The sequence below is a fragment of the Pseudoalteromonas sp. CO348 genome, assembly GCF_004208845.1.
Lineage (GTDB): Bacteria > Pseudomonadota > Gammaproteobacteria > Enterobacterales > Alteromonadaceae > Pseudoalteromonas > Pseudoalteromonas maricaloris.
Genome location: NZ_SGPI01000024.1, coordinates 1 through 115343 on the forward strand (window position 1 = coordinate 1; position 115343 = coordinate 115343).

Here is a 115343-nt window from a genome sequence, read left to right on the forward strand (position 1 = left end):
AACATTTCGTTGTTTCGAGGGATGTGCATTCTAAGCATTCCCGATTTTTTGTCAACACTTAATTTTGAATTTCTTGAGAAGTTTTCTCTTAAGTTTTCAAAGCTAAGTTTTACTCGACTACCGACTCGTTGACTTATTGCTTTTCAGCGTTGCTCCCCGTGTCGGTGGATGCGCATTATAGGGAGATCCGATTTTAGTGCAACCCCTTTTTTCATTAAAACTTATAAAAAAGGTTCGTTCGAACAGAAAACACACAAAACCGCTTAAAAACCACATTAATGCAATATTTTCTTCATAAAACTGTCACCAGTTTTCGCGAAGGGATCATAAGTATTGATCAAATTTGGGAGGATGCAAGATACAGTTGAAGAAATTTTCACCTGCATCTTGGTATTCAACTATCAATTCTTTTAGTAAAGAAGACTATATAGCTTTCGTCGATATGCTGAAGCAACACTATCGCCATCAGGAAGCGAAGCAATAATATCTAAAAATCCCTTTTTGGCTTCACCGTAGTTCATATCTTTCTTAAGCACCATAAGTAGGCTTGCCAATGCTTCTTCTTTTTTACCCACATCTAACTGAGCTTGAGCTAACTGACAACGTAAGTCTAATGAATCAGACTCAGCTTCCACCGCTTGCTCTAGACGCTTTACCTCTGGTGAATCTTGTGCAGCCGCAGCTTGCGCCAATTTAGCGACTAAATTGTGGTAATACGGGTCTCGCTGTTCTTCATTTATAGAATCTAATAACGCTTGAGCTTCATCAAATTTTTGAATTTGCATACAGATATCCGCAAACACCAACTTAACCCGAGTGTTACTACTGTCAATGTCGTATGCCTTCTTCGCATAACCAAAGGCATTATTTAGGTCACCGCTTGCGAGGAACTGCTTCGCTTGATCAAGTAAAATAACTTCAGGTGATGGTAAATGCTCAGACAAAGCTTCTTTAATTTCTTCTTCTGTTTTTGCCCCTGCCAGCATATCTACTGGCGCACCACCTTTTAAAATCACAATCGTTGGCAAAGCTTGTAAACCAATTTGCTGAGCGAGTTGAGATGCCAGAGCTTGTTGGACATCACAATCAATAACGCCTACGGTTATATGCTCACTATAAGCTGCCGCTATCCTCTCCAATATTTGGTCTTGCTGAACACATTCAGGATTTTGATTGCTATAAAAGGTCAGCAATAACACTTTCTCTGGATTTGGATCGGTTATTACTTGCTGAATGTTTTCAGGGGTTAGTTGGATTTTATTGCTCATATTCTATTTTCTGTCTGAGTAATTAATATGGTTGATATAGTGACACTATCTGAATTTACAACCAAGCCAAGAAAACAATTATGCAGAGCTTGGCTTTCTCTTTCGGGTAAATTTCCCCTTTCTTGCCCCACGTTTTTTAAATGCAGGTACAGGAACACCTTTCAGTGCATTCGTATTGATAGACTGAGCGCTGTCAATAAATCCACCTAACTCATCACAAAGCGGTTGCATAAATTGATTATACGACGTTTCCTTATTGGCGATCTTTCCGAGCAATGACTCCCAGAGCGCAGTTCTGTCTGGTAATGAAAGTGACTCAGGTAGGGTTTGAATAAATGCTTTTCCCAGCGCCGTAGAATAAATCGTCTTACCTTCTCGTCTAAGAAACTGCCGTCTAAACAAAAGCTCAATAATTCCGGCCCGCGTCGCTTCAGTGCCAAGCCCGTCAGTGTCTTTCAATACCTTTTTGATAGATTGTTCGGAAACAAACCGTGCAATACCTGTCATTGCACCTAATAAGGTGGCTTCAGTGTAATGCTTTGGCGGCTGGGTTTGCTTTTCTTTAACTTCACCTTTCTCGCATAAAAGTTGCTCTCCCACCTGTAACTTCGGCAATAGGCATTCTTTTTCTACCTCATGACCTTTAAACAGTATCTTGAATCCTTGATCTGTTATTTGCTTCGCTTGTGCTTTGAATTGACCACCACTAACCTCCAACTCCACTTTAGTTTCGTTGTAGCGGTAGGGATGAAAGAATTGCGCAAGGTACTGTACAGAGATAAGTTGATAGACCTGCAACTCTCTATGCCCAAGCTGAGCACTGCGGAGCTTTTTAGTGGTTGGAATGATGGCGTGATGCGCTTCTACCTTTTTATCATTCCAACACGCTCCTTTTAGATTCATATCAGCTAACTTAATAAACTTACTGTCTATTCCCTGATTGTGATTAGCAGCCGCAATGACTCGCTCTCTTTCAACAAAGTGTTCTTGTGGTAGATAACGGTTATCTGATCTAGGGTAAGTGATCAGTTTATGTTTCTCATAGAGTGCCTGACAAATATCCAACACTTGCTGAGCTGATAAACCGTAGCGCTTATTTGCGTCAATCTGTAAAGAAGAAAGGTTATAGGGTAACGGCGGGTTTATCTTTTTTGGTTTCGTTTCAACCTTATTTATTGTTGCTTGCTTTTGACTGATCCGATCCGCAACGTTTTCGGCTAAGGCTTTAACCAGAACACGCCCATCTTCGTCCATATAGGGCTTACATGCTTCGCTTGGTACCCACTTAGCTTCAAAAACTCCCCAATTTGGTTTATTGATATGTGCAATCACCTCATAAAATGGTTTAGATACAAAGTTCTCTATTTCTAAATCTCTCCTAACAACCAAACCAAGTACCGGAGTTTGCACTCTGCCAACCGACAAAACGGTATTCACTCCCGCTTTTTGCCCGGCCAACGTAAATGCTCTGGTTAAATTCATCCCAAATAGCCAATCCGCTCTAGCTCTTGCAAGTGCAGATACACTTAAAGGAACAAATTCTTGATTAGAACGTGTCGAAGCCAAAGCCTTTTTCACCGCTTGAGGGTTTAAATCACTGATCAACAAACGTCGGATCGTTGCTCTTTTCCGCTCTGGCAAATTTACGAATTGAAATACTTCGTCCACGAGCAATTGCCCTTCTCTATCAGGATCTCCAGCATGGTAGATTTCATCGGCTTTTGTGAGTAACTTTTTTAAAGTGCTAAGCTGCTTTTTTGTTTTTGGCTTTGCCTTGAACTGCCATTGAGTCGGCACAATTGGTAGATCATGAAACTGCCATTTTTTGTATTTGGCGTCGTAGTCTTCAGGTTCTGCTTGTTCCAACAGGTGACCTATACACCAAGAAACCACATCACCATTCGCAACTTCTATATAACCATCTTGTTTTTTATGTGGTTTTGGTAAGACATCGGCGATTGCTCGACCTAAAGAGGGTTTTTCTGCGATATAGAGTTTCATGATTAGCTTAACTGTATATAGATACAGTTATCATAGTGAATTTTGACGAAAAACACCATAGCTGCAAAGAGACTGTCTCCAGTCTCTTTGCAAACCAACAAACTTACGTTCTTAATAAATTAAGTTGCTTGTGTTTTTGTTCGACTATCAGCGTCATTGAACTGGCCGCTTGCTCTACTTCATCTGCGAACTTCGAAAGCTCAGCAGCGGCATCTGAAATGCCCGTTGTATTTGTATTAATTTCTTCGGTAACCATACTTTGCTCTTCTGCAGCCGTCGCAATTTGTGTTACTTCATTAGAAATGCTCGTCAACTCAGCAACTAGGGTACTCATTAACCTAGCCGATTCTTGGCAATAACTCACTGCATCTTCACCTAACTGCACAGAGCTCTCAATGATCCGGCCTGAGTTCGCGACCTCACTCTGTAGATTATCTATTAGTTTACTAATGTCGTCCGTTGAGGCCTGTGTTTTTGACGCCAAAGCTCGAACTTCGTCGGCAACAACCGCAAAGCCGCGCCCTTGCTCCCCCGCCCTTGCCGCTTCAATTGCTGCGTTTAAGGCCAGTAAATTAGTTTGTTCTGCAATGGCTCTGATCACTTCTAGTATTTTGGAAATATCATCACTGCGCTCAGATACCTTCACGACCGCTTGTTTTGCATCAATAACTTGATCCGCCATTGATTGCACCGTTTCAGTTGTTTTAATGATACTTTGTTCGCTTTGCTGAACTTGATCAGCGGCCTGATTCGTACTTGCAGCCGCTTTTTCCGACGCCCGAGCCACCTCTGAAGCGGTTGCACTAAGTTCGTTAATTGCAGTAACTACGCTATCTATTTCCAAATGCTGATTAGCGACTTTGTTTTTGATGTTTATCGCGGCTTCCGTTGTTCGATGCGACTGCTCATAGGAAGATTCAGCAAGACCTTTGAGGTCATCAATCATCTTTCGTAGTTTATCAGTAAAGCGGTTAAAGCCATGCGCCAAGGCAATCAACTCAGCATGATGACTCACTTCTAGCTCATGAGTTAAATCGCCTTCGCTAGAAGCTAAGTTCTCTACCCGCTCCTGAATATGCGTAAGCGGCCCGATAATTGTGTTCACTAATACCACCGCAATGGCAATGCCAATAACAGCAATAACAATACCGATAATAAGCATCCAGCGACCAACGGAGTTTGTCGACTCCTCCAGCTGACTTTGCAGCGTTGTAGCAGAACTCAGTGCAATTGCCTTAGGCAGTTCGATTACCAGAGACCAAGTGGTGTTTGGTAACGCAATGTTGATAGGTACTGCTACGACTAAATCTTCACCAAGCTCTTTAATCCCAGAACCTGTGTGCAGCGATTTTAACACCTCAGCCCTATCTGACTTTGTCGACTCAGCAAGTGGGCGGGCTAAATTCTTGTAGTGACTAGAACCCACAACAAGACCCAGCTCACTTAACAAGGTTACCTTAGCGGCTCCTGAGTAAAGCGAGTTTGAGAGCTCGTCGACCATAGTTTGAAAAATCGGCAAATTTACATCTACGCCCACTAAGCCTCTAAATTGACGATTGACCACGACTGGTGTAGTCAATGAGGTCATCAGCATTTTGTTGCCCGGAGAAATTTCATATAAATAGGGCTCCATGATACAAGGCGCTATTTTATCTTTTGCGCACAGATACCACTCGGCTTCTCGTAGGCCAAATTCATTGATTGCATCGGCATATTTTTCTTCTGCCGACTCAACTTTTTGTTGCATCGGACCATTGGCTTCTTGAGTGAAGTAGAGCTCTAAGGTACCAGCGCCCGGCACAGAGTGACTCGAACCACCTTGATTACTGGCATCATTGCCATCGTAACCATTCGGTTCAAACTGTGCATACATAGAAGACACAAAGCGATTTTGCTTTAGCGCACCATTGACAATTTCTTGTACTTGTTCACGGCTCAGAGGATCCTGTGTGGCGGTATGAGATAGTACACCCGCCAAAGTATAAGGAACACGATAGGCTTCATTGATAAAGCCAGCCACACGTTGCCCATATTGATTGCCTTTAGCGATAAGGCCTTGGGATATTTCATCATAAATCGCTTGTTGGACCCCTTCACTTTGCTTGGTATTTTCCGCTGCAAGGTGAAACCACATTGTTGTCACTAATATAACAACCAAACTCGTTACTAATGCTGTTACAAAGAATAAGAGTTTGTTTTTAATCGAAGCTTGTTTCATAACATTCCCAGTTTTTAGACTTAGTATGCAAACAAATTGCACTGCACGTTCATCATCAACTTGATAAAACGAGTGACCTCTATTTTTATCGGCGACTATGAAGTCTTTTTTAACTGTAGCAAAAAATTTAATAACGTACTGAAATTTATGATGCTTAGGCGGTGTATTTTGAGGAATAAATTATAAAGTGATGGATAAAAAAATAGCGCCGAAGCACTATTTTTTTATCTTGTCTTTGCCAGTCGTCTTTTCATTGCTTGGCAAGCGGTGATGTATTGCTGACTTAATCAGCATATATCCAGAGATGGGAGCGGTGAGCAGCAAAAATATTGAAATCAAGATTTCCTTTACACTCACGCCATCAGTCGTGGTACTGAAATACACCATTGCCGAGGTCAATAAGCACGCCATTCCAAGCGTTGTGGCTTTTGTAGGGCCATGGAGACGCATAAAAAAGTCAGGCATTTTCACTAGACCAATAGAGCCTATCAATACAAACGCACCACCTAACAGTAATAAAATGGAAATTATCCATTCTGACATATCGCTCTCCTATTCTATGATGTCGCCGCGCAGCAAATACTTACATACCGCGACCGTACTTACAAAACCAAGCATTGCTATTAATAATGCGGCTTCAAAGTACAATGCCGTCCCCATACTCATTCCGTACAGAATAATAAGCGCAATGGTATTTATATACATGGTATCGAGCGCTAAAATTCTATCTGGAATTGAAGGCCCAACAACCAAACGCCACAGGTTTAGCAAAAGCGATACACCAATCATCGCAAAGACAATCAGAATTACAGTTTCTAGCATTCAAAAATCTCCTTCAATGGCGCTTCATAACGAGATTTAACCGTATCAATCAATGCTTGCTCATCCGTAAGATCTAACACATGGATCAGTAAGTATTTACGTTCTGGTTTTTCGCCACTTTTTACAGACTCAGGCCAAGGGTATACCTCAGCACTTACGGTGCCAGGAGTTAAAGATACCGTGCTGGCTAAAATAGTAATTGGCATAGCTTGATCTATATCGAGCGGCACCAACACGAAACCGGGGCGTAATTTCTTCGTTGGTCCTAAGATCTTTATCGCAACCTCAACGTTGGCGGTGATGATATCGTAAAGCACCAACAGCAAATGAGTAAACGCACGCCATGGCTTAATGATCAGTGGTTGCTTAGTTCTAAACCGATAGGTAATCAGCGGGATCACAATCGCTAGAATAGTCGCGAGAATAATATGCCCAGCTGACACACTATTATTCAGCAATAACCACACAGTAAATAGCAGTAAGCTGCGAAATGGAGTTGGTAGCCATTTAAACCTTGCTTCTAAACGCATCTATTTCGCTCCTTTTAACACAGCATTCGTCATGCTAGAAAAGTCGTGTAAAGAGTCGGCTGCCGACAATGCGTAATCAGTCAATGGACCGGCAAAAATCACCATTAACGGCGCACAAGTTATCAAAGTAAGAATTGCGATAATTTGGGCAGGATGCGCTTTTTCTGCCGATTGTGTATCGACTTTACCCGTATGATGCCAAAACACAGTGCTACCTGCTTTTGAGACACTGACTAATACCGCTAAGCTTACTAGTAAATACACTGCCCAAAACCAGTATGTGTGGCTCGACTCGATGGTCGACTTTAAGATCCATACTTTGCCAATAAAGCCTGATAGCGGCGGCATACCAATCACAGTGATTGCCGCAATCGCAAACATGATGCCTAGTAACATAGGTTGAACTACTGGGCGACCCGCGGTGATCCTGTCAGCAACTTTACCCCTTTGTTTCCCCACTAAATCAGCAAGTAAGAACAAAGCAGCAGACACTAATGTCGAGTGCACTAAATAGTAAATGGCTGCAGCGCTGCTATTTACCGTTTGTACGGCGACTAATGCCACTAGGGTACCAACTGACACCACCACTAAATTTGCAGACAGCTTACGCAAATCTTGACTAGCAAGTACGCCGATCCCACCCATGACGATAGTCGCCAGAGCGAGCCACCATAGCCACTCTTGTGCCATATGACTTAATTCACCAGCTTGATCGCCAAAAATCAGTGTATACACGCGCATCATGGAATACACACCCACTTTAGTCATGATTGCGAATAAAGCCGCAACAACAGGTAACGCGGTTGCATAGGTGTTTGGCAGCCATAGATGAAGCGGTAGCAAGGCGCCTTTTAGCGCAAATACAACCAATAATAACAAGCCGCCAATCTTAGCAAGATAAACATCATCTCCTTGTAAGAAGGTGATCTTATATGCCATATCCGCCATGTTCAGAGTACCAAGCACACCGTACAAGATACCTAATGCAATCAAAAATACCGACGAACCCACTAGATTTAGGATCACGTATTGCAGTGAAGCACGGGTATTGTGCTTATCACCACCATGCATTAACAGCGCATAAGACGCTATCAACAAAATCTCAAAAAATACAAATAAGTTGAACGCGTCACCAGTTAAGAAAGCGCCGTTTACCCCCATCACCAAAAAGTGCAGTAACGGATGGAAGAAACTTCCTCGTTCGTCGTCTCCGGCACAGCTATACAGCGAACACACAAAACACAACAACGCGGTTAAGCTGACTAACAGAGTAGAAAGTTGATCAGCAACTAACACAATACCAAACGGTGCTTGCCAGTTACCAATCGCATAAACCTGAATGCCAGACTGCTGAACATGTAGTAAAAGTGAGGCACAAACTGCAAACGTGATCAGCGACATAAGTACTGAAACTTTACGCCTAATCGCTAGGTTTTTACCACACGGTGGCATCAGCAGGATCACCCCTGCCAACATAGGTAATAAAATAGGTAAAGAAGTCAAATGTTGGATCATGCTTTACCCTTTTTGTCAGGAACAATGCCATTTACATGGTCATTACCCAAATCAGAACGACCGCGAATAGCTAAGATCACGACAAATGCCGTCATTGCGAACCCGATAACAATTGCCGTCAATACCAAGGCTTGCGGCAGTGGATCTGCATACTCACTGCTATAACCAAGCACTGCTGCTTTGTTTAAGGTCAATCTACCCGATGCGAACAAAAACAAGTTGACCGCATAAGACAACATAGTTAAACCAAGAACAACGGGGAATGTTCTTGCTCGTAGAATCAAAAATACGCCACAGGCTACTAGCAAGCCCACGCACGATGCATAAAGCAATTCCATTAAATATTCACCTCTTCTTTGGGCGCATTTGCCGTTACTTTACCTAGGCTCGCCAAAATCATCAGCGTTGCACCTACCACGGTGATATAAACACCAAGGTCGAATGCGATGGCACTTGCCAGCTCAGTTTTACCTACCAATGGGATATCAAAATAATCAAACCATGAGGTTAAGAATGGTTTGCCAAAGAACCAACTTCCCACACCGGTTGCTAGAGAAATAGCGATACCCGTTGCGATAATCTTGCGGTAATTGACATCAAAGCGCTCTGCAATCCAATTCGAACCATGAGCAATGTATTGTAAAATAAAGGCTATCGCCGTGATTAGGCCCGCGATAAATCCACCACCCGGTAGATTGTGGCCGCGCAAGAAAATATAAACCGAGACCAGCAATGCCAAAGGCAATAAGCTTTGTGAAATACTTGCCAGCAGTAGCGGATATCTTTCTTTCGCCCAAGGTCTGCCTTCACTGTCACTGCCAGGCATAAATAATGGCAAATTAATCAGTAACTTATAAATCCCCAGTGCCGCAATACCCAGTACAGTAATTTCACCTAGCGTATCAAAACCACGGAAATCCACTAAGATAACGTTAACGACATTCGTCCCGCCACCGCCAACTTTGGCGTTTGCAATAAAGAACTCAGAAATACTATCCAATGGCCTTGTGATCAAGGCGTAACTGATACTTCCGATGATCACACCAATTGCTGAAGCAATACCCATATCACGGAGTACGCGAATAGAACTAGACTCCTTCGGCGTTCTTTGCGGTAAGAAGAATAACGCAAGCATCAACAGAATAATGGTCACTACTTCTACCGTTAACTGAGTAAGCGCTAGATCAGGTGCTGAGAAGCGCGTAAAGGCAACCGACACCATGAGACCAACAACCGAAATCATCAGCAGTGCAACCATACGAGTACGATGCCAGATAACCGTGCCAATCGCTCCAATCATTAATAAACCAGCACCAATACCGTTATGTACGTCAATTGGCGTCGGCTCTAAATTACCCACTAACTGTGACATTTCAAACAATGGCCAGCCTGCACTCACCAGCACAACGATAAACATCAGCATCAGATAACGCTGTAACGAGCCATTTTCTATTGCGTTTACGCGCGCGCGACTCCAAGACACTATGTTGTACATAGTGCGTTCAAACGTTTTCTTAGCGTTCATTGGCGGTAATGAAGCTTGGAATTGGAATAGGTATTTGCGCTGAGTATAAATTAATAAACCACCACATACCGCAAGGCCACTCATAAGCAGTGGTAAGTTAAAACCATGCCAAATAGCAACCTCAAAGGTTGGCGCAGCCTCCCCTAATACCGCACTTGATGCTGTTTTTAACATGCCATCAACGATAAAGTTAGGGAACATGCCGACTATCAAACATAAAGCGACCAAGATTTCGATTGGAAAACGCATATAGCGTGGCGCTTCATGTGGCTCCTTGGGTAAATCAATTGGATCTCCGTTGAAGAATACGTCATGAATAAATCGCGCCGAATACGCAACAGAGAATGCACCGGCGATTGTCGCCAAAATTGGAATCAACCACGACATAGAGCCCAGAAGTTGCTGGTGTAGCGTCTCGGCAAAGAACATTTCTTTAGACAAGAAACCATTAAGTAGCGGCACCCCAGCCATCGCAGAAGCGGCAACCATCGCAAGCGTTGCGGTATAGGGCATAAAACGCCACATACCGTTAAGTTTACGCATATCACGAGTGCCCGTTTCATGGTCGATGATCCCCGTCGCCATGAATAAAGAGGCCTTAAACGTTGCGTGGTTAATAATATGGAAAACCGCCGCAACAGTCGCAAGCTCAGTATCCAGACCAAGTAATAAAGTAATAAGGCCTAAATGACTGATCGTTGAAAACGCCAGCAGACCTTTTAGATCATGTTTAAATAACGCGATATAGGCGCCAACGAGCAGCGTCGCTAAGCCAGTTAGGCCAACGAGAATAAACCACAGCTCTGTACCCGCCAGCGCAGGATAAAAGCGCGCCAGTAAGAATATTCCAGCTTTCACCATAGTCGCAGAGTGTAAGTACGCACTTACAGGCGTTGGTGCAGCCATCGCGTGCGGTAACCAGAAATGGAATGGAAATTGCGCGGACTTGGTAAATGCGCCAAGTAGCACAAGGATTAACGCCACTTCATATAATGCGTGGGATTGAATAAGCTCACGACTCGATAAAATCACATCCAGGTTATAACTGCCTACAATATCTCCTATCAACATCAAGCCAGCGAGCAGTGCTAAGCCACCGCCGCCGGTGATAGCAAGTGCCATTTTCGCCCCTTTGCGGGCCTCTGACTTATGCCACCAATAGCTAATAAGTAAAAATGAACTAATGCTGGTAAGCTCCCAGAATAACCACAGCTGTAATACGTTATTAGACATAACAATACCAAGCATAGCGGTCATAAAGAGCATTAAGTAAGCATAAAGTTTAGGCATGGAATCATTGGGGCTCAGGTAGTATCTGGCATAGAAGATAACCAGCATACCAATGCCCAAAATCATGAAAACGAACAGTAACGCAAGACCATCCAGTCTAAACGCGATGTTAATATCTAGAAGCGGGACCCATTCAAATGTGTACCGAATAGTCTCTCCTGCGAAAACGGCAGGGGCGAGATCAACAGCAAGTAAAATTGCCACTGCTGGCGCTACTAAGGTTATAGCAGTCGACTGATTACGAGAAAGCTTTCCCGTAAATGCAGAGATAAAACTGCCAATTAAGGATAGCAAGGGTATCCAAAATAAAGTCATAGATGAAACCTTTTATTTGCGTCGTTATGGCTCGTTTAGATTAATGTGACAATCCCCCTTCCAAGTTGGAGCGATCGGTACACATTAACCACACGTACATGAACCCTGTTATACTTGATTAGTGTTTGAGTTGTCTAGGGTTTCACTTTCTAGCTGATGCTATTTTAGCCAACCTTAACAAACTATTCAGAATAAGTTCAAAACTATTCAGCCGAATTAACTGCTATTTTATCTTCTAAGGGTCCTGAATTCAGTACTGTTAACCACCTTTTACGGTAATTTTCATCTAACTTAATTGATTGATATTCCAGCAAAGAGTGACTATTCGAGGGTTTATATGAGGAAAGTTTACCTAACTCGCAAGTGCGACTCGGTACCCAATTGCTCGGTGCTTGGTCACCAACGTAAAGATTTGGTGCCTTTTGTCCTGAAGTCGCACAAAGCCATTTTGCTTTTTGGGCTGGTATTGGGTATTCATCTTCAAAGCCGCTAAAGTGCATAAGCTCGTGTACCAGCGTGTTGTAAGTGCTGGTGGCGCTCAAAGTCATGTGCTTACCGCTGACATTAGCAAGCCCCTCCGTTGCCATAAACACCAAGTGATCGTATTTTGACAAGCCCTGCTCGTATCGTAAGTCGCACATTGCAAATCCCCTTTGCCTCTTACAACTAAGTTTGTTCGCCACATATATCGGTTTAGATAAACAATATACACCTGTGGCTGGCTCTGGTTGTTGCTCATAAGCATGTTTAAGCACTTGTAAACGCTGCAAACCATCTAAATCACTGGCGATTAATGCAAGATTAAACTGACAAGACGCACTTGAATGCTGACGCTCTGAGAGAGTGTGAAACTGTCTTAAGTAGGGGTTATTCAAAAATGTCGTGACAGACTTTCCTTGCCACACCGCGAGCAACGAAGTGAGTTCTGGGTTTAACGCGTAGCGCTTTGAAAGCGCATAAAGAAAGTGATATCGGCCAAGTGATACTAACTGTTCGGACACTTGCTGACGCTGCTGACGATTCAAACGAGACCAAGTATCGAGTAAAAGCAGCTTAGTGCTATTTTTCTCTTGAGCACTCAAATCGCGCTGTAACCGTTCAAACTCCCAACTTGGTTGCTTTAGGCCCGCAATGGCTTTTACTAATTGTGCACTTGCTTGTGAGGGTAACACCTCAAGCGCTGGTGCAATGGCAAAATAGCTATTTGGATTGGCGACGACAAGTGCTGATTTTTGCGCGATAGAGAGGTGTGCATAATTAGGGCTGCTTGAAAACAGCAGCCCTATAAGCATAAAAATAAAAAGGTGTTTAGCTCGCGTCTTGTTCGTCATTCAACTGGGCAAGTAAATCAAGCTCAAGACGCGCGTATTTATGTTCTACAAACTCATATACATTGGTTGCCAGTGCGAGCTTAAAATAGCTAATCGCAGAGGCTAAATCCCCTTGGGTCTGATATTGCTTAGCCAGATAAAAATAGGCTTCACAGAGACGCTGCGCATACTCTTCTTGAGTACTCACGCCCTCAGAGATCTGGGCAAGAAATGCCTCTTCAGATAAAGTACCCAAATACAGTGCAACTAACTGAGACGACCACTCGTTAGGGTCTAATGCTTGGCTATTTGCCGCCAATGTCTGCTTAGCAAGTGCATCGTCTACTTGCTGCTGAGCAATATACAGCCACATAGCACGGTACGCATCTTTTGGAGCACGCGCCAAAAAGGCTTCAAAATCTTTTACAGCTAAATCAGCTCGCTCGCCGTAATACAATGCGATACCACGATTTAAATAGGCATATTCATGTTGCTCATCAAGCTCTAGCACAGCATCAAACATTTCATATGCGCGGCCATAATTTTGTTCTAACGTTTGATGAATACCAAGGAAATTATATACTTCGGCGAGATCCGGCTTAATTTGTACGGCACGATTAAAGTCAATACGAGCAAGAGTTTGTAAGCCAATGCTATCGTACAACATACCGCGATTGTATAGCAGCTGCGCGCGTTGCTCATTTGCCATATCCGGCTGCAAGAGTAACTCGTTAAATCGAGCAATGGCAATCTCATTACGGAAATTGGCTTGAAGTGGTACTGCAAGCGGAACATTTACAATGTTTTTAGTGGCCTCTGGCTGCGTGCTTTTACATCCTACCAGCCCCATTAGCACTAATGGCACAACTATTTTCGCTAACTTCATTTCCTTCCTCATTCAATGGCATTTGCCCGTTTAGAGTCTTTGCACAGGTATACCAACAATCTGATTATTTAACCTGAGCTTCGGATAATTAATGCCTTTCTAGCAGCCAGTTTTAGCGCTAACTGCGTTGAATTCACTTCCAATAGCCAGCTATTGGTGCGTAAATTCGCCTTGTTATCCCTAAAACTGTCTGGCTAGATAAGGGTATAATTTAATGTGGTATTAAAAACAATGAGTTAGCTCATTCCTTATCCAAACCTCAGGTTATTTACTATAACTTTGCCTAGTTCTCTATTGACCAGATAAACTCAGTTTTGTTTCATCATTTTGAGTCAAACAGCATTAAAGCATAAAAAAAGGGGCTATTCAGCCCCTTTACACTTCTATTCTATGCAAAGCATTGCAAAGATTACTCAGCGCCTTCTTCTTTAGGCTGCTCAGCTTTTTTCTCTTGTGCTTCTTTGATACTTAAGCGAACACGGCCTTGGCGGTCAACTTCAAGTACTTTAACTTTCACTTCTTGACCAACAGTTAAGTGATCTGAAACGTTATTTACGCGCTCTTCACTGATTTGTGAGATGTGCACTAGACCATCTTTACCAGGAAGTACATTTACAAACGCACCGAAGTCTACGATACGGATAACTTTACCAGTGTAAAGCGTACCAACTTCAAGCTCTGCTGTAAGCGCTTCGATACGTGAAATAGCAGCTTGTGCGCTATTACCATTCGTTGCAGCGATCTTGATAGTACCGTCGTCTTCAATTTCAATCGTTGTATCTGTTTCTTCAGTAAGCTGGCGAATTGTTGCACCACCTTTACCGATAACTTCAGCAATCTTCTTCGCAGGGATCTTCATCGTGTAGATACGTGGAGCGAACTCAGATAGCTCTTCAGAAGGTGCAGAAATCGCTTGGTCCATCACACCTAGAATGTGTAGACGCGCTGCTTTCGCTTGGCGAAGCGCGATCTGCATGATTTCTTTGGTGATACCTTCAATCTTGATATCCATTTGTAGTGCAGTTACACCGTTTGCTGTACCCGCTACTTTGAAGTCCATATCACCTAAGTGATCTTCATCACCCAGAATGTCAGAAAGTACAACGAAATCTTCGCCTTCTTTCACTAGACCCATCGCGATACCAGCAACTGACGCTTTAACTGGAACACCAGCGTTCATTAGCGCAAGAGAAGTACCACATACTGATGCCATTGAAGATGAACCGTTTGATTCAGTGATTTCAGATACTACACGTACTGAATATGGGAATTCAGCCAGTGTTGGCATTACTGCCGCAATACCACGCTTAGCTAGGTTACCGTGGCCGATTTCACGACGCTTAGGAGACCCTACAAAACCCGTTTCACCTACACAGAATGGAGGGAAGTTATAGTGAAGCATAAAGTGATGCTTGTGAGTACCAGTTAGGTCGTCTAGCATCTGCGCGTCACGCTCAGTACCAAGGGTTGCTGTCACAAGTGCCTGAGTTTCACCACGAGTAAAGATTGCAGAACCGTGAGTACGTGGCAGTACACCCGTCATCACGTCAAGTGCACGAACCATATCTGGTTCACGACCGTCGATACGTTTTTCGCCTGCAATGATACGGCTACGTACAATTTTCTTCTCAAGTGAACTGAATGTTTTACCTACCACTTGCTCGTCTAGTGACTCGCCTTCAGCAACTTCAGCGCCTAGCTTTTCAATGACTTCTGCTTTTGCTTCAGAAAGTGCTTCTTTACGTGCAACTTTGTCAGTAATACGGTAAGCATCACCTACTTTTTGCTCTGCAATTGCAGCGACTTTTTCAGCTAGTGTTAAATCTTTTTCAGGTGCAGTCCAATCCCATGCCGCTTTACCAGCTTCAGCACGGAATTCTTCGATTGCTTTGATGATAGCTTGTGATTGCTCATGACCATATACAACAGCGCCAAGCATTTCTTCTTCAGTTAACACTTCAGCTTCTGATTCAACCATTAGTACTGCGTTTTCAGTACCCGCAACAACTAGGTCAAGCTTACTTGTCTCTAGCTCTTTTAGCGTAGGGTTAAGTACGTATTGACCGTCGATGAAACCAACGCGTGCTGCACCTAGCGGACCATTGAATGGAATGCCTGAGATAGCTAGTGCTGCTGAAGTACCAATCAAAGCAACGATATCAGGTTGGATCTCTGGGTTTACAGAAACCACTGTCGCGATAACCTGAACTTCGTTTACAAAGCCGTCTGGGAATAGAGGACGAATTGGACGGTCGATTAGACGAGCGGTTAGTGTTTCACCGTCTGAAGGACGACCTTCACGCTTCAAGAAACCACCTGGGATACGACCCGCAGCGTACATTTTTTCTTGGTAGTTAACCGTTAGTGGGAAAAAGTCTTGGCCAGGAGCCGCTTCTCTTCTTCCTACAACAGTAACAAGTACCGAAGTATCACCAATACTTGCAAGTACTGCGCCGTCAGCTTGACGTGCGATAGCACCTGTCTCTAGAGTCACCGTGTGTTGACCTAGTTGAAATTCTTTAATAATTGCTTGCACAATATTTTCCTTACTAAATGGTTTTCAACGTCAACGGGGACCAATCACAGTCTTAAATAAACTCACCATAATTTACTTAAGCACTACAATTGGAAATCCGATTGACGCTTGTTTAAAAGTATTTTTAAACGGCTGTAAGTATACTGATAGAACAGCCACAAAAAAAGGGGCTAATTAGCCCCTTTTTTACTGTTGGATAAATTTCCAACAAGAAATCAAAAATATTAGCGACGTAGGCCAAGCTCTTTGATTAGTGCAGCATAACGGTCAACGCTCTTGCCTTTTAGGTAGTCAAGAAGGTTACGACGTTGGCTAACTTTACGTAGAAGACCACGACGTGAGTGGAAATCTTGCTTGTGGTTAGCGAAGTGACCTTGTAGCTTGTTAATGTCAGCAGTTAGAAGTGCAACTTGTACTTCTGGTGAACCTGTATCACCTTCTGCGCGTGCAAACTTTGCTACGATTTCTGCTTTTTCTTGATTGCTTAGTGACATAATAACTCCAAAATAAGTTTAGTAATGCTTCAGCCGATCACTAATTCAGCCAAAGCGGAAGCTGGCGGATTATACCAGCATAAACTCCCCTTGCATAGGAAGATTTTATTGTGATTCCGGCTGAGCGGAAGATAGCGCGCGTTTTGCTTTCAATAACCCTTGTGGATTACGCTCGCCAATCCCAACAAACTTGCCATCAGCAACCACTTTAACAATACCGTCTGGTAAATTTTCGACAGCAACGGTTTGCCCATGACCAAAAGCAACACCTTGCTCAGCGCTAATATCAACAACGCTCAAGTCGACCAAAGCGGTATCCATCGGCAACAATAATTCATCGAGATAAGTAGAAGGCGCAACTTCTTCCGCTTTTGCTTTCTCAAGTAACGCTTCGAGCTCGACTAAGGTAATCATTTTGTCGCTAGGGTAATGACCAACTTCACTACGGTGTAACATAATGACATGCGCACCACAGCCAAGCTTTTCCCCCAAATCATCGACTATCGTACGAATATAAGTGCCCTTAGACACATGCACCGTCATTTGAATTTGTTGAGTTTGCTCGTCATATTCGTCTAACGTGATACGATAAACATTAATCTTGCGACATTTTCGCGGTACTTCGATGCCTTCGCGAGCATATTTGTATAGCGGTTGGCCCTGATATTTGAGCGCCGAATACATCGAAGGGTACTGATCAGATTCCCCCAAGAAGCTGGCAATTTCTTGCTCTAGCTGCTCAAGTGTTACATTTACTGGTCGCGTTTCAACAATTTCACCATCAGAATCTGATGTCGTCGTGCGCTCACCCAGCTGCGCTCTCACCACGTAGGTTTTATCGGTATCAAGCAAAAACTGGGTAAACTTAGTCGCTTCACCAAAGCAAATTGGCAACATACCTGTTGCCAGCGGATCCAAAGCACCGGTGTGGCCTGCTTTTTGAGCGAAATAGATGCCCTTTGCTTGCTGCAGTGCTTTGTTAGAAGAAATACCTTGCGGTTTATTTAATAACAGAATGCCGTCGATCGCACGGCCTTTGGTGCGACGCGCCATTACTCTTCCTCTTGGTCTTTATCTCCAGGCTCAGGACCACGCTTTGCGTTGTCTTCTCTGATCACAGAGTCAACCAAGTTAGAAATACGCATACCTTCCATTAGGGAGTTATCAATAACAAATTTAAGCTCAGGCATGATACGCGCACGGATACGCTTGCCAAGAAGCGAGCGGATATAACCGGTTGCTTCATTCAGAATAGCCGCACTTTGCTTAGTTTTGTCTTCATCACTAGTATTCAATACAGTAATGAATACTTTTGCATAAGAAAGATCGCGTGATACCTCAACAGCTGACACTGTTACCATACCCAATCTTGGATCTTTAATTTCGCGCTGTAGGATCACCGCAATTTCTTTTTGAATTTGCTGTGCTACGCGATCTGTACGAGAAAATTCTCTCATTTTCACCACTTAAAATTTCAAAATCTATGAGATCACAAATGGGGGCTAGTGCCCCCATCTCAAGTATTTTAATAACTTACAATTAAAGCGTACGCTCTACCTGTACAGTTTCAAATACTTCGATTTGGTCACCGACTTTAACGTCGTTGTAGTTCTTAACGCCGATACCACATTCCATACCGTTACGAACTTCAGCAACGTCATCTTTAAAGCGACGAAGTGACTCAAGTTCACCTTCGTAGATAACCACGTTATCACGAAGTACACGGATTGGCGCGCTACGTTTAACCACACCTTCAGTTACCATACAACCTGCAACAGCGCCGATCTTAGGCGACTTGAACACGTCACGAACTTCAGCAAGACCAATGATCTCTTGCTTAAATTCTGGTGCAAGCATACCTGTCATTGCTTGTTTCACTTCTTCGATTAGGTCGTAGATAACGCTGTAGTAGCGTAAGTCTAGGTTCTCAGCTTCAATAACTTTACGAGCAGAAGCATCCGCACGTACGTTAAAGCCAACGATGATAGCGTTAGAAGCCGCTGCAAGCGTTGCATCCGTTTCAGTGATACCACCAACACCTGAACCTACGATCTTCACCTTCACTTCATCTGTAGACAGTTTAGTCAATGAATCAGCGATTGCTTCGATAGAACCTTGAACGTCTGCTTTTAGAACGATGTTCACTTCAGATACGTCGCCTTCAGTCATGTTAGAGAACATGTTCTCAAGCTTCGCTTTCTGCTGACGAGCAAGCTTCACTTCGCGGAACTTACCTTGACGGTATAGTGCCACTTCACGTGCTTTACGCTCATCACGAACTACTGTCGCTTCGTCACCAGCTGCTGGTACGCCAGAAAGACCTAAGATCTCTACTGGAATTGAAGGACCTGCGGTTTTGATGTCTTTACCGTTTTCGTCTTTCATCGCACGAACACGGCCATATTCAAGACCACAAAGTACGATATCACCCTGGTTTAAGGTACCTGATTGAACAAGTACAGAAGCAATCGGGCCACGACCTTTATCAAGACGAGATTCGATTACCACACCAGATGCCATACCTTCTTCAGAAGCTCGTAGCTCTAATAGCTCAGATTGCATTAGGATTGCTTCTAGTAGCTCATCAATACCAAGACCAGTCTTCGCTGAGATATGAACAAACTGCGTTTCACCGCCCCAGTCCTCTGGGATTACGTCTAGTTGAGCAAGCTCATTCTTAACGCGGTCAGGGTCAATGCCCTCTTTATCCATTTTGTTCACAGCAACGATAAGTGGTACTTCTGCCGCTTTCGCGTGTTGTACCGCTTCTTTCGTCTGAGGCATTACACCATCGTCCGCTGCAACAACAAGTACAACGATATCGGTTGCTTTCGCACCGCGAGCACGCATTGATGTAAACGCCGCGTGTCCAGGAGTATCTAGGAAAGTGATCATGCCACCTTCAGTCTCAACATGGTATGCACCGATATGCTGAGTAATACCGCCGGCCTCGCCGTCTGCAACTTTCGCTTTACGAATGTAGTCAAGTGTTGACGTTTTACCGTGGTCAACGTGACCCATTACTGTTACCACTGGCGCACGAGGCTCAAGAGAACCATCTTCGCTGCGGTCATTTAGTACTTTTTCTTCTAGCTCGTTTTCTTTCACTAGAATGACTTTGTGACCCATTTCTTCAGCAACTAGCTGCGCAGTTTCTTGATCGATAACTTGGTTAATCGTAACCATGTCACCCATCTTCATCATTGTCTTAACAACTTCAGCGCCTTTAACAGCCATACGAGAAGCAAGTTCTGCAACAGTGATTGTTTCACTGATACGTACTTCTTGTTTCACTTCTGCCGCTGGCTTTTGGAAACCATGCTGTAACGAAGTTGGCGCTTTTAAGCGACCTTTTTTGCCTTTCAGCTTCTTCGCATTCGCTTCTGCAGCTTCTTCTTTCGCACTTGGCTTTCTCTTCTTCTTACGACGTGCACTTTTCTCTTCACGTGCATCAGATTCATCTTCCGCTTCACGAGCGTAAGTAGAAGTTGTTAGGTGGTGATCAGCATTTTCTTCACGACGAAGACGCTCTTCTTCTTCCGCCTTCCAACGTGCTTCATTTTCTTCAGCTAGACGACGAGCTTCTTCCGCTTGACGTTTTGCTTCTTCTTCTGCCTTTTTCAGGGCTGCCGCTTCTGCTTCTTGACGCAGACGCTCAGCTTCTTGACGTTCTTTAATTTGTTGCGCGCTATCCACTTCTTTACTCTGCTTATCTTTGGCTTGACGTTCAGCATCAGCTTGTCGCTTCGCCTCTTCTTTAGCTTTGCGCTCGGCTTCCTCATCGGCCTTGCGTTCCGCTTCTTCGCGCGCGTTGCGCTCAGCTTCAACTTTGGCCTGTTGCTCTGCTTGTTGCTGAGCCATTAACTCTGCTTCTTTGCGCGCAGCTTCCTCTGCAGCTAAGCGTTCTTGCTCTTTTTGCTGCTCGATTGCGCTCTTTTTAACGTAAGTGCGCTTCTTACGGACTTCTACAGATACAGACTTCGCTTTACCAGATGAGTTAACACTTAACGTGCTTTTACTCTTACGCTGTAGAGTCATACGCTCAGGGCCGGTTGAACCAGTGCCACCGTGTTGCTTGCTTAGGTGATCAAGCAACGTCGCCTTTTCGGATTCAGTAACTTGGTCGCCCTCGGCTTTGGTGATCCCTGCATCTTTTAACTGTTGTAGTAATTTATCAACAGTTGTACCAATACTCTCGGCTAGTTTGTTAATGCTCACTTCTGCCATACGTGATGTTACCTCCGTTAATAAATTACTCTTCGCTGAACCAGCAAATGTTACGTGCAGCCATGATTAACTCACCAGCTTGCTCTTCTGATAACTCAGAAATTTCAACTAAGTCATCAATACCTTGCTCTGCAAGGTCTTCAAGTGTAACGATACCTTTGCTAGCAAAAACAAAAGCGGTATGACGCTCAAGTCCTTCAAGTGCTAGTAGGTCTTCTGCAGGTTCTGCATTTTCTAGACTTTCTTCATCGCGAAGTGCTTTCGTAGTCAGTGCATCTTTTGCACGGTTACGTAACTCTTCAACGGTTTCTTCGTCTAGACCGTCGATTTCTAAAAATTCAGCTACTGGCACATAAGCCACTTCTTCAAGTGAAGAGAAGCCTTCGTTAATCAGTAGTGTTGCAAAATCATCGTCGATGTCTAGATTTTCAGTGAACAGATTAACCAATTTATCTGATTCTTCCGAGCTCTTACGCTCCATCTCTTCCACTGTCATTACGTTTAGTTCCCAACCAGTAAGTTGGCTAGCTAAACGTACGTTTTGACCATTACGACCAATCGCTTGCGCTAGGTTGTCAGCTTCAACTGCAATTTCCATTGTGCGCGTATCTTCATCCATTACGATTGAAGCTACTTCAGCCGGTGCCATCGCGTTGATTACGAACTGTGCTGGGTTATCATCGTAAAGTACGATATCAACACGCTCGCCGCCAAGCTCTGAAGACACAGCTTGTACACGTGCGCCACGCATACCAACACATGCACCTACAGGGTCAATACGCTTGTCGTTTGATTTTACAGCGATTTTAGCACGAGAACCAGGGTCACGTGCAGCGCCTCTAAGCTCAATCATTTCTTCGCCAATTTCCGGAACCTCAATGCGGAATAGTTCCATCAACATTTCAGGCTTAGAACGCGTAACAAATAGCTGTGCACCACGCGCTTCAGGCTTCACTTCATAAAGTAGGCCACGTACACGGTCACCCGGACGGAAGCTTTCGCGTGGTAGCATGTCTTCACGGTAAATTACCGCTTCAGCATTGTTACCAAGGTCGATAACGATAGCGTCACGCGTTGCTTTTTTAACAACACCTGTCACTAGCTCGCCTTTTTGATCTTTATATGCATCAACAACTAATGCGCGCTCAGCTTCACGTACTTTTTGTACGATTACCTGTTTCGCCATCTGTGTGGTGATACGGTCAAATTTAATTGATTCGATCTGCTCTTCAACGTAATCACCTAATTGAATGTCAGGCTCATCAACTTGCGCCGCTTCAAACGTGATTTCCGCATATGGATTCTCTAGTGAACCGTCTTCTTGTGGTTCAACCGCTTTCCAACGACGAAAAGTATCGTACTCGCCCGTTTTACGGTCGATAGTAACGCGTACTTCGATTTCACCGCCGTGCTTCTTTTTTGTTGCTGTCGCTAGTGCGAACTCTAATGCTTCAAAAATCTTTTCTCTTGGGACCGCTTTTTCATTGGAAACAGCTTCTGCCACCAACAATATTTCTTTTGCCATAGGTAATGCCTCGCTTGCCCTTGTCCTTCGCACTCAAAGTTAGAATTTTGCGATGATATTGGCACGCTCAATGTTGCTCAACATCAAGATGAAATCCTGAGCGTCAACTTTTAACGTGATCATATCGCCATTAACTGCTACTAAGTCGCCTTTAAAATTACGGCGACCTTCTTGCGGAAGTTTAGTACGCAAACGTACTTCCTCTCCCACTGCTGCTTCATAGTGAGCTTGTTTGAATAATGGTCTGTCAACACCAGGAGAAGATACTTCCAAACTATATTCGTTCGTAATCGGGTCTTCGACATCTAAAATTGCACTAACTTGACGACTCACTTCCGCACAGTCATCTACATTAATGCCGTTTTCATGATCGATATATACACGAAGTGTAGAATGACGACCAGCTTGCACAAACTCAAGACCGAGTAATTCAAAGCCACACGCAGCAACTGCAGGCTCCAACATTTCAGTCAAATCTTGCTCGAGTTTTGACACAGAACTCCTCCATACAAACAAAAAAAGGGCCTAAAGCCCCAAATCATAGCTGCTTGATCTTGGGCTCAGAATACACCTTGCGCCAGATACAACAACGCCCCGAACCAAGCGGGGCGTCACACGAATAACAAACTGTGTGGCCAAAGGCCGTGCTTGGTTTGCGAGCTATCTCAGCCAAATTAATCATCAACTTAAACAAAAAAGCCGATGCTTAAACGCAAAACGCGCATTACAAGGAATGCGCGAAATCAAAGAACTCAATCTTTAACTTGGTTGCGGGAGCCGGATTTGAACCGACGACCTTCGGGTTATGAGCCCGACGAGCTACCAGGCTGCTCCATCCCGCGCCAACACATAAAATTGTTTTACTTCTACTTTTCAAAGAAGTGGTAATCGGATTTGAACCGACGACCTTCGGCACTTTACCAAATCAAGCACCCGACCATCTATCGAGCAACTCCATTCTACACCGAAACATAAAATTGTTTTACTTCTACTTTTCAAAGAAGTGGTAACCGGATTTGAACCGACGACCTTCGGCACTTTACCAAATCAAGCGCCCGACCATCTATCGAGCAACTCCATTCTACACCGAAACATAAAATTGTTTTACTTCTACTTTTCAAAGAAGTGGCAATCGGATTTGAACCGACGACCTTCGGCACTTTACCAAATCAAGCACCCAACCATCTATCGAGCCACTCCATTCTACACCGAAACATAAAATTGTTTTACTTCTACTTTTCAAAGAAGTGGCATCTCAAAAATGCCATTTGAATGGGCGATGTATTGCCCATGCTTAAAGCCAATTATACTGAAAAACGAAAGTTTCAGTCCGATTGACTAAATATGCTGCGTATTATAAAGACAGTATGCCTAGATAGCAACCTTGATTTAGAACTATCTTCTGACGTTTCAGCTCGTTGCTGAGATGTAATCAGGTATTTTACTTTTCACATACAACACCGTGACACCAAACTCATCGGTCCAGTTTCATCCCCTTCCATTTTCTGTAACAAAAAAGAAATATTTGATCCATAATTGGGGACAGAGAAATCACGAAAGAAAGGAAAACCAAATGAGAACGGTTATAAAATCAAGCAAATTGACAGCGCTGTCTATATTTAGCTTTGAAGCGTTTGCAGCGCAATGTGAATCGGCAGGACCACAAACACCGAGAGATATTGATAGTTTGCAGGGTCACAACAAACGGGTTTTTGCTATGGCTCCACCAAAAGAAAAACTCAACCTATGTAACATCCACTTTCATAAAAATGCGGAACATAAAGCCAAAGACTTCTCTGTCGTTTCCAATGACCCAAAGTACGGCGGATTCCAATGTAATGCAACTGCAAGCCTCACCCCTGCGGAGCTTGCTCCTGTAGAAGATAAAGTATGTAACAACGTAAAGCCCGGCGATACAATTGAAGTACACTGGGTTCATAGCTCTTGTGATGTAAAACCAGGCCCGACACTCGGTGCTTGCTTAAATGACAGCTGCGCCAACCCTGATCTACGCGTCGAAACTCAGGTGTTTTTAGTGGTTAATGATGAAAATGCGCAAGACTTCACTGAGCTTGATTATCAAGGCCAAGTTGGCGGTTACCATCAAGCAGGTGCTCTACCAAGCAATACCGGCACACCAGTTGAGTTTTTAGGTTCAACCACAGGACCTAGCTATAACAACCAACAGTGCTCACCTTTACAGGTAAGCTGGAGTGTACGCCCAAGCTGTGCCAAAGTTGATATAAATAGTCTCGCGCGTTGGTGTAAAGACAATGATTTTGAAGAGGACCATGCGCATGGCATTCGTAAACTCGTGACAGATCCACAGTTACTTTCACCAATTAAGCACTAATATTTTTAAATGAACGTGGGCCGTTGCTCAATATCGGCCTACTTTAGCTAGGTCCAGCATATTGAAATTCAATTAATTATTGCAATGTAAGAAAAATCTCACAAAAAAATATTAAAAAGTCTCGCATTTAAAAAAAACAGCTATACTCAGACTTAGGCTATTTGTTTTTGAGCAAAGGATCCGCTCTTCATCAGTTTGAAGAGGCGTCTATGAGCATTACTCCCTATCAATATCAACTTTTAACTCAAACGCTTGCGAGTATTCGTCCGAATTTCCATGGCTTTTGCACTTCTTGGTACAACCAAATTCAACATTACGATTTGCGCATGCAAATTCCAACAAATGTGGGACAACTCATAATCTGGGAGCATCAAATATTTGATTTTGTGCAAAATTGTGTGATGCGTATCCCACAGCAGTCAAACTTATTACATTATCTGCAAAAACAACGCGGTACGCTGTTATTTATGGGAACGTCAGAAAAAGATATCAGTGTCTTGTTGTTTACCTTTACAGCAACGCTCAAAAGCCATCTTGGCAGGCATTTTACCACAGCAGCAAAAAACGCTTGGAACAAAGCACTGTTACTCATCGAAAATATGCTGCGCTTTGAATTATTCAAGAAAACGAATATTGTTGGTCTACAGGAGTTCAAAAGAGCGCAGCAACAAGCAAACTAACTTGAGCTGCTAAACGAAGAGACAACGGCAGCCACTAAACATCACTCTAAGATCAAAGTCATGCAGAGCTTACAAAACTAAACTCTGCGTGACTTCTGGCCCTTAGCTATTTAGACTTTCACAAAATCTTTATATAGGAAGTGATAAAATGCTAAGAGCGATTGCCTTTGCGTCTACTATGGTCGTTTCACTTACCGCATGCGATATGCTGGAAGACTCTAAAGCCCAAATCGAGGCACAATATTTATCTGAACATCAAGAGCTACAACAAGTGGTTGAGCAGATCCGTGATAAAGGAATTGAGTCAGTACAAGCATCAGCAGAAGTTGGCAGTGTTGCAGCTTGCGTTGCAAATAATCTAGATGCCGATCCGATGGGCGCGCTTATTGCGGTTGAAGGCGCATTGCAAGACAGTGCAAATTTAAGCGACCTACTCAACTCTATTTCTCGCCTAAGCCAACAGGAAATTTCCATCGAACAATTTCCTGATTTGCTTCAGCAAGGTGCTGATACAGTTAGATATTTAAGAACTTTGCTCGAGCAGTATGATTTGGCGGAGCTAAAACAGCAAGCGAGCAACTTACTTGAGCGAGGCCAAACCAAAACACAAGACGTTGGTGCTCACTTGCGTACACTTATAGAATCTTGCCAAATTAACTGAGCAGTTTAGCTGATTGTTACGTATAGAGTCTTATTCGTTCATGACTGTTAAGAATAAACGTGAAAGTAGGACTCTATTTATTTGAAAACGACTGCCGCCTTAGTGATAATCCCGCACTTACAACGCTGGCGTCTCAAGTCGACACACTCATCTGCATTTATCTACCCACCGTAAACCTATGGACGGCTCGCAAAGCGCAGTGCTCACCTTCTTTTGCTGTCGAATGTTATCGCAATCAGACGCTCAATGCCTTACATCAATCACTAGTTTCACAACAACAGAAGCTGTATCTGTTGCGTGACACAGCTCAGCTCAAAGCACTGACTGAGATTATTCATACACAGCAGGTAACTCATATCGGTCGCACTGTTCATCCAGGATTCGATGAACAAAGGCTTTGGTTAAAATTACAAGATAATTTCCCACATATTCAATATATTAGTGCTTATTCAAACACCCTTTTTGAGCCAAACTCACTACCAATCAGCGTCAGTGAACTACCACAGAGCTTTACGCCATTTCGCAAAGCTGTAGAGGAAATTGAACCTAATTCACCTATTGCAACCGCGAAGCTTCCACCAAGACCGAATCGGATATCAGAGTTAGCTGAATTTAAAGCAAACTCTTCATACAGTATCAAAGTAGCCGCCGGTGAAGCGCAAGCTCAACAGCAGCTACAACAATACTTCCAAACGGATGCGGCTCTCACATACAAAGAAACCCGAAACGCCTTGTTCGGTGAGTATTTTTCCACTCGATTTAGTCCTATACTTGCCTATGGCGCTATCAGTCCTAGACAGATCAAGCAAGCACTTACTCAATTTGAGCAGCAAAGAGGCGCAAATGAATCAACCTATTGGATTTGGTTTGAACTGTTGTGGCGTGAGTATTTTTATTGGTATGCGCTCAAACATCAACACACGCTATTTTGCTTTTCAGGCGTCAAAGCCAAAACACCAAAAACCAGTTTCTATCCAGAGCGCTTTTTAAAGTGGTGCCAAGGCCGAACGCCCAGCGCACTGGTTAATGCCATTATGCACGAATTGACTAAAACCGGCTGGATTTCCAACAGAGCGAGACAAATAGCAGCGAGCTACTGTGTTAATGAGCTACAGCTAGATTGGCGCTATGGTGCCGCTTTTTTTGAGCAACATCTTATCGATTACGACGTCGCGGCAAATTGGGGAAATTGGCAGTATATCGCTGGTGTCGGGGCAGATCCTCGTGGCGGTCGCCATTTCAATATCACAAAGCAACAAGCACTATTTGACCCAGATGGTGAATATATAAAATTATGGCGAGGAGAAGCCACTCCACAACTCGACAGCCAAGATCATGTTGGTTGGCCTTTGGAGGATAACTAATGGCACAACAAAAATCTCAATATAAAGGCCTCAGATTAATTCTTGGCGACCAACTCAATGCCAAACATAGTTGGTTTGCTGACGATAAAGCCGAGTATCTTTATCTGATAGCAGAACTCAAACAAGAGACCGACTACACCAAACATCACATACAAAAAGTGTGTGCCTTCTTCAAAGCCATGGAGAATTTTGCCGTTGCGCTGGATAAAGCTGGATTCCATGTGCTACATCTCACCCTCGATGAGACGCAGGACTATTCGGATCTCCCCGCTTTAATTGCGCATTTATGTGATAAATATCAGGTGTCTAGTTTTGACTATCAAAGACCGGATGAATATCGCTTACTGAAGCAAATGACGGAATTAACACTCGACCAGTTACAGGTTCGTTGCTTTGACACTGAGCATTTTTTAGTCCCTTATGAAGAGCTGGATGACTACTTAACGCCAGGAAAACACACTACAATGGAGTTTTTCTATCGCAAACTCAGGCGCCGCTTTAATGTATTGATGGAAGATGGAGAACCCGTTGGCAAGCAATGGAATTTCGATAGTCAAAACCGTAACAAGCTTAAGTCAAAAGACATCGACGCTATCCCACATCCGCTTTGTTTTGCCAACGATGTTAGTGACATTTTAAAACGGATTAAGCGGCATAAAGTAAAGACCATTGGCAACAGCGAAGAATCATTGCTATGGCCGACTACCCGTGCGCAAGCTCAAGATCTTTTGGCCTTTTTCTGTGAACACCTATTGCCTTCGTTCGGTCAATTTCAAGATGCAATGACCTGTAAAAGTGACGATAAATGGACACTGTATCACTCACGACTCTCTTTTGCCCTCAACGCAAAAATGCTTCACCCCAAACACGTTATCGACAGTGCTATCGCAGCATACCAAGACAACTCACAAATTGATATTGCACAGATTGAGGGGTTTGTAAGGCAAATATTAGGCTGGCGAGAGTATATCCGAGCTGTTTACTGGCTCAATATGCCAGACTACCGCCATAAAAATTACTTGCTTGCCCAGCGTAATCTACCAAGCTATTTTTGGCATGGAAAAACGAAGATGCGCTGCCTCAGTGAAGTCATCACCCAAAGCCTGGATTACGCCTACGCTCACCACATTCAACGATTAATGGTCACGGGAAATTTTTGCCTGTTGACCGGAATTCACCCAGATCAAGTGGATGAATGGTATTTAGGTATATACATCGACGCCATTGAATGGGTAGAAATGCCGAACACCAGAGGCATGACACAATTTGCTGATCACGGCATAGTAGCAACCAAACCCTACGCTGCAAGCGGTAACTACATGCAAAAAATGAGTGATTATTGTCAGCATTGTCACTACGACGTCAAGCAAAAATCTAGTGATGATGCCTGCCCACTAAACAGCCTCTATTGGCATTTTATGCACCGCCATGAGGATAAGTTTGCCAATAACCACCGGATTGGCATGATCTATCGAAATTGGCAAAAACAAGATGAGAAAACACGGCAGGAAGTGCTCACAAGGGCACAATGGTGCTTAGATAACATTGAGCAACTTTAGGCTACGCTCGGACGTAGCCTAAACATTAAAAGAGGCGCCAACGCCTTTTTTTGGTTTTTACTTTGTGAACCCAGTTCACCTCAATAGTGGTCACTGCTAGCACATCTCGAGACTGCTTTGAGATAAGCTCATAGCTCAAACTCTCATCAGAGCTAAAGTCTAACTCATATTTAAAAGTATCTGCTTTGGCCCAACACTGGAGGATCTTTTTCGACAAACTCTCTCGAATGCAATAGTCACCTTCAGTTGGTGCATTTACCGTTACTTTGACGTCCGCATAGCAAGTCCTCCCCTGGTTCAGGGCAACACACTTGCTCGGTACAGCATGAAGTATTCCCACTGAGTTAGTTTCTTCGGCGCGGAGCTGGTGGCTCCACAAGACACCTAGAAACAACACTGTCCATGTGATTAATTTAGAATACATATTTCACCCCAGTAAAGAATACTCTGGCGTGGCGAGAGCGAACTAAGGGGCTATCTAACGTATCTTGAGAACCAACTAACCATGATGCGCCTGCGCTAAACACCCAATCTTCTGCAATTGGATAATTTAGCTGCATTTGTACGAACGCCGAGGCCGAAGCACCGGGTTTATAGGGAGTCAAATAGTCATTGACTTCATCCTCTGAAACACCATAGAAGTAATTATGAAAATTACTAGAATAATAGTTAGCGCCAAAGTTAAGCCATAAATCCCAGTTCCTCAATTCAAAGTTACGTGTCGCTTCGAGGTGAAAAACCCAACCGTTTGTGTCACCAAAAACATCGTAGACTATTTCAGCAACGGCAAGAAATTCACCGACATGGCGATAATAGGAAAAGCCTAAAGAATTATCTTGATCGCGTTTACGAATGCCTCTTAGCTCAGGTACCACATCGTCGGTATCGTAGTAACCACGTTCAGAAAAAGGCAACATATAACTGCCATAAATGGCATCAATTCCCCATTCACCATTGTTGATAATTTGGTAACCAACATCCGAGCCACCAAAGAAATCTCCTGAGTGGGTATTCAAGTAAAAACTTTTATATTCTATTTTTGCATCGACTAGAAAAGTACCATGTTTGAATGTCGAGTCGGTGCCAATCAAAGCAGGCATTGTCATATCAACGTAAAAGGCACCAACACTCAGCTGCCAAGCAAACTCGTCATCAAGCTCGTCACTTTGTTCTTCGCAAATTCCATAAAACGGTAACAATAAACTGATTATTATAAGTAGTTTTTTCATAGTTCCATTCGTTTAGCGCAGGTGTGCCTAAATTCTCCCCGAGATCATACCTGACCCATTTGTGACCAACAAGCATCTTCTCTAATTTTTAACTCAAACATAATTTAACTTTATTTTAATAAATATTTCACATAAATTATTTTAAATAGCGCACTTTACTTTAAGCAGAAAAATTCGCGTTCACATAAATTAAAATCAATAGAGGCAATTCATGAAAAAATATTTACTCCCTTTGGCGCTAGTAGTCGCTGCTGGTCAAAGCCACGCATTTAGTCAAGAAACACATAAGCGTATCGTAATCGACGCTGTGAACTACATGGCGCAAAACCCGACAACAACACAATATGCAAAGCTACAAGCCTACGCACAAGCTAACGGTATGTCTGTATCTGCGCTTGCCAACTTACTAGGCCAAGCGGCTTATGACGTCGATGATTTTGAAGATACGTTTTTTTGTGGCGCCATTACGGGTGACTGTGTACAGGCACCTCTTTGGGGTGCTGCTGAAAGCATCGTGAAATACACCAGTTACTGGCACTTCCAAAACCATACTCAAGGAGCTGATACTCACGGCAATGACTTCGGTGGTTATAACTATCAAAAGTTAACCGTGTGGGGCTCTGTTGATACGATGGCGGCGACTTGGCTAAAAGGCGATTATTTAGACGATGGTCATGGCGGCGAAACTGGATGGTTTAGTGCTGATGACACTGAATACGATAGTTATGGGATAACAGAAAAGCACTATCGTATTGATAGTCACTCAACGTACAGCATGTATGATGACTTTGAAGAAATGCCTTTTCAACCGATTGACAACTTAGGTCAGTATTGGTACCAAAGTTATGTGCAAAGCGGGAACCCACAAGTACTCGGTTTTGTATTTCACACCACGGATTTACTTCAACCACACCATACTTGGACAACATCAGATCTAAATCATGCTGGCTGGGAGTCTTGGGTGAAAGACTATTATGATCAAGAATCATTAAATGACTTTACTTTGGTCAAGCAAGCAATGAATAGTTTTAGTGCAGTTGATACTAACTCAACAGACATCCGCCCACTACTAACGCAAGGTGGCGCTTTCTCCTACTCACAAGGTGGTATCGTATTGAACTCTGAGGATCATTACGACCGCGTAAATACAGGAAAACAAGTGATCCCACATGCGATAGCGATGGTGGTTCATTTACTTAATCACGCGATGGACGTGAGATAATGCGATTTGTTTTACTTTTCTTGGTAAGCAGTTTTTGCTTACCAAGCTTTGCCTCACCAAGTATACCTAAAGCCCTGACGCCTTTGGTTCACCAACTCTACCTTGAGCAAGGCCGAACACTATCTAAAAAGCAAACTACAGCGCAGTTACTTGAAAACCAATTTTTACTATTCCAAGCGAAGCAACTTAACCCAAGTATTTTGGAGCGCCAATCTAACGTTGGTTTCAGCACCCAATATCACGTCGATAAATTTCTCGCAAGCTCACTCTTACATTGGTTTCCAGCACTTTCTCAACTTGAAAAAAAACATTACCCTTTGGTATTTGATAAGGATCAAATGCAGTCTTTACTAGGTCAGTACCCCGCTGACGGGCAATACCCCGCTGAGCAATTACTCAAATGGCAACAGCTGCAACTAACAAAATCAGCGCCACTGACACTTGCTCAAGTATTACATAGCCAATCAATGCAAAACCGCTTTAAACTTCACCAGGGGGAACTCGCGTTACTGCAAGCTATTGTCAATCAACATCTCAATCAACAGGCGCTATTTACCGCCGCAAAACCTTATGTTGCTAAGCAAGGTCTGACAATAGAACAGTTACGACAAGTGGTAACCGCAGAACTATTGAGGCCGAGCATGTTGGCCTTTCTTGGTGTTAAGGAAGAAATGCATGGTGCAACAAGCCAGTATGTTGATACCCTAAGAAATGAAATTCCAGAAAGTGCTATCGCGAAGTATTATGAGCGTCATAAGAAGCGGTTTAAATACATCAAGCAAGTCAGTGCGAGCGCAGCGAAATTTCCCGAACAAAAAGCCGCACAGCAATTTAATGATTATGCAAATGCACACTCATGGCAACAAGCCGTCGCTAAATATACCCCGATATTAATATGGCAGGCCCAACTCACTCCGCTGACGCGCCAAAGCACGCCGAAATGGGAAACACAGCTGGCGTTTAGTAATCAACAAGGCAAGATAACACCTAGTATTCGCACACCAAGTGGCGAATGGCTGGTATTGTATAGTCAGTCACCGGTATATGATTACTACGATGTGAAAAGTGAAACAGTACGCTACCAAGCACTGCGGGCACTGACCCAAGAGTTTGCTCAGCACAAGTTCGAGCAAGATTATATGGCTTGGAAAGCGGCAAACAGCGGAGCAGTAATATGAAGTATTGGCAAGCATTGATTGTCATATTCCTTGGGGCAGTGATCGCTGTATTCACACTGCGTTTTGCCAGCATAGGTTGGCAAAACCCCACATATAATCCCCCCTCGCAGACAAAGCCCGAGCAGGAGAAAGGAACTGAAACGTTAATCAATACTTATGCTCCTATCAAACCAAATGCAGAGACCTCACCCAAAGCCGTTAAGCCAATCACAGATCCTGAATATCTGCCGCCAATAAACCAAGCAGAAAAGCAAATGGATGATTTTCAAGGGGATTTGTCGGATACCGAAGCTTACCAAGCGTACTTGGATCAAAAAGACGCCAAGCTAAAACAACAGTATATTGCGGCCGTCGATGATAAAGTAGCACAAATAGAAGTACTGCTAGCACGTGGGATTAAAGAGGGATTACCACAACAACAGTTACAAGAGGCAAGAGATAAAATCACGGCACTTAAAGACATGCAAAGTAAATTGCGCACTGAACTAAGCGAACGTGATAACAAATAAAGTTAGGCTGTGGCTTTACTTCTGTCTCCCACACGTTCAGTCAAAGAACAACACCATTAACGTACCTGCAGCTGAACCTTGCCGCTAGCCACATTAGGGTTTTTCATCACCGCATTGAGGACTACATCTTGTTGTCCTCCGTGATAATAGCTAATAATTTCTTCTAGCACCTTTTTGGGAGTACTTGGATTCATGGCAAGTGCTAAGTGCGTAGCAAAGTCTCGTTTTAGACTCAAATAAGTTAGCGTGTTTGGTGCCGTCGCGGGGTTTTGTGCAACCGCAAGATCTATCACATCTCCACTTTCAGGCAGATAAGAAACCAACGCTTCAAGTTGCTGAGCTGAAGTGTGGCTGTCTTTGGCTTGATGTAACACCAAAACATGTTGATTCATGTGTAATAAGATATAAATCGCAATACTGGCAACACCTCCCCAAAGCACTAAGTGTGTATATTTAATGCTCAGAACTAAGCCATCGACATGCATATCATGACGGGCAGCATGCATTTTCAAAAAGAAATAGCTAAAAATGGCACTAAATAGAAAAACCAAGAAGCTATAAATTAGCATCGCGTTTACGCCAGTATCTTGCGAAAAGGGCGAAAATTGCACTTGGTGATGAAATTGTGCGGACATGTGAAACAACAAAGTATAAAATCCACCCGCGATGAGTAACGATAACCCACCTGATTTCAACAACAATATCAGCTTATCTTTTAGCTCCATTCTTCATCTCAACGCAATATTTTTCTTCTACCATACAAGTAACTCGCTAAAAACACTACTTAGATAAAAACTAAATACAATGATCGAGCCGTTAAACAAAGACGCAATGAGAAAGTGCTGACTCGGATAACGATACCCCGTCACTTTAAATCCAAGCGCAACAACCCCGAGTACAGCAAAGAATGGGGTAAATGTAAAAATAGTTTCTCCCACTACTAATCCAACAATAACGTCATGCAATGCGCCGCTCACGATAAAAGTAAACCAATAGCCAAGTTTTCCCCCCACTTTCGCTGTACATGGACGAAATACGAAGCGCGCCAAGTAATAACTCCAGATAGGATTCCAATAAACCCAGAAGCCATCGAAAGACTGAGCGCCGAAAGCACGCCGTAACATGTTTCCTAGTGACTGACTATGACCCAGTGGTACACCATTTCGTCTTTTTACGTATTGTCTTAGTCCTAGTTTCATTTTCTGAGGGATACCAAGTGAGGCATAACTTTACTAATAACAAATGCTTTGTATTTAGGCAAAAAAAAGCCGCCTGACGGCGGCGGGTTGGAAATCAATAAATTAGATTGATATTACTTGCTTTCAAGCAAGTTGCCCGAGCCAATTTCTATTTTTCTTGGCTTCAGTGCTTCTGGGATCTCACGCTCGAGGTCAATAACCAGTAAGCCGTGCGCTAAGTCTGCGCCTAATACTTTGACGTGATCACCAAGTTGGAATTTGCGCTCGAATCCGCGTTCGGCGATCCCTTGATGAATAAATTTACGCTCGTTGGCTTCTTCAGTTGCTTGCTTTTGTCCCTTTACGGTCAACGTATTGTTCTCTGATTCCAGCGTTAGCTCTTGCTCGGTAAACCCTGCAACAGCCATAGTAATTTGGTACTTGTCTTTACCTAGCGCTTCGATGTTGTATGGTGGATAGCTAGGTTGTTTATCTGTTCTTGCAGCAGCATCCATCATAGAAGCTAAATGATCAAAACCGATAAATGAACGATATAATGGTGATAAATCTACTGTACGCATAATTTTGTATCCTCTTAAAGCTATACATAGGTGCTCACTCTTCAAAAAGAACCAATAAGCACTTTCAAAACAAATAGTTATTTAATTTATGAGGCCCTGTCGGCGTCCTCATAAAGCTATTTATGGTCAGCAAATTTATTTTCAAGAAAATTCTTTTAAAAATTTTCAACTTTTTTAAAAAACCTATTTAAAACAGATAAGTATATTCTTTCTATGGCATGTAGATCGCTGAGGGATACATGTTCATTCACTTGATGAATTGAATCATTCTTTACCCCGCATTCGATCACTTGCGTTTTTCCGGTCGCAAAGAAGCGACCATCGGAGGTGCCGCCTGCAGTACTTAAACTCGGATATTGCCCCGTTGTTTCCTGGATTGCTTGTTCTACCAGCGTTAAGAAACAGTTTTCTTGCTTCGCGCCGGTATAAAACGACTCACAAGGCCGCTCCCAACTGATCGCTAACATAGCACCGGATTTAGCCAGCGACTCTTGAATATAGTGTACAACTTCTTGGCTCTTATAGGCATGGCTGTAACGAATATTAAAGGTGATTTCACACTCTGCTGGTACTAAATTATCCACAATATTTGGTACCGTGATCCCAGTGACTTGCAGCGTGGTTTGCGATCCCGCTTCGTCTTTCCACCAAGGTAAAAGCGCGAGCTGGCTAACCAACTGACCAGCGATATGAGCTGCATTTACCGTTTGTTCTGGATAAGCCACATGCCCCGCTCTTCCTTTAACCTGAATACGCCCAGAAATCGCCCCACGACGACCATTTTTAACCGTATCTCCCACCACTTGGTGTGAAGTCGGTTCACCAACCAAACAAGCGTCTAGCTCGATGCCATTTTCAGCTAATCGCTCTGCAATCAATTTGGAACCGAACTCCGCTTCACCTTCCTCGTCAGAAGTAAGTAACCAGTAAAAGCTTCCTCGTAATTTTTCAGGATGCTGTAGTAATATTTTGGTTGCAGCAAGCATTGCCGCAACGCCACCTTTCATATCTGCAGCACCGCGTCCATACATCACGCCATCAATAATCTGCGCACTAAATGGTGGCACAATCCAGCCTTTATTATTTGCAGGTACGACATCCACATGACCAGAAAAAGCAAAAGTCGGTCCTTGAGAGAAACGATAACTTGCAATCAAGTTTTTTACTCCCTGCACCTCAAACCGCTCAATAGTAAAGCCCAGCGCGGCGAGTTCCTCTGACATAAACGCGATAGTGCCTGCATCACAAGGCGTAACCGAAGGCGCTTGGATCAAACGCGTTAAGATCTCTGTGACGTAGGAAGTACTGAGGTTTTGATACTGTGTTGCTAGAGACATAACTAAGAATGATTTGTAGGTGAAATCTAGCAATTATTTAAAGATGAAACTTTGACCACAGCATTGCAGTTTTAATGCAAATTAATGACATCGAGAAAACTTAATCTAAATCAAACTTTCAAAAATTTCTGAAACCTTACAATTTAAAAATTGATCTAGAACAGTTTTTCATTTTTTGAACCCTTTTAAGATGGCTTCATTGAAAACACACACTGTTTCACAGTTTAAAAAATGTCCTCACATAGGGTTAGGAGAAGAAAATGAAAACTTTAAGCGCTGCACTTTTATCTACTCTGCTAGTTGCTGCTCCCTTCGCACACGCAAATTTCAGTGTTAATGTTGGTGCTATTAACGTAAACCCTGACAATTCGGCTTCTGCAATTGATCAAGATAACTCTCTTGGTCTAGTTGCTGACTCAAATACTCAGCTAGGTATCACGCTTGACTACCACTACAGCGATAACATCGTATTTGAACTGGTTGCGGCAACACCATTTTCTCACACAGTTGACGGTGCTGGTGGCTTAGCAGGAGCTGAAATCGCAGACATTAAACACTTGCCACCAACACTACTTGCGCAGTATCACTTCTTTGATGCAAGCGCTAAGTTTCGCCCATTTATCGGCGCGGGTCTAAACTACACAGTATTCTTCGATGAAGAGCCAAGTGCTGCACTGAAAGCAACATTAAACACTAACGACGTAGAAGTTGATTTGGATAGCTCTTTTGGTATTGCATTACAAATCGGCTTTAACTACGACTTAAATGAAAAATGGGGCCTGCACGGCATGATCTCTAAAATTGACATCAATACCGATGCAACAGTTTACGCTAACGGTGTAAAGGCACTGACATCTGACGTTGAGCTAGACCCTGTTGTGGCCATGTTCGGTGTGAAATATAAGTTCTAATACCTAAATGGTTTAAATCACAGATTTACTGTTACTTTCTCAATCCCCAAGGCCACAGATGTGGCCTTTATAGTTTATAGATTACTGTTTTTCTTTGCCTCTAACATGGCTTTCCAATGCATAATCTCAGGAGATAAAATAGGTACTTCATCGTTAAACCCAGCTACTTCGAGCATTTCTTCGACCGCAACTACCCCACCCTTACGCTTGAATACCCCACGTACATAAGCAATTGCATGCAGTCCACGTTTAGAATGAAAGCGCTGTTCAATGTAAAAGTATTTGTGATCCCATCCCACCACCTTAGTGGTAATGGTAAATTTTTGCAGCGGCTTGATATCGCGAATATAAGTAATCGCCGTTGCGTTCACAATTGGAAACCAGCGGCGTTTCATCACAGCTGCAAATAACCCAACTCGCTCTGTCATCCAAGTGCGTGCTAAGTCCATAAATGCGAGATATCGTGAATTAGTCAAGTGCATATTGATATCGCAATCGCTTGGCAGGGCGCGGTACTCAATATCTATCGGAGACAAAATGGAATCTGCTGTTTGTTTATTCTGTCTTATTCTCCAAAACAGCAGCAGTAAACGAAAATACAAATTCATAACAATGGTCTTACCAGTTAATAATTTTTCGATTCTAGCATAGCAATTCATATTCTAAAGTGATTATTTTGCTACGCTTGCGTCTATAACCGATACATTACTTTGACCCTTGGTTGCGGTAATGCTGTCGGTAAACTAGATTAATAACCTGAGCTTCAAAAAATGAACGCCTTGCTAGCATGACCAGAAAGGCCCATAAAATGAGCTTAAAAACAATGAGTTCGGTTGTTACATACGCGAGCCTCAAATTAAGTAAAATAGCTGAAGTGAAGTCAATGAAAAAATTATCCCTTGTTACCTGTTCCACCTTATTTGCCTTTTCCAGTATGTGTTACGCAGACTTTGACTATAAAGGAGAAGGCGCGCTAACCTACCCAACCGGTGTAGAGAAAGCGTTTGAGTTTGGTTTTGCTTGGAACAAACAGACTGAACAGTTTCGCATCGGTGCAAATCATTATGACATGTCTGAACTACCAGAGTCTTACTCAGTTGCCATTACACTGAGTAAAGACGATACCCGCGTGTGGATCCAAGAATTCAATCAAGGTTTTATTTCTGAATTTAAGTGGCAAATTGCAGATCATCACATCTCTCTTGTGAAAAAAGAGTTTAGCGACTCTGTAAAGGGTAATTACGTTTTAACGGTAAATGGGATAGATTACTTCTTTGCGCGAGATAACGTGAGTATCACACTCTCTTTTGAAGAAGATGGCATTAAGAATATTAAGGTAGATGGCGTGACAAAAGACATGGGAACTAAATCATAAAGGCCACATTGCGTGGCCTTTAGATCATACTTTGACTGTTTTTCTATTTATCCCATACTCACGCAGCTTGTTGGCAACGGCTGTGTGGCTTAATCCCAAACGTTTAGCCAATTGCCTTGAGCTCGGATAAGCGGGGTAAAGCTTGCGCAACAAGGTTGCTTCAAATCGCTTCACCGCTTGGTCTAACGTCCCTTCAAAATCAGACTCCAAATAACCTAAGTCATGGGTAAAGGTCGGTAAGTTTAGATGCTCAGTACGAAGTTCTTTATCATCAAGCAACGAGACCGCACGATAAATGGCGTTTTCTAGCTGCCTCACATTACCAGGCCAAGGGTAATTCTCTAAAAACTCAATACATTCTCTAGCAAGTGTTGGCGCTGGATGACCATTTTGCTGGGCATATTTTTGTACAAAATGCTCAGCCAAAGGCCCGATATCTGCTTTTCTATCTCTCAGCGGAGAAATTTCAAGCGTTAGCACGTTAATGCGATAGTAGAGATCTTCTCTAAATACGCCCTCTTGCACCATTGCTGGTAAATCTTTTTGCGTTGCAGCTATGATGCGAACATTAACCTTAACTTCATTCTCGTCACCGACTTTACGGAATGTACCGTCTTGTAAAAAACGCAGTAACTTAGTCTGTAACTGGGTTGACATTTCACCCACTTCGTCAAGGAATACCGTGCCACCATCAGCCTGTTCTAATACACCACGTTTTGGCGCTGCATTTTCTTCATAGCCTGCATAACCAAACAGCTCAGATTCGGCAACATCATCTGGCAGCGAAGCGCAAGAAAGCGCGATAAACGGCTTTAACGAACGGTTAGACGCATAATGACATGCTCTAGCCAATAGCTCTTTACCCGTACCAGTTTCACCTGTGATCAGAATTGGCGCTTCTAGCTGTGCCATTTTTCTGGCTTCACGCACGACTCTACGCATGGCTGTGCTGTGGTTATGAATCGTCGCAAAACTTTCTTGACCGTAACGACGAAACGCACTGACTTGCTGCCCTAATCGCGACTGCGATTTAATGTTAATCACCGCACCGGCTAATACATCGCCTTCGCTCCCTTGGGGCACCGAAATTGGCAAAATATCAGCAATAAAATCTTCCCCGCCCACTTCGACACGGGTTGTCTGACCTAACACCTCTTTACCTTCTAACCAACGGGTAAAGTTAAACCCTTTCAAAAGGTTGTTAATGTTGGCACCGATCACTTCCTTTTCAACCATGTTAAGGTCGCGACAAGCTGCGTCATTGCAATGACGTACCCAGCCTTTAGCGTCGATAGAAATTACACCATCAGGCAACGCACTGAGCAAAGTATTCAGCTCATTATGTTCACGTTCTGACGGTAAAAACGCTGTAGTACGAACATCTTCAACGCCATCGATTAAGCGGATCTCAGGCATGATCTTCTGAAACTGTTCAAATTCGATGGGTGGAAAGCTCACGTACATTCGACAATTTACTGAATCGACTTCTATACCTTTCAAATCGACACGGTAACTCACCAAGATATTGAGAATTTCTTGGGCAATACCAATACGGTCAGCGCAATGTATCTCTAGACGCATTTGTTCCTCAAAGCGGGTTTTCACAATTGACGAGATCATACTCTAAGAATAGCTGGCCGACTAGAAAAACGTAAAGAATATTGAACAGAATTTTAGCTATCCTCGCAAATTCTTGTCCTATACTAATGAAGAACTGAAAAAAGTTGTTTTTTAAGACATTTTTCAGCGCTTGTTAAGTTTTTGATTTGGAAACTTACATTCCATTTCAAAGGATTGCAACGCATAAAGAGTTACAGATATAATACTAAAGAATTGGATAATGTATCTTTTTTGAAAGCAGGCTGGCCACAATGAAAAAAATCTTAAATTTAGTATTACTATTTGCGCTCACGGCCTGCTCAGTAGAGGACCCAAATGAAACAGGTCCTTCACAAATAGATAAGGATGAAGATAAAAGCCAACAAGATAGGGATAACGAGACGCCCAACTTAAGCGTGTTGCTGCAAAACACAAAAGCGATGCCCATCGCCAATGCCAACCTCACGATAAATGGTCTGTCATTTACCTCAAATAGCGATGGTGTATTTGACCTGTCGACTCTAGCATACGGCGCTTATGTTGCAGAAATATCTCACCCCGATTATTTACCCTTGGTTTTTACCTTAGCGAATCAAAGTAACAATGAACAGCAGCTCACGCTTGAACTAAAAGCAAAGTCGAGCACGCTAAAAACCGTACTTTTTGCGGGTGATACCATGTTTGGGCGTCGTTATTTCAACCCTGACCTCATTACCATGGGGAATTCATTGCCCAGCACCCCTGACGGACTTATCCAGCCCCAAAGCGCAGGACCTGATGCCCAAGCGCTGGTGCAGTTTATGCATCCTTTATTTAAACATATCGATTTTGCTTCGGTTAACTTGGAGTCTCCAATCCTAAAAAACCCAACCACGGTCCATCCAAGTAAAGAGTTTGCATTTTTTAGTCTGCCAGAGTCATTAATTGCCCTCAATGATTTGGGTATTGACTATGTCGCACTTGGCAATAACCACGTTTATGACTATCAAGCATCTGGACTGAACGACACCTTGAAGTACGTCGAGCAAGCGGGACTTAAACACAGTGGCGCGGGCACAAGCGCGGCAGAGGCATTTAAGCCCTATAGCCTAAGCCTTGGTGAAACAACCATAGATTTTGTGTCTGCGACTTCTATTACAGGCGATCAACATACCGTCACTTATGTGGCATCAGATGCTAAAGGGGGAGCTGCCGACCTAACAGATACCAATGGCATGAAAGAAACGGTGGTGCAAGCCAGTAACAACGGCCACTTTGTTGTGGCTCAGCTTCACGGCGGTGACGAGTATTCATACGCACCAACGGCGTATATTTCAAACCGCTTTGATTTACTTTCCAAAAATGGTGCTAACTTGATGATTGCGCATCACCCTCACGTTGCGCAAGGATTTGGCTTATACAATGGCGTACCAAGCATACTTGGACTAGGCAACTTTGTTTTTGAGCAAAATCGTCTTGAAACCTTTTTAGGACTGATAGCTGTGGTTGAGTTAGAAACTGCAGGCACACCTAAAATCAGTGCACTAAAAGCCTATCCCGTTTATCTAGAAGACTATGTTCCTAAGTTTGTAAGTGGCGATCTTGCCAATGCCCTACTAAAGCGTATCGCTGAATTTTCTTCACCCGAAGTTGGTATCTCATTGCGCCCGGGATTTGCAGAAGTCACCTTTGATAAACCGGTTCAAGCAAAAGCAACCGAGCAACAAGTTATTACCTTAGAAGCCGGTGAGCATATTGTCGATTTACGCCAATATTCAAGCAGTGCTGAGTTCCTTAGCAAACTCACGGCTAGTGATGCTCAAGCAGAGATTGTGCTTGGTAGAGACTTATTGTTCTTTGGGGATTTTGAAGACTGGGACAGCGATAACGAAAAAGGGGAAGTCTCTCGTTGGTTAATTGAGGCCGAGGATATCGCGCCATGTTTAGTCGGCAAATATCGTGGCGTACAAGGACTTTGTCTACAACGAACGCAATTTAACGAAACACCAACGCGTGTGCCGTTCAAACACACAATTCGTACCATGCCTATTACGCCAGCACCGAGCACGGCACAGGCTTACCATGAGCTCTCGCTCTTTGGTTATGCCAAAGGAGAGAACGCTGGTGAGTTTAAGGCTGATATTCGTATCTTGACATCAGAAGATAGCCTTATCTTTTCTGAGTCAACGCCCCGATTAAAGCCTGCAGGTAGTTATGAGTGGCAAACGTTTAGACAAGATATTACCTTACCTGACGATTCCGTTGTGCTTGGCGATGAAGGATTGCCTGCTCGTGGCGTCCAGTTTGGCCTCTCCATGGCGCCACCAAGTAGTGGTGAAAGTGCCTTATTTTTAGATGATATTGCGATGATCTCGTGGCAACGCCCTGTGCTGCTTCAAAACGGTCAGTGGCAAAGCGCACAAATCCATGGCCTAGAATTTATCAAAGTAAAAGTAGCGAAGACGACTGAGCTGAGTCTCACTTTTAGCCAGCAATAAGAGAGTGAAAAGGCATGTCGGTTTTTAGTCAATTAAACTTTATAAAACGCCAACGTGAGTTTTGGCTATTTATGAGCTTATTCGCTATTTTGTTGATCGCCTCGGCGTCCGGCTTATATAAGCAGGTAAACCTAATTGGATTACAATGGTTTTCTAAGCTCAACACCACACAAGCAACGCAAGTAGTCGTGATTGAAGCAGAAAACTTACAGCAACAACATCAGCAGTTGGCAAAAATACTCTCTGACTATCAACCAAAAGCCGTTGTGTTTTTTGCAAATACCGAACTTTCACCACAGCAAAACGACCGCTCGATTTACTATCCATTCAATACACAATCGGTTTGTCTGTTGGAAACAGAAAATTGGTATGGCAGTGCAATCAGCCTCGCACCACCAGCAAACAAGTGTGACATACTGTGGGATAAAATATTCCCGCAGCATGGTGAATACCTCAACAAAATCATAGACTACTCGCTGCCTTATTATTCACTACCAAAATTCAGTGCGCAGAGAGTACTTGACGGTGACCTATTCACAGCACAACTCAGCGAAAAGGTCATCTTAGTTGCTCAGCATTCAAAGTTTTCACGCTTAAATAGTAATGCTTATTTTGGCGCGCAAGAACTTCCGCCAGTTTACCTACAGGCATTTATCGCCAATAGCTTTGCATCCGACAGCTTTATTCAGCCTTTAAATAAAGTGACGATAGTCGCACTCATGGTACTAGCATCAATATTTTTCTTAGTGTGGTACCAAAGAAATGCGACCAAGACCAATGTCATCATTGCGATATCCACCAGCATATTACTGATCATAAGTGGCCTTGCTGCGCATCATTGGTACTCCGTGTTATTGCCGCTTGGTGAGCTGCTATCTTTGATATGGCTGACGCTACTTTGGGTGTTTATCTCTTTGAAATGGTCAGAAGAAGAAAACTTAAAATCTCTGATAGCCCTGATCCAACAACGTATGATGGGTCGATATCTACCACGGCACTTTCTCGAGCATAATGAACCTTGGGATGCAATCATCCAACTAGTTAATCAGCAGCTTAATCTGAGAAGAAGTATCTTTCTCACTCGCTTAGAGGGTGACCACAGAGTAACTGAAATACGCGCAATACACTGTCAGCTCAGTGATATCTTAGAGATGCGACGAGATTACGAGCGAGTACCTTATTCCGATGCAATCAAAGCGTTTGGTGCTATCAAAATTACCCGCCCTTTCTTCCAACATCTAGCGGAAGATGAGCAGCAGTATATTGCACCCTTGATGTACGCAGGAGATGTTCGGGGTTTTTGGGCGCTAACCGTCACTCCTCAAGACAGTTTTGATGAGCAAGCGTTTATTAAAAATGTAAATCTCTTTGCACATCAAATTGGTGAATTATTATTCCACTATAAAGTGTTTTCTGCTGAGCAAAAAAACCTCAAAAGCACACTGACTCGGGCGCTGACCTTTTCTCTGAAAGAGCCACTAAGTCATAAAATCAAAAATGCAATTAATGAGATGGATCAAAAGCTCACCTCACTGGAGCATGTCTTCAACCAGCTTCACAGTGCCAGTATTTTATATAACTTATTTGGCCAAATTGTGCAGGTAAATGAATCTCTTGAACGCTTTGCAAGAGAGCATAAGCTGTCTATTTTCGACATGTCCGCCTTAGACTTACTTTGTCGCTGTACCGAGATGGATAGTGAACAAGCTAAAGGAAAGCTGCGCTATTTAACCTTAAAACGTGGCAAAATCGTATTACCCGTATATTTAGACAATCGAACTTATTTATTAAGCATTCGCGCCTTACTCAAACAATCAACCAGCCTTAACGCTAGTACCCCATTTGAAACCAGCGGGGTGTTATTTGAATTTATTGACCTTGGCGAGCAGTTATCTCAGCTAGATGATAAAGAAGCCTTTTTAACACACTTGTCAGAGCAGCTTGCGGTTAACGAGCAACTTTTGCCTGAAGAGTGGGATGAGGAATAGATGGACTGGACGCTGATGCTATTCCCAAGTGCGGGCGGACTTGGGCAGTCCGTTATCACGTGTGTTTGGATAGGCATCGCGGTTGTCGCATTTTTCAATCTTAGGTTTGGCTTCCCGTTAACTGGTTTAGTGGTGCCAGGTTACCTAGTCCCTTTATTTATCGTGAGCCCAACATCGGCTTGGGTGATCATTGTTGAGGCCATTGTTGTTTATGGCTTAATGCGGTTTTTTGCCAAAACACTTGTTGAGAGACTGGGCTATGCAGAAATGTTTGGCCGTGACCGATTTTTTGCCATCGTTTTGTTAAGCATTATTGTTCGAGTTACCATGGATGTGCTGTTTTGGCCGCTGGTCGCCGCGTACTTAACACAATGGGACATCACCTTTGATTACGCCGCACAGCTGTATAGCCTCGGGCTGATTATCATCGCCTTGACCGCCAATGTAATGTGGAATGGCGGCTTTAAATATGGCATAAAAGTCACCGCTATTCAGTTGGTTGTTACCTATATCATCATTCGTTTTGGATTGATGACGTTCACCAACTTTAGCATTGCCAATCTTGCCGTCATGTACGAAGCTGTTGCGGCCTCCATTATTGCAGCCCCTAAAGCTTATATTATCTTGGTGATCACCGCTTTTATCGCATCAAGGGCTAATTTAAAGTACGGCTGGGAATTCAATGGCATTATGCTGCCAGCGCTGCTAGCTCTGCAACTGATGCAACCCACTAAGCTGCTCACCTCATTCGTAGAAACAGCGATTATTTTAGTCTTTGGATATGTAGTCTTAAACTTTACTCGTTTAAAACACGCCAATATCGAAGGCGCGCGACTCATGCTACTGTTTTTTAATATCGGCTTTGTCTACAAACTGATTTTAAACTACGTTGTCGTCGGTTACTTCCCAACCTTAAAAGTGACCGATACCTTTGCTTTTGGCTACATGCTATCGACCTTACTCGCCCTTAAAATTTACCAAAAAAATGCGCTAGGCCTTGTGATCCGTGCAACTTTTCAAACTTCAATTGTTGGTGGCTTTATCGCCATCTGTATCGGTTTTGCAATTATGGTTATTCCAAGCCTATTCGTACAAAGTAATACATTAGCGATAAATGAAACAGCCAGCGATTTAACGCTCGGCCAAGTGATCAGTAATTACAAGAGCCAGCTGTATACTCAAAATGCGGCTAACGTTAATGTCAGCCAATATGTGACCGAGCAGCAACGTAGCCACTTTAAACAAGCAATTAGGTTGCTTAAGCAGGATAGTGAGTCACACTATGTCGAGGCCGCCACCTTACTGCGTCAAGCCGACTTTTCTTTGCAACGTACAACACAATTTTTAGTAATAAAAGACAATCAACAAGATCACAAGCGCGGTCTGTTTATCATTAATTTAGCTGCTCAAAAAGCCCATATCATCAGCGTCCCCTACCCCACTGCAGAGCGGCTTGCCAGTGAGGCTGGTGGGATATTGTTTTCCTACTGGCAAAGCCAGGCAATGGCGTTTGGCAATGCGCGACCTAACCAAAGTGGCGATAAGAACGGTAAACAAAGCGAGTTCTATAGTGACTTTTTTATGGCGATGGATATTCCAGAGGTCGTCCAACTCAGAGAAATTAATCGGCAAGTAAGCCAATTGATGCACCAACACAGTTTAAAAGAAGACGCACAGATGTGGATATTTAACAGTGTGCCAAGCTCAGTGCAACAATCTGAACTTGCTACCTTGTTTAACATCAACGATGCACACTTTGGTCTCGCGGCAAATGCGCCTTTACCTTACAGCCAATTCCATGGACAGATGATTGAGGCGTATTTAAGCTCGGATAGCTATTCGTCGTTGCTAAGCGCATATGGCCTGCAACGCATCGACAAAGACATAGATAAAATAAGCACAAGCGATGAGAGCATACAGGCACTTATTGAAGCATTTTCAAGTCACATTAGCGCCAAAGGCAGCGGTGCATTTAGTGCACTGAGCGATACCAGTGCTGCATTGTGGGAATATGAAGTGTTAAGGCCGTTATTTGCTATCACCCAAAACCTTGAGATAGTAACAACGCCAGAAACGCTTGAGGTAAGGCTGAGTCAGATAAATCGCGTAGCAAACCTATTACAGTACCAATTAACTTTAGTTGAAAATAATCAAGGGCAATTCGTTGCGCTTTCTCCTTTAGATACCAAATCTGCCTATGATTTGGGTCAAGGGGTGTACTTTATTGCCTTGCTGGCTAAACCATCCCTCACCATTGCGGTGCCTAGACCACTCTTTGAAAGTAACACGCTGGAGTTCTCTGGGCAGTTGTTTACGGCCACCCATGCAAAGTTACTGGCAATCGCTGGTGCTCATCCGTATACCAGCATAGATGCAAATGTAATGGCAGCCGACAACGTGCGGTCATTATTTAATGTGGTGTATCAAAGTGCACAGCGCTACTTTTATGACAACCCCTTACTTAATTTACAGATCCGCAGTCATAGCGCGCCTGCAAGCATCAGACCTTCAGCGCTTGCGTACCAATTTACAACGCCTAACCCTATTCATAATGACACCATTGCTACACTACAAAGGGTGCTAGCTGATCTTGGTGTTAATACTCAAACCGTTTCAGGACAACAAGCAACAAGAGGCTTAGAACTCGGTACCACACCACAGTCGGGATATCAGCTGTTCGCACCAAAGAGTGAGTTAGCGGCACTGTGGCTGGCATCGGATTTTAAATCGCACTTCGCCATTACCAAGGACGCTTTATTGCAACGCCTTTTAGCCGTTGCACACACACCTAAGCTCAAAGTAATCGATTTGCTTGCCCTCTCGCCAAATGATTGGCATGAGGCCAGTGCGCAATTTATTGACGCACTTAAAGTGGCCACAGGGCGCTATGCCACCACCCAACATTTACCTGTGCTCCAAGCACTTTGTCAATTTGAAAGCCAGTGTAAAATAAGCGCCTTTAGCACGCATAGAAATGGTGAGCTGGGATTAATGTTTACCCGAGATAACGCACTGCTCGCGCTATACTTACCAAGAAGAAATCGTGTTATTGATTTAGCCACTTATGCAAAAGCGGTTCATGAGGGGCGTTATGTACTGGATTAAGCAGATATTACGATTTGCTATTTTTACGGCTCTGCTGCTACTTTTTGTTTGGTTCGCCGTCACTTTATTTGTGTGGGTAAAATCGGCGGAGCCTTCAAATACCTCTACCCTGTTTAATATCCGCTCCAATGTTCATTGGCTAAAAACCGACAGTGCACTGAAGTTTTCCTTTTCTGCGTCTCGGACCATGTCTGTTCGGGTGTTGTCTAATGGAATATTCGAATCGCAGCCGTTGGATGATCAGCCTGTCAACTATGCTATTGAATATCAGTTACTTGATGCAAAAGGAGCGATTATTTATCGCGGTACTTATCATCATGCAGCTAAAGCCGCCTCGAACGACTTTCAGCAACAGGTAAAACAGATCATTGAAAACCGTGAAGCGTTGGCCGTGGCGTCTGGACAATCCTTTTATTTAAATCGCGAAGAGTTACAACAGGCTGCAACCATCACGTTAAAGCTAATACCAGAAAATGCTCAGCTTAAAGGCGTGGTGGTACGTGTCCATGCCCAAACCAGTAACAGTATTACCGACCCCGCCAAAGCATGGCTGAAAAGGCCAACCGAATGGCGTGAACGCATGACGAATTACCACACCATAGGTGAAAACGCCTTAACCAACGAAGAAAAATACAATTCGGTCATGTTAGATTGGCAAAAGCTAGCGCCACAGGGCGTGCCTAACATCGACTTTCGTGCTGACTTGTTATACGAGTCACTGCCCTACAATGTGCTTAATCATGATTTTTCGACCCAGCTAGACTTAGACAGTTTGTTTATTTCTGAGCAGCTAAGCGCAAGTTTTCGCGTCTATGAACACACGGAATATTTATTAAGCCATTCCGAGAATGCAAATCTTACTTTTGTTTGGCACGATTTACGCCAACTCGACGCGCCAAAGCCACTAACGCCTGAGATGCTATCCACTACCCAAGCTAGACTAAGCAACCTACCAGCAGGCCTTGTTACCATAAGCGCAAGCGCCCCCACCAGCATTCGGGTATTTAGCAATGGCGTCGACCCTATAGTCCCGTTGCATAGTTATTATTATATGCTCAACGCGCAAACGCCGGTTTACTATCAAGTCTCTCCTAAAAGCGATATCGCTTTAGAATGGCGCGCGCCCATTGGCAGCACTCTCTCTGTGAGCCTCTATAGCAACAATGAGCGGATCAAGGACTATGTTTTTACCGCAACGGCGGAGCAAGCTTTGTTTGATAGACTGATAACTGAAACCACGGAGCGACAAACCTTACCAACCGCAGAGAAGCGTTATTTGGCAATACCAGATAACGTTAATCAAATCAAAATTGAAGCCGAAGACGCGATGGTGAAGCTGCAAGCCCGCAGCCCAACATTTAATTATCTGAATCATCGCTGTGACCCAGTGTGCGACCCTGAAAGCCCAATTTATCAGGGGATTGACGCATGGTTTAGCCAAAGGGCCGACAACCATTATCTCTTTCACACTCAAAAGCAGATAGCATCGGTGCGCTTATTTGAAGCGCCACCTGAAGTACCTGAGTTGCTGCCTCAATACCGCTCCAAAGACTTAGATCAGCTTTTAGCTGTATCGGATATCGCGTTGGTGCCCATTGAGCAAGCTTACTTTGATAACTCAGTACCGCAAATGGAGTTCGAATATCGTCAGGTAGCCAAATCTGCACTCTTTAAGCTCGGTAAAGCAACAAGCTACCCAAGCAGTGTGATTGTGAAGCAACAGCATAAACCTACACTATTTGAAGTTCCGTTAAACAGCTTACAAATAGAGGAGTTAGCGAACACCCAAGCACTTTTCATCAATCAAGGGCTTCCAAGAACCGTGCGGAAGATCCGCCTGTACAAAGTGGCAAAAACAACGCCACTTACCGTTGCTGTTAGTGAGAATAATTTGCAACCTAACGCTTTGGTCGTCAAAGTGTTTAGTGCCGAACCTCAAGCTGAAATCACGGTAGCAACCGCTCTGGATAGCACTAAGGTCATCACCCCAAGCGATGAATACACGATTTTAGCTAAACACTTTGTACTACACTTAAACCCAGCACAAACGAGGATGTTTTTTAACCCTAATCATGCAGATCTGTACGAGTATCCAAGTATTACTTTGCCGCTGTTTCAAGACTTAACATCGCCTAAAACCATGACGCTTAGCTTTTCACATGATGTTTGGATAAGTGTATTAGAGGAACATGAACAACCTGATGCAACATTAAACTGGTGGCAAGATGAAACGCCTTAGTCGCTACGCACTTTACATTGCATTGTGCTTGTCATTGAATGTTAACGCTGCAATTCCAGACAGCAGCAAAATGACGCACTGGTTTAAACAACCCGTAGCGCTCGATGGCTGGCAATTTACGCACCAAGCAGAGCAGTTTACATTGACGCCAAAGCCTCAAAGTGAAGTGCACGGCGAAGTCACGTATGCGCCAAAGCATCGGCCTTGCGTGGTGTCTGTTCCACATCGCTTTCATGATAAACATACGCTGACCATTGGTGCGCACATTTTCCAGCACAGTTGCCAAGTGTTACTGAGCAATACAAAACACAGATACGATAACAACGACACCGGTAAAACCTATGATTACGCCAAGCAACCTCACAATATTCACGCGTCAGCTATCGTAGCTTTTACATCTTTACACCCAACAGCAAAAGTGTTCCAAATACATGGGTTTAGTCAAAAGAAGCGAAAAACCGACGGCGGTAAACTAAGCGAAATAATTTTGAGCCAAGGCAAAACAAATGACGACACACTATGGAAGTTGAAGTCTTGTCTTGTTAAGCAAGGTTATCGGGCGCTGATTTACCCTCAAGAAGTGCAAGAACTTGGCGGGACGCAAAATATCATGCATCAGCTTGCGCTTCCTGAATATAGCTTTATCCATATTGAGCTAAGCTATCAAACAAGAAAGCAATTAATTAATAACAATCAACAACTAGAGCAGTTTACTAAATGCGTGCAATCACTTTTATAATGACACTACTGCTGTTTGCAACGATATCCCGAGCCAATGAGGTAGGGATACAAACGGCTGCCCAATGGGTTGATCTGTCACGTATGCAATTTATCCAAGCCAATGCTAACAAGCACTTTGCACCTCGGCAAAAAGCGTGGCTGTTTTTGCCAAGTCACGCATGGTTAGTCACAACACCAAGTGCCCTCGATACATTCGAATTTTTTGCAGGGGAAACTCCAAAGCTACGACGTGCCATTCCAACGTCCGATTGGTTATGTATTCAATCCAGATGCCAACTGAGTGCAACTGCACAAAACCGCTTAATTCAGGTTGCTTACACCGGTGATAACGCTCAATCTCTCACGCTTTGGCAAGGCAGCATGCACAGCCACAGAGATCCGTATCGAAGAGCGCTCAGACTGCCAGGGCTTGACGACCAAACACTGCAATTAGCGCAAGATACAGAGCGCTGGTTTTATCTACAACCTACACAAGTGACAAGCGTATTCTTTGAACACGCCAAAAAGCTCAAACTAGAGGTTCGAAAAGATCTACACGCGATTGCGCAAAACGGTACTGTCACAATTAAAGTCAACGGTGAAGTTATCAGCACCATTGCAATATCAGATATCCAAGCGGATGAGTACCTTGAGCCTAAAATCGGCTTGTCTAACCAAGATTATATTGCCGTCCCGCAAGGTAGTTATCTCACTATCACAACATCGGTGCCTACCTACCTTAACTTACTACAAATGCACCGTGGTATTTACGATGACAATGCAGGAATAAAGCAGCAAGAGTCGTTATTTAATCCGTATTGGAATAAACAGCTGAACGAGCAGCTCAGCGCCCTTTACATGAATGGTGATACTTCCCCACTTACTTTTAGCGCTTCTGACACGGCGTTGGCAGTCAAACGTAAGCAAATGCTTAACGATATTGCCTCTACGGTGTATTTTTTAACGCCAAGCTCCCCTCAACCTCTCACTCATCATGTTGCGCTAAGCGGAGTAACACTGGGCAGCCGCAGCGCAGCTGGGCAAGTGCTGCTCACTTCAAGCCCTCAGCGAGTCAATTACATTACCTCGTCTCAACCACTGAAGTATCATCTTGAGAATATACTGAGAGTTGATAATGCAATTACCTTGTATGTTCGAGCAAGAACGCAAGAGCACTTAACCATCTCCAGCGGGCATGGCCAACATACGCTGCTTGTTGCGCCTAGCAGTCATTTTCAAAGACTTACCCTACACATAAATCCAGCATCCAAAGTTGTGATGATTGAAGGAGCTAAGCAAGCGCTTGATATCGCTGTAGCAGTAAACCGCTTACAACCATTTCCCGACTTCTTGACCATGACGCAAGAAGCGATAGGCCAAGGGTCACTCGTTCAAGGTCTGCTGGCAAGAAGCAAACAAAATCGAGCGGACACTTACTATTTATCTCTTAGCGGGCTGAGTGCGCCGGAACTAAGTGTTAAGACAGACAACCACGACCAGTTTACTGCCACTAAAGTACTTGCGGAACTGCAAATGGTAGCAAAGACCAAACCACTCATGGCGCTTGCGAAACTGAAGCCGTATTTGAGTGGGCATAGTGAGCAAGTTACGTTAATGGCTTGGCAACTTAATATTGCTATTTTGACTCAGCTAGAACGCAGTGGAAACGCCGAGGTGTTACTAAAATCGCTGCTTAAAAGCACCGCTCAATCTTTAAGAGAGTACGCCGCCAATGAACTACTCACGAGATATTTAGCGCTGAATGAATATATCCAAGCTAGCCTATTATGCGCTGCCCACGAAAGCGATATCACACAATATCAATGCGATGATATCCTGTTGACGCACCTACTTGACTCCGGCCTTCAACAAGAAGCGCTGTGGACAAGCCAGCAAATGGCATTAACACCAAAACAAGCCGAACAAGTCGCGGCAATTCAAACAAACGAACTGACCCAGCCTCAATACAGCCTTAATCACTACGGTTTACAAGTCGTAGAGTCAATGGATGATCAAACTGAGCTGTACCCGCTAGGTTCAGGTAAACCCATCAAACTAGTTGCTAAAACGCCTTTGACGGTCAAGCTAAGTGCACGTGCTGCGTACCAAGGACAAGAATACAAAAATACTCAATGGCTGCTGTATGAACACAACGCCAAAACCCGGATTTTACCCATCTTTAGTGATATTGCAGCAAACTTACAATTGCAGCCACAAACCACTCGATTATCTATTGCATCGCAGCAATATATTCAATTAGCGGCAAATGAAAGTCTCACCCTTTTCAGTAATAATGAGTTGTTTGTAGAGATCCGGGTGCAACCAGACACCGCTGATACTAAGGCTTTTGTAGATAAGTCTGCACACTTGGTTAGCAGCGCTGATGGGCGCATAGCAAATGAGCTAAGCGCTAAAGAAATTGCGATAAATGCCTTGTATCAATTGAGCCAGCAAACATTGTCTAACGAAAGCTACAACAGGGTCCTTCAACGTCTGCACCCAAGCTTATCGGATGATGCCGTTTTAACCGATTTATATGCCCGCTTGATGCGCTATGGTCAATGGCTTGCTGCGGAACAATACACTAGCTATGTTGGCACACAAAAGGTAAAAGTTGATACGCTTGCGGCGCAAAGCGTTGGTGACCAGATCACCGCACACCTCACTGAAAATCAGCCGTCGGGCCTGCCGCTCAGAACAAATGAGATACTGACTATTGATTTTTCTGAGTATCAACAAGTGCAAGTAAGGGTAAAGTTTGCCTACTCTTCTGCCAGGCAAATCGTGGCACCGCCTGCTAATGTAGAGCTAGTGGGGCCAAATCAAGGTGATGTGATTTCGCTGCAGCCAATGCAACCACTCTATTACGGCATTAAACAAGTTGAGACGCAACAGGGACTATTGCAATTGCGTTGGCTCAACCCTCTATCAGGACAAAGTGTGAGCATACGTCCGCAATACTTCGACCAAGGTCAATGGCATGATATCCCATTGGATACGAGGCAAATTTTTTATCGCTCTGATGAAACAACCCCAATCACGGCGAAATTAACTCGAGATAGTCTGATTAAAATTGAAACCTTTGCCGATGGTATTAGACATGAAGCCACCTATTTTCACCCGGCAGGACAAGTATCACTAACCGGCCAACAGCAGCAAACGTTAGCACGCATGTCTATCTGGACGTTAAGTCCAACATTGCACCGCGTTAACCTAGTACCTGAAGTGCCAATGTTCTTAAAAACCAAGCAACAGTTAACACCAACAAGTGCTGAACCCGTATTTCAGCAGGCTCGCATTGAAACTGATGAGAGTCGCACTGGCATCGAAGGCTTTTTGAATATTGATAGCGACGACATTGTACAGACAACGGAGCCTAGCCCTAGCCGTACTACACTCGATTTAGGTTTATCACTGAGAATGAAGGATGAAAATAACTGGTACCGCATCGATACTTTCTACACGATGGATAATCATCACCAAGACACTTTCTCCATCAATGGTCAATATGATTGGCTCTCGAAACAGTCGAACTGGTTTGCAGAAGCAAGAATGCGTAATCGCTGGCAGGATGCAACGGCAATCAGTGAAACCCATTTAAGCTCTAGTATTTCGGCAAAGTTTGGCCAAATTCACCGTTATAACAGCGGTTTTAGAAGCATTTGGTGGTGGCAGCCTTTTTACACGTACACCAGTATCAGCAAGGACGAATTTATTGCAGACGAGCAAATTGGTCCTGATATGTACACCTTTTACCGTAATAATCACAAGCACGGCTGGCAAGCGCATGCTGGGCTGCGCTATCAGCCCTGGGTTGATAGTTACTTCAGCTCCGGCGTTACATTGACGTCAAATCAAGATTGGCAAACGCTCGACAATGCACTGTTTTCATTTGATTGGTATCAATTTTATCAAGGCCATATTTTTCATGCCGGATTAACATCAAGCTATGTATTTGCCGATCAGAACCGTCCTAATCCAACATGGCAATACTTAACTCAATTGGGTTGGCAAACGGGCTTTGACTTTAGTCATAACACCGCGGGTTGGTTAGGTGTAACTTGGACTCAAGACTGGTTTAACAATACCCATCAGGTTGGGCTACAAGTACGTTTAGGCAACTTACAGCAAACCGCTTTTGCCCCCTATGCTCACGATGAAATTATTTTTGAATCGTTACAGCTAAGTCATTTATTAGAGCAAGATTTACATGAGCGTTGAAGCCTTAAAGAGTCAATTAGAAGCCCTATTTTTTGCCGAAACTGAAAAGTTTTGGCTGAACTTGTATCAACATAAATACAGTGCGTTGATCGACGAATTGTGCGCATGGGAACTCATTTACAATCGCCCTGAAAACGAGGATGAAACCGACTGGCTGGTACTTCAATCTATCGCCTTTTTGCGCCATAAAATTGAGACTCTACATGAGCAAATTTTGCTGCTTGAGGTATCCCACACCGGATTTGTGCAGCGTATCGCTAAGTCTGAATTTGCCAGTGAAAAAGAGCTTCATATTATTGCTTATGCTCAAGAACTTGGCACCACTAAAGCCGCGTTAGAGCAAGATAAAAAAGCTTTTTCACGATGGTTTGACGAAGGTGCTGTAGTTGCTCGATATCAACATCAAGTTGCCGCTATTGAGCAACAGGTTAAATTTTTAATCGCCAAACTTGGGGCGCTAACGAATCGATATTTACGTGCTCACCACGATACCCTAGAAAATGCCTGGCAACGCTTGGATTTACAGCCATTTTGCTTAAATTTACTCGCCCATAGTCAAAATCAACATATTCGTCATGGCTTGATCCGCGCACTGGTCAATATGGTCGCAACCTTGAACAACTATGAGGTTGACTCGGAATTAGACGCAGATCTTATCGCCAAACTTATTGAGTTGCTTGAGTCTGACAATATGCCCTATCAGGCAACCGTCGATATTTTAGAGATCTTAATACATCAACGCCCCACTTTTATTCGTGCCTACATGTGGGCTTTGCTTGAAGAAGCGAACGACATTGAAACTAGTCAGCTAGTTGATGCCGAAGTACTCTATATTTTGAGTATCTTTCCTAAAATTATTGTCAGCCAGCCAAAGCTTACAGACAAAGATCTCAATATGCTTTGTGCACTCAGCGAGCACACCTTACCTAGGGTGCGCCAGGTTACGCTAGAGTTTGTCGAGTTTTATCCCACATCGTTTGCACAAGAGTTAATCGCCAAGCGGTTTGAACAAGAGAATGAGAATGCCGTACTTTTTACCTTAATAAAACAGTTATCCGCCGACCGCTTTTGCCAACACGATTTTGCATTTTTACTGTGGCAACGTGTGCTAACAGGCGACTTTAGTATGCAGCTCAAGCGCTTAGCGCTTGAGCAAAGCGCGCGTATTATGCTGAATATGCAACTTGAATCAAATCAAGCCGATCTCTGCTTCAAACGGTTTATTGATACCTTAAATAACTGCTTATCGAACGAAACAAACATCGCCGTTTGCCGTTATATCACCAGAGCCAGAGAGCAGCTAGGTAGCTTCTATCATCAAGCCATCATTGCACAGCTCAACGCTTCTCTTGAAGCCAACGAACAAAGTGACGCACTGGCAACTTGGTCTCGTGATGAACTGGGCCGCTCACTTTCTTATATTGCACAGCGCGGTCAAAGTCTTAATGCCTCAAAAACAAAAGCTGGCTGGCGTATCCAACAAGGCTATCGTCAAGCAAGAAGATTATGGCGAGTAATACACGAAATAAGACAACCAAGTACCGATAAACGTCAAAGCTATTCCCATACCAAAGCGAAAAAGCCCAGCGTATCGATCCACGTCCCTAGCTGCACTACCGCGGAAATTAGCGAAACAAAAGTGCCAGGGGAGTTGCTCTTTAATATCGCCGAACAAACGAGTCGACCACATCTACCATTACTCGACTTTTTGCTAAGCGTACTGACCAATGACCACAGTAAAGAAGACGCCAAAACCTATACGCCGGATGGTATTTTAGCCGTTACTCCGCCATCAACTTTGTGGCGACGCCTTAAGGCGTACTGGACCATAACATGGCAGTTTGCAGAGCTAGACCGCTTACGAAAAGGCAACGAACTTGAGCAAGGTAAGTATTTGGATGCACTTAACACGCTGGGGTTTTCTCTACGCTTTAGTGCCTATGGCGACATCGCAAAAACGCCCTTTCCTGTCGCGAAAGACATTCAGCAACTTTATACTCGCTCTGGTGTCACCTCTGCGCTACTCACCATTTGGAGCAGTTTTAAAGAATACGTCGATGCCATTTATCAAAATAGTATTTCGCAGCTGGTTTTCTTTGTACTGGCATTTATTAGCTACTTTTGGACTCGGCATATTTATGTCAGTAAAAGAATAAAACAAAATCGAAAACACATTCCGGTGTCCATTGGCGGCTGGGGAACGCGAGGAAAATCAGGAACCGAGAGGCTGAAGTCGGCTTTATTTAGCAGCTTGGCGCTGAGAGTCGTGAGCAAGACCACGGGCTGTGAAGCGATGCTTATCTATTCAAAAATTTCTGGTGAACAATATGAGATCCCACTATTTCGGCCTTTCGACAAAGCGAGTATTTGGGAGCAAGCTGATGTGCTACATTTTGCGAAGCAGGTAAAAGCGGACGTTTTCCTGTGGGAATGTATGGGCCTGACTCCGAGATATGTAAAAATTCTAGTGCGCTGGATGAAAGACAATTTTGCTACCATTACTAATGCCTACCCGGATCATGAAGATATTTTGGGCCCAACAGGCTTGGATGTAGCAAAAGAAATGTCCGCCTTTTTGGGCTACAACACCCAAGTGTTCACCGCCGAGCAGAATATGGCCTCCGTACTCAACTTGGCGGCAGAGCAAAAAAACACGTCGCTCATTCAAATTCATTGGGGTGATGGGTATCAAATTACGCCTGATATTCTTGCAAAATACCCCTATGTTGAGCATCCGGATAACATCGCTCTGGTCTGCAAAATGGCGCAATATATTGGCATCAATAAAGACTATGTGTTCAAAGAAACGGCTTCTAGGGTTATTCCCGATGTTGGCGTGCTTCAACAGTTTACGACCGCAAAGATTGGTGCAATCAGTCAAAGCTTTATCAACAGCATGTCTGCCAACGAACGCCTAGCAACGATAGAAAATTGGAAACGCTTAAACATCGTCGAACAGGGAAAGCAGGGGCAAATTGTTGCACTAATTAATAATCGTAACGACCGTGTAGCGCGCTCGCAAGTATTTGCGAACATTCTGGCCAATGATCTGCATTTTGATGCCATAGTGGTGATCGGCACCAATATCGATGGCTTCTTTAAGTACTTTATGGTTGCACAGGAAAACCTCTTACATAGTCTTTTCAGCAATAACGACCACAATGCACTGCGCGATTTACTCACGCGTTTTAGGCTCACATTATCGCGAGATGCGCTTATTGCATCATTAAATACTACGGCAGACAAGCTGCCTGAATCTGCATTTTCAAGTATCGACTCACTACAATCACACCTTAACAGTGAAGATGAAACACATCAGCTAATTCTAAAACGTTTTGAAGCGTGGACAATTGCCCAGTCGCTTTTGGAAGTTGAAGACCTGAACACTAGGCTTTCGCAGACAGCAGCGCTTGCAGAGCAACTTGCCACTCTCAAATGTACGTTAGTGCATGATAGCGACATCAAGCCTGACGCCTTAAACCAAATCATTGCCAAACAAGCACTGCCAAATGAGCACCAAATTATCGTCGGCATGCAAAATATCAAAGGTGCGGGACTGGGCTATGTTTACATGTGGCAAAAGTGGCAGTTGTTTAATCAGCATTGCGAGCGTCTAAGCCGCCGCAGCGTGACACAAACTGAGTTTAGAAATGGCTTAAGTAGAATTTTACAGCAAGAGGAGCTCAGCGCGATTGAATGCCAATACTTAGCTGACAAGCTCGACTTGTTCAAAATGTTGCCCAATGCCCAAAGCGAATTCAGCCAAGCCGAATTAACGCAAATAAAACGCAAACTCGAGCAACAAACGCAACGCTTAGAAAGTAAAGATAATACTCGGGCTCGCTCGCCGCTAACACGCTTTTTGAATAAATTGGTCGAGTCATTTTTAGATGCCGGCGCGGCGGTAAAAAGGAAAAAAATCGCAGTTCAGGTATACAAAGATATCGCCGACTTTAGGATCACAATAGAAAAGGCAACCCTTATTTTAAGTGAATTAAATCGTTCGCAAAAACCGGGATGGTTGAAGTTACAAAATGGTAAGCGCCGCAAAAAATAGCTCGGCGCTTGTTACCCGGCCACTAAAACGTAGATAAGTTTAATGATCAGCGTCACCATTAATAAAGGCAGTACATATTTGGCATACTTTTGCATTTTATCTAGTCCTAAACGCTGCTGATACTTTTCCAACAGCGGTATCAAGACGACCAACGCGATGACTAAACTCACTAATAATATAACTACGTTCATCTTAGTTCCTCTTTCTAAACAGGTATCTTACAACCAGTATTCACTTCAAGCAAAATTCCAGCTATGCTCATAAACACATCTGACCAGTAGAATAACAATGATGAAAACTGCTATCACCGAATTATTTGGCATCGAAAAACCTATTATATTACCCGGCATGAGCTGGATTTCTGTCCCTGAGCTTGTTGCGGCAGTGAGCAATGCTGGTGGCTTAGGTATTTTAGCCACGGGCCCGCTCAGTCAAAACGAGACACGTCAAGCAATACGAAAAATTCGTGAACTCACCGATAAGCCTTTTGGTATTGGTGTGACGTTAATGATGCCAGGCGCCAAAGAAAATGCCAAAGTCGCATTAGAAGAGCAAGTGCCTGTTATCAATTTTTCTTTAGGAAAAGGCGATTGGCTAGTACAAGCAGCTAAAGCTTACGGCGGAAAAGTCATTGCTACTGTGGTGACGCAAAAGCATGCATTAGCAGCACAAAAATCTGGCGTTGATGCGCTATTAGTTACAGGCCATGAGGCCGCAGCCCATGGTGGTGAAGTAACTTCACTGTGTTTAGTGCCGAGTATAGTCGATATTGTCGATATACCTGTGATTGCCGCGGGGGGATTTGCCGATGGTCGAGGACTTATCGCCGCGCTAGCGCTTGGCGCAGAGGGCGTTGCTATGGGCTCTCGTTTTGCAACATCTAAAGAAAGCCCTTTGCATCAACATGTCAAAGATACTGTAGTAGAAAAAGACGTTGAACAGACGATTTACTCCAAAAACTTCGATGGTCTTTATGCTCGAGTAATGAAAACCCCCATGGCTGAAAAGGCAACGCGCCGCCCAATGAACTTTTTCATGGCCACCATAAAATCATTCAAGGCCGCCAAAATGGTCGACATGCCCTTATGGAAGCTACTACTAGGACTGTTATCTCAATTCGATAAAATTAAGATGCTGTCGCTCTTTGGTGCCGCCACCGAAAAACTTGAAGCCGCCACAATCCACGGAGATTTAGACCATGGCGTGCAGTTTATTGGCCAATCTCAAGGCTTAATTCGAGAAATCGAATCCGTACAAACCTTAATGGATAACATGATGGCTCAAGCCACTGAGGTGCATTCACGTATCGGCAACAGTACAGCCGAGTAACGGATGTTTGGTATTGATGCGGTAAAAGCGGTATTATTTGCTTAATATCGCTCTGGCCCTAGTTGTGCCACTCAAGTGCTGGCCATAAACTCTGATTTTATAAGTGACTTTCAATGCCTAAACATTATCTTTTCTACATTGAGCAGCCATATAGCTTTGCCATTCTAAGACCCCTCCAAAACGCTATCCGTGCTAACGGTGATGTGGTGAAGTGGTTTTTAAAAGGTAAAGATGTAAATTCAAGTTCACTTGCACCAGACGAAGCAGAGTTACTGAGCGTAGAGGACGTAAAAGCGTTTAATCCCAGAGCAGTGTTTGTACCAGGAAACGTTGTTCCTGACTTTTTTCCAGGCGCCAAAGTGCAAGTATTTCACGGATTAGAATATAAAAAGAAAGGTCACTTTGGGATCCGTGGTTTCTTCGATTTGTATTGTACTCACGGCCCAATTACCACCGCGCCATTTAACCAACTCGCACAAAAACATGGTTATTTCTCGGTGATTGAAACCGGCTGGCCAAAACTCGACCCCTACTTTGATTACACCAAGCAAGAGAATGAAAAACCAGTCATATTATACGCGCCCACTTTTTCACCTAATCTCACGTCGCTTGAAGCATTACATGCACAAATCAAACAGCTAGCAGAGTCAGGAAAATATAAAGTCCAACTTAAGTTTCATCCTAAGACGAAACAGCAATGGCAACAGATGTACATGGAACTTGAAACCATCAGCGATTTTGAAATCGCCGGAAATGACAATCTCATTCCACTCATTCAGCAAGCCGATGTGGTGATTTCTGATACCTCTAGCGCCGTTGATGAGTCACTATTAATTGGTAAACCGGTTATCACTTTTAATAATCATCAACCTCAAGATGCCTTAATCAATATTACCGAAGCAGGCAAATTATCTGCAGCGGTTGAACAAGCACTTAATCTGTCTGAGGCACAAAGTGAACGTATTGAGCAATATATTCAGCAAGTGCACCCTTACCGCGATGGTAAAAGCGCCGAGCGCATACTCGCAGCAACAGAGACCGTAATTGCTGCTGGATTAAAGCGTAAACCACTTAATTTATTGAGGCGCTATAAAATACGCAAAGCACTGAATTACATGAAGATAAGGTGAAAATCGGTAACTTTTCGAAAATAGAAAAGCTCACTTAACTGTGAGCTTGTTCATGTTAATTTATCACTAATTTTAACACTCACACTGCCAGTATTGGTTACCCGTTTCCGTCAAAGGCGGACGACACGGAATACGGCTATTTGCACCACCAGCGATGTTTGGTGTTTGCTCTTGAGGCAGGCTTTGTTGTTTATCTAATTGTTTTAATGCTGTTTTTTTAAATTTTAATTTCATCTTCTTATCCTTGAGTTAATCTTAATTTATAAATCATGTTGTTTAAGGTTGATAGTCCAACAAGTCGATCTCTATCCCATCAGGCCAACCTAAAACACTGTTCGACTATACTAACAACGGCACTGACCGTAATCCGTACCAGTCAACGTTTCCGTTAAACGGCATGGGATTCTAGTATTTGGCTCAGCACCGCCAGCTACTTGAGGGGTTTGCTGTAAAGGTAGGTTTTGGTTTTTATCTAGTTGCTTCAACGCTGATTTTTTTAATTTTAATTTCATTATCATTTCCTTGAAATAGTCGTTTAGTGATAAAAATTTATCACTAATTCTTAAGCTGCCATGAAAAAATAAAAAATTCAACATTATTAACAATAAAATTAACTTTAAAATTCACCTCACCACTAAGACAACCCTTAATCATATGTTAAATAATGCCTTTTAACCAAAAACTCCAAAAAGCACACCATTAAAAACAAACAAAAAATTAATAAATCTGCAATCTAATAAGATAAACTTACCTCAACTAGGCATCTTGTTGTTTATCCATAAAATCAGCCATACGCGCGAGCAACTCGGTTTCTGTGAGATCTTCTTTATGCGTGCCAATCGTCCAGATATGACCGAATGGGTCTCGTAGCGTTCCAGCCCTATCACCATAAAACTGATCACAAACGGGCGTGACTTGCTGTGCCCCCAATTCAATTGCCCCCGTAAACACAGTGTCCACATCGTCAACATACAACATCAAGCTAACGGGCGTGCCACCAAGCTCATTGGGATCTTTAAAGTGCATATCAGGGCACATATCTGAAAGCATCACATAAGAATTTCCAATCAGCAGCTCCGCATGTGCTATTCCGCCATCTGGCATAGGTAACTGAAGCTTTACGCTAGCGCCAAAAGCAGCTCGGTAAAACTCAATAGCTTTTGCTGCACCAGCCACAATAAGGTAAGGCGTGAGTGAATGATAACCGGAAGGAATTGAAGAAGTCGCCATGATATGGATCCTATAAAGTCCGTTAAATTCCCTCTAAACCTAGCCGATTATTTGAAATATGCGAATTAAAATTGCGATGAGATTTACTCATAACTCGAGTGTTGATTAACGAATTATTTACCTATATGCTAATTTGGTTTTGTTCATAAAACACACAACAACATGTAAGGGATCAGTATGAAACCAACTTCTATATTACGATTGGCTTGGACGAGCGGTGCTCTCATCCTCGCGGGCCAAGCAAACGCCTACGACTGTAGTAATTTAACCCAGTGGTCTGAACAACAAGTCTACAGACAAGGGGATATTACACAGTCCCAAAACCAAGCATATGAAGCTAAGTGGTACAGTCAAAACGACAATCCAGCTGGCCACTCCGGTCCTTATGATGTCTGGCGGTCACTTGGAGCTTGCGCAACGGGGTCTGGTCAAGCGCCGAGTGTCGTACTCACCAGCCCAAATAATGGCGCTGTGCTGGGCGAAAATGACAGCGCTGTTTTTTCCGCTAATGCCAATGATGTCGATGGTGACCTGGCTTATGTCGAATTCTTAGTAAATGGGCAAGTCATCGCAACGGACACTACCGCACCATTTCAAACCACTTGGAACGCAGTACTTGGCGAATACAACATCAGTGCAATTGCCACCGATGCCCAAGGGCTAACCGGAAGTTCGCAATCAGCACAGATCACAGTAAAACCGGGCGGAGAAAATTTACCACCGAACGTATCCATTGTAGCGCCAGCCAGCGGTCAGCAGTTCTATCAAGGCGATATGGTAGGGATCAGCATCACAGCTGAAGATAGCGACGGTACTATTGCGAGAGTGGAAATTAGCGTGAACAATCAGCTTGTCGCGAACCTAACAACCTCTCCTTTTGAGTTCCAATTCCAAGCGGAGCAAGTTGGCGTAAACCAACTAAATGTAAAAGCGATGGACAATCAAGGCTTGGTAAGTGAGGCAAACCTTGCCATCGATGTGCTAACAAAAGTGGGAGGTGGCTGCCTAGGCCTTAGAGCATACAGCGCTGGACAAAATTACCAGACTGGTGAACTCGTCGCTCATAATAATCATAAATATCGCTGTGATATTGCAGGTTGGTGTAGCTCAAACGCGCAATGGGCATATGAGCCAGGTGCTGGCCAGTATTGGACCGATGCATGGAGCGATTTAGGGATCTGTGCAATCGCACCAACCGTAACGTTCGAAAGCCCGTCCAATAATGGTACTGTTTTGGTCAATGCGCCCACCACTATCTCTGTCAGTGCTCAAGATACAGACGGCAGTATTGCTACACTGTCACTCTATGCCGGCAACACACTCCTTGCCACAGCCAATCAAGGAACGCTTAGTCACAGCTGGACACCGACAGACCTCAATCCGGTGAGTTTAAAAGCCATTGCCGTGGATAACGAAAGTAATCAAAGCGAGCAAACAATTACAGTGAATGTGACAGATAAACCGATTGCCGTTGATTTACTCGCCCCCACTAGCGGCAGCCAAATTACCTTGGGTAATTCCACTCAATTGATTGCACAAGCATCCTCTTTTGTTGGACAAATCACTCAAGTACAGTTTTATGCTGATGGCGTGTTACTCAATACAGACACAACGTCACCCTACGAATATAGTTATGCACCGGCCTCAATCGGCACAAAAACACTTTATGCTACGGCCACCAACGACAATAATGATCAGGTGTCCAGTAGCGGCGTGACTGTTCAAGTCATCGACAAACCCATCGGTAAAAAGCACAAATTGATTGGCTATTGGCATAACTTTGTCAATCCAGCTGGTTGCCCAATTCCACTTGATCAGATGTCTAATGCTTGGGATATCATCGATATTGCCTTTGCTGAAAATGATAGAAACTCGAATGGTACAGTGCACTTCACGCCATTTGAAAAAGACATTCGGTCTAACTGCCCGCCTATCGACCCAGTAAAATTCAAATCCGACATGCAGGCACTACAAGCGCAAGGTAAAGTTTTTGTGCTAAGTCTTGGTGGTGCAGAAGGCACAATTACCCTTAATACGGATGCCGATGAAGCGGCATTTGTCACTAGCCTCACCGATATTATTCAACAATGGGGGTTTGACGGGCTCGATATCGATTTAGAGAGCGGCTCGAACCTTGTGCATGGCTCTCAGATCCAAGCTCGACTGCCAAGAGCATTAAAGCAAATTGAACAAAATATTGGTGGCAATATGGTACTTACCATGGCCCCTGAGCATCCCTATGTGCATGGTGGCATGATTGCCTATTCAGGTATTTGGGGCGCTTATATTCCACTTATAAATGAGCTACGCGATACATTAGATTTACTTCACGTACAGCTATACAACAATGGTGGCCTACCTAACCCATATGAACCGGGAAGTGCTCCTGAGGGCTCAGTAAACATGATGGTTGCCCATGCAAAAATGTTGATTGAGGGATTTGATCTTGCTGATGGCACCCGCTTTGCGCCACTTAGGGATGACCAAGTAGCCATCGGTCTACCTTCTGGTCCACAGTCGGCAAATTCAGGCCAAGCGCCTATCGGCAATATCATCAATGCCTTGGATTGTTTAACCAAAGGTACAGGATGTGGCACTATCCAACCTAGCAAGACTTATCCGAACTTTGGTGGCGTGATGACATGGTCGATTAACTGGGACAAGTACGATGGCTATAACTTCTCTCAACCCATTGGCGATAAATTAACGCAGATGAATCAAGGAAATTAAAACTACATTGGCCTGAGCTTGGTATGTACGTCAAACGTTATGCTGAGCTCAGGTTGATTAATCAATAAAATACAAAAAATAAAGGCAGGTACAGCCCAGATCCTGCTTACTTGATTGCTAACAATTTTCAGTCGTGTAGTTGTCACATCTAGCGCTTGTACAAAGTGCCGTGGTGATTAGATCACACTCTTTAGTCGTGGTTTCACAACCAATCGTGCCAGGCCTCGTTGTATAACCACCTGCCACATTAGGCGTCGCAGCATAATCAAGTGTTTGGCTGTTTTTAGATAAAGACTTTAATTTTTTAACCGTTAATTTCATTGGTAATCCTTTTTTGTTTTATTGATAAATTCAGGAACTAGCTCGTAATAATTTAGTCCTGAACTTAAGTTGTATCACCTGAACAAAAAACACTCAACCCAATTAAAACAACAATTCAATTATACGCGTGTTATCACTGTATTTTTGCCAGAACCACACTGAATAACCCTATAACTTAGGCTATGTAGCAATCAGCCAACGACACAAGCAAACAAGGCAGATAAACAGCCAACAGCTTTTTGCTTGGAAATAAACTATTTCTCCCCTACTATTAGAGCGTTACACGCAAATTCATAATGAATCCCAAGGTCGATATGAAATCTTTTCCATCGCTTTATTTAACAAATCTATTCTTAGTCGGTGGGACAGGCCTGCTGACCACTTACTTAGCGCTTTATTTAGGCCAGCACGGCGTTAGCACGTTTTGGATCGGCTTGCTTACCTCGTTTTATTACTTGGGTTTGTTGCTCGGTGCTAAATTAGGCTACCACCTGATCAAATCAGTTGGGCATATTCGCGCGTTTGCGGCAAGCACAGCGGCAGTGACGGCCTGCGTAGCGATACATGGGGTGAGTGACAATATCTATCTTTGGCTTGGACTACGACTAGTGGTGGGTCTTGGCATGATGTGTAACTTTATGGTGCTCGAAAGCTGGCTGAATGAACAAGCGGCACCTGAGCAGCGAGGGCGGGTGTTTTCTTTTTACATGCTCACTTCCTACCTCGGTATGGTAACTGGGCAGTTTGCGCTTTCTAATTTTCCTGAGCTTGGCTATGCGCCGCTGTTTTTAATTGTTGTTGCCTTATCCTTTGGAATTATCCCCATTTCAACGACGAGGCGGATCCACCCCAAGCCACTTAAGCCTATTCAAGTCAGTCTGTTTACCTACTTCAAAAAAGTGCCTCAGTCTCTCACCGCGGTCTGTTTTGCCGGAGTAATTAATGGTAGTTTTTATGGCCTTGCCCCAACTTTTGCCAGCCAATCAGGATTCAATGCCGAAGAAATTGCCATGTATATGTCGGTAACGATTTTTGCAGGTTTGCTTGCACAGTGGCCAATGGGCATTATCTCTGACCGAGTTCGCAGAAGTATCTTACTACGCAGTAACGCTGTTTTTATCGGTTTGATTTCTCTTTGTATATTTTTGCTTCCACTGAGCCCAAGCTACAGTCTTTGGCTGACTTTTGGCTTTGGGTTATTTGCATTTACCATGTATCCACTTTCTTCGGCACTAGCAAACTCCCGTGTTGATGATGAAGACCGTGTTGGCGTTTCTTCTGCACTGCTGGTGGCGTTTGGGGGAGGTGCCTGTGTTGGCTCGGCCGCTATTGCACAGATCATGTCCCATTTTGGTCATCAAGCCCTATACGCTTCGTTAAGCGCACTAACCGTTGTTATGTTTTTACTCCTCCACTTTATCAACGCGAGACAAAAAGCCGAGCAGCCAGAGCCTAGCGACTATGTGGCTGCGACTTCTGATATTACCAGCTCACCGCTCGCTGCCACCATGGACCCGCGTATCGAGGAAAAAACAGCACATGAGCAGCTACTTGTCGTTGACGAAGACGCGCCTCGCGATAACGACGATGAACTCGACGACAATGAGCAAAATAGTGAGCCAACCGAGGAGCTGGACGAAACGACTAACAAACCTCAGCCATAGTCCGGCTAATAAATGCTCGTAACCAACGGAGTGCAGGATATTGATGCTGCACTTCGTGCCACACCATAGCGACGTCAAAAGCACAGTCAGGTATCGGATTTTCAACGAGGGTAAAATCTGCTCCAAGTTTTGACGCCTGACGAGCCGGAATAAGTGCAACCAACTCGGTATTTCTCACCAGTTCCGGCACCAATAAAAATGAGGGAACTGACGTCATCACCTGCCTCGATACACCATATTGCTGCAAGATTGAATCAACGAATGTTGAGGTGCTATTTCCTTCAAAAGACACCACAATATGCTCAAGCTTCACATAATCTGCGACTGTCATTTCTGACGTTAGCTGTGAATGGTGTTTTCTGCCAATCAAGACATACTTCTCTTGATATAAGGTTTTAAATCTTAACGAATCAGGCCCACATTCCGGCGACATTAATGCCAAATCGAGTTCTGAGTGTTGTAGCTGGGCTGCAAGCGTTGCTATTTTTAAGTGACAAAGCACCACCTTGATATTCGGCGCAGCGGTTTTTAAACGCCGTATCACCTCTGTCATCACCACTAACTGTAAATAGTCGGTACATGCCACTTTAAAGGTTAAATTGGCCGTTTCTGGGATAAAGTCTTGATGCTCTACTAACACGTTACTTACTAGCTTCATCGCAGCGCGAAGCTCCGGCAGCAAAGCAAGCGCTTTGGCAGTTGGTAGCATGCCTTTATGAATAGGGACTAATAACTGATCATCAAATAGTCCACGCAGCCGACTTAGCTGAGTGCTTACTGCTGGCTGGCTGAGGTTCAGCCTATCTGCCGCTTTGGTCACATTGCACTCTTCTAGTAACACCACCAAAGTCTGAAGCAGGTTTAAGTCCACCTTTTTACTATCCATTTAATTTATACCTAGGGTAAAAATATTCAATTTCATTTATAGCAAGATTACAGAGATAGTAACAACTCCTTTTCGTTACAGAGCACTTATCATGACCAAATCCGCACTAGTGATATCGGCACATCCAGAGCCGACTTCCTTAACCCAGACACTCGCCAAAACAAGTGTCGAAGCCTTAACGCGTATGGGCTTGCAAGTTCAAACTTCAGATCTATACCAAATGGACTGGAAGGCTGTGGTTGACGCAACCGACTTCCCGCAAGATGACTCACAAGCACCACTTGCGATTATTGCAGCGTCTGGCAAGGCATATCACTCAAACACCCTAACCGAAGACGTTATTCAAGAGCAGCAAAAATTGCTGGCTGCCGATTTGGTTATTTTTCATTTTCCGCTTTGGTGGTACAGCGTGCCTGCCATACTTAAAGGCTGGTTCGATAGAGTCTATGCCTATGGCTTTGCTTACGGCTATCAAAACAAAGGGAATCAATTGCGCTACGGCGAGGGAGTTTTACAGGGAAAACGAGCGTTAATTTGTGTAACCACAGGAGGTGGATACGAGGATTACTCTCCTTTAGGGATAAACGGCACAATGGACGAATTACTATTTCCGATCACGCACGGAACTTTGTTTTTCCCAGGTATGGACGTTCTACAAAACCATGTTATTTTCGACGCAAAAGGCGAGCCTAATCAACGTATAACTGATGAAATTGCCAATTGGTCAGAGCGCTTAACACACGTATTTAGTGAACAGCCAATCCCCTACCGAAAGCAAAATAGTGGCGATTACATCAACGGCCAAGTACTAAAAGCCGAAGTCGCTATGGGAAAATCGGGTATTGCTGCACATATTGCTTAATCAAGGTGTTATCAGCTATGTTTATAGGATGTAGCTGATGATTAATGAGTATTGTGATTTGCAAAACACTTGGATTGCCTTTGGTGGCGTTATGCTGCTCGCGGCTTGTACCATAGCCAATAGCTGTGAGCTTGCTGTACTTGATGGTAGTGTCGTGCTCAGTTCCTCAAAGATACAGCCTAAATGTCGTTTTAAACAAGATCAAACCGGCCTGTTGTCTGCTGCGGCTAAGTTCACCTCAGCGCTAACCCATCAAACGCCAAATTCTAAAATAAAGCGGTTATCACAGGAGCAAGTTCAGCAATCATGCAACATCGACGCTACACAAGGCAGTTTGACTTGTACATTTAATGGTAAAAGCAACCACTTCACGCTGACTAACACCGTTAAACAGGGGAAAATCGCATCAATAAACTGGCAAGATGATGAATATGTTTACCTTGGCTGGATGACCAACACTGAGGTATTAATGGGCTATATTGTGTTTGGCGCGCTTAACAAGCACAGCGATCCCTTTTTCATTCCCGCCTCCCAGTTTTGCCAATATGGTCTAAGCTCGCATCTTATCGACCTTGGTAAGGGCGACTTATTGTGCCAAAACCACGAAGGACTTTGGTCTCATAGCCGTTTACTGCCCCTACCACAGCCCTGCCAACAACCACAACAAATGATCCAAGATAAAGGTGGGATTTGGGCGCTGGAGTTTATCGAAAGTAGTTATCAATGGCGGATCTGCAGATACAACGATAACGCTGGTAGCCTATTAGCCGCATACGAATACAGCATAGATTTAAAGGCAACGCTGGCTCGGTATGACTTACAGCCCAGTGATTACACCCAACTTACTTTTTTATCCAATGGCGATACTAACGCTATCGCGAATGCGGTGGAAATAGATAACGTCTTTCCGGTCAGTGATATTACGCCAGAGCTTGACCCGCAGACGATAGAGCTGCCTATTCAGCAGCTACAATACAAACTGACTAAGCTAGATTAATCGCCACTTACTCTTGTGCTTCACGTAGCACTTGCGTTTGGCTATTTTGCTTTCTAAATTGGTTTGGCGTGGTTCCCGTAGCGATTTTAAATGCTCTAGTAAATGGTCCAACCGACGCAAAACCACTTTCCAGGCCAACGACAAGTACTGGCCAATGCTGTTTAGCAGGGTCTTGTAACAGCACTTTGGCATGCTCAACCCTCAACTCATTGACCAATTGGCTAAAGTTTCGCGCTTGCAGGTTTTGCCGTATCACTCGGCTTATCTTGTATTCAGGTTCATTAAATTGCTGAGCTAAGTCAGCGACTTTTAACCCTTCTTTGAGAAAGCCTTTTTGCTTGATAAGAAAGTGTTCCACCTGTTGCTGGAGCGCAATATCATCCTCGGTTTGTGTTGGCTCATTTGATTCAACGCACCTAACGGATGTAATTGTATGTTGAGATGAAAATCGCCAATACAGTAACACTTGCGCCGTCAATATAATAAGGATAGCTGCGCTTGTCACTGCCCATTCTTGAACCTCACGATTATCGGCAAAGCGATTTTCGATTAGTTTAGTGCCTGCGACGCAAATAAAATAAGCGGATAAAAATAGCACCCTTTGTGCTTTTTCTTGCCCTTGAGACTGTGAGAACCCTCGGCACCCTTCCCAAAATGCCAGCATGAGTACACTAGATGACAACAACAAGGTAAGCTCATACGCCGCAATGTTAAGCCACTCAACAAATCCGCGAGCGTTCATGTGTAATTGACTATCGATAAACAAATAACCTTGTCGCCATATGACCAAGGCAGCAATGGCGATTGCAAACACAACATGCCTTTTTAAAATGGCATGTTTTTCTCTAAATAGTGCCCTAGCAAGCAACCAAAACCCATTACAGGTCACACAAGCGCCCATGCCAATTAAATACTGATATCCATTTAAGGAGTCCTGAGTCAGCTTTTTGGTCGTGGCCAATGCTATCGAGCCGCACACTAAAGCAAAGAGTAAATGTGCTGCTTTTTTCTCTTTTACAAAAAGCTGAGCAACAACCAAAGTGCAACATAGGCTAAGCAAAAGTAGGTAATAATTTTCAATAGTCATGGTGATTGAAGGAATATTGGTAGACACAGAAACTCTAACAGCCACACCAAAAGCATTCAAATTAACTTTGTAAGTAAACTTAACACCAGCATTTTTAAAATTCGGCCTACTTTCTTTGCTTTGATTTTCAAAATCAAAGCGACGAGATAGCAAAACCTTGTCATTTTATATATCAAGTTCATTGATTTATAAGGATAAGTATTTTGTCTTCCCTCAATCTAACCAAAACAACTGGGCTTTTCTTTAGTCCCTTTAGCGTATTGAATGGTGCCGTAAAGAGCTGGATATGTGTCGCACTGCTCGGGCAATGGATGTTTGCTGTTTATATCTTAGGCCTATATGCCATCCCGCTTATCGTGGGACTCACAGAGCAAAGTGCAGCGGTTTCACCGGCGAGCGGACACACAAAAGATGCCAAGATGTTTTTTAGCCATGTTTTACCCGCTGTGATTTTGGCCACCAGCGGCTTATTACAGCTTATTCCTGCGGTGCGGAAACACTTTCCACGCTTTCACCGCTACAACGGACGCGTATTTTTTATTCTCGGTATTTCGGGCGCACTCACTGGGTTATATCTCACTTGGGTAACCGGTCTTAGGCTAAGCGATATTGGTGCCATTGGGATAACACTCAACGGTATATTAATTCCCATTGCGATATTTTTTGCTTGGCGCGCTGCCATACAAAAAAATATCGCCGCACATCAACGTTATGCCGTACATAGTTTTTTCTTGGTTAATGGGGTGTGGACGTTTCGTCTTTATTTGTTTGGTTGGTACATGGTCAACCAAGGCTTCAATGGCAATACCGCAACCTTAGATGGCCCTGTCGATATATTTATTTCGTTTGCCTGCTATCTGCTACCAATGGCACTCGCAGAACTCTACTTTTGGGCAAAACGCCAAACCAAAGCCAGCGCACCGGTTTGGATAATCGCGGTGATGATGAGCCTAGGTTTTGTGATCACCGCGATTGGCGTCTGCGCGGCCGCTGTCATGATGTGGTGGCCACGCATTTCAGCCGTCTTTATTAGTTAAATTAGAGTTTAATCAGTTAGGAGTAGAAACATGCTTTCAGTCAAAGCGAACAAAATCAACAAAGGCCTAATTACATCGGCTATCTTACTCGTGATATTAACGCTGATGTGGCAACATTTAAACGGCGGCATAGTCAGTCACCACTTACTTCACAGAGATGATTTTCCGGCAGTATCTAACGCATGGGGAATTATCATAATTCCCGTATTAGCTTGGCTTACTGCACTGCGGCTCCATAAAGCAATTGGCACAGAGCCCATTAAAAAAACAGCACCCGTGGTTATTCCTACTGAGTTTTTGGTCGCATTCTTTGTGATGTTACTCTTTAGCTTGTTGCAATCAGCCCTTTGGGAGTTTGGTTATCAAAGCTTCACCATGTATACAGCCTTTGGACTATTGATAGCTGGGCTATTTTATCCAATCTACCGTTCAGAATGCATATTGGGACACGTGGTCGGTGCTAGTTTTACCTTTGGTTATGTTATTCCTCTAATTGGCATTTTAGTGATGGCAATCGTTTCAGTGTTTTCTCTTTTTTGCTTAAAACCTATCTTTTCTAAACTACTCAAGAAGACACAAACACCAATAAGAATGGAGTGATAGTGACCTTAAAAGGCTCAAGACAAAACAAATAATTCCTAGGCGCTGCTATATAACCCGTTCCTTGTTGTTTTGACTCGTGTTAAATTAGCGATGATTTTTAATCAAGGAACGAGCGGTTATGCAAACTAGGTTAGTTACTCACATTGTTATCGCGGCTATTTTTACATTGCTGTCAATTGGTAACGCTGTTGCTAATAACTCAGCAGTTCCGAACTCGACACTGCAGCTTTCGTCCGCTTATTTTTCGCAAAAAAGAACGGTTCATATCGTCCTGCCACCAAGCTATGAACAAGGCAATACAAGCTATCCAGTGTTATATCTAACTGATGGCCAGAGCAATCTTGAACATACCGCTTCAGCGGCCCGCTTCTTGGCACAACAACATAAAATACCGGAACTTATCATTGTTGCCATCGAAACCAACGAACACCGCACTCGAGATCTGACCCCACCTTATCGCAAAGGCAGCCTTGCGGTACTGGGACATTTTGCAGGTCCAACACGGCAGCAAAATCCAGGCGGTGCAGAAATGCTACTGCAATTTATCGACAAAGAACTCATCCCTTACGTAGACAAGCATTATCGAACATCAGGCTATCGCGCGTTAGCAGGACACTCATTCGGTGGGCTGTTTGCAACCTATGCGCTACTTGAAAAGCCCGATTTATTTAATGGTGTGATGTTGGCAAGTCCAAGCCTTTGGTGGGATAAAGAGCGATTATTAAATGACTTACTGGCAAAAGCGTTAATCAACAAGTGTATCTACATCAGCATGGCAGACGAAAGCGCAATCATAACGCAGCCATTTCAACGTCTTAATGATGCTTGGCGAAAGCCAAATGGAATTGACTTCAAAGCGCAGCACTTTAGCGGCGAAACCCATACGAGCGTCGTCTACCCGAGCTATTATCATGGTCTGCAGCACCTCTTTAACCATTATCAGCCATCCTTGAAGGTAGCGACCGCCGGTGTCACGCAGCTGGAAAATCATGTCGCCATCGCTAAGTCACTATATGGACTTAAGGCTTACCCCTACAGCGCGCTGACTTCGCTCGGGAATGCCGCCCTATTCGAACGTAACTTCACTGCGGCCATCAACCTGTTCAGCTTTGTGAGCCAGCACAACTCAGCGTCCCTCAATGCACTGCAGCAATTGGCCATGGCTTATCAGCAAAAAGGAGATAAGCCATCACTATTAAAGACCTACCAAGCCATGCTTAAGCTTGAAGCGCTAAGTGAAAGCGAACAAAAACATTTGCTCTCTGAAATCAAAGCATTGCAACACTTACATTAACTGATTTTTTCTAAAGTGATGATACTCACTCAAGGCAAGTGGCACGGAAACCGCTGGATTTTGTGAATGCCCCGCGCCCTCGCTAATGCTGTGTCCCCAACGCACATTGGCAGGCGCATGCTGTTCAAGTGCATCTAATAAACCATGAAATGACCCGGTAATGATGTCATTCTCAGCACCACCAATGGAAAGGTAAATATACTTAGGTTTGCCTTGAATATTGGCTAGGCTTTTTGCGAATTCTTTTACGACAACCGAGTCGTCGTACCACGCAGCAGGACTAAAAGCAAAGTAGCCATCAAAAAGTACAGGTTTAGTCACCATGGTATAAAGTACAAAACTTCCACCAGCAGAGAACCCGCTTAACACGCGGTTGTCGTTAATTGAGTAGTTAGCTTCTAAATAGGGTAACAGCTCGCTTTCAACAAATTGCAAAAAACGATCCGCACGACCAAAAATGGCAGGATCATTGTCACTCTCTGGACGGGCCTCAATCGCAACATCTTGTCGAGCATAAGGCGGCACTAAGTCGCGGTTGCGGGTCTCTGTCCAAAATTGATTGGGAATAGACACTAAAATGGCATCTTCTACCCTACCTTGTTCGGCAAGGCTGCTTAGGACCTCATCCCACCGCGCGAGATTAAAGTTGCCGTCGGTGCGAATAATGAGTGGATAACTATGTGCCTTGTCATATCCTTTTGGGAGGCGAATAAAGACCTTTCGATCTTCATTAAGCACTTGTGAAGACAACACTACATCAACATAATCTGAAGTGTAATGAGACTGATACTGGGTAAACTTCCAACCAGCGGCGGCGATGGCAATTAAACCTAAGAGAGAAAAGAGATATCGCTTCATAAAACTTCCTGTCATTGTTTTTATTATTTCGTACTTTTGAGTATTGTTTACTTCATCCTACTGTATATTTTTTAGAAACTAAATCGCAACCGCTATTATATCAGGCAGATAAACATAACATCATGAAAATACTAAAATTTACGTCAAACCTAAATATAAGATTATGTTTTAAAAAATAAATTATCGCTGTAATGTGGTGTAATGGATAAAATTAGAATCTACCCTACCCTTACGCTGCGCAACAAATTTGCAACCAATTAAGTTCATTTTTTTTACTTGCGCAAATCATGTATCTGCATCAGCAGTACAGCCAGATACTTCTTACACCATTTGAACAATATCTTGTCGCAGCCGTGAGGTTTTCCGATTAGATAATGCAAATAGTATCTTTTGACATGGAGTTCACGATGATGAAAATCTTAGTATCTGCCATTGTTTTGGCAACCACAATGTCGAGTTTCAATTCGCTCGCTGCGCCTGAATCTTATGGCGTGCTTTTTTTAGATCGCAGTAGTTCAATGAACACGTTGCGCCCAGATGGACAAAGCCGATGTTCATTCTCAAAACAACAAGCTGTGCAAAAAGTATCAAAATTCTTTTTAGATGCTACAATTAATGGCCAACAGCTAAATGTGAAAACGTTTGCTAGTGGCGGTCAAATTCAATCCCTAACTAACGGGTTTGTCGGTTTCAATGCGGCAATGATGGCACTCTATCAACTAGATCCAGAAGGGTGCTCAGGGCTAACTGCACTTGCACAAGCTATGTGTGATGGCGCTGATGAGTTGAGAGCAAACTACTCAACGGAAGCCGCTAATGGCGCACTGTTAAGAGTGTATGGTTCTACTGATGGCGGCGAAAATGACAGCCCAGCCTCTAGCTGTGGCGGCTCAAATTGGCAAACGAGCGTAACCTCTAAATACCTGTTTGAGCTACCACCAGTGCAATTCAATGCCACAATCTATACAGGCACAGTGCAAAATATTCTGGCTAATAAAGATAAGATGTATGTATTAGATGTTTCATCTGCATCTCAGTCGGTATCTAGTACCCCTACATTTCAGTTTCTTAAACAGCTGAGTATTGACACTGGCGGTACTTACGAGGAGATCAGCGACTCAGATGGCGGCGACCCAGGCGACTGGTAATTCACCAAATACAAAACTATATAAAGGTCGATAAGGCCTTTTTTCTATTCGTCGTTGAGAAAATACAGAACGTTGTTTTTACACATTATTTAAAATAAAAAAACAATTAAATTACACAAAGCGCAAATACCTAAGGATCTTCAACTACACTCTTCGTGGGCATTTGCCCTGTGCAAGTTAAAAGGAGATTGTAATGAAGATTAATGGCAAACAACCGAACTTTCTAATCATTACCACCGATGAAGAGCGCTTCCCTCCGCCTTACGAAAATTCACAAGCAAAAGAGTATCGACTAAAGCACAGTGTGTGCATGGCAGAAATGCGCCGCTGTGGCATGGAATTTATGAATCATAATGCAGCAGCGACGGCATGCGCACCAAGTAGAACATCCATTTACACGGGACAATATCCATCACTACACGGTGTGAGCCAAACACCTGGAATTGGCAAGTCGTCATTTGATAAAAACATGTTCTGGCTGGCTCCCAATACCGTGCCAACCATGGGCTCTTGGTTTCGCGAAGCAGGTTATCAAACCTATTATCGTGGTAAGTGGCACCTCTCCGATGAGGATATTATCGTGCCGGGAAGTCAGCAAGCGCTGTATAGTAACTCTGAAACTGGAGAGCCTTACCCAGCAAAACAAGCTCTCTATGAGCGCGCAGAGCGTCTAGATAAGTTTGGCTTTAGTCAATGGATAGGTCCTGAACCTCATGGCGCTGCAGAGAACAATTCAGGTACATCTCGAGATCCGGGATTTGCCAATCAAGTTTGTGAAACCCTTAAACAACTTGAAGAAAAGGCACAAAACGGCGACCAAACACCATTTTTACTGGTTTCTTCATTCGTAAACCCTCATGACATTGTATTAATGGGACAAAAAGATTGGTTTTCCAACTTTTATGCTGAAAAAGAAGCCGGTAACCTTCCAAGTGTTGCGCCAGCCCCAAGCCAAACTGAAAGCTTAATGGACAAGCCTAGATGCCAAAAAGACTATCAGCTTATGTACCCGCATATGTATCTACCACAACCACCAGATGAAACCTATCGACAGTTTTATTACTACCTAATCGCAGAAGTGAATAAGCATATAGAACAGGTAGTTAACGCATTAAAGCAGTCGTCTTTTTATGAAAATACTATTGTCGTTTTTACCTCAGATCATGGTGAGCTACTGGGTGCTCACGGCGGTCTACATCAAAAATGGTACACCGCGTATCAAGAAGTATTAAACGTGCCGTTTATTATTTCTAATCCTGTGCTTTTCAATCAACCTAAGCAGCTTGATATCACCACATCGCACATCGACTTACTGCCTACCCTGCTTGGTCTAGCGGATATAGATATTGAGCAAACTCGTACTCAGCTTGCTAAAGATCACAGTGAGGCACAGCCACTCGTTGGTAGAAACCTAGCCAACGTTATTTTAGGTGAAGCGCCGCCCAAAGAAGAAGCCATTTACTTTATGACCGATGACAACATCGAAGTTGGCAGTGATATGACGAATATGCTTACCGGTAAAGCTTACAATAGTATTATCCAACCGAACCATATTGAAGCCGTAATAACGCAACTACCGGATATCAGCGGTGACACGAAATGGAAGTTTGTGCGTTATTTTGATAACGCTAGATTCTATGAGCAAGACCCGAACCAAGTTGATCTTGGTGGTAACGATGAGCCTACCACGCAAGCGTCTGTGAGTAATGTCGTTGGCGTCGGCAACCCAGACGGAATAACAACCACTCAGTTCATTCCCAGCGAATACGAGTGTTATAACTTGAGTGAAGATCCGACGGAAGAGAACAACCTGTTAAGCCCGTTTTGCGAAACGCCATTGGATGCGCGAATTTTAAAAGCGCTACAATTTACGCTACGAGAGCAGCGTAAAGCCAAACGTTTATTACCACAAAACCTCAATGAAGCACCGCAAAAGCCAGTCAACCAGCAAGTGCCGATTAGAAGGTAATCGAAAAGATCTGCAAGTAGACCTGAAATCTACGGGCTACTTGCGATTATTTATGCTTTTTTAAACACTGCCAGCAACTGACTCAGCACCGCCGCAATAATGACACCAATCACCGCCCCCAATCCAAGCTTGGCGATAATACTCAAAAACCAGCTCATTGCAGGGATCAGCTTTTCAATAGCGTGAACAATTTCTTCAAGTAAGTGGAACTGGTGAGCCAAAATATCAACGCCAACTAAAAGCATTGCCAACACACCAGCGACTGACAAAAACTTCATCAGACCGTTAGCAAAATAAAGCAGCCCCTTACCCACCCCACGTTTTATCGCCGCAAGTGTAGTCTTACCTACGTCCTTAATCATGGCTAAACCAATATCATCAAGCTTAACAATCAGGGCCACAATTCCGTAAACCCCGATTGTCAGCGCAAGCCCAATTAACGAAAGGACTATTGCTTGCTTTTCAAAAGGCTGATCAGCAATCGCCCCCAGCGCAATGATGATAATTTCCGCCGACAGAACAAAGTCGGTAACGATAGCGCCCTTGATTTTGTCTTTTTCAAACTCGACTAAGTCAACACGCTCATCCTCAAGCGCTTTGACAAACTCATCGGTTTCTTGCTGCTGCTCCTGACGGTGAAAAATAGCGTGGAGAATTTTTTCACCGCCCTCAAACAGCAAGTACAGCGCCCCTAAAATTAGCATAATGGGGATCATAAACGGCGCAAAGTAACTGCAAGCCAAGGCTACGGGCACTAAAATAAACTTGTTCAGCAAGGAGCCTTTAAACACCTTCCATACCACTGCAAGCTCCCGATCTGGTTTGATCCCACCCGATAGTTGCTCTGCGTTGACGGCAAGATCGTCTCCTAACACTGGAGCGGTTTTAGTTGCAGCTAATTTTGTTAGCGCAGCGACATCATCGAGCAAGGCAAGTAAGTTTGCAGATGGCATAGCACTCTCCTTTGGTTTAAGTTATTCATCAAGTGCGGTTGTCAAATAACTGTTTATGTAACGCGCATATAGTGCTTGCAAAAATGCCAACGCTCAACAAAAACAAAGTTGAAAAATCAATCGCCCTAAGTGTATGGCTGTCTATCATACAGCGAACATGATATTGCAGGCATGACCGCTTCAAGACAACTTAAATGTTGTTTTAATTCTCTCGGCTCGGTAATTTTTTTATACCGGATCCAAGGGATCAAAGGCGTAGTGTCGTCCTGCTTTGCAGTTAGATAAGCCTCATACCCTTTTATCCATTCATTCAACAAACCAAATGCATATGCATAAGGTAACAATGCTTCGTACTCCGCTTTTTCGACTCCTTCAGCGAAGCAGTGCTGACTCTTAATTTTAATGTATTGATAAAATTGCTGAGACTGCAATACCCAAGCTTTAAATTGCTTGGAAGGCCCGATAAATGAAAAGAAAGCCGCAATAAAACCTAGGTAAAAGAAGTGAAAAACCACACTGGTACCATTCACCAGCTCATCATCACCATCAACACACATCCATAATAAGAATAAATAGGTAGGAATATAAATTAACGCTCGTACAAGCCACATTTCTCGGCTCTTTTTATCTTCGCTGCGATGTTCTATGAACATCTCTACAATAAGCACCGCAATTAATAATATAGAAGTGCACAATAAAACGACAATTAAACTACCCGCAAACACTTGCCACCCATTGCCTGCACCAACTCCAATCACAACAAATGAAGCACTTAACCAAAGTAAAATAGGCGCTATAAAAGCAAGAAAGTTTACATTATGCTGAGCTTTCCCCACTTCGGCATTATTCACATAATGACATATTATTTCTGTGAAAGACGTTCTCCCCTCGTTTCCTTTGTTAATAACAAAGCGGTTTTTTATCACTCGTTTTCGCTTGCGTTTTCCACTCGAGTTTTGCACGTCTTGCTGTTGATAAAAGTAACGTTGCAGTTTACCGCTTAACCCTACCACCTCTGGCTGACTCGGCGATTCAGGATTTAACTGAATTTGATGCAGCTTTTTTAGGTCAACATTACTAAATTCATCATTGTTTTTACCCCGTTCGCTAATCGTTAACTGTTTCGCCACTGCAAGCTTTAACACCTCAGCTAACGCGTCTTTTGCTGTTAGCATGCGTTCGATATTTGCAGCAACCAGTTCTCTTACCAAGCAAATCGGTAAGTCTGGTGGTTGAGTTGAATAGGGAAGCGCATCGGCAAGTTTTGGCAATGCATGAAGGCGCTTACGCGTTTGCCACACAGCCAATGCAAATAGCATTAAAAACGGCAAAGCAATAAATAACACCCTAAACGGATACCATACTTTGCGGTAAAGATAGTTATCCTTAAATACACCTTTTTCAAACGCGAGGGCGATTTCTCCCTGTGCTTTATCTGCTATCTCAGATTGACTCTCGAATAGGAGCTGATTACGTCCATCAACCATCCCATCATGTATCACAAACGCATCATTGTTTAGATGATCGACAAACAATTGGTGCTCCTTGAGCGTTGCAGTTTGAGGATAGAGAATCGAGACGGTAAGCTTGTTTATTTTCAGATTTACATTCGGAAAGAGTGAATAAGTCAATTCGTCCAATGTCGGATAAAACCGCATACGGTTTTTTGATTGATATCGCACTTCAAATTGCTGAGCCTGCCCTTGCTTTGGAAGCAGCTCTTTGCTTATTACGAGCGTTACTGCACTTCTATCGTAGTTATACTTCAGTGCATAACGCACTTCTTGCTCGTCAATTTTTACTGAGTCAACGCTGATATCGCTCAGATAGTATGTACCATCTGGATACCTCACATCCAGCTCAATTGTTTGCGCGAGCCCCTGCCAATCGAAGTTTCCCCCTTGCAGTATGCCTTGCTGAGTAACTTGCAGTGCACCCGTTTTATTAATATCGAGATTAACTTGTAGCTGAGAGAAGTGAGGATCCGCTACCGACGCATCTTTAAATCTCAAATAAGCCAGAGAAGGCGCGCTTACAACCAATAAAATGATTGCCAGTAATACACCATAAAGCGTGGTAAACCAAAAGCGTTTAGTCATTGTTCAAATCCTTTGAATGCGCAGCGCTAAGTCTATGTAACTCAGCTCAATTTGCGCAGCAGACTAAAGCAAATAAGGTCTAATTTCAACACTAAAGTTACCGTTAAAAACGCCGCTTTTGGCGAGTAGACCTTGATAACATTTGCACATCACCGGTTGACTTTTTGGCTATATACGCTCCCTTTTGGTGCAACGAACAACCGCCTTAACGCATGCTAATTGACACCGAAATAGCGCAGTGATCGCTGAGCATTTTCTCTTCAGACATATCCGCAAAAAAGTGTACGCTGGGGTCGAATTTTACCGTGTTTGCAAGTTTGTTGCTTAGCAATATATGGTCAATCGGCACAGGGTAGCGTGGGTGACAACCTGTCAGTGTTTTAGTTGCGTTTACCAAAGGTGCAGAGGCGCTATTTTGGTGCTTGGTTAACTGCTGCCAAAATTGATTGTCGCCATGGCTTAAACGATGATTGAAGTCACCCAACACAATGATGTTGCTATTTGCGTGTTTCTCCAACCAAGACTTAAGTACTGGTAGCTGCTCTGCCAGCAGTCGACAAGCCTTTTTATCCGAAGTCGAATAGTTATCAACAAAACAGCCGCTTTTAAGATGGACATTAAGCACTGAAAGCTCACCAAACTGAGTATCTAAGGTCACAACTAGGCCATGCCTTAGTCCTTCAACATTCACGCTAAGTTCGCTCACGTTATCCACTTTGCTTGGGACAAGGTTATTTCTAATCGCAAACGCGGTTTTCTGCTGTGTAGATAGATTGCCACTCCCTCTACAGTCGTACGTCGCGCTATTAGCTCGACTTGAAATCAGTAATTGCCATTCACTACTTGGAAAGACCTGCTCTAATGCCTTAACCGATGCGACTTCCTGCAGCGCAATAACGTCTGCATTAAGCCCTTTTGCATAATCGCGCAGCGCGCTTATCTCCTGCTCGTCACGAGGCCTACATCCTGCACTCGATGGATATGCTAAATGCTCCATGTTCCAAGTCGCGATTTTAAGCGGAGCGACGGTTGCTTGGCCGCTTACCGCGGAGGAACCGATATTTGAAGGCTCCGACTGGCATCCTAATAGCGAGAGGCTAAAAATAGTGCTAAATACAAATGCAGTTAATTTTGTTGTCATAATGAATCCAATCTAGGCGATAAAATCTAAAGTCAGTAGCAATCGTTTTTCCCCTGTTACTACCGCTGGTGAGCGATGCACTATGCCACGGCCTTCATTTCCGTCCCAACGCTCACCTTTTAATAATGCCACATCCCCACAGGCAAGCTGTATTGCGTCAGCTTCAGGAGAAATAGTCAGTTTGTTGCCATCCCTTGATACGTGCTGGTTTCTAAGCCACTCGCTGCCAGCGCCTGCGAGTGTAGTCACCAGTCGTACTGGCACTTTATCAACATGAAATTTCGGGCACATTGCAGTCTCGAGCGTTTTTAACCGTAAACCAACGACGCGAAGTTCAAATAGGCAGCTAAACATATCTACTATTTCAATAATATGCGCCACCATCGCATCACTAAAATTCAACCGCTTTAACGACTCACTGACTTCGCAAGTGATCTTGCTAGTCGCAATTTGAAGCGCTAACTCTAGCTCTTTTGCTGTTTCTAAGTAGCGGCCAAACTCTGCTTTCAAAGCAGATGATAATGCATGTTGCCAAATCACAATATTGGTTTTGGGCTCATAAATCTTGGTTAACACGGTAGCATGTTCTGACTGCTGATGATGCACTGAATCCACGTCAAGCAAGGGCTCTATAGGCATAAGGCTATTCATAGTAACTCCAAATAGGGTTTTATTTAGTGAAAGTTGCGACGCAGCGCATAGTTTCGAAGATGAGCGTAGGTGATGAGCATAGAGCCAAGCACTGTGAACAAGGTTTCTCCGCGTTGTTCACCTAAAATAGTTGCTAGCACCAAGAATGTGCAGCCCATTAACCCCAAGCCCACTACAAGACCTGACTTATGCCGCACATAGCCAAATCCAAGGGCCAATACGCTAATGGGTAGCACGGCTATGAGTAACCATTCGTGAAAAGCTTCATCAGAGAGCGCGAGTAACCCCGCAAAGGGAGGAAGTACAATTAATAAAAAAGGTAATATTAAACAATGGACTAAGCACAACATAGATAACCCAATTGCTGCTTTGTCTCCAAACGACTGTACTTTTGCGTTCACGCTTTCTCCTTTGTCATGTTCGCCCACAATTGATACAATATAACATATTAACCAAAAAAGAGTAAAACGTTAAAAGCCATACTACAAAAGAGTGTTCGATACAAAGCCCAACATATAAAAGTGACGTATATTTAAAGCACTCAGAGAGTCAATCTCTACTTGTCGTGATTTTTCTGTGTTGTAGCAAGTAAACGCAAAGGCACTTTGGAAGGTGTTTGATAAAATAGGAATGCACTGAATTACAATTCATAAGTTTGAGATTCTGAACAAACCTATGAATTGATGAGTAATCGCCAACTATGGAGCAAGGTTACGCGTTACACCCCATAGTTTCACACTCTGGATACGCAGATGGACAATGCGTTGTCCCACAAAAATAAAAGTCTGTATAACCTCGATTATAACCACCAGCAATTTGCAAAGTGACATTTTTAACAACGTGGCTATTGTCTTTATTGAGTACTTTCATGTTCCTTTTCTTAAGGCTTAGTTTCATTTTATTTCCTCGATAATCATTGTTTAAAGTTTCCAAATCGGAAACTTACTAATGACTATACTGGCAGCGGAGAAACAAAAAATCAACATGAAAAACATTTATTAAACACTTTGTTGAATAACCTCTATACCTAAACTAGCATCGCCTTATTCGGTATTACATCCGTCAACCATGGTAACTTCGACTTCAAAGCGTGAGCAAAATACATGTTGGTCTTGATCTGAGTGGGGGCTACGCTGTATGTAGCGATGATGTCAAACCCTGTTTTTAAAAAATCAATCTCAGCAGTTAGTGGCTGCCGAAAAACCGAAAAAAGTAGCTATCATTGCCAGTATTAGAAAGATGGTTGTGATATTAAACTCGATGCTACAAGATGGTGTAATATGGTAAGCGCCAACAGCTTAAAAATAGCTAGTGACGCTGTAATCTCTTGCTAGCCCGAAATCAACGCTGCAGTAGAACTCAGAGCAATATTGGGATGCTTAGACAGAGTAAAATTATGGTGTGAAATAATCGAAGGTGCATCCAAATGAGGCTTACCGTGTGTTGTATGAGCATCCTCTATCAAAGTAACTTTATAGCCTTTATTGGCTGCACTAAATGCGGTTCTATCTATACAAAACTCTGTTGAATAGCCACATATAAGCACATGCTCAACTCCATTTTCATTTAGATACCCTCTTAAGTCTGTATCTTGGAACGAGTCTGGAGTTCTTTTGCGAACCTTATAGCTAGAATCATTAATTGTTAAATCTGAAAACAGTTGCCAAGCATCACTTTCTGGCTCTAGCACCCCCGGGATTTCATGTTGTATAAATACAATTTCAATTTCAGATGAGCTAGCGTAACCCAATAATTGTTTAATATTGCTTATTACATTTTCAGATAAATATGGAGGATTGGTGGAACCAAAAACTCCATTTTGAACATCTACGACTAAAAGTGCCGATTTCATATTACTTCCTCCTAGGGCTCGCCTTTGTTACAAAGACAAAATTTGCTTGGCTATAATCATTGAAAAATGTACGCACGCCAAGTGTTTTGTGCCTGCTCTTTTAGCACTTTGTTAAGTTAAATAGCTGACACCCACCACTTATATGCACTAAATTAAATAGCTGACATATATTCGTTTCTTAAGTGGGTGTCATCTATTCGCCCAATCTATTCGTAATCAGCCTTGACTTATTATGTGCGATGCAAATAATTGTTAAGCTCCTCGACTAACTCAAGTGCTTCATTTTTTGTCAGATAAGGGACCTTTATAGTTCTAGCCCAAAAGAAACTTTTACCTGTTTTTGAGCTAACTGCTGAAAAAGGCATAGCCAACAATTTGTTATCTTTCCGGTTTGGAATAGGAGTCAAAAACTCTACGTCTCGATACAAAGTTTCACTGTCAGGAGCTTTAACTTCACCTTTTACTTTTGCGGCAGCGATTAAGCCGCACCATTTGTGCGAAAAGAAGACAATATCTCCTACATGAACATAGTGAACAAACCTCTTTGCATCACCATATGCCTCAAGACGACTATTATCCATCATCGACCAAATTGAATTCTCATCCCAACTACGATTTGTATCAAATAATACACCTTTTACATCACTTGGATTCTTGTGCTTATCATATGGAAGCGCAAAGAATTCAAAGTACTTTTCTCCAGCGATTTCGTAAACTCGATATGGTAGGAAATCAATAGATATACCATTTTTCTTCCAGTAATCGACGGAAGATACTAATGATTCATCAGCTGCACTACCGATAACTAACAGGTGTTGTTTATTATTTATTTCTTTTGGATCTAATTCATGCTCAAGACTAAAAGCCTCTCTGTGAGCTTCAACTAGTGACATTTCGCTTTTGCTATATTCTTTGAACTTTTGTTCTAACTTTTGGTAGCTCCATTGACCAGCATCTTGCGCATATCTTAGTGCTTGATGGACGGCATCTTTCCCAACTGATGCACGCTTTAATTCAAATATAACTAATTCACCATTTTCATTAAGTGCATATATATCAGCTTCCGCTTGCCATTGTCTTTCCTGAAACACAGGCATCAATCTAGCATCTTCAAACAACACATCTAAGATGCTATTTGCAATTAAGTTTTCTAGATCTTTCTCAAGTTTTCCAAAACTAGAAAAGTCTTTGAACTCTACTGGCTCTAACTTTTCAAAAGCTTCGGCTTGTTCTTCTATTTTGTAGAGCATCTCTGCATTCCTTTGAGTACCTAACAGCTCATTAGCGTGAATTCTTGAATATCTCACTTATCCACAAGTCAAAAACAACAACATTCAAGCTAACTTTATTTAGTATTTTTAGTAACTTACCAGTCAAACATTGTCATTTCAACATGCAAATCGCTTGCAACTAGCGAGCAGTGAATTATCCAAGCCATCAATTGGCTCGCTAAGAACAAATCACACCTAGCTAACGTATTAAAAACGCTCAATTTTAAATGGCACATACGAGATATTCGAGAGTTTTTACATCTCGTTATTTATTTTGTGCTTCTAGACTTTGGCGTAACTCGTTTGGTTAGCAGTATCATAAGAAGCGATTATAAAAACTTGCTAAGGGCTGCGATGGAGCAAAGCTATCCCGCCATTAAACAAGCCGAGTGCAACATGGGCTATTTCGACACCAATATGACACTAGAGTGTTAGGGCGCGGTAATTTAACTGTTTTTACTTACAATGACTCTTTATCGATTACAACATGCTTTTTAGCACGCCATCTTTTCTTATAAAGTGATGGTAAAGCGCTGCTCCAATATGAACTGCAAGTACTGTAATCAGTAGCAATACAGCAAAACCATGTCCTTCGCGAAATACAGCAAAGTATTCGATGTAAGGCACCATTGCGGCTGGAATGGTGAAAAAGTCGAACACCACTATTGGTCGCGCTGCATAATGCTGCATCAACAGGCCGCTAGTCGGTATGATTAACATCAATGCGTAAAGCAGCCAGTGGCTGAATTTGGCCAGTTTGACTTGTATTGTCGACATCCCAGATGGCAAGCTAGGTGTCGATGACTTTATTCTAATAAGAAAGCGCAATAAAAGTAGCAAAAGTGCCAGCACACCAAATGATTTATGTAGCCCAAGTAAGGTAAGCTGCCAAGGCTCAAGCGCACGTACCATCGCAAGTCCTGCAAAAATCATGGCAAAGATAAGTAATGCCATAGACCAGTGAAGCACTCTCATCGCAAGATTAAATCGTGTTATTTGATCAGTCATTCGCTGTCTCCTCAAGCGCGCCCATCAATTGCTCCTTAGCCCTACGGCGATAAGACTCTGCATAGGCAGCAGAGCGCCCTCTTAGAATTGGATCTTCGGTTGCTTTAACACCGCTAGGTAATATCAAGGGATCAAAATTGAGCGCATGGCAGTTCCCCAATAATTGCGGTTGCCAATGCGTTATGAAGATCTCTCCTGCATCTACCTTCGCGCGGTTACTGGGCCAAAGTTTGGCTGGATTATTTTCATCATCTTCTTGCTTGGCAAATATAAACTGCCAATTGAAGCGTACAGCTCCTTTCTCTAATCGAGTTGCAAATTCTTGCTGTAACGCGTCTTTGCCTGTGTAAGGATTTTTACTTTCTTCATTTAATGGCAGCATTTTCCAGCGAATAGCCTGACGCTGCGCTTTTTCATCAACCAAATAAAACGCATTAATACTATGATAAGTCTCAAGGGCAAAACTCGAGCTTGGCGTGTAACTCGCTTTCCATGCCAAAAAATCCGCACTCTCAGGGTGCCCAGCAAAAAAGTCTTTTACTGCCTCTTTGCCCTGCTTCAGAGCAACAATTTGCTGATAAAAATCATGGGGATTCGTTACCGCCATCACTGGAGGTGTATTCATCGCAATATTCCAACGCTGAGCACCTGTTACGAAGCTCAGCGCAAAGCTCCTTACTGGTGCAGTCAACTCCGCAGCGTGCGGATTATTTCCAGCAATGGACAATCGGCCAATAAATGGATGCGTACCGGCTTTAAAAACGGTTGCGTTTGAGTATTGAGATAGCCGTCCATTCGATTTAAATTCTCCTGACACACAAATCCCTTTTGCGTGTGCCCTACGAAACCCTGGGAAGTGGTTTTGCCCTTGTTGCAAATCGACAAACTGCTGGGCGGTGACTTGCTCGGTTTGCGCTTGTATTAATGGTGAAAGTAACAACGCAACAGCAAGGCTCGCAACATAAACCCCCTTTGCTAACAAGGATACAGATGTGTATTTCACAAAACGGCTCCTAAGTTAAGCCAGTTTGCCGAATTAGTGACTTATATACAGCGCAAACTGGTCGTGAATAACTAATGCCATCAATAGACCTCTAGTACGAACGTTTCCTTTCATTTATTTTGATTGTAACCCTGATGTTTACGCTATGCTTTGTTATCTACCCGCCTATCGTTATTTAACTTGAGGCTATTTAACAGCACGGCGAAATTGCTTAAGCGGAGTAAATACTGTACTCTTGCCCGCCGCCCAATACAGAGTACAAAATCATGAGCTTTAGCCACCTAGGTTTAGCCCCAGAAATAAATCAAGCCGTTGTCGAACAAGGTTACGACAAACCAACTCCCATTCAAGAGCAAGCCATTCCCGCCATTTTAGAAGGCAGAGACGTGATGGCTGCGGCGCAAACGGGGACAGGTAAAACAGCGGGCTTTACATTACCTTTGTTGCAAAAGCTGATTGCCGGTACTAAGCCACGTGCGAACAACGTACGCGCGTTAATTCTAACGCCGACCAGAGAGCTTGCTGACCAAGTATGGCAAAGTGTTGCGCTGTACAGTAAACACCTACCTATCAGCTCTGAAGTTGTTTACGGCGGTGTGAAGATCAATCCGCAAATGATGAAGCTGCGTAAAGGCATTGATGTTTTAGTGGCAACACCTGGGCGATTACTCGACCTTTACCAGCAAAATGCTGTCAAATTTGATGACCTTGAAGTACTGGTATTGGATGAAGCCGACCGTATGCTAGACATGGGCTTTATTCACGATATCAAGCGCATCATCAAAGTATTGCCAAGCCGCAGACAAAACTTGATGTTCTCTGCCACTTTCTCTGAAGAGATTAGAGCATTAGCGAAAGGGCTAATTCATGATCCAGTAGAGATTTCTGTGGCACCAGCAAACAGCACCGCAAAAAGCGTGACTCAATGGGTATACCCGGTAGACAAAAGTAAACGTACGAGCTTACTCAAGCATTTAGTGCAAACGCATGATTGGCAACAAGTGTTGGTATTCACCCGCACAAAACACGGTGCCAACCGCTTGGTTAAGGATCTAGAAAAAGACAAGATCAATGCCGCAGCAATCCATGGTAATAAAAGCCAAAGCGCTCGCATGAAAGCCCTTGCTGGCTTTAAAAATGGTGAAGTACGTGTACTTGTTGCCACTGATATTGTGGCACGGGGCTTGGATATTCAAGAGTTGCCTCATGTCGTGAACTTTGACCTGCCAAATGTTTACGAAGATTATGTTCACCGTATCGGTAGAACAGGCCGCGCTGGTGCGACAGGTGAAGCTATCTCGTTTGTTACCCAAGAGACCGCAAGCGACTTATTTGGCATTGAACGATTAATTCAACAGTTGGTGCCACGTAAAGTGGAGCCAGGGTTTGAACCGCAACTTGCCGTACCTGAGTCAAAATTAGATACGCGCCCAATCAAGCCGAAAAAGCCCAAGAAACCGAAAAAACCAAAGGCGACAGACGCTGAGCAAGCACCTTCTGCTCAGCCGAAAAACAAACCTAAGCAAAGTTCAGGTTCTCGCAACAATAAACCGAGTAGCAACGGTAAACCTGCTGGTAATAACAATGGCAACCGCAGACGTCGCCCATCATCGTCTGCAAACAAGCCAAAGAGCCAACACGCTGGAGAAAAACGTACACCACGTCAGAAGCCCACTTCTGGCAATTAATAATTAATGGTGTAAGCAGGTGTAATAGCATTTGCAACACCTTCTCCTAAGCTAAAAAGGCTGTTAATCGTAACAGCCTTTTTTCGTCAAAGGAGCTAGACAATGAATATCTTGAAATTGATACTGTTCACATTGTTTGGTAGTACATTTTTAGCGCACGCTGGTACGCAATATGTGACCCAAGCTGCGAGCAATATCACAGAAACCTCCGCTCAGTTAAACGGCTATTCCGCCTCTACTATTGGTTTAAGTGGAGAAACGTTTGATTATGGCCCAACCACTAACTATGGCTACAGCGTACTCGCAACACCGGCTGGTGTGAATGGCCCGGTTAGCGCACAAATAGCGAACTTAGAGTGCGGCAGCGAATATCATTTCCGTTTTCGAGGAGATCCAAAGCCACCTCGCACCACCATTCAAGGCGAAGACTTAACCTTCACTACAGCCCCATGTGGCCCGACGATTTTTACTAATGTGTCGTTTGAAACGGGCGGACAATATTACTTCGTTGCAGAAAATAATGGCGGTAATACAGTAAACGCCAATCGTATTGCGATTGGCCCTTGGGAACGGTTTAATCTTATCGATGTCAACGGCGGTAACCTGTTTGATGGCGACACCATCCACATTCAAACAGCCACTGGCTATTACTTTGTTGCAGAGCAAGGTGGGGGCGCTGAGTTAAATGCCAACCGAACGGTGGCTTCTATTTGGGAAACCTTCACGATTGAGTTGCCGAATAACCCCGGCGCCTTGATCCAAAATGGCGATAAAGTGGCGCTTAAGTCAATCAATGGTCACTATATCCAAGCCGCAGGTAATGGTGGCGCGGGAGCCAATGTGCATCCTACCGTCATAGGCTGTAATGCCACTTATCCCTGTTCATGGGAAATGTTTAAGATTATTTTTTAACGCACTTGGCCGTGGTAAAAAATTTTATCACGGCCTTACACGCGCTATCCGTTCGAGCCATGTTATAATTGCGGTTTTAGAACTACAGAGACAGCGACTTTGACTCAGCCACTTTTTTCAAGTACCTCACTTTCCAGCGCCTTACTCGATAACCTCGCGTCATTGGGGTATCACACCATGACTGACATTCAAGCACAAACCTTACCGCTTATCTTGGCGGGTAAAGATGTCATTGGCCAAGGTAAAACAGGCTCAGGTAAAACCGCCGCTTTCTCTTTAGGACTATTACATAATTTAAACGTGAAACGCTTTCGCGTGCAGGCGCTTGTGGTATGCCCAACTCGAGAGCTTGCCGATCAGGTTGCGGTTGAAATTCGCAAGCTTGCCCGTGCAGTCCATAACATCAAAGTGTTAGCGCTGTGCGGTGGTGCACCTATGGGTCCGCAAATTGGCTCTCTTGAACACGGTGCGCACATCATTGTGGGCACGCCAGGGCGTATTGAAGAGCACCTGCGCAAAGGCCGTTTGTCGCTAGATGAAGTGAATACCTTTGTACTGGATGAAGCGGATCGCATGTTGGAGATGGGCTTTGAAGAATCACTACAGTGCATCATAGATCACTGCCCTACAGCACGCCAAAACCTGTTATTTAGTGCAACTTACCCGCCAAAAATAGAGCAGCTCGCGCAGCACATCATGAAAGATGCAGCCAAAGTCACGGTTGAAGCAACACATGACGATAGCTCAATTGAACAGTACTTTTACGAAGTCGACAATAACGATGCAAGATTGCCTGCGGTACAAAAGCTATTAATGCAATTTCAACCAAACTCAGCGGTGATCTTCTGCAACACCAAGGCAGAATGCCAGAACGTATGCGACAGCCTATATAGCCTAGGTTTTGATGCGGCTGCACTTCACGGTGACTTAGAGCAAAAAGACCGTGACCGCACATTGGTTCGTTTTGCGAATAAGAGCGTGACCATTTTATTGGCAACGGATGTCGCAGCCCGGGGTATCGACGTCGATCATGTAGATATGGTGATCAACTACCATATCGCCCATGACCCAGAAGTACATGTTCACCGCGTTGGCAGAACTGGACGTGCAGGCAATAAAGGCGTGGCATGCTCTTTAATGAGTTATAAAGAATCGCATAAAGTAAATGCCCTTGAAGACTATTTAGGCAAGACCATTGAGCCCAATACCCTGCCAAGCGATCAAGTATTAAATAACAAAATTAACCGAGCACCGATGGTAACCATTCAAATCGACGGCGGTAAAAAAGCAAAATTAAGACCGGGTGATATCTTAGGTGCACTGACCTCAAATCAAGCGTTAAAAGGTGACCAAATCGGTAAAATAAAAGTCACCGCGATGTCATCATACGTTGCGGTTGAGCGCAGTATTGCCAACGTGGCGCTTAAAACAATTTCAGAAGGGAAAATGAAAGGCCGTAACTTTAGAGCTCGCAAAGTAACAAAATAACAGGCCCCTTTCCTCTCTATGGTGGTCAACTTTTCCCTGACCACCACGACTTTAGATTATCTATACAATTACTCGCCTATTAATAACCTATTTTCACCACAGGGGTTTAAATCTACACCATGACCCCAAGGTCTTAGTTAAGCAAACACTTTAAAGGAGTTTATCTATGAAGACCTTAATCATTGGTGCCAGTGGTCAAATTGGAAAAATGACGACAAAGAAAATGCTGGAACAAGGCCATGACGTCGTGGCGTTAGTGCGCAATAAAAACAAGCTAGCTGATCTTCAGTCTGAGCAACTTACTATCATTGAGCAAGACCTTGAAGGCGATTTTAGCTCAGCCTTTGACAACGTCGAGCAGGTAATATTTAGCGCAGGCTCTGGTGGAGAGACTGGTGCGAATAAAACCCTACTTATTGATTTGTGGGCCGCCATTAAAGCCATTAACTATGCTGTGAAAGCAAACGTTAAGCATTTTATTATGGTCAGCTCTATTGGCGCCGACGATCCTGATAACATTGAAAGTGAAATCAAACCGTACTTGGTAGCCAAACACATGGCTGACCAACACCTACAGAGAAGTATTGTAAACTACACCATCGTCCGACCAGGTGCGTTACAAAATGAGCCTGCAACTGGGGGATTCTCCACTTCACGCCCTACAAATAGAGAAGATGCCGTAATAAGTCGAGAGAATGTCGCAGACGCGCTAGTTTACCTTGCCACTCAACATCCTCAGAATCTAACATTTGAGCTATTTAACGGCAAGCAGTCAGTCGAACAAACGCTGTGCTAATAGAGTAACTATGTCTCGGGGTTTAACGCCTCGGGGACAACCTACGTGCATTAGGTTGGGTAAATACCAAAAGGACGTTAAAAGTGGCTGTCCTTCTAATTTATTCTGTCCTTCTAATTTATTCTAATTGTTTCTATTGTTTTTGAGCAAGAAAAGTAAATCACTAAGGCTTAAAATATGGTAAATAACGCATCCGTATCTGTGTTTAACATAAAATGACTAGAAAAAGCCTCTTTACTTGTTTGATTTCATTTGTTAGTTTCTTTTTGGGTACAAAAAGAACCATAATTAATCAACAAGGAAAAAGTAAATGAAACTTGTATTAACTAAGAAAAAATTCAAAAATTTGTCTCACTCTAAACAACAGCTAGCAAAAGCATTGACACCAAATATAGCTGGCGGCAATAACGCATGTAGTCCAGCATCGAAAAGATGCCAGAATGATCAACAGCCTAGTGGAGAAGTTACTAGCGGCGGAGTTCCTGTTACCTTCTAGTTAGGGCTTGTGGTTTTATTATTTGGTAGTAACAGTTATAGCTGCATAGCAATGAAGGAATTTATTGGTAGGCAGCTACGTTCCTTAGTTGTAAAAAAGACAACGAAGAAAAACATTTACCGCTACGCTGACATAAAAAGCTTGCTTTAAAAAATGCAATTCTATATTATCCCTCTCTTGCTTTAACTTCCTCTCAAAATAAAGCAAACCTCAAGTAATGCCTCCTTGCCTTGATCCAGTAAGTCCGCATAAAAAATACAAGTAGAGCTTAATATAGTCAGGCGAAAATCATGCCAATTAAGAAAATTGGTATAAGCTGTCATACCCGTCTCGGGTCGTTGCGAGGACAGTGTCTTCTGTTCGCTAAACTGTAATGAAGCTCATCTACTATCAAAAGCATCAGCTAATTTGCTGTGCATTATAAAAGTGAGTTTTATTATGTCATATACATATAACGGAACAGAGATCCGTGTTGAGCAACCAATTCGCTCAATTTCGGTGAACAAATCTAAAGTGATCTTTGCTGACGGCACGGGCCGTAAGATCACACAATTCGCCAATGGCGGTGAAGCACGTCAATTTCTGAGCTGGTTAACTTCAGCTCAGTAATCGCTAAAACGTCGAGCTTGCTCGACGTTTGCCATCCTAATAAAACAAATGAACTAAATACTCAGATTCGCAGCTGTCTAATCGCTTTGATTAGGTCTTTGTCGCTGATTCGCGTTGACTTTAATTTGCCGATTAACTTTTTAGCACCTAGGGTATTTCCTTGGAGCATATAGAGCTGGCTTAAACGTAACCGTGCCCAGTTTTTATCTGGACCATCTGTACTGATCTCAAGTGTTAAATACGTTTGTAATGCTGCGATCCCCTCGTCTACATTAACCTCTGAAAACACCGCCGTCCGACCAATTTGGTAAAGCCCCGCAGCGTAATGCTTTGCTTCCTTAATTACTATTAAAGTTCTAAAAAACGCAAATGCACCATCGTAATGTTTGATACTCTGCAGCGCTATTCCAGCTTTAAACAACACTGTTTCATCAATAGTTTTGCGTTCGAGCAAGGTGTTAGTATATGTTATCAACGCTTCATCATTGCCAGTCTGCAAATAAAAGTCGATCCATAGTTTCATTGCGGCATGGGAAGATAAGGCTTCTATCGCCCTTATCTGTTGCACCGCCTTGGCCTCAGAGCCACCAGCAATGCTTGGTGCTGAAAGGTAGAAATAGAACAACCCTTGCTGCGCTTTGATATGCGTTGCGTCTTTGTCTATTGCCGCTAAAAACGCATCTTCTGTGTTGCTGGCATAACTCAGTTTTGAAAATATAGAAGCATGCTTTATCTGCTCTGCATTTACCTTGGCGTACCAATAATACTCATCCGCACTGTTGGGCTCGAGACGCAGTGCTTTTTCAAGGTACTCTTCTGCTTCATCAAATTGATTCGACACCAACTTAACTCTGCCAAGATAATAGAACGACTCATTTGGATGCGTTTCTTGCAGCGCCAGAAAAGCTTGCTCAGCATCCACTATCGCCTGTTGCGATAATAGTATTTTGGCATGCTTCAATGCATCGGTAATATTCGGCATCGCAAACACTTTTGGAGTTACCACTAGTATCATCATTAAGCAAAGTACTTTATTCATCCGAAACATTATTTGCTCCCCCTTGCTTGACGGTGATTAAGCTGTTTTTTGTAAAACAGGATGCCCAAGGTGCCAACCACAGCGGGTAACAACCATGGTACTAGCTGCCAAGCCCCAGGCATTAGCTGCGCTAACCAATGACGTCCACCCACCGCAAAAAATGCCGTATATACTGCAATCCCAGCGCCTAAAATGGTACTCATATGCTCCAGCACCCACTCTCGTGGTTTGAGTGTTGGTTTAAATATGTAGAACAACATAGTAGCGACGGTAGAGAACACAATAAGTGAAAATATTAGATAGAGCGTACTGCCAAATGTAAGCGCTGTGTACAACACTCGTCCACCCGTTGCCGCTAAGAGCCCAATCAGCAATAAATGAGACCCGCTTCTTAATCGCTCTCGGTGCTGTTTAGCCGCTAAAACCAAGCTCGAATGACGAATATTTGCCAACACCAATACTGACAGCATCAGTAAAAATTCACTTAATTGACGTTGCTTCAATACCAGCTGTTGCCCTAGCGCCTGATCAATGTGTTGAGAGGGGTAACGGATCGCCAATGGGTCGTAGATCACAATTAGGCACATGACAATGCCACTGACGGAAACTAGCCACATACACCAAGTAAATATTTTTCCCCATAGTCTATGCTGTGGGCTGCCTTTTACGGTCACGACTGGAACCCAAAATACAATTAGCGCAATAGCACCAATAATTATGTGCAAATACAAAGCAAACTGATGAACAATAAGCATAACAATTTCTCTTTTATGATTTTGGTCTTTAGCTTAACGTCACTACATTTGGAGTGCCTGTCCCAGACGTCATGATGTAAAACCATGACTTTTGGCCTATAGGCACAACCTTGTTACTTTGTCATACTTAGTGAAGAAAACGGCACGAGGACATAAGCGTTGGCATTCAGCACATTAATCGCAAATCGAGATATGAGAGACCTACTGGCGCTGATGACTTGGGTTGCCCTTTTCGCTATTTCAGTTTACATAACGAATCAACAGCCTGAAGCGCCCGAAATATCTCTCTTTAGCAGCTTCTTCTGTTTTTATGCGCTTGGCTATCTCATTGGCACCTGTGAGCAATGTAAACACAAATTACGATGGCTTGCGCTAGTCCTTATGCTATTTTCAGCTTTTGCCTGTGGCTGGATCCTGCAATTTGGATACCTATCCATTCTTACCATTATCTGGGTTGCCGTTGTCGCTTATTTGCTCCCCATTCGCGTATCAGCTTGCTCCACTCTCATCATCGTATTGGCCTGGTTTACGATGCAGAGTGTAAAGCAACAACATCTGCTTTGGATTGAGGGATTACTGTATGGCCTGTTTCACTTATTCGCCTTGCTATTAGCCACCACCCATCAACGAGAACAGCAAGCTAGGGTTGAGCTACAAAATCAACATGCTCAGTTGCAATCCACACAACACTTGCTTTCTGAGCTGTCGAAGCACTCTGAGCGCACCCGCATCGCGCGGGACTTACACGATCTGTTAGGTCATCACCTCACGGCACTCAGTATTAAGTTGCAAATAGCGCAAAGAATGACTGCCGACGCACCAGCCCAGCAGCAAATCCTAGAATGTCAAAGCGTAGCTAAGTTACTACTCAATGATGTACGAGATGCCGTGGATATGCTCAGACAGCATAGAGATATTGATTTTCATCAATCGCTTACCTTACTACTCCAACATACTCCTGAGCTAAAAGTGCATGCAACCATTCCACAACATATTGCTGTTGACGATAGCCATATAGCACAAGTGCTGCTGCGCTGTGTTCAAGAAGCAATAACCAACAGCCTAAGGCACAGTCATGCGAAGCAATTTTGGATTGTAATGACGCAAGATGAAGAAAAGCTTTTCGCCAATATGCATGATGATGGCTATATCAGTGAACAATGGCAAAAAGGGAATGGTTTAACGGGGATGTCTGAACGCGTATCTGAGTGTGATGGTCACTTGCATCTCTATGAGCACAATCGTGCCCTACACTATAAAATTGAACTCCCGTTAACTCCACAGTAAGGACGATATTGATGAAAGTAGTCGTGGTTGACGACCAGAAACTCGTAAGAGAAGGCATTGTCACTTTATTACAATTTAACGAAGAAGTTGAAGTGATTGCCCAGTACGACAATGGTCAGACGTTACTTGATGGGCTATCAGAGGTTTCACCTGATATTATTCTACTGGATCTATCCATGCCAATTATGAACGGTATCGCTACTTTGAAGCAGCTAAATAGTCGCGGTATAACGATCCCAGTATTAGTGCTAACAACCTTTGATGACCCCAAACTCGTTCTGGACAGCTTAAGTAATGGAGCCAAAGGCTTTGTACTCAAAGATATCGCTCTGGATTCGTTGGTGAATGCAATGAAAACCATCCTCAATGGTGAAACCTACTTTCAACCGGCAATTACAGAAACCCTATTAAAGTATGCACCAAAACTCGACAATGATTTTTCTGAGTTCAAAGCCACAGAGACGCTTAGCGTACGAGAAATAGAGGTATTGAGACTGGTTGCAAATGGTTATTCCAACAAGGAAATAGCCGAAGCCTTACACAAGTCAGAAGGCACAATCAAAAATCATGTCTCCAATTTACTTTCTAAACTGGGTGTGAGGGATAGAACCCGTGCGGTGCTATTAGCAATCGAGATGGGAATATTACAGTAGCTTAAACAAAGCGCACCAATTTACCCCTGAGCAGATTGGTGCATCGTCACGGCGCTTAGCAATAGTAAGCTTCAACCGTTCCTTTTGATTTAATTAGCAAAGGCTGACCTCGGCGATCTAGCGCTTTTGGCGCAGCGACTTTGATCCAGCCTTCACTAATGCAATACTCTTCAACATCGGTACGTTCTTTTCCATTAAAACGAATGCCAATGTGGTGCTCTAGTATTTCTTTAGCATAATGTGGGCTGCGAGGATTGATAGAAAGTCTATCTGGTAGTGCTGGTTTTTCGATTGAATCTGTCATCGTTTTTCTTCAATTATTTAAGCATGCTGTATTGTAGGTAATCCCACGCGTGCGCTCAATAGCTGAGCGTCTTATAATCGCAATTGAATTAAAAACTGTATCGATTTAAGAGCGCTATGAGGTCTCTGAAGTTTAGCTAACGTTATTACTTAGAAATGCCTTGGCACATTCACCCACGTATCGACGGCCAGGATTATCTCCACTCAACCATTCTTCCACAGTAAACAGCTCAAATAGACCTATTTTACACAGCGTTGGGATTGCAAGCTTTAGCTCGTCCTCTACTTGTCCTCGCTCACCAGCATTGTAAAGGTCAATGTTATGCAACATAGTTGCTACTGTACCCGTTTGCACTCTACTACCATCTTTTAATTGTACCGATGGTAAGCACTCACCTTCTCTTACTACCTTTTGATTTACCGCAGCCAACTGCTCAGTGTTTTCTACATTTTTCATCTATATATGCTTCCTATAAATAAAATACCCATCCCCCTTGCACTCTCCACTTTTCTCGATAAGATAAACAATGAAGTTAACACAAGGAAACAAGTATGAAACTTAAATTAAACAAAAAGGCGATTAAGTCCCTTTCAAAAGATTTACAAGACTTACCAATGGCGCAAACCCCAAATATTGCAGGTGCTGGCAATCCACCTTTATACCCAGAAAGCAAGTTCGATCAAGGCTGTCCTTGGTTTACACACTTTCAGGTTCGAACTTGTCCAAATCCGTATTAATGCGCCATTGTGGGTAAGTACTCTTACCCACTAAACTTGTTATAACACCTTTACCATAAAATACTTACAGCCATCTTTAGGGTAATGTTCTTGGATCCATTGGGTCTCATAGCCATGCTTTTCATAAAATGGCATTGCCTGAAAATTTAAGGTATCGAGTAAGCATTTCACGCACCCTCTTTGCTTGGCTGCCGCTTCTAGACTTTCTAGTATCTGTGAGCCGATATTTTGACCTCTTAGTGTCTCAGAAACCCACAAAGTATCAAGCAACAACCAGTTGCCAAAAGTACGCGCGGCTGCACCTGCAACAACCTCTCCTGACTCACCCTTTACTTCAACCGCCAATGGAAGGCGCTCTGTGACCTCCCAATTCACCCAGTTAAACTCGCTAATTTTACTACTTAAAAAATCGACAAAGTGTTGCTCAGGATTTTCTACTACGGATATTTTCACAGCTACGCTCCGGTTGACTACGTTGAACTAAGGTAATTGTTGTTCGTTTTAGTATTGTCACCTATCATAGTCAACAAAGTACCTATAAAGGAATCATCTATGATGAAATCAAAATCTAGCATTGGAAGCTCAATTGTATCTATTATCGTGATTGGCATTGTGTTACTTTTTTCCATCACATCTTGCACAAATCCAAGCACACCCGCAGGACATGAAGGCTATGTTTTTGAGCAACCGAGATTTTTTGGTTCTGGTGGTTACCAAGGTAGCTTAGTAGGTCCGAGCAACTATGGTTTTTCCCCGCTCAGAAATCAAGTCGTCAATATCGATATGCGCCCAAACACTTATACAGAACGCTTTGAGATCTTAGCCAAAGATGACTTGAACATCAGTTTTGATTTTCATGCAGTCATTGCAATTAAGCCAGACACAGTAAAAGATGTCGTTGAAAATTATGGTGCAGAGAATTGGTATCAGCGTTTTGTTCGCGAAACTTTCAGAACCTATGTTCGCGACGAAGTCCAACAATACGATAGTGGCGCATTAAAAAGCAAACGCGAACAAATTGCTGAAATCGTAACAAAGCGCTTAAAAAGCTACCTACAGTCAGCGCCATTTGATATCAAACAAGTGGTGATCGGTAACATTAATTATCCAGATATTGTAGCCAATGCTGTAGAAAAGAAACTCGCTGCGCAACAGCTGCTAGCAGAAAAAGAGACTCAAAAGGCCATTGCTAAAAAAGATGCTGAAATTCGGATTGAAGAAGCAAAAGGTATCGCTGAAGCGCAAAAGATCATCAACGCCACACTTACTGCAAACTACTTACAACATGAAGCGATAAATGCGCAGCTAAAAATGGCAGAATCTCCCAACCATACAACGGTTTATATTCCGGTTGGCACCAATGGCATTCCACTGGTTAAAGAGAGTCGATAACAAAGTACCAATAATTCGTTTGAGTTGGGAGTAACAATAGCAAGAAGGCCTGTTGTTGCTCTCAACCTAGGTTATTAAATAAACTCTTTTTCTGTCGCATTTACCAGCTGTTGAAATGCGCGAGTACTGCCTAGGAGCTCTCGCTTTACCTTATTCCACTGTGCATTGTGATGACCAAACCTTAATTGCCATTCGCGCTTTTCGTCCACACTTAAAGGGTGCAGCCTTGCGCCCAAGGCCATGAGCTCGTGCTCACAGCGCTTTTGCAGTTGCTCTATCTGCGCAATATGGGTATGAAATGTTTGCTTACCCGCGTCCTCGATTTCCCCTTTTAAGCGCAGCGGCAAACCATCTAACCAATGCTGATTTGCGACGGTCACCCAAGCATCGGGGACACTTTCGAGTAAAGCTATCTGCCCTATCTCGTTTTTTAGCAGATCAGGACCTGCAAACAAGCCAACAACGCTAGGGTCAATAACCTCTATATGTTTTGTTCTTGCCATTTTGGCCACTTGTGCCCAAGGCACATCAATAACATTTGCCGACGTCATACTGTAAAAATGACTCAAAACCTTAGAAGCAGGCACTCTTAGCACTACTCCTTTGAGTTTTTCAGGCAAATTAATCAAGCGGTTGAACTGTTTTGTGCTTGTTAGGGTGCGACCTCCAACGAGATGATGCATTAAGATATTCAGTTTTCCTTGTTCACTAATAGGCTTAATAACGAGTGACTGCCACTGTGGCGAACAAATTAAATTGAGAAACGCGCGATTTGAGCTCGCCCAAAATGGGATATTAAGGATATCTAGCACAGGTAACGCCCGAGACAGATTTGACACAGAGATAAGTGCGGCCTCCACATATCCACGAGTCACTGCCGCCATTAACTCGCGGCCACTTCCAAGCGAACCACTATGGTGAATATCAACATAGATTTTACCACGAGTCATAGACTCAACATTCTCCTTAAACACTTGATGCATGTGCGGGATAAAGTCACTTTAATCCGCAGGGTATGGGGAAGCTAATCTTAAAATATGGAGGGCAGCACTGCGCTTAGCCATTTCTTGTTCTCGTTCATCTTCTGAGAATAAATGTAGTGCAAGTACTTGGCTAACCGGAAATGAAGCACTCAAACATGCCGCTAGTGAAGCTTCAAGAAATTGACGTCTACTCTTGGACATGGGAGTACTACCTATATTCCATACCTTAATTAAAGATAGCTGAGTCGATCACTATTTCAATAAGCTTAGATGTACACCCAAATCAAAAACACAAAAACCTCACTTGTATTTAACAAAATTTATACTAGTCTATTTTGGATTCACCACAAGGAGTGTAGTGCTAGTTTATTCATCAAAAGCGATAGCTTTACTATCATTACTTTTGTCTCGCTAGGTGTTTTCTTAAAACAAAGCAAATTTAACGCAGTAATCACGTTCATATCGATTAATAAAAGGAGATTAACGATGAACAGAAGAAATGCACTAATCTGTGTTACCTTGGGATTTTGTGCCCACTTATCCGCCAAGACACCTCAACCGACCCTTTCGATCAACACTAACCTTGATTATGACGGCCTCATTACAACACCAACTGGAAAGGCTTATTTTGGTCAGCAATGGCTTGAAAATGCCAGTGAAGTCACTTTATACCCAAAAAATGGCAACAGCGCGCTTTGGACATTAACATTAACCTATTCTGATGGCAGACCGGCCGTAGGTAAAACCATTACTATAAATTCAACTTATAACACGCTCACCACATCAAGTTGGCGAGATAAAAATACGATGGCAAACCGTTTTCCGAGTGGTTCAAGAGCAACGGTAATTCAAAGAATAGACCAAGGGCTGTTCCGATTACGAGCTCCTTACGAAGCTTCAAGTCTAGTGACCGATGCTAATGGCCAAGTGAAAGTTACCGTAAATAACTTCCATAGCTGCGGTAATGAACAACAGCCAGGCTCTGATAAGTTAACAGCCTCAACTGGTAACTTGCAGGCTCAGCTAATCGTAAAATGCGCAGTAACAGGCTTAGTCAACATTCCAGACCGCGCAAGTGAAGGGCTTACTACAGCAGGTCTAGTTGGCCGCCACTTACACCCAGACTTGCTAAGTGCTTTACAAAATTTAGGACAAGCTTGGAAAAACGTACAAAACAAACCTGTCGGGATGCCAAATTATCTCACAATAACGGGAGCAACCATGCGCTGGGGTGGAATAAATCCTCCTCACTTTACGCACAAGTTTGGTGGTACAGTAGATATTCGTCCGATAGGAACATCATCAGGCCCAGTTAGCGTTGGTGACGCACACTACCATCGCCAAGCCACACAGACTATAGTTGACGCTTTGGTACAATTAGGCGCAACTAAAATTATCTTTGCCGATAATTTGAAAGGCGTTACAGATGTTAAATCAAATCATAAGAATCACCTACATGTCAGCTTCTTAACTGAACCTTTAGAACCTTGGCTTGCTCCTAATGATAACGAGCTTGATAGCGAAGGTGAAGCTTGGCATGACTACAGCAATATCTACGATACTAGCTATTTCGTGCCTCAAGTTAAATCGTTACAGGTTACCGACTTTCATTTTGAATTAGGAAAATAATGACGAATATCGCTTGGCTAATTTATCTCGCTATCTTTAGCATTTCGGCAAGCTTTGATTTATTAAGCTGCGAGCTCACTATGTCTAGCGATAAAGTAGCCTTAGCACCCTCTACTGAGCGGCCAGAGTGCCGCTTTGAACAATCAGACAATAATGAGTTAAAGCCTACATCGTTGCCGCACACGCATTTTATTCCACCAAACTATCCAGATGCTGCAATACCTCTCAATTTCGATAGGGTTCAGTCAGCCTGTAAACTTAAGAGTGACACCATCCATTGCCAGTTTGCTGACCGACAAGGCGCTTTGCCTTTAGCTAGTCAATACCAACGTGGTCGGTTAAGCTATGATCAGTGGCGCGTAGACAACCACTATTTTATTGGATGGACCTCGCACGACCCAGAAAAACCTGCCGGATTTATGGTACTTTCCACCACCAAACCCGCTTATTGGTTACCTGTGGAAGATGCTTGTAAAGCAAGGCTCAGCACACGAGTCGTGACGCTTAATAGCAAAGAGAATCTCTGTTTGAATCACCAGGGTGCTTGGCAGCGCAGTAACACAAAGTCACTACCTACGCCTTGCGAAAACCCATACTCTGTCGCTACCGATAAAAATGGGGTGTGGGCTTTGCAGCTAAACAATGAAAATCAAAGCTGGAATATTTGCCACTTTGATCACGCATTACAACTGGTGAAAGCATATCAATATCAACTTGATATACAGCAATCGCTAGCGCCATACAAGCTTGTACCTACGCCTTTTTCTCAGGTTACCGCCTTATTCGGCGAATATGACAATGCGCCAGCATACGCATTTGATATTAGCGCTGTTGAGCCGCTGTTTCCATCAACCTTCCCAAGCTCAATACGTCGTATACAAATCCCACTTACACAAGCTAAATATCGGTTAAGCCTAATAGCTCACTAACCTGCTTTAGCGATAACTCAAAACCCATGTGAGATTTTAAAAAATGCTGTAACGGTTCCAGATTATTTCTTCTTTCTCTCCCTCTCAAAACAAAAATTTCCATTTTCACATTCTCTGCACTTTTGCCTGCCAATTTTAAGACTCGAATCACAATAAGGTTTGGAATAACGATGAACAACGCGAACTTTCTACGTGCAATGGCACTTGTTACCGCGGTGGCAAGTTTACCAATAGCAGCACAACATAAGCCTCTACCACCTCCGCCTCCCGGCCAGCCACAACCTAGCTCGGCGCTGGATGATGAACTCTCACAAATTATGCGTGCTCGCGGTATTACTGGCAGAGTTGCAGGTGCACAACAACTGCCGAGGATCTCAGATCCCATTGCTCAGCTCGGCATGCAGTTATTTTTTAGCAAGGCCCTTGGGGGAGAAAAATCAGTCGCTTGTGCGAGCTGTCACGATCCAAGGCTCGGTGGTGCCGATGGCCTTTCGTTGCCAATAGGTACAAACGCAGTAGAAAGTGATGTGATAGGCCCAGGTCGCCAAGCAGTCAACGATGACATCAATATTCCACGTAACTCTCCCACCATTTTTAATACCGGATTTGCCAACAACGCTTTATTTTGGGACGGCCGTGTTCAACGTGTGACTATCACTGACGACCAAGGCAATGAAAGCAGTTTTATCAGTACGCCTGATTCAGGTTTTAACCAACCAGATGTAAACGCGGCAGATTCACTAGTTGCAACCCTGTCTCGCTTTCCTGTCACCTCTCGTGAAGAAATGCGTGGAGAGGCTTTCGAAAGTGCCGAAACCAATGAACAAGTCCGCTCACACTTAGCCCAACGCATTGGCGATTACGGTGATGAAGCCGGAGGTTTGGCCACCAACGATTGGCTTCAAGCCTTTAGAGAAGCATTCAACTCGCAAGCTGACGCGCAAACATTAATTACCTTTGATAGTATTGCCTTTGCGCTCGGCCAGTATCAAGCGTCATTTGTGATGGTGGATACCGATTGGCATCGCTATGCCCGTGGTGACCGTGGCGCACTTAACGATCAACAAAAACGTGGTGCTAAACTCTTTTTTACTCCAGTAACTGAAGGCGGTGCAGGATGTGTTGGGTGCCACAGTGGTGAACGTTTCACTAACGATGGTTTCTTTAACCTCGCCTTTCCACAGTATGGTATTGGTACACAAGATAATCAGGCCGATATCGGACGCGCTGCAATTGACCCTTCGCCTCGCAACCAATTTGCGTTTAGAGTCCCGAGCTTAATCAATGTTGCCCTGACTGCGCCATATGGTCACGCAGGAGCCTACGAGTCGTTAGAACAAGTGGTCAATCATTACTCAAACCCTGAGCAAACCGTCGAGCAATTTTTTCAACGTGGTGGTGCTTGTGGATTAAAGCAGTTTTCCTTAACCGCTCAGTGTGACACACTAAACCTACAAGCGAGAGAAAATAGTGAAGCGGCGTTAGCGTTACTGCGCCAGTCACCCTTTGTTGCCGCTAATTTAGCGCCACAACAAAAGCAGGATCTCGTTGCGTTTTTACATGCCTTGACAGACAAGTGTGCAAAAGACCAGCAGTGCGTAAGAAGGTGGGTGCCAAACCGTCGCACACCAGACCCTGATAATTTACGCTTGCATGCACAGCGTTAACCGGTGGAATAACAACAACCATGAAAATGACCATTCGCGTCAAACTATTGCTGATAATTTTGATAGCCAACACCACATTGGTGCTGGCTATCTATATCGCCAATAAATTAGCATTTGAAAAAAGCTTTACTGCCTATCTTGAAAATACCTCTCGGGCACAACTCAAAAATGTGGTAACGCAAGTTGCTGAGACTTACGCACGCCATGGTTCTTTGGACTGGGTGTATCGAGGCTCAGAGGATTGGGACGGCATAGTACGTAGCTTCTATGGTCTTTCTGAGGATGAGCGACCGCGAGACAGGCTACATTCTCGTCCACCACCAAGACATCGTGAAAGAGGCGAAGGAGGGCCACGAAGACGTGATGGCCCTCCACCGCGTTTTGACAATAAAAAACGCCTGCTGATCAAAGACGCACAAGGCAATATTATTATGGGCACACCGAAAAGTAAGCAGACTTCGTTGTGGTTCCCAGTCTATCAAAGCGACCACTTGGCGCAGCCTAAACGCGAACAGATTATCGCCTACTTAGGTGTCGAGCAAAGTGGCTTGGTACGCAATGACTTCGACCAACTGTTTGCAGAGCAACAACGTAAACAGTTCATCATCATTGCGCTCGTCGCCCTGTTGGTTACTTTAGTGATTGCCGTGCCTTTTAGTAAATATATGGTCAACCCAATCGTGTTGTTGCGCCGCAATGCAAAAACACTGACACAAGGAAATTACGATGCTCGCGTCAATATCGCGAGTAAAGACGAACTCGGTTTGCTTGCCAGAGATATGAACCGTTTGGCAGACACATTAGCGCAGAACCAAATAGCTAGGCAGCAATGGATAGCGGATATTTCGCACGAGCTACGCACGCCGATTGCCGTGATCCGCGCGGAACTTGAGGGCATGATTGATGGCATTATCGCAAGCGATCCTGAGCAACTGGTGTCCCTTAACGAAGAGATCCAACGATTGACTCGGCTGGTGGACGATTTACATCAACTATCGCTGTCAGACCGCGGTGCACTTACTTACAACATGGATAAAGAAAACCTTTACGACCTGCTCTCACGCACGTTTGCGAAAAGTAATCACCAAATTGAAAAGCACCATCTTGCTTATTCCTTGCAATGCGATGAGCATATTACCTTAGAATGTGACGAGCAGCGCCTTGGGCAGCTATTCGATAACTTGTTGCAAAACACCTTGCGTTACACAGACTCCTCAGCTGAACAACCGGGAAATCTCGATGTAAAAGTCATACAACGACAAGATAAAACGATAATTTACTGGCAGGACAGCGCACCTTCTGTGCCACAAGAACAGCTAAACAAACTATTTGATAGACTCTATCGAGTAGAGGAAGCGCGGAGTAGAAAAACGGGTGGCTCTGGCCTTGGTTTAGCCATTTGCCAAAGTATCGTTGCTGCCCACAACGGAAAAATCACTGCGGACTTGAGCGAACTGGGTGGTCTCGCTATTATTATTGAACTGAAAAGATAATGAGTTTCCCCCGTGCCAAACAAACATATTTTAATCGTCGAAGATGAACCAAAACTTGCCGATATTTTAAGTAAGTATTTGGCTCAAGCCGAGTATACCAGCCACTGTGTTCATGATGGCGCTTTAGCTGAAGAGGCTTTTAAACAACAGCAACCCGCCCTTATCTTACTCGACCTCATGCTGCCTAACCTTGACGGTATCGAAATTTGCAAGCGGATCAGAGCTTATTCAAACGTGCCAATTGTCATGATCACCGCCAAAGTAGAAGAAATCGACCGTCTCCTTGGTCTTGAAGTGGGTGCTGATGATTATGTGTGTAAACCCTATAGTCCAAAAGAAGTCGTCGCAAGGGTCAAGGCAATTTTAAGACGCGTGACGCTAAATGAGCGCGGCACAGTGTCAGAAACCGAGAGCAAACTTAAATTAGACGAAGAGAGCTTGTTTGTCTCCTTCCTCGACGCGAGAGCGACGCTCACTTATGTCGAGTTTATGCTCTTAAAGGCAATGTACGGACACCCATGCCGAATTTATAGCCGCGACTTATTGATGGATCACATCTACGATGACAGCCACATTGTTAGCGACAGAACCATAGATAGCCATATCAAAAATATTCGTAAAAAGCTGCAAAGCATCGCGCCTAAATACGACTTTATCCACTCCATTTACGGAGCGGGATATAAGTTTGAGGCGCAGGAACGTAATTCCTAGTCTCTAACCCACAATGGCGTTGGGTTATGCACTAATCCAACGCTCACCTGAGGCTTAATTCACCGCTACACCCCATTCCCTTTTATTGGTAAACTCCAAAAAATAACTAATAATTATAAAAAGGAATGGGCATGAAAAGGCTTGCTTTGGCAGTCATAATCACATTAACAGGCTGCAGTAATAGTAATGTTGTAGAGCGAATAAAATCTGAGTCTTCCGTGGTAAAACATAGCTCTGTAGAAGGGTATGAAGATAGATATTCCAACATCTACAATAAGTTTAAAGATTATCCAGTGACTTGCGAAGAAAACTGCTATCCAGTCACCCAACAAATTCAATGTCAGTCCGAAATGCAAGATTGCACTTACGTTGGCAACAACCCCACTCTCTCGCTCAATACTGGTTTTGCTATCCAATGGCTCGGACATGCGAGTTTTAAAGTCAACACCAAAGATGGACAACAGTTTTTGTTTGACCCTGTCACGGCTCAATTTGACTGGCCTGTAAACTGGGCGTTTCGCCTCTCAGAAGGGTTTAATCGCAATCAACCTGCACAGCTCAGTCAAACAGAGTTACAGCAAACCAATGCCGTAATGTACTCCCACATTCATTACGATCATTTTAACAAGAGTGATATCGAAGCGATTGGTACTGGACCAAATTACCTCACCCCGCTTGGATTTGCAGAGCACTTTCCTGAAGATGGATACAAGGTTTCTGAAATGGAGTGGTATTCAAGCAAACAACTTGGTGAAGTAACCGCACACTTTGTGCCTGCAAATCACTTCAGCAGCCGTATTTGGGTGCCGTTTTTATACGAAGATCATGGCGCTGCACTATGGGGTGGCTGGATATTAGAACACCTAGGCAAGACTCTATTTTTTGCTGGAGATACTGGATATTCACCGCACTTCAAAGACATTCAAGAAAAATACGGTGATATTGATGTGTGCCTACTTCCAATTGCCTCATACTACAGCGAAGAACATCCTGATTGGTATCGTAAAGTACACACCACACCAGAAGATGCACTGACTGCCGCAAAAGAGCTGGGCTGCAAGGTTATGGTGCCGTGGGGCTACGGTAATGCTAGTTGGAAAATGGGAGATAGAACTTCGCATTCAGCGCTTTTCCGCTTACTGCATATGCAACAAGTGCTAAAAGCCCAAACGCCACTGTATATTTTAAATGAAGGTGATTCAGTGCACCTATAACCTTATGCTAGCGCACCAAGTCTCTAATTGATTTGGTGCGTTATAAAGCCTCCTATTTTCTAGCTTTTCTCAGTGATGGTTAATTATGCTTTTTATTGGCTAAAAAGTGGTATAGATGACAACAAAAAACAATTAATAAAAACAGATACAACAAGTAGTTATAAGGCCTATTCCGGTTTTGTTCAGGTTAATGTGTTATAATTACAAAGTGTTAATTCAAGGAGGCACCATACCCGAGTGAGCAGAGCCAAACTAAGTCAAGACGAAAGCTTATCTTTTAAAATCAACTATCAACTCCTTCCCAAAGAGACAAACCAACTCGACCTGTATTTTTCAATCCCAACCGATATGGGGATTAATACCAACACGTTGAACGAAGTAGACTATTTTAATGCCAATATAAAAAGCCACAGTGCATATTACTCGGAGCAGCTCCACCTCCCCTTGGTACGTAGCCGCTTTATCAGCCAAAGCAAAGGTCAAAAAACGGATTACCGCGTTAATCTAAATCTATTTTGCTACCAGATCCGCATTGCGCTAGATGCCGATGTAAAGCAGACATTGAAGCTAAAAGAGGCTGATGAGTTTTATCCAGCTGCACAATTATTGGTGGAAGAAACCGAGCGCCTATTGAAAAAACTCAGGCGTTACACGCCACCAGACAATAAGCTTAAGCCTTACTATCAAAACGCAGATAACTACCTCAGCTGGCATACTGAGCAAGCGTTTTTGAAACTCCTCTCCAGCGGGCCTAAGTCAAGCGACTTTAGTCATGAGCGAAGCTGTATTGTTAGTTTCTGTCAACGAGAAAGCCAATACCGCGAGGAGCAGAGCTACAACTCGCAAGTCACGTTGGACGACCCAAACCGCATTACCAATAAAATGAAATTGCTTGAAAGGCTCATTGAATATGGCGTTGTTTTTAACAAACAAACCATCGACTTAAGTACCAATCTAAAGCGTTTAGTTCGCGGTGTGGTTACTGGTATTATCATGGCCTTCGTGATGTTTATTGTGCTCAACGCCCGCTCTAACTTTCAAGAAGTCACCGTCGCCCTTATCGCTTTGCTTGGGGTAATTTATGGCCTTAGAGAAACATTCAAAGAAGACTTAACCCAGTGGGCATGGCGTCATATTCAACGTGGCCGGCCAAAGTGGCGCAACAAGTTTAAAAACTCAGTGACGGACGCCATCGTTTGTACACAAACTATATGGCTGGAACATATTCGTAAAAAAGACCTACCAGAAGACGTTGATAAGCTACTAAAGAAGCGTCGACAGCAAAATAAACAAGCGGCGCATCTACTGCATTTTTGCTGTAAAAACCAAGTGCATATCGACGAGTTTTTACCCGGTTACGAAGAAGTGCAACAACGTATCACCTTTAACATGAGTTCGTTTGTACGCTATCTGAAAAAAGGTGCAGGAAAGCTTTATAGCCTTGAAGGGAAAAAGGTCTCGAAAAAGTCAGTTGAACGTCGCTATCAAATAAACTTGGTAATGCGGTTTAAATCTTCTCAGGGAATCCAGTTAGAAAGATATAAACTCACCATGAACCGCTCTGAAATCGTCGCCATAGAGCTTATGGCAAGCGATTCCGTGTATATTGAAAACGACGCTTAAGCACAGATGTAGTTTCGAATAACCGCCGACAAAATGGATTGGAAGCAGGTTTACCGCACTCCAATCCTAAATCCTGCGATGCGGCTACTCAAAGGATATTAATGCGCTTTCTTTGGTCCGTAACGAACCATGTCTTTACCGTTTTCATACACGTCTTGAGATACCCAACGACCCAACAACAATTGGTGTTTATCATCCAAAATCGCAATAAATGGTCTGCCATCGCTGTTGTTCGTTGCCAGTGCCACACCAGCCACGTTTTGCAACCCTAAGCCACCGTTATCAATTAGCAACAAAAAAGCTTCCAGCTCGTCCAAAGTTTCAATGATATCTTTATCGTTGATCATCTCTTTACTCTCACTTACTCAGTATGCCGCGTAGAATAGCAGTTATGTTGAAGTGATTGAACCTGACGCCACAATTACATCCTATTCAAACTATGGCTTAATGCTTCCCATACACACTGTACGGCTTTACTGCGGCCTTGTTTACCTAAACACACTAAATGAATTGGTTGGCGGTCAGGATGTGCGTATTCGGTTAAAATAGGTACCAACTGACCTTGGTTTAATTCCTGTTGAACGTAGTAAGGGTCTCCCATCACAACCCCCTGTCCAAGCACCGCAAGTTGCACCATTGCACGGGCATCATCACAATACGTTACGGCATGGGGCTTGATGTTGAACACCTGACCGTTTTGATGGACAAATGGCCATTTGTCCATGGTGGTGCCTTTATTTTTAAATACCAAGCAACGATGACTCAATAAAGCATCGGGGGAGTCAGGCGTGCCGGCTACAGCCAAATACTCCGGACTGGCAAACCAAGCAAAGAATTTTTCACCGATTTTCTTAGCAAGTAACGAAGAATCAGGTAAATGCCCTATTCGGATAGCAATATCTATCTGATTATCGATTAAATCGACAATATCGTCCGTCAAGTTCAGCTCGAAACGTATATCAGGAAACTGTTTTGAAATATCATGTAGTTTAGCCAGCAAATAGCGCTCAGCCATTAAGGTCGAGCAGCTGATCTTTACCTTACCGCTTGGCGTTAAACGTTGCTGCTCACTTAACTGCTCAGTCTGGCTTAATACTTCCTGTAACTTTTCGGTACTTTTGAGTAATTGGCTGCCGCTTTGGGTCAGTGCCAATTTACGCGTACTGCGCTCTAATAAACGCACATTGAGCTGCTGCTCTAGCTGCGATATGCGCTTACTGACCGACGAGCGTGGTAACTGCACTTTATCGGCAGCGCCCTGAAAACTGCCTATAGAGGCCACTAGCCTAAATAAATACAAATTTTCTAATTGCTTGTGTAATTCCATTTCATTGTTTCTCTAAGAGAACTTATCAATTCGTTTTTTATCATCTTATCAGCACGAATTGCAATCACTACAATGTCATTTATACCATCGTATAACGCATAAGGATTTACCATGTCATTACCAACCATCTTGATCACTGGCGCAACTGCTGGAATTGGACTTGCAGCTGCCAAGCATTACCTCACCCAAGGCTGGAAAGTCATTTTTACGGGAAGAAACGAAGACAGAATTGCAACGGTCGAAAACCAACTGCTAGCATGCGCAAACCATCCTTCACAAGTGCTTGGGCTGCTCTGTGACAGCAGCGTTCCAACCCACTTTGAAAGCTTACCAAAGAAGCTACAAGCACAGGACATTAAGCTTGACGCGGTGATTTTAAATGCGGGTGTATTCTATCCAAAACCTTTTGCCGACAATGAGCTAAGCGATTTAAATACGACCATGCTTATTAACTTCACAGGCCCTGCAATGCTATTACAACACTTGTTACCAGTAATGAATAATCCATGTAGTGTTGTTTATGTATCAAGTATTGCGGTACAGCGTGCTTTTGCTGGAGCGGCAAGTTATGCCGCTAGCAAAGCCGCATTTGAGGCGCTAGCTGCAACGCTCAATTTAGAATGGAGTGACCGTGGAGTACGTATTAACCACCTACGTCCTGGGGTGACCCATACTGAAATCCAAAATAAAGCAGGAATGAGCGAGCAACAAATAGCCGAGCTCAATGCAGGGTTGTCGTCGATTCCATTAGGTCGCATGTTACAAGCAACAGAAATGCTAGCAAGCTTAGACTTTTTAACTGGCGAAGGGTCAACAGCAATGCGCGGTGCGCACATCACTGTTGACGGTGGTTACTGCTTGTAAAAATGTAAGGATCAGTCCGCCGTTGGTTTTACCTCTCTGGGCTGATCCTGCATTTTTTGAAACAACCAACCAATTCCCACCAGACATAAGCCTAAACCGATAAAAGACAAGGCACGCAGCAAGCCTTCGAGGTTTGCCATATCGACCACAAAGGCTTTTAAGATAACAATGGCTAGCCCTGCAAAACCGGCGTTAATCAACACCTTATGCTCTATCCGCTTGGCAACAAAAATCAATACGGTTGAAATCAATAGCCAAACAATTGAATAGGTATATAACTCGGATTGCTCCATCGGCATCGACAGCACGAGGAAACCTTCATGAAATAACGCCCGAATTTCACCGTTGATAAACAAGACCCCTAGTACGGCTATCAGTCCGTATACCAAACGCTTAAATTGCGGTGGTATTAACTTAAACTGGAGCATGACAGCGAATACACATGCTGGTGCCAACCACTGCAAAAGTAGCCAATTAAACACACCGTCTCCAATATATTGCCTGTCAAAAAACGGATTATTGGCAAACGAAATATCGGCGTGGAGCAACGCGCTTCCAAGTAACAGCAAGCTCGCGGCAAGCGGATAAAGTCTGTTGCCCTTGTCGCTGAGCTGCCCTCGCCACAGATATACAGCGCCAAGCACCAGCCAATTTAAAGCAAGCAACACGGATTCTTGGAAACCGAGATTAGTAAAATCAGGGTAGTCACCAATCAAGAGATAGCTTGTTTCGGTCGTGACCAGAAGCGCCACAATATGCATTGCAACGCCCATAAACCAAGTGTTCAGGGCCTTTGAAGGGTTGTATTTGGTAGCAAACCAAATGATGCCCAGCACCAGCGGATAGACCACAAGTGTCCAATGTATGGTTAAAATTGTTTCGTGCTTGTAATCTGCAAGCCAAGGCGCAAAAGTAAGACGGGTAACAACGGCAATAAGTGCAGCCTTATACAACCAATCAGGTAAACGCACCTTGTACTTCCAGCTCAAATAACTCATAGACGCTACTTGTGCCGCAATCGCTAAAGTCAACGAGCTTGCCGAGAGTAACATCGTAAAACACAAACTCAGCATGGCATTCGCCAAAATAAGGTAAGTGACCTGCTGAATATTAGTATCCGTTTTCATCGCACAATACGAAGCGAAGAGCCCGATGGCCAGCATTTCAATCGCCCATACAGGATATAAAATTGCTTCTGTGACTCTCGGAGAAATAGCGTAGCTTACACCGTAAAGCGCAAGTGGTGCCACGTTCAACAGCATCAAATAAGCGAGTCTTGATGGATATCGCTTAATCATCATCATGCTAAATAACATCGTGATGACCACTGCTACTTGGATAAACAAATACTTACCGGTGAAAGGAAAAAGTACGTCGTCGAAAGTGCCCACTTTGGGCATCAAGTAGAATGAGAGAAGTACAAACAATAGTAAATAAAATGGCCAACTATCCAATGCACTATGTCTATAAGCCGCGCACAAAACCACGCTAGCAAATAAGACATTAGCCCAAATAAGCGTATCGATATGGGTTTTTATTATTAGCGCACATGCGATAAGTAACAGTGGGAGTAAAATTCCCAATTGCTCTTTTCTTGGCATTAATAGATCTTTGACAGGCAACGGACTTATCATTGAATTCGTCAGGCGCCAGCCCAGTACGTCTACCAACACATATAAGTACATAGAGATAAGCGCAAAAATCAGCAGCACCCAAAAGTCACCGCTTCCACCAACCGCAACCGCGGTGCAAAACCATAAGAAATGCCCAACAAAGCTTTGCCACCACAACCATTTTTGCTTCACATAATCCGCAACCCATATCGCAGAGAGTGAAACAAAGCTGATATACAGCAGTAACGCACCGATATTATTAGAACCTGTCGATACCAAAGCAGGCACGACATACGCACCAACGATGCCAATACCTGCGAGCACAGGGCCAAATCTCAGTGCCAAAGAGGTCGCAACCAAGGAAATAATGGCGAGTAAAACAAAGGTCAAATTAGCTGGTATAAAATGATAGAAATCAAAAGCAACCAATATCATGGCAAAGCAAGTGATCACGCCACCACTGGCAAGCGCTGCAGAAATGTATGGAGTATTAATTTTTAGCTTTTCTTTGTAGCGATTTACGACTTCAGCGGCAGTAACCAAGCTGACTCCAAAAAGAGCGCCCAGTATCACTCGCACACTTGGGGGAAGAAGTCCTGCTTCAATAGAGTACTTAGCTAGAAAAACGCCGCCCAAGGCTAGCACTACAGCACCTATCCAAAAGAGTCCATTTCCTTTTAATAAAGAATCTAAAGTAAAGTCAAATTCAAAGGCAGGTTTACTCTTACTAGGCTTAGCTCTTGCGATAGTGACCGCGCTTTCAGGCTGCTGAGGTTGTGTATGATTGGCTGTGGCCGTGGATTCGCCCAATGCAGTCCGTGCTGTTAATGATGTACTATCAGCTGTTTCGCCATTCTTTTGTCCACACTCAGATAGCTTATTCTCTGAATGTGTTTGCTCTGAGCATGCTTGATCTGATAATTCACGACCTTCAAGTGTCGAGATCCGGCGACTTTGCTGCTCTATCGTATTTTGTAACTGATGTACTTTTTTAACGAGTTGCTTA

General features: G+C 43.5%; 100 protein-coding genes, 1 tRNA gene and 1 pseudogene (1 of these 102 running past the window's edge). 47 read left to right on the forward strand and 55 right to left on the reverse strand.

Annotated elements, in window-relative coordinates:
- Positions 1-410 precede the first annotated feature (410 nt).
- The 19 genes from EXT48_RS12200 to EXT48_RS12290 all read right to left on the reverse strand — a co-directional run bounded on the left by EXT48_RS12200 (position 411) and on the right by EXT48_RS12290 (position 23304).
- Positions 411-1268 carry a tetratricopeptide repeat protein gene (locus tag EXT48_RS12200; protein WP_130164621.1) on the reverse strand — a complete coding sequence of 286 codons (858 nt, stop codon included), beginning with the start codon at positions 1266-1268 and terminating at the stop codon, positions 411-413.
- Between the two features lie 78 nt (positions 1269-1346).
- On the reverse strand, positions 1347-3269 hold the full coding sequence (locus EXT48_RS12205) for a DNA topoisomerase III (RefSeq protein ID WP_130164622.1): 1923 nt from the start codon (positions 3267-3269) through the stop codon (positions 1347-1349).
- 103 nt (positions 3270-3372) lie between these two features.
- Positions 3373-5487: a methyl-accepting chemotaxis protein gene (locus EXT48_RS12210; protein ID WP_130164623.1), complete on the reverse strand. Its 2115-nt coding sequence runs from the start codon at positions 5485-5487 to the stop codon at positions 3373-3375.
- A 216-nt stretch (positions 5488-5703) separates the two neighbouring features.
- The gene (locus EXT48_RS12215) at positions 5704-6030 is read right to left on the reverse strand and encodes a Na+/H+ antiporter subunit G (RefSeq protein ID WP_010370840.1); all 327 of its coding nucleotides are present in this window, start codon (positions 6028-6030) and stop codon (positions 5704-5706) included.
- A 9-nt stretch (positions 6031-6039) separates the two neighbouring features.
- On the reverse strand, positions 6040-6309 hold the full coding sequence (locus EXT48_RS12220) for a K+/H+ antiporter subunit F (protein ID WP_010370838.1): 270 nt from the start codon (positions 6307-6309) through the stop codon (positions 6040-6042).
- Positions 6303-6839: a Na+/H+ antiporter subunit E gene (locus tag EXT48_RS12225; RefSeq protein WP_069020959.1), complete on the reverse strand. Its 537-nt coding sequence runs from the start codon at positions 6837-6839 to the stop codon at positions 6303-6305. The genes EXT48_RS12220 and EXT48_RS12225 overlap by 7 nt, the downstream gene beginning before the upstream one ends.
- Positions 6840-8354, reverse strand: coding sequence for a monovalent cation/H+ antiporter subunit D (locus tag EXT48_RS12230; protein WP_010370834.1), 1515 nt, complete (start codon positions 8352-8354; stop codon positions 6840-6842).
- Positions 8351-8692, reverse strand: coding sequence for a Na+/H+ antiporter subunit C (locus tag EXT48_RS12235; protein ID WP_010370832.1), 342 nt, complete (start codon positions 8690-8692; stop codon positions 8351-8353). Before EXT48_RS12235 ends, EXT48_RS12230 begins: the two co-directional genes overlap by 4 nt.
- Positions 8692-11484 (reverse strand): monovalent cation/H+ antiporter subunit A, encoded by a 2793-nt coding sequence (locus tag EXT48_RS12240; RefSeq protein ID WP_130164624.1) that lies wholly within the window; start codon positions 11482-11484, stop codon positions 8692-8694. Before EXT48_RS12240 ends, EXT48_RS12235 begins: the two co-directional genes overlap by 1 nt.
- A gap of 203 nt (positions 11485-11687) precedes the next feature.
- Positions 11688-12815: a hypothetical protein gene (locus tag EXT48_RS12245; RefSeq protein ID WP_130164625.1), complete on the reverse strand. Its 1128-nt coding sequence runs from the start codon at positions 12813-12815 to the stop codon at positions 11688-11690.
- Positions 12793-13680, reverse strand: coding sequence for a lipoprotein NlpI (nlpI, locus tag EXT48_RS12250; RefSeq protein ID WP_130164626.1), 888 nt, complete (start codon positions 13678-13680; stop codon positions 12793-12795). The genes EXT48_RS12245 and nlpI overlap by 23 nt, the downstream gene beginning before the upstream one ends.
- 409 nt (positions 13681-14089) lie before the next feature.
- Entirely contained in the window at positions 14090-16216 is a 2127-nt protein-coding gene (gene pnp / locus EXT48_RS12255; RefSeq protein WP_010370826.1) for a polyribonucleotide nucleotidyltransferase, read from the reverse strand.
- A gap of 224 nt (positions 16217-16440) precedes the next feature.
- The gene (gene rpsO / locus EXT48_RS12260; RefSeq protein WP_010370825.1) at positions 16441-16710 is read right to left on the reverse strand and encodes a 30S ribosomal protein S15; all 270 of its coding nucleotides are present in this window, start codon (positions 16708-16710) and stop codon (positions 16441-16443) included.
- A gap of 105 nt (positions 16711-16815) precedes the next feature.
- Positions 16816-17763 (reverse strand): tRNA pseudouridine(55) synthase TruB, encoded by a 948-nt coding sequence (gene truB, locus EXT48_RS12265; protein WP_045989551.1) that lies wholly within the window; start codon positions 17761-17763, stop codon positions 16816-16818.
- Positions 17763-18167 (reverse strand): 30S ribosome-binding factor RbfA, encoded by a 405-nt coding sequence (gene rbfA / locus EXT48_RS12270; RefSeq protein WP_130164627.1) that lies wholly within the window; start codon positions 18165-18167, stop codon positions 17763-17765. Before rbfA ends, truB begins: the two co-directional genes overlap by 1 nt.
- Positions 18168-18249: 82 nt before the next feature.
- Positions 18250-20937 carry a translation initiation factor IF-2 gene (gene infB / locus EXT48_RS12275; protein ID WP_039492199.1) on the reverse strand — a complete coding sequence of 896 codons (2688 nt, stop codon included), beginning with the start codon at positions 20935-20937 and terminating at the stop codon, positions 18250-18252.
- A gap of 25 nt (positions 20938-20962) precedes the next feature.
- Positions 20963-22462 carry a transcription termination factor NusA gene (gene nusA / locus EXT48_RS12280; protein ID WP_010370820.1) on the reverse strand — a complete coding sequence of 500 codons (1500 nt, stop codon included), beginning with the start codon at positions 22460-22462 and terminating at the stop codon, positions 20963-20965.
- Between the two features lie 39 nt (positions 22463-22501).
- Positions 22502-22957, reverse strand: a complete 456-nt coding sequence (rimP, locus tag EXT48_RS12285; protein ID WP_010370818.1) for a ribosome maturation factor RimP — start codon at positions 22955-22957, stop codon at positions 22502-22504.
- 270 nt (positions 22958-23227) lie between these two features.
- Positions 23228-23304 (reverse strand) — tRNA-Met (locus EXT48_RS12290).
- 731 nt (positions 23305-24035) lie between these two features.
- On the opposite strand from EXT48_RS12290, the gene EXT48_RS12295 reads away from it, so the two are divergent.
- From EXT48_RS12295 to EXT48_RS12315, 5 genes are all read left to right on the forward strand, one after another.
- The gene (locus EXT48_RS12295; protein ID WP_069020963.1) at positions 24036-24815 is read left to right on the forward strand and encodes a delta-class carbonic anhydrase; all 780 of its coding nucleotides are present in this window, start codon (positions 24036-24038) and stop codon (positions 24813-24815) included.
- Between the two features lie 209 nt (positions 24816-25024).
- Positions 25025-25495, forward strand: a complete 471-nt coding sequence (locus tag EXT48_RS12300; RefSeq protein WP_017217789.1) for a hypothetical protein — start codon at positions 25025-25027, stop codon at positions 25493-25495.
- 148 nt (positions 25496-25643) lie between these two features.
- Positions 25644-26156, forward strand: coding sequence for a hypothetical protein (locus tag EXT48_RS12305; RefSeq protein ID WP_130164628.1), 513 nt, complete (start codon positions 25644-25646; stop codon positions 26154-26156).
- A 59-nt stretch (positions 26157-26215) separates the two neighbouring features.
- Positions 26216-27520, forward strand: coding sequence for a DASH family cryptochrome (locus EXT48_RS12310; RefSeq protein WP_130164629.1), 1305 nt, complete (start codon positions 26216-26218; stop codon positions 27518-27520).
- Positions 27520-29079 (forward strand): cryptochrome/photolyase family protein, encoded by a 1560-nt coding sequence (locus EXT48_RS12315; RefSeq protein WP_130164630.1) that lies wholly within the window; start codon positions 27520-27522, stop codon positions 29077-29079. The genes EXT48_RS12310 and EXT48_RS12315 overlap by 1 nt, the downstream gene beginning before the upstream one ends.
- Positions 29080-29104: 25 nt before the next feature.
- Here the strand turns inward: EXT48_RS12315 and EXT48_RS12320 are convergent, their stop codons facing one another.
- Together EXT48_RS12320 and EXT48_RS12325 are read right to left on the reverse strand one after the other, a co-directional pair.
- The gene (locus tag EXT48_RS12320) at positions 29105-29503 is read right to left on the reverse strand and encodes a DUF3019 domain-containing protein (RefSeq protein WP_039492187.1); all 399 of its coding nucleotides are present in this window, start codon (positions 29501-29503) and stop codon (positions 29105-29107) included.
- Positions 29493-30308: a MipA/OmpV family protein gene (locus tag EXT48_RS12325; RefSeq protein WP_010370798.1), complete on the reverse strand. Its 816-nt coding sequence runs from the start codon at positions 30306-30308 to the stop codon at positions 29493-29495. Before EXT48_RS12325 ends, EXT48_RS12320 begins: the two co-directional genes overlap by 11 nt.
- A 211-nt stretch (positions 30309-30519) precedes the next feature.
- Between EXT48_RS12325 and EXT48_RS12330 the strand changes: the two genes are divergently transcribed.
- From EXT48_RS12330 to EXT48_RS12340, 3 genes are read left to right on the forward strand one after another with little or no spacing between them, the layout of a single operon-like run.
- Positions 30520-31530 carry a phospholipase gene (locus tag EXT48_RS12330; RefSeq protein WP_010370794.1) on the forward strand — a complete coding sequence of 337 codons (1011 nt, stop codon included), beginning with the start codon at positions 30520-30522 and terminating at the stop codon, positions 31528-31530.
- Positions 31530-32708 (forward strand): peptidyl-prolyl cis-trans isomerase, encoded by a 1179-nt coding sequence (locus EXT48_RS12335; protein WP_130164631.1) that lies wholly within the window; start codon positions 31530-31532, stop codon positions 32706-32708. The genes EXT48_RS12330 and EXT48_RS12335 overlap by 1 nt, the downstream gene beginning before the upstream one ends.
- Complete coding sequence (locus EXT48_RS12340) at positions 32705-33217, forward strand: hypothetical protein (RefSeq protein ID WP_130164632.1); 513 nt, start codon at positions 32705-32707, stop codon at positions 33215-33217. Before EXT48_RS12335 ends, EXT48_RS12340 begins: the two co-directional genes overlap by 4 nt.
- Before the next feature lie 56 nt (positions 33218-33273).
- On the opposite strand, the gene EXT48_RS12345 is transcribed toward EXT48_RS12340, so the two are convergent.
- The 4 genes from EXT48_RS12345 to dapE all read right to left on the reverse strand — a co-directional run bounded on the left by EXT48_RS12345 (position 33274) and on the right by dapE (position 36313).
- Positions 33274-33942, reverse strand: a complete 669-nt coding sequence (locus tag EXT48_RS12345) for a hypothetical protein (RefSeq protein WP_130164633.1) — start codon at positions 33940-33942, stop codon at positions 33274-33276.
- A gap of 27 nt (positions 33943-33969) precedes the next feature.
- Entirely contained in the window at positions 33970-34416 is a 447-nt protein-coding gene (locus EXT48_RS12350) for an acyltransferase (RefSeq protein ID WP_239980561.1), read from the reverse strand.
- A 113-nt stretch (positions 34417-34529) separates the two neighbouring features.
- Positions 34530-34976, reverse strand: coding sequence for an Hsp20 family protein (locus EXT48_RS12355; protein WP_010607857.1), 447 nt, complete (start codon positions 34974-34976; stop codon positions 34530-34532).
- Positions 34977-35131: 155 nt separating this feature from the next.
- Positions 35132-36313 carry a succinyl-diaminopimelate desuccinylase gene (dapE, locus tag EXT48_RS12360; RefSeq protein WP_130164634.1) on the reverse strand — a complete coding sequence of 394 codons (1182 nt, stop codon included), beginning with the start codon at positions 36311-36313 and terminating at the stop codon, positions 35132-35134.
- Positions 36314-36573: 260 nt separating this feature from the next.
- On the opposite strand from dapE, the gene EXT48_RS12365 reads away from it, so the two are divergent.
- Entirely contained in the window at positions 36574-37224 is a 651-nt protein-coding gene (locus EXT48_RS12365) for an OmpW family protein (protein WP_130164635.1), read from the forward strand.
- Between the two features lie 74 nt (positions 37225-37298).
- On the opposite strand, the gene EXT48_RS12370 is transcribed toward EXT48_RS12365, so the two are convergent.
- The gene (locus EXT48_RS12370) at positions 37299-37832 is read right to left on the reverse strand and encodes an acyl-CoA thioesterase (protein WP_045989626.1); all 534 of its coding nucleotides are present in this window, start codon (positions 37830-37832) and stop codon (positions 37299-37301) included.
- A 200-nt stretch (positions 37833-38032) separates the two neighbouring features.
- Here EXT48_RS12370 and EXT48_RS12375 point away from each other — a divergent pair, with 200 nt between their 5' ends.
- Positions 38033-38599, forward strand: coding sequence for a hypothetical protein (locus tag EXT48_RS12375; RefSeq protein ID WP_130164636.1), 567 nt, complete (start codon positions 38033-38035; stop codon positions 38597-38599).
- Between the two features lie 24 nt (positions 38600-38623).
- On the opposite strand, the gene tyrR is transcribed toward EXT48_RS12375, so the two are convergent.
- The gene (tyrR, locus tag EXT48_RS12380; RefSeq protein WP_130126705.1) at positions 38624-40180 is read right to left on the reverse strand and encodes a transcriptional regulator TyrR; all 1557 of its coding nucleotides are present in this window, start codon (positions 40178-40180) and stop codon (positions 38624-38626) included.
- A 290-nt stretch (positions 40181-40470) separates the two neighbouring features.
- On the opposite strand from tyrR, the gene EXT48_RS12385 reads away from it, so the two are divergent.
- The 7 genes from EXT48_RS12385 to EXT48_RS12415 are packed head-to-tail and all read left to right on the forward strand — an operon-like array spanning position 40471 to position 59005.
- A complete protein-coding gene (locus EXT48_RS12385) occupies positions 40471-42675 on the forward strand; it encodes a CapA family protein (protein WP_240703382.1) in 2205 nt (734 codons plus the stop codon).
- 14 nt (positions 42676-42689) lie between these two features.
- Positions 42690-44663 (forward strand): hypothetical protein, encoded by a 1974-nt coding sequence (locus tag EXT48_RS12390; protein WP_130164637.1) that lies wholly within the window; start codon positions 42690-42692, stop codon positions 44661-44663.
- Complete coding sequence (locus tag EXT48_RS12395; RefSeq protein ID WP_130164638.1) at positions 44664-47768, forward strand: poly-gamma-glutamate biosynthesis protein PgsC/CapC; 3105 nt, start codon at positions 44664-44666, stop codon at positions 47766-47768.
- Positions 47755-50007 (forward strand): hypothetical protein, encoded by a 2253-nt coding sequence (locus EXT48_RS12400; protein WP_130164639.1) that lies wholly within the window; start codon positions 47755-47757, stop codon positions 50005-50007. Before EXT48_RS12395 ends, EXT48_RS12400 begins: the two co-directional genes overlap by 14 nt.
- Positions 49994-50746, forward strand: coding sequence for a hypothetical protein (locus tag EXT48_RS12405; protein WP_130164640.1), 753 nt, complete (start codon positions 49994-49996; stop codon positions 50744-50746). The genes EXT48_RS12400 and EXT48_RS12405 overlap by 14 nt, the downstream gene beginning before the upstream one ends.
- Positions 50725-54948 (forward strand): hypothetical protein, encoded by a 4224-nt coding sequence (locus EXT48_RS12410; protein WP_130164641.1) that lies wholly within the window; start codon positions 50725-50727, stop codon positions 54946-54948. Before EXT48_RS12405 ends, EXT48_RS12410 begins: the two co-directional genes overlap by 22 nt.
- The gene (locus tag EXT48_RS12415) at positions 54938-59005 is read left to right on the forward strand and encodes a poly-gamma-glutamate synthase PgsB (RefSeq protein ID WP_130164642.1); all 4068 of its coding nucleotides are present in this window, start codon (positions 54938-54940) and stop codon (positions 59003-59005) included. The genes EXT48_RS12410 and EXT48_RS12415 overlap by 11 nt, the downstream gene beginning before the upstream one ends.
- A gap of 11 nt (positions 59006-59016) precedes the next feature.
- Here EXT48_RS12415 and EXT48_RS12420 read toward each other — a convergent pair whose 3' ends face one another.
- Positions 59017-59196: a hypothetical protein gene (locus tag EXT48_RS12420; protein WP_095727329.1), complete on the reverse strand. Its 180-nt coding sequence runs from the start codon at positions 59194-59196 to the stop codon at positions 59017-59019.
- Between the two features lie 91 nt (positions 59197-59287).
- Between EXT48_RS12420 and EXT48_RS12425 the strand changes: the two genes are divergently transcribed.
- Positions 59288-60334, forward strand: a complete 1047-nt coding sequence (locus EXT48_RS12425) for a nitronate monooxygenase (RefSeq protein ID WP_346654656.1) — start codon at positions 59288-59290, stop codon at positions 60332-60334.
- Between the two features lie 113 nt (positions 60335-60447).
- A complete protein-coding gene (locus EXT48_RS12430) occupies positions 60448-61464 on the forward strand; it encodes a UDP-N-acetylglucosamine 2-epimerase (protein WP_130164644.1) in 1017 nt (338 codons plus the stop codon).
- Between the two features lie 72 nt (positions 61465-61536).
- Here EXT48_RS12430 and EXT48_RS23705 read toward each other — a convergent pair whose 3' ends face one another.
- The 3 genes from EXT48_RS23705 to EXT48_RS12435 all read right to left on the reverse strand — a co-directional run bounded on the left by EXT48_RS23705 (position 61537) and on the right by EXT48_RS12435 (position 62694).
- A complete protein-coding gene (locus EXT48_RS23705) occupies positions 61537-61698 on the reverse strand; it encodes a hypothetical protein (protein WP_165384104.1) in 162 nt (53 codons plus the stop codon).
- A gap of 110 nt (positions 61699-61808) precedes the next feature.
- Positions 61809-61976, reverse strand: a complete 168-nt coding sequence (locus EXT48_RS23710) for a hypothetical protein (protein ID WP_017217813.1) — start codon at positions 61974-61976, stop codon at positions 61809-61811.
- A 244-nt stretch (positions 61977-62220) separates the two neighbouring features.
- The gene (locus tag EXT48_RS12435) at positions 62221-62694 is read right to left on the reverse strand and encodes a VOC family protein (protein ID WP_039492154.1); all 474 of its coding nucleotides are present in this window, start codon (positions 62692-62694) and stop codon (positions 62221-62223) included.
- Between the two features lie 177 nt (positions 62695-62871).
- Here EXT48_RS12435 and EXT48_RS12440 point away from each other — a divergent pair, with 177 nt between their 5' ends.
- Positions 62872-65424 carry an Ig-like domain-containing protein gene (locus EXT48_RS12440; RefSeq protein ID WP_130164645.1) on the forward strand — a complete coding sequence of 851 codons (2553 nt, stop codon included), beginning with the start codon at positions 62872-62874 and terminating at the stop codon, positions 65422-65424.
- Positions 65425-65541: 117 nt separating this feature from the next.
- On the opposite strand, the gene EXT48_RS12445 is transcribed toward EXT48_RS12440, so the two are convergent.
- Positions 65542-65745, reverse strand: coding sequence for a hypothetical protein (locus EXT48_RS12445; RefSeq protein WP_017217816.1), 204 nt, complete (start codon positions 65743-65745; stop codon positions 65542-65544).
- 314 nt (positions 65746-66059) lie between these two features.
- Here EXT48_RS12445 and EXT48_RS12450 point away from each other — a divergent pair, with 314 nt between their 5' ends.
- The gene (locus tag EXT48_RS12450) at positions 66060-67409 is read left to right on the forward strand and encodes an MFS transporter (protein ID WP_045989630.1); all 1350 of its coding nucleotides are present in this window, start codon (positions 66060-66062) and stop codon (positions 67407-67409) included.
- Here the strand turns inward: EXT48_RS12450 and EXT48_RS12455 are convergent.
- Complete coding sequence (locus tag EXT48_RS12455; protein ID WP_130164646.1) at positions 67390-68295, reverse strand: LysR family transcriptional regulator; 906 nt, start codon at positions 68293-68295, stop codon at positions 67390-67392. The genes EXT48_RS12450 and EXT48_RS12455 overlap by 20 nt on opposite strands.
- A 91-nt stretch (positions 68296-68386) precedes the next feature.
- Here EXT48_RS12455 and EXT48_RS12460 point away from each other — a divergent pair, with 91 nt between their 5' ends.
- Both EXT48_RS12460 and EXT48_RS12465 read left to right on the forward strand, forming a co-directional pair.
- Positions 68387-69157, forward strand: a complete 771-nt coding sequence (locus tag EXT48_RS12460) for an NAD(P)H-dependent oxidoreductase (RefSeq protein ID WP_130126718.1) — start codon at positions 68387-68389, stop codon at positions 69155-69157.
- A 37-nt stretch (positions 69158-69194) separates the two neighbouring features.
- Positions 69195-70154 carry a hypothetical protein gene (locus EXT48_RS12465; protein ID WP_130164647.1) on the forward strand — a complete coding sequence of 320 codons (960 nt, stop codon included), beginning with the start codon at positions 69195-69197 and terminating at the stop codon, positions 70152-70154.
- A gap of 7 nt (positions 70155-70161) precedes the next feature.
- Here the strand turns inward: EXT48_RS12465 and EXT48_RS12470 are convergent, their stop codons facing one another.
- A complete protein-coding gene (locus EXT48_RS12470) occupies positions 70162-71268 on the reverse strand; it encodes an AraC family transcriptional regulator (RefSeq protein WP_240703383.1) in 1107 nt (368 codons plus the stop codon).
- Between the two features lie 176 nt (positions 71269-71444).
- Here EXT48_RS12470 and EXT48_RS12475 point away from each other — a divergent pair, with 176 nt between their 5' ends.
- The 3 genes from EXT48_RS12475 (at position 71445) to EXT48_RS12485 (ending at position 74175) form a co-directional block, all read left to right on the forward strand.
- The gene (locus tag EXT48_RS12475) at positions 71445-72278 is read left to right on the forward strand and encodes a DUF2306 domain-containing protein (RefSeq protein ID WP_130164648.1); all 834 of its coding nucleotides are present in this window, start codon (positions 71445-71447) and stop codon (positions 72276-72278) included.
- A gap of 30 nt (positions 72279-72308) precedes the next feature.
- On the forward strand, positions 72309-72878 hold the full coding sequence (locus EXT48_RS12480; protein WP_130164649.1) for a hypothetical protein: 570 nt from the start codon (positions 72309-72311) through the stop codon (positions 72876-72878).
- A gap of 121 nt (positions 72879-72999) precedes the next feature.
- On the forward strand, positions 73000-74175 hold the full coding sequence (locus EXT48_RS12485) for an alpha/beta hydrolase-fold protein (RefSeq protein WP_130164650.1): 1176 nt from the start codon (positions 73000-73002) through the stop codon (positions 74173-74175).
- Here the strand turns inward: EXT48_RS12485 and EXT48_RS12490 are convergent.
- On the reverse strand, positions 74167-75033 hold the full coding sequence (locus EXT48_RS12490) for an alpha/beta hydrolase (protein WP_130164651.1): 867 nt from the start codon (positions 75031-75033) through the stop codon (positions 74167-74169). The genes EXT48_RS12485 and EXT48_RS12490 overlap by 9 nt on opposite strands.
- A 407-nt stretch (positions 75034-75440) precedes the next feature.
- Here EXT48_RS12490 and EXT48_RS12495 point away from each other — a divergent pair, with 407 nt between their 5' ends.
- Together EXT48_RS12495 and EXT48_RS12500 are read left to right on the forward strand one after the other, a co-directional pair.
- Positions 75441-76181: a hypothetical protein gene (locus EXT48_RS12495; protein ID WP_017217829.1), complete on the forward strand. Its 741-nt coding sequence runs from the start codon at positions 75441-75443 to the stop codon at positions 76179-76181.
- A 193-nt stretch (positions 76182-76374) separates the two neighbouring features.
- Positions 76375-78150: a sulfatase-like hydrolase/transferase gene (locus EXT48_RS12500; protein WP_130164652.1), complete on the forward strand. Its 1776-nt coding sequence runs from the start codon at positions 76375-76377 to the stop codon at positions 78148-78150.
- A 50-nt stretch (positions 78151-78200) separates the two neighbouring features.
- On the opposite strand, the gene EXT48_RS12505 is transcribed toward EXT48_RS12500, so the two are convergent.
- The 6 genes from EXT48_RS12505 to EXT48_RS12530 all read right to left on the reverse strand — a co-directional run bounded on the left by EXT48_RS12505 (position 78201) and on the right by EXT48_RS12530 (position 83864).
- Positions 78201-79103 (reverse strand): DUF808 domain-containing protein, encoded by a 903-nt coding sequence (locus tag EXT48_RS12505; protein ID WP_039492132.1) that lies wholly within the window; start codon positions 79101-79103, stop codon positions 78201-78203.
- Positions 79104-79228: 125 nt separating this feature from the next.
- Positions 79229-81202: a DUF2207 domain-containing protein gene (locus EXT48_RS12510; protein WP_130164653.1), complete on the reverse strand. Its 1974-nt coding sequence runs from the start codon at positions 81200-81202 to the stop codon at positions 79229-79231.
- Positions 81203-81407: 205 nt separating this feature from the next.
- The gene (locus EXT48_RS12515) at positions 81408-82343 is read right to left on the reverse strand and encodes an endonuclease/exonuclease/phosphatase family protein (protein ID WP_130164654.1); all 936 of its coding nucleotides are present in this window, start codon (positions 82341-82343) and stop codon (positions 81408-81410) included.
- A gap of 12 nt (positions 82344-82355) precedes the next feature.
- Positions 82356-82994 (reverse strand): DUF1826 domain-containing protein, encoded by a 639-nt coding sequence (locus EXT48_RS12520; RefSeq protein WP_130164655.1) that lies wholly within the window; start codon positions 82992-82994, stop codon positions 82356-82358.
- A gap of 23 nt (positions 82995-83017) precedes the next feature.
- On the reverse strand, positions 83018-83395 hold the full coding sequence (locus tag EXT48_RS12525; RefSeq protein ID WP_130164656.1) for a MerC domain-containing protein: 378 nt from the start codon (positions 83393-83395) through the stop codon (positions 83018-83020).
- A 310-nt stretch (positions 83396-83705) separates the two neighbouring features.
- Positions 83706-83864, reverse strand: a complete 159-nt coding sequence (locus tag EXT48_RS12530) for a hypothetical protein (protein ID WP_227387324.1) — start codon at positions 83862-83864, stop codon at positions 83706-83708.
- 263 nt (positions 83865-84127) lie between these two features.
- Between EXT48_RS12530 and EXT48_RS12535 the strand changes: the two are divergent.
- A pseudogene (locus EXT48_RS12535) lies at positions 84128-84281 on the forward strand (IS110 family transposase); the annotation flags it as partial.
- Positions 84282-84324: 43 nt separating this feature from the next.
- Here EXT48_RS12535 and EXT48_RS12540 read toward each other — a convergent pair.
- From EXT48_RS12540 to EXT48_RS12555, 4 genes are all read right to left on the reverse strand, one after another.
- The gene (locus EXT48_RS12540; RefSeq protein WP_130126724.1) at positions 84325-84846 is read right to left on the reverse strand and encodes a cysteine hydrolase family protein; all 522 of its coding nucleotides are present in this window, start codon (positions 84844-84846) and stop codon (positions 84325-84327) included.
- 230 nt (positions 84847-85076) lie between these two features.
- On the reverse strand, positions 85077-86096 hold the full coding sequence (locus EXT48_RS12545) for a hypothetical protein (RefSeq protein ID WP_039492118.1): 1020 nt from the start codon (positions 86094-86096) through the stop codon (positions 85077-85079).
- A gap of 501 nt (positions 86097-86597) precedes the next feature.
- Positions 86598-87125, reverse strand: a complete 528-nt coding sequence (locus EXT48_RS12550; RefSeq protein ID WP_130164657.1) for a cytochrome b — start codon at positions 87123-87125, stop codon at positions 86598-86600.
- Positions 87118-88128, reverse strand: coding sequence for a catalase family peroxidase (locus EXT48_RS12555; RefSeq protein WP_130164658.1), 1011 nt, complete (start codon positions 88126-88128; stop codon positions 87118-87120). Before EXT48_RS12555 ends, EXT48_RS12550 begins: the two co-directional genes overlap by 8 nt.
- Before the next feature lie 266 nt (positions 88129-88394).
- Here EXT48_RS12555 and EXT48_RS12560 point away from each other — a divergent pair, with 266 nt between their 5' ends.
- The 6 genes from EXT48_RS12560 (at position 88395) to EXT48_RS23715 (ending at position 94117) form a co-directional block, all read left to right on the forward strand.
- Positions 88395-89816, forward strand: coding sequence for a DEAD/DEAH box helicase (locus EXT48_RS12560; protein ID WP_130164659.1), 1422 nt, complete (start codon positions 88395-88397; stop codon positions 89814-89816).
- 102 nt (positions 89817-89918) lie between these two features.
- On the forward strand, positions 89919-90728 hold the full coding sequence (locus EXT48_RS12565; RefSeq protein WP_010370681.1) for a peptidase S8: 810 nt from the start codon (positions 89919-89921) through the stop codon (positions 90726-90728).
- Positions 90729-90827: 99 nt separating this feature from the next.
- Entirely contained in the window at positions 90828-92216 is a 1389-nt protein-coding gene (gene dbpA / locus EXT48_RS12570; RefSeq protein WP_130126731.1) for an ATP-dependent RNA helicase DbpA, read from the forward strand.
- 166 nt (positions 92217-92382) lie between these two features.
- Positions 92383-93012 carry an SDR family oxidoreductase gene (locus EXT48_RS12575; protein WP_130164660.1) on the forward strand — a complete coding sequence of 210 codons (630 nt, stop codon included), beginning with the start codon at positions 92383-92385 and terminating at the stop codon, positions 93010-93012.
- A gap of 310 nt (positions 93013-93322) precedes the next feature.
- Positions 93323-93508: a hypothetical protein gene (locus EXT48_RS12580; RefSeq protein ID WP_130164661.1), complete on the forward strand. Its 186-nt coding sequence runs from the start codon at positions 93323-93325 to the stop codon at positions 93506-93508.
- Positions 93509-93946: 438 nt separating this feature from the next.
- Positions 93947-94117: a hypothetical protein gene (locus EXT48_RS23715; protein ID WP_099642116.1), complete on the forward strand. Its 171-nt coding sequence runs from the start codon at positions 93947-93949 to the stop codon at positions 94115-94117.
- 61 nt (positions 94118-94178) lie between these two features.
- Here EXT48_RS23715 and EXT48_RS12585 read toward each other — a convergent pair whose 3' ends face one another.
- Positions 94179-95165, reverse strand: a complete 987-nt coding sequence (locus EXT48_RS12585; protein ID WP_130164662.1) for a lipopolysaccharide assembly protein LapB — start codon at positions 95163-95165, stop codon at positions 94179-94181.
- The gene (locus tag EXT48_RS12590) at positions 95165-95911 is read right to left on the reverse strand and encodes a hypothetical protein (protein WP_130164663.1); all 747 of its coding nucleotides are present in this window, start codon (positions 95909-95911) and stop codon (positions 95165-95167) included. The genes EXT48_RS12585 and EXT48_RS12590 overlap by 1 nt, the downstream gene beginning before the upstream one ends.
- A gap of 159 nt (positions 95912-96070) precedes the next feature.
- On the opposite strand from EXT48_RS12590, the gene EXT48_RS12595 reads away from it, so the two are divergent.
- A complete protein-coding gene (locus EXT48_RS12595; protein WP_130164664.1) occupies positions 96071-97198 on the forward strand; it encodes a sensor histidine kinase in 1128 nt (375 codons plus the stop codon).
- Between the two features lie 11 nt (positions 97199-97209).
- A complete protein-coding gene (locus EXT48_RS12600; protein WP_010607256.1) occupies positions 97210-97851 on the forward strand; it encodes a response regulator transcription factor in 642 nt (213 codons plus the stop codon).
- Positions 97852-97906: 55 nt separating this feature from the next.
- On the opposite strand, the gene EXT48_RS12605 is transcribed toward EXT48_RS12600, so the two are convergent.
- The gene (locus EXT48_RS12605; protein WP_102056316.1) at positions 97907-98155 is read right to left on the reverse strand and encodes a DUF3297 family protein; all 249 of its coding nucleotides are present in this window, start codon (positions 98153-98155) and stop codon (positions 97907-97909) included.
- Between the two features lie 132 nt (positions 98156-98287).
- Positions 98288-98611 (reverse strand): hypothetical protein, encoded by a 324-nt coding sequence (locus EXT48_RS12610; protein ID WP_010607258.1) that lies wholly within the window; start codon positions 98609-98611, stop codon positions 98288-98290.
- Between the two features lie 95 nt (positions 98612-98706).
- Between EXT48_RS12610 and EXT48_RS12615 the strand changes: the two genes are divergently transcribed.
- Positions 98707-98892 carry a hypothetical protein gene (locus EXT48_RS12615; protein ID WP_010607259.1) on the forward strand — a complete coding sequence of 62 codons (186 nt, stop codon included), beginning with the start codon at positions 98707-98709 and terminating at the stop codon, positions 98890-98892.
- Positions 98893-98931: 39 nt separating this feature from the next.
- On the opposite strand, the gene EXT48_RS12620 is transcribed toward EXT48_RS12615, so the two are convergent.
- Entirely contained in the window at positions 98932-99345 is a 414-nt protein-coding gene (locus EXT48_RS12620; protein WP_130164665.1) for a GNAT family N-acetyltransferase, read from the reverse strand.
- A 102-nt stretch (positions 99346-99447) separates the two neighbouring features.
- Here EXT48_RS12620 and EXT48_RS12625 point away from each other — a divergent pair, with 102 nt between their 5' ends.
- Positions 99448-100284, forward strand: a complete 837-nt coding sequence (locus EXT48_RS12625; RefSeq protein WP_130164697.1) for a prohibitin family protein — start codon at positions 99448-99450, stop codon at positions 100282-100284.
- A gap of 74 nt (positions 100285-100358) precedes the next feature.
- Here EXT48_RS12625 and EXT48_RS12630 read toward each other — a convergent pair whose 3' ends face one another.
- Both EXT48_RS12630 and EXT48_RS23870 read right to left on the reverse strand, forming a co-directional pair.
- Complete coding sequence (locus tag EXT48_RS12630) at positions 100359-101267, reverse strand: TRAP transporter substrate-binding protein (protein ID WP_276320165.1); 909 nt, start codon at positions 101265-101267, stop codon at positions 100359-100361.
- 18 nt (positions 101268-101285) lie between these two features.
- Positions 101286-101468, reverse strand: a complete 183-nt coding sequence (locus EXT48_RS23870) for a hypothetical protein (protein ID WP_240703385.1) — start codon at positions 101466-101468, stop codon at positions 101286-101288.
- Between the two features lie 285 nt (positions 101469-101753).
- On the opposite strand from EXT48_RS23870, the gene EXT48_RS12635 reads away from it, so the two are divergent.
- The 7 genes from EXT48_RS12635 to EXT48_RS12665 all read left to right on the forward strand — a co-directional run bounded on the left by EXT48_RS12635 (position 101754) and on the right by EXT48_RS12665 (position 110533).
- Positions 101754-102896, forward strand: coding sequence for a hypothetical protein (locus tag EXT48_RS12635; RefSeq protein ID WP_130164666.1), 1143 nt, complete (start codon positions 101754-101756; stop codon positions 102894-102896).
- A complete protein-coding gene (locus EXT48_RS12640) occupies positions 102896-103825 on the forward strand; it encodes a hypothetical protein (protein WP_130164667.1) in 930 nt (309 codons plus the stop codon). Before EXT48_RS12635 ends, EXT48_RS12640 begins: the two co-directional genes overlap by 1 nt.
- Positions 103826-103995: 170 nt before the next feature.
- On the forward strand, positions 103996-105492 hold the full coding sequence (locus EXT48_RS12645) for a cytochrome-c peroxidase (protein WP_130164668.1): 1497 nt from the start codon (positions 103996-103998) through the stop codon (positions 105490-105492).
- A 20-nt stretch (positions 105493-105512) separates the two neighbouring features.
- A complete protein-coding gene (locus EXT48_RS12650; protein WP_130164669.1) occupies positions 105513-106985 on the forward strand; it encodes an ATP-binding protein in 1473 nt (490 codons plus the stop codon).
- A gap of 12 nt (positions 106986-106997) precedes the next feature.
- Positions 106998-107696, forward strand: a complete 699-nt coding sequence (locus tag EXT48_RS12655; RefSeq protein ID WP_039492087.1) for a response regulator — start codon at positions 106998-107000, stop codon at positions 107694-107696.
- A gap of 131 nt (positions 107697-107827) precedes the next feature.
- Complete coding sequence (locus EXT48_RS12660; RefSeq protein WP_130164670.1) at positions 107828-108910, forward strand: MBL fold metallo-hydrolase; 1083 nt, start codon at positions 107828-107830, stop codon at positions 108908-108910.
- A 237-nt stretch (positions 108911-109147) separates the two neighbouring features.
- Positions 109148-110533, forward strand: a complete 1386-nt coding sequence (locus tag EXT48_RS12665) for a hypothetical protein (protein WP_045989600.1) — start codon at positions 109148-109150, stop codon at positions 110531-110533.
- A 98-nt stretch (positions 110534-110631) separates the two neighbouring features.
- Here EXT48_RS12665 and EXT48_RS12670 read toward each other — a convergent pair whose 3' ends face one another.
- Together EXT48_RS12670 and EXT48_RS12675 are read right to left on the reverse strand one after the other, a co-directional pair.
- Complete coding sequence (locus EXT48_RS12670) at positions 110632-110880, reverse strand: hypothetical protein (protein WP_010370646.1); 249 nt, start codon at positions 110878-110880, stop codon at positions 110632-110634.
- A 74-nt stretch (positions 110881-110954) separates the two neighbouring features.
- On the reverse strand, positions 110955-111860 hold the full coding sequence (locus tag EXT48_RS12675; protein WP_130164671.1) for a LysR family transcriptional regulator: 906 nt from the start codon (positions 111858-111860) through the stop codon (positions 110955-110957).
- 111 nt (positions 111861-111971) lie between these two features.
- Here EXT48_RS12675 and EXT48_RS12680 point away from each other — a divergent pair, with 111 nt between their 5' ends.
- Positions 111972-112724 carry an SDR family oxidoreductase gene (locus EXT48_RS12680; RefSeq protein WP_239360421.1) on the forward strand — a complete coding sequence of 251 codons (753 nt, stop codon included), beginning with the start codon at positions 111972-111974 and terminating at the stop codon, positions 112722-112724.
- An 11-nt stretch (positions 112725-112735) separates the two neighbouring features.
- Here EXT48_RS12680 and EXT48_RS12685 read toward each other — a convergent pair whose 3' ends face one another.
- Positions 112736-115343 carry the 3' portion of a DUF2339 domain-containing protein gene (locus EXT48_RS12685; protein WP_130164672.1) on the reverse strand. The gene runs 83 nt beyond the window's last position, so only the last 2608 of its 2691 coding nucleotides appear in the window; the start codon falls outside the window, past its right edge — the gene reads right to left on this strand; it ends in the stop codon at positions 112736-112738.

What these genes read in the sequence shown, in the direction of transcription:
- EXT48_RS12200 (WP_130164621.1), bottom strand. Translation starts at nt 1,268, where the DNA reads ATGAGCAATAAAATCCAACTAACCCCTGAAAACATTCAGCAAGTAATA.
- EXT48_RS12205 (WP_130164622.1), bottom strand. Translation starts at nt 3,269, where the DNA reads ATGAAACTCTATATCGCAGAAAAACCCTCTTTAGGTCGAGCAATCGCC.
- EXT48_RS12210 (WP_130164623.1), bottom strand. Translation starts at nt 5,487, where the DNA reads ATGAAACAAGCTTCGATTAAAAACAAACTCTTATTCTTTGTAACAGCA.
- EXT48_RS12215 (WP_010370840.1), bottom strand. Translation starts at nt 6,030, where the DNA reads ATGTCAGAATGGATAATTTCCATTTTATTACTGTTAGGTGGTGCGTTT.
- EXT48_RS12220 (WP_010370838.1), bottom strand. Translation starts at nt 6,309, where the DNA reads ATGCTAGAAACTGTAATTCTGATTGTCTTTGCGATGATTGGTGTATCG.
- EXT48_RS12225 (WP_069020959.1), bottom strand. Translation starts at nt 6,839, where the DNA reads ATGCGTTTAGAAGCAAGGTTTAAATGGCTACCAACTCCATTTCGCAGC.
- EXT48_RS12230 (WP_010370834.1), bottom strand. Translation starts at nt 8,354, where the DNA reads ATGATCCAACATTTGACTTCTTTACCTATTTTATTACCTATGTTGGCA.
- EXT48_RS12235 (WP_010370832.1), bottom strand. Translation starts at nt 8,692, where the DNA reads ATGGAATTGCTTTATGCATCGTGCGTGGGCTTGCTAGTAGCCTGTGGC.
- EXT48_RS12240 (WP_130164624.1), bottom strand. Translation starts at nt 11,484, where the DNA reads ATGACTTTATTTTGGATACCCTTGCTATCCTTAATTGGCAGTTTTATC.
- EXT48_RS12245 (WP_130164625.1), bottom strand. Translation starts at nt 12,815, where the DNA reads ATGACGAACAAGACGCGAGCTAAACACCTTTTTATTTTTATGCTTATA.
- nlpI (WP_130164626.1), bottom strand. Translation starts at nt 13,680, where the DNA reads ATGAAGTTAGCGAAAATAGTTGTGCCATTAGTGCTAATGGGGCTGGTA.
- rpsO (WP_010370825.1), bottom strand. Translation starts at nt 16,710, where the DNA reads ATGTCACTAAGCAATCAAGAAAAAGCAGAAATCGTAGCAAAGTTTGCA.
- truB (WP_045989551.1), bottom strand. Translation starts at nt 17,763, where the DNA reads ATGGCGCGTCGCACCAAAGGCCGTGCGATCGACGGCATTCTGTTATTA.
- rbfA (WP_130164627.1), bottom strand. Translation starts at nt 18,167, where the DNA reads ATGAGAGAATTTTCTCGTACAGATCGCGTAGCACAGCAAATTCAAAAA.
- infB (WP_039492199.1), bottom strand. Translation starts at nt 20,937, where the DNA reads ATGGCAGAAGTGAGCATTAACAAACTAGCCGAGAGTATTGGTACAACT.
- nusA (WP_010370820.1), bottom strand. Translation starts at nt 22,462, where the DNA reads ATGGCAAAAGAAATATTGTTGGTGGCAGAAGCTGTTTCCAATGAAAAA.
- EXT48_RS12295 (WP_069020963.1), top strand. Translation starts at nt 24,036, where the DNA reads ATGAGAACGGTTATAAAATCAAGCAAATTGACAGCGCTGTCTATATTT.
- EXT48_RS12300 (WP_017217789.1), top strand. Translation starts at nt 25,025, where the DNA reads ATGAGCATTACTCCCTATCAATATCAACTTTTAACTCAAACGCTTGCG.
- EXT48_RS12305 (WP_130164628.1), top strand. Translation starts at nt 25,644, where the DNA reads ATGCTAAGAGCGATTGCCTTTGCGTCTACTATGGTCGTTTCACTTACC.
- EXT48_RS12315 (WP_130164630.1), top strand. Translation starts at nt 27,520, where the DNA reads ATGGCACAACAAAAATCTCAATATAAAGGCCTCAGATTAATTCTTGGC.
- EXT48_RS12320 (WP_039492187.1), bottom strand. Translation starts at nt 29,503, where the DNA reads ATGTATTCTAAATTAATCACATGGACAGTGTTGTTTCTAGGTGTCTTG.
- EXT48_RS12325 (WP_010370798.1), bottom strand. Translation starts at nt 30,308, where the DNA reads ATGAAAAAACTACTTATAATAATCAGTTTATTGTTACCGTTTTATGGA.
- EXT48_RS12330 (WP_010370794.1), top strand. Translation starts at nt 30,520, where the DNA reads ATGAAAAAATATTTACTCCCTTTGGCGCTAGTAGTCGCTGCTGGTCAA.
- EXT48_RS12335 (WP_130164631.1), top strand. Translation starts at nt 31,530, where the DNA reads ATGCGATTTGTTTTACTTTTCTTGGTAAGCAGTTTTTGCTTACCAAGC.
- EXT48_RS12340 (WP_130164632.1), top strand. Translation starts at nt 32,705, where the DNA reads ATGAAGTATTGGCAAGCATTGATTGTCATATTCCTTGGGGCAGTGATC.
- EXT48_RS12345 (WP_130164633.1), bottom strand. Translation starts at nt 33,942, where the DNA reads ATGGAGCTAAAAGATAAGCTGATATTGTTGTTGAAATCAGGTGGGTTA.
- EXT48_RS12350 (WP_239980561.1), bottom strand. Translation starts at nt 34,416, where the DNA reads ATGAAACTAGGACTAAGACAATACGTAAAAAGACGAAATGGTGTACCA.
- EXT48_RS12355 (WP_010607857.1), bottom strand. Translation starts at nt 34,976, where the DNA reads ATGCGTACAGTAGATTTATCACCATTATATCGTTCATTTATCGGTTTT.
- dapE (WP_130164634.1), bottom strand. Translation starts at nt 36,313, where the DNA reads ATGTCTCTAGCAACACAGTATCAAAACCTCAGTACTTCCTACGTCACA.
- EXT48_RS12365 (WP_130164635.1), top strand. Translation starts at nt 36,574, where the DNA reads ATGAAAACTTTAAGCGCTGCACTTTTATCTACTCTGCTAGTTGCTGCT.
- EXT48_RS12370 (WP_045989626.1), bottom strand. Translation starts at nt 37,832, where the DNA reads ATGAATTTGTATTTTCGTTTACTGCTGCTGTTTTGGAGAATAAGACAG.
- EXT48_RS12375 (WP_130164636.1), top strand. Translation starts at nt 38,033, where the DNA reads ATGAGCTTAAAAACAATGAGTTCGGTTGTTACATACGCGAGCCTCAAA.
- tyrR (WP_130126705.1), bottom strand. Translation starts at nt 40,180, where the DNA reads ATGCGTCTAGAGATACATTGCGCTGACCGTATTGGTATTGCCCAAGAA.
- EXT48_RS12385 (WP_240703382.1), top strand. Translation starts at nt 40,471, where the DNA reads ATGAAAAAAATCTTAAATTTAGTATTACTATTTGCGCTCACGGCCTGC.
- EXT48_RS12390 (WP_130164637.1), top strand. Translation starts at nt 42,690, where the DNA reads ATGTCGGTTTTTAGTCAATTAAACTTTATAAAACGCCAACGTGAGTTT.
- EXT48_RS12395 (WP_130164638.1), top strand. Translation starts at nt 44,664, where the DNA reads ATGGACTGGACGCTGATGCTATTCCCAAGTGCGGGCGGACTTGGGCAG.
- EXT48_RS12400 (WP_130164639.1), top strand. Translation starts at nt 47,755, where the DNA reads ATGTACTGGATTAAGCAGATATTACGATTTGCTATTTTTACGGCTCTG.
- EXT48_RS12405 (WP_130164640.1), top strand. Translation starts at nt 49,994, where the DNA reads ATGAAACGCCTTAGTCGCTACGCACTTTACATTGCATTGTGCTTGTCA.
- EXT48_RS12410 (WP_130164641.1), top strand. Translation starts at nt 50,725, where the DNA reads ATGCGTGCAATCACTTTTATAATGACACTACTGCTGTTTGCAACGATA.
- EXT48_RS12415 (WP_130164642.1), top strand. Translation starts at nt 54,938, where the DNA reads ATGAGCGTTGAAGCCTTAAAGAGTCAATTAGAAGCCCTATTTTTTGCC.
- EXT48_RS12420 (WP_095727329.1), bottom strand. Translation starts at nt 59,196, where the DNA reads ATGAACGTAGTTATATTATTAGTGAGTTTAGTCATCGCGTTGGTCGTC.
- EXT48_RS12430 (WP_130164644.1), top strand. Translation starts at nt 60,448, where the DNA reads ATGCCTAAACATTATCTTTTCTACATTGAGCAGCCATATAGCTTTGCC.
- EXT48_RS23705 (WP_165384104.1), bottom strand. Translation starts at nt 61,698, where the DNA reads ATGAAATTAAAATTTAAAAAAACAGCATTAAAACAATTAGATAAACAA.
- EXT48_RS23710 (WP_017217813.1), bottom strand. Translation starts at nt 61,976, where the DNA reads ATGAAATTAAAATTAAAAAAATCAGCGTTGAAGCAACTAGATAAAAAC.
- EXT48_RS12435 (WP_039492154.1), bottom strand. Translation starts at nt 62,694, where the DNA reads ATGGCGACTTCTTCAATTCCTTCCGGTTATCATTCACTCACGCCTTAC.
- EXT48_RS12440 (WP_130164645.1), top strand. Translation starts at nt 62,872, where the DNA reads ATGAAACCAACTTCTATATTACGATTGGCTTGGACGAGCGGTGCTCTC.
- EXT48_RS12445 (WP_017217816.1), bottom strand. Translation starts at nt 65,745, where the DNA reads ATGAAATTAACGGTTAAAAAATTAAAGTCTTTATCTAAAAACAGCCAA.
- EXT48_RS12450 (WP_045989630.1), top strand. Translation starts at nt 66,060, where the DNA reads ATGAAATCTTTTCCATCGCTTTATTTAACAAATCTATTCTTAGTCGGT.
- EXT48_RS12455 (WP_130164646.1), bottom strand. Translation starts at nt 68,295, where the DNA reads ATGGATAGTAAAAAGGTGGACTTAAACCTGCTTCAGACTTTGGTGGTG.
- EXT48_RS12460 (WP_130126718.1), top strand. Translation starts at nt 68,387, where the DNA reads ATGACCAAATCCGCACTAGTGATATCGGCACATCCAGAGCCGACTTCC.
- EXT48_RS12465 (WP_130164647.1), top strand. Translation starts at nt 69,195, where the DNA reads ATGATTAATGAGTATTGTGATTTGCAAAACACTTGGATTGCCTTTGGT.
- EXT48_RS12480 (WP_130164649.1), top strand. Translation starts at nt 72,309, where the DNA reads ATGCTTTCAGTCAAAGCGAACAAAATCAACAAAGGCCTAATTACATCG.
- EXT48_RS12485 (WP_130164650.1), top strand. Translation starts at nt 73,000, where the DNA reads ATGCAAACTAGGTTAGTTACTCACATTGTTATCGCGGCTATTTTTACA.
- EXT48_RS12490 (WP_130164651.1), bottom strand. Translation starts at nt 75,033, where the DNA reads ATGAAGCGATATCTCTTTTCTCTCTTAGGTTTAATTGCCATCGCCGCC.
- EXT48_RS12495 (WP_017217829.1), top strand. Translation starts at nt 75,441, where the DNA reads ATGATGAAAATCTTAGTATCTGCCATTGTTTTGGCAACCACAATGTCG.
- EXT48_RS12500 (WP_130164652.1), top strand. Translation starts at nt 76,375, where the DNA reads ATGAAGATTAATGGCAAACAACCGAACTTTCTAATCATTACCACCGAT.
- EXT48_RS12505 (WP_039492132.1), bottom strand. Translation starts at nt 79,103, where the DNA reads ATGCCATCTGCAAACTTACTTGCCTTGCTCGATGATGTCGCTGCGCTA.
- EXT48_RS12510 (WP_130164653.1), bottom strand. Translation starts at nt 81,202, where the DNA reads ATGACTAAACGCTTTTGGTTTACCACGCTTTATGGTGTATTACTGGCA.
- EXT48_RS12515 (WP_130164654.1), bottom strand. Translation starts at nt 82,343, where the DNA reads ATGACAACAAAATTAACTGCATTTGTATTTAGCACTATTTTTAGCCTC.
- EXT48_RS12520 (WP_130164655.1), bottom strand. Translation starts at nt 82,994, where the DNA reads ATGAATAGCCTTATGCCTATAGAGCCCTTGCTTGACGTGGATTCAGTG.
- EXT48_RS12530 (WP_227387324.1), bottom strand. Translation starts at nt 83,864, where the DNA reads ATGAAAGTACTCAATAAAGACAATAGCCACGTTGTTAAAAATGTCACT.
- EXT48_RS12540 (WP_130126724.1), bottom strand. Translation starts at nt 84,846, where the DNA reads ATGAAATCGGCACTTTTAGTCGTAGATGTTCAAAATGGAGTTTTTGGT.
- EXT48_RS12545 (WP_039492118.1), bottom strand. Translation starts at nt 86,096, where the DNA reads ATGCTCTACAAAATAGAAGAACAAGCCGAAGCTTTTGAAAAGTTAGAG.
- EXT48_RS12550 (WP_130164657.1), bottom strand. Translation starts at nt 87,125, where the DNA reads ATGACTGATCAAATAACACGATTTAATCTTGCGATGAGAGTGCTTCAC.
- EXT48_RS12560 (WP_130164659.1), top strand. Translation starts at nt 88,395, where the DNA reads ATGAGCTTTAGCCACCTAGGTTTAGCCCCAGAAATAAATCAAGCCGTT.
- EXT48_RS12565 (WP_010370681.1), top strand. Translation starts at nt 89,919, where the DNA reads ATGAATATCTTGAAATTGATACTGTTCACATTGTTTGGTAGTACATTT.
- EXT48_RS12575 (WP_130164660.1), top strand. Translation starts at nt 92,383, where the DNA reads ATGAAGACCTTAATCATTGGTGCCAGTGGTCAAATTGGAAAAATGACG.
- EXT48_RS12580 (WP_130164661.1), top strand. Translation starts at nt 93,323, where the DNA reads ATGAAACTTGTATTAACTAAGAAAAAATTCAAAAATTTGTCTCACTCT.
- EXT48_RS23715 (WP_099642116.1), top strand. Translation starts at nt 93,947, where the DNA reads ATGTCATATACATATAACGGAACAGAGATCCGTGTTGAGCAACCAATT.
- EXT48_RS12585 (WP_130164662.1), bottom strand. Translation starts at nt 95,165, where the DNA reads ATGTTTCGGATGAATAAAGTACTTTGCTTAATGATGATACTAGTGGTA.
- EXT48_RS12590 (WP_130164663.1), bottom strand. Translation starts at nt 95,911, where the DNA reads ATGCTTATTGTTCATCAGTTTGCTTTGTATTTGCACATAATTATTGGT.
- EXT48_RS12600 (WP_010607256.1), top strand. Translation starts at nt 97,210, where the DNA reads ATGAAAGTAGTCGTGGTTGACGACCAGAAACTCGTAAGAGAAGGCATT.
- EXT48_RS12605 (WP_102056316.1), bottom strand. Translation starts at nt 98,155, where the DNA reads ATGACAGATTCAATCGAAAAACCAGCACTACCAGATAGACTTTCTATC.
- EXT48_RS12610 (WP_010607258.1), bottom strand. Translation starts at nt 98,611, where the DNA reads ATGAAAAATGTAGAAAACACTGAGCAGTTGGCTGCGGTAAATCAAAAG.
- EXT48_RS12615 (WP_010607259.1), top strand. Translation starts at nt 98,707, where the DNA reads ATGAAACTTAAATTAAACAAAAAGGCGATTAAGTCCCTTTCAAAAGAT.
- EXT48_RS12625 (WP_130164697.1), top strand. Translation starts at nt 99,448, where the DNA reads ATGAAATCAAAATCTAGCATTGGAAGCTCAATTGTATCTATTATCGTG.
- EXT48_RS12630 (WP_276320165.1), bottom strand. Translation starts at nt 101,267, where the DNA reads ATGCATCAAGTGTTTAAGGAGAATGTTGAGTCTATGACTCGTGGTAAA.
- EXT48_RS23870 (WP_240703385.1), bottom strand. Translation starts at nt 101,468, where the DNA reads ATGTCCAAGAGTAGACGTCAATTTCTTGAAGCTTCACTAGCGGCATGT.
- EXT48_RS12635 (WP_130164666.1), top strand. Translation starts at nt 101,754, where the DNA reads ATGAACAGAAGAAATGCACTAATCTGTGTTACCTTGGGATTTTGTGCC.
- EXT48_RS12640 (WP_130164667.1), top strand. Translation starts at nt 102,896, where the DNA reads ATGACGAATATCGCTTGGCTAATTTATCTCGCTATCTTTAGCATTTCG.
- EXT48_RS12645 (WP_130164668.1), top strand. Translation starts at nt 103,996, where the DNA reads ATGAACAACGCGAACTTTCTACGTGCAATGGCACTTGTTACCGCGGTG.
- EXT48_RS12650 (WP_130164669.1), top strand. Translation starts at nt 105,513, where the DNA reads ATGAAAATGACCATTCGCGTCAAACTATTGCTGATAATTTTGATAGCC.
- EXT48_RS12660 (WP_130164670.1), top strand. Translation starts at nt 107,828, where the DNA reads ATGAAAAGGCTTGCTTTGGCAGTCATAATCACATTAACAGGCTGCAGT.
- EXT48_RS12670 (WP_010370646.1), bottom strand. Translation starts at nt 110,880, where the DNA reads ATGATCAACGATAAAGATATCATTGAAACTTTGGACGAGCTGGAAGCT.
- EXT48_RS12675 (WP_130164671.1), bottom strand. Translation starts at nt 111,860, where the DNA reads ATGGAATTACACAAGCAATTAGAAAATTTGTATTTATTTAGGCTAGTG.
- EXT48_RS12680 (WP_239360421.1), top strand. Translation starts at nt 111,972, where the DNA reads ATGTCATTACCAACCATCTTGATCACTGGCGCAACTGCTGGAATTGGA.